We start from the raw sequence: 110751 nt of genomic DNA on the forward strand, positions 1-110751 counted from the left end.
CCCTTGGCGCGGCCGTCGCCCAGCGCCAGGAAGGTGTCGCCGTCGGGCGCCGTGGCCACCCAGCTGACCTGCCACATCTGCAGCTTGCCGGCATTGGCGCTCTTCAGGTTCTCGGGCCATTTGGCGGTCTTGAACTCGATGCGCACGCCCAGCGCGTCCATGTTCTTCTGCCATTGCTCGATCAGCTGGCGGCTCTGGCTGTCGGGCTGGGTCGCGAAGTTCAGCACCAGCGGCGCTCCGGAAGGCAGATCGCGCCATCCATCCCCGTCGCGGTCGACATAGCCATACATGTCGAGCAGGGCCTTGGCCTTGGGCAGGTTGAATTCGCTCATCTCGGACTTGTAGTCCGCGCGGTAGCCGAAGGTGCCGGGGCCGAACGGCCCCTGGGCCGCCAGGGCCTGGCCGCGGCGCGGCAGGCGGATCTCCTTGTCGATGTCCACCGCCAGGCTGATGGCGCGACGCAGCGCGACCTTGTCGGGCGTGTAGCCGCCGACCACCGGATCTTCCATATTGAAGTAGGAGAACGCGACCTCGGGGTAGGGGAAGCGCACCGCGCGCATGCCCTTCTTGGCCAGATTCGGCGCCAGCTGGCCGTTGGGCGTCGCGATGCTGACGTATTCCGAGGGCACCTCCTCCAGCACATCGGCCTCGCCGTTCAGGAAGGACAGCCAGCGCGGCTGGTTCTCCTCGATGATCGCGATCTCGACCCGGTCGGTCAGCGGCAGGCGGCGGCCCTTCAGCTTGGCGGCCTGCGCCTTCAGCACCGGGTCGGCGTCGGCCCGCGGCTGCTCGTCGTAGAGTTCCTCGCGGTAGTTCGGGTTCTTCTCCAGCACGATGCGCGAGCTGCGGCGCCATTCGGCCAGACGGTAGGGCCCGGTGCCGACCGGGTGCTCCATGATCTTGTCGCCATAGAACTCCACCACCTCGCGCGCCAGCGCGCCCAGGAAGGCCGAGTCGGCGAACTGGTTGATGAAGCGCGGGTCGCCGACGCCCAGCTTGATGCGGAAGGTGTAGCGGTCCAGCAGCTGCAGGCCCTCGACCTCGCGGTCGTAGTCGAAGGGCTTCTTCGCGGCCATCAGTTCCTTACGCAACTCCGACAGGCCCAGGATCTTGACGTTCTCCAGCAGGTAGAGATTGCGGCTGTTCAGCTTGGGGTCGTAGTGGCGCCTGATCGAGTAGAGGTAGTCGGCCGCGGTCAGCTCGCGCTTCTGGCCCTTGAAGGCCGGATCGTCGGCGAAGTGGATGCCGGGCCGGATCCTGAAGGTCAGGGTCTTGAAATCCTCCGACACCTCGGGCATGGCCGCGGCGGTGGACGGACGCATCTGGAAGGGCCGCGCCAGATAGGCAAACTCCAGCGGCGCCTCGAAGATGCCGGCCGAAACGGCCTTGGAATAGCGGTCGCTGATCTGCGCCGGGTCGAAACCGGTCTCGGCGACGCGGAACGAATACCTCAGCACCTTGGCCTCGGGCGCCGCCGACTGGGCCGGCGCCGCGAGGGAAACAGCGCCGAGCAGGGCCGCCAGGGCGGCGGCACGCGCAAAACCACGTCGCATCACGTCAGAAATCCTTATCGCAAACCAGGGCGCCGCCGTCCTCGTGGGCAGCGGCGCGTCACATTCTTGTGAGCCGGCGCAGGGTGGACGCGGGCTCGGGGCAAGCCGCGCAGTCTAAGGGCCCGCCCGGCCGAAAGCCATGCACGCCAACCCCAACCCGGGCGGGAAAGGGCCCGCAGGGCGCGCATTCTGGACCAGAAATCGCCCGCAACCCCGATTCCGTGCGGCCCACGGCGCCCCGACCCGCGTAAAGCAAGGGCAAATGCGGGTGAATACCGAGGCCGGCCTCCATTAGACTCGCGCCTGCTTTCCACTGGGAACCCCGGTCGCCACAAGTGTCCGGGGTTTCACTTTTAGTCAGACCTTTCCCGGAGACCGACAGCGATGGCGGCATACCTGATAAGGCGCCTGTGGCAAATGATCCCCACCCTGCTGGGCGTCGTGTTGCTGGTGTTCTTTCTCTTCAAATACTTCGGCGGCGACCCCGCGGAAATCCTCGGCGGCCTGAACGCCAGCCCCGAACAGATCAACGCCATCCGCGAGCAGCTGGGCCTGAACAAGCCGGTCTGGGAACAGCTCTGGATCTTCATCCAGCAGATCGTCACCTTCGACTGGGGCAAGAGCTGGGCCACCAATGAATCGGTCGCGAGCCTGTTCTCCAGCCGTCTGCCGGCCACCTTGACGGTGATGCTGCCAATCCTGCTGCTGGAAGTGCTGCTGGCCATCCCCTTCGCGCTGGCCGTGGCCTATGTGCGCGGCAGCCTGACCGACCGCGCCGTGATGATCATCACGACGGTGGCGGTCTCGATCTCGCTGCTGGTCTACGTGATCGTCGCCCAGTATGTGTTCGCGTTCCGCCTGGGCTGGTTCCCGGTGCAGGGCTGGACCGACAGCGTCTGGACCAATCTGACCACCTATGCGCCGCTGCCGGTGCTGGTGGCCGTGGCCGTTGCGCTGGCGCCGCAGACGCGTCTGTACCGCACCTTCTTCCTGGACGAGATCGGCCACGACTATGTGCGCACCGCGCGCGCCAAGGGCATGACCGAGCGCACCATCCTGCTCAAGCATGTGCTGCGCAACGCGATGATCCCGATCCTGACCAATGTCGCCGTGGCGCTGCCGGGCGTGTTCGTCGGCAGCTTCCTGCTGGAGGTGTTCTTCTCGATCCCGGGCCTGGGCCGCGAGATCCTGCTGGCCGTGAACCGCAGCGACTATCCGGTGATCCAGGCCTTCGCGATCTACATCGCCTTCCTGACCATGGTGGTCAATCTCCTCACCGACCTGCTGTACAAGCTGGTTGACCCACGGGTGGTGCTGAAATGAGCGCGGTACTTTCTCAGACTTCCGCCGCGGCCAAGCCACAGCGCTCCGAAGGCGTCTGGGCCGCGTCCTGGCACCGCATGCGCGCCGACAAGGTCGGCATGGTCTGCATGACCATCGTCGGCCTGTTCCTGCTGCTGGTGCTGGCCTCCGGTGTCGGCCTGGTGGCGAAGAACTGGCAGAAGGAAGTGGGCGTACCGAATGCGCCGCCGACCCTGATGGGGCCGGCGCCGGCCGAGGCCACCGGCACGATCGCCGTGCCCAAGGGGCCGAACGTGGACCTCAGCGACATCGACCCGCTGGCGCCGCGCTACAAGGAATGGGACGAGCGCGCCAAGCAGTTCAAGACCGAGGAGACCGTCAAGGCCGAGACCCTGCCCTTCGGCGGCGACCGCCTGGGCCGCGACGTGCTGGCCAAGGCCATCAAGGGCGCCGAGGTCTCGATCATGGTGGGCGTGCTGGCGGCCGTCGTGGCCACCATCATCGGCACCGTGCTGGGTGCGGTCTCGGGCTTCTTCGGCGGCAAGGTCGGTGACTTCCTGGAATGGCTCTACAACGTCTTCACCGCCATCCCCGGCATCCTCTTGATCTTCGCCTTCGCGGTGATCTTCGGCCGCGGCGTGCTGTCGGTGGTGATGATCCTGGGCCTCGCCGGCTGGCCCGGCATCTACCGCCTGATCCGCGCCGAGTTCATGAAGCATTCGGTGCGCGAGTATGTGCGCTCGGCCGAGGCCATCGGCGCCTCCAAGACCAGCCGCATGTTCAAGCACATCCTGCCGAACGTGTCGCATGTGGCGCTGGTGCAGCTCTCGCTGCATGTGGTGGGCTTCATCAAGAGCGAGGTGATCCTGTCCTATCTGGGCCTGGGCGTCGGCGTGGACCAGGTGTCCTGGGGCACGATGCTGGCCGAGAGCCAGAGCGAGCTGATCCTGGGCTACTGGTGGCAGCTGGCCGCCGTGACCGCCTTCATGGCGGTGTTCGTGACCGCCTTCGCGCTGTTCACCGACGCGCTGCGCGATGCGCTGGACCCGAAGCTGCGCGGCCTGGAGTGAAAGTTCACCCCCTACGCGCTGCGCGCGCCCCCTCAAGGGGGCGAGCCCGGCAGACCGGCAGAGCCGGATCCGCGGGCTCCGCTCGGTAAGACCGGCGCGCATTGCGAGACAGGAGATTTGATATGTTGCTATCCATTCAAGACCTGAAGGTCGCCTTCCGCATGGGCAAGGTCGACGGCCAGATGCAGCGCCAGCTGGCCGTCAAGGGCGTCAGCTTCGACATTCCCGAGAACAGCACGGTGGCCCTGGTCGGCGAGTCGGGTTCGGGCAAGAGCGTCACCGCGATGTCCATCCTGAACCTGCTGCCCAGCAACGCCGAGCGCGAGGGCAAGATCGAGTTCCAGGGCCGCGACCTGCTGCGCACCTCGCTGCCCGAGCTGCAGGCCATCCGCGGCAAGGAAATCGCCTGCGTGTTCCAGGATCCGATGACCTCGCTGAACCCCGTGTTCACGGTGGCCGACCAGATCATGGAGCCGCTGATCAAGCACATGGGCATGAGCCGCCGCCAGGCCCTGGCGCGTGCCGAGGAGCTGCTCAACGAGGTCGGCATCCCCGAGCCGAAACGCCGGCTCAAGAGTTATCCGCACGAGATGTCCGGCGGCCAGCAGCAGCGCGTGATGATCGCCGTGGCGCTGGCCTGTTCGCCCAAGCTGCTGATCGCCGACGAACCGACCACCGCGCTGGACGTGACCATCCAGCGCCAGGTGATGGAGCTGATGGCCAAGCTCAAGGAGTCGCACAAGATGAGCATGCTGTTCATCTCGCACGACCTGGGCGTGGTGGGCGAGATCTCGGACCATGTCGTCGTGATGCGCCATGGCCAGATCCGCGAGAAGGCGCCGGTGGCCGAGATCTTCAAGGCCCCGCAGGACGGCTACACCAAGGCCCTCTTGGCCTGCCGCCCCTCGCTGAGCGAGAACCCGGCCCGTCTGATGGTGATCGACGATCACATCGCCGGGCGCGCCGCCAGCAACGAGAGCAAGGCCAAGGATCCCACGGCGCCGGTGATCCTGGAGGCGCGCGGCCTGAAGAAGAGCTTCTTCTTCAAGGAGGGCCTGTTCGGCAAGAAGGAGTTCAAGGCCGTCAAGGGCGTGAACTTCCAGCTGAAGAAGGGTCACACGCTGGGCGTGGTGGGCGAGTCGGGCTCCGGCAAGACCACGATGGGCCTGACCCTCTTGCGCCTGCACGAGCCCAGCGGCGGCGAAGTGCTGTTCGAGGGCAAGGACCTCTTGAAGATGAGCGGCAACGACTGGCAGAAGATGCGCCGCCGCATCCAGGTGGTGTTCCAGAATCCCTATGCCTCGCTGAACCCGCGCTTCACGATCGGCCAGACCCTGCTGGAGCCGATGGAGATCCACGGCATCGGCAAGAGCCTGGCCGAGCGCCAGGCCAAGGCCAGCGAGCTGCTGCAGAAGGTCGGACTGGACGACAGCGCGCTGAACAAATACCCGCACGAATTCTCCGGCGGCCAGCGCCAGCGCATCGCGATCGCGCGCTGCCTGACCCTGAACCCCGAGGTGCTGGTGCTGGACGAGGCCGTTTCGGCGCTGGACGTCTCGGTCCAGGCCCAGGTGCTGAACCTCTTGAAGGACCTGCAGGACGAGTTCGGCCTGAGCTACATCTTCATCAGCCATGACCTGGCCGTCGTGAAGTTCATCTCGGACGAGGTGCTGGTGATGCAGAACGGCGACGTGGTCGAGCAGAGCGAGACCCAGGCCCTGCTGGCCGCGCCGCAGCAGGAGTACACGCGCCGCCTGCTGGGCGCGGTGCCGCGCGGCTACCAGGAGGCCGGCGCGGCCCAGGCCGCCTGAGCCGGCCCCGCGGCCCATGAAAAAGGCGGCCCCGCGGGGCCGCCTTTGTTTTGTTGGCGCTGCGCCGGCTTCTTACTTGCCGCAGCCCAGGGCGGTGATGCGGTCGTAGGCCGCCTTGGCGCGCACCAGGCCGTAGCCGAACTTGGTGTCGCGGCCGGCGCTGCCCAGGTCCTCGGCGCTGTTGTTCAGCGAGATGCGGATCTGGCTGGCGCTGCAGGTCGGGAAATAGCTCCACACCAGGGCGGCCACGGCCGAGACATGGGGCGTGGCCATCGAGGTGCCGTCGTAGAAGGCGTAGTGGGTGGCCGTCACGCTGACCGTGGCGCTCTGGCCCAGCTGCGCCTTCAGCTGCGTGCCCTCGGTGTCGGAGGCGGTGACCGAGGGGATGCTGGTCGCGGTGCTGCCCAGGGTGCCGCCGAAGCCGCCGGCCACATTGTTGTAGACCACCGCGCCGACGCCGCCGCTGGCCTGGCAGTTGCCGACCTTGGTGGCGAAGTCGACCGTGCCGCGCTGGATCAGGCAGACCTTGCCGGACACCGCGGTGTTCACCGCATTGCCCAGGCCGAAGTCCGCCAGCGCCGCCGTGGCCGAGGTCTTGGGCGAGCCGTCCATGCCGCCAGGCGCGTAGACCACGCCGCCGACCGTCAGGCTGGAGCTGCTGCCCGCGCCCATCGGCACGGTGGACAGCACATTGACGCCCGGCGCGGCGATCTCGACCTCGCTGTTGTATTGCGAGAACGTGGCCCATTGCTTGTTCTCGTCCAGCGCTCCCACCGACATCACGCTGGCATAGGCGGCCGGATAGGACCTGGCCGTCGTGCCGTCGTTGCCGGCCGCGGCGATCGGCAGCACCCCCTTGGACAGCAGGCTGTCGAAGGCGCGCTGCTCGGTCTTGTTGCTGCGCGCGCCGCCCAGCGACATGCTGATCACGTTGGCGCCGGCCGCGCCGCATTTGTTGGCCGCGCTCGCCAGGGTCGACGAATAGGCCCAGCCCTCGGCGCCGAAGACCTTGACGATGTGCAGCTTCAGGCGCGCGTTCGCGTTGACGCCGACCACGCCGGTGCCGCTGTTGTTCAGCGCGGCGATCGTGCCGGCCACATGGGTGCCATGGTGGTTCTCGTCGGTGTACCACCAGCCGGTGCCGCTGTCGTATTCGCCGGTGATGCGGGTGGCGTCCTTGTCCAGGTCCTCGTGGCTGCGGTCGTAGCCCGAGTCGATGATGCAGATCTTGCGGTTGCCGACATAGGTGTCGGGCAGCTGGTCGGCCTGGACCAGCTTGATGCCATAGGGCACCTGCTGTCCCTGCGCATAGGGCGCGCCGGTCGAGGGGCTGCTGCCGGCCAGCGGATAGCGCTTCACATCCTCCTCGACGAACTCGATGTTCGGGTTGCGGCTCAGGCCCTGCAAGGCCTGGGTCGGCACCTCGATGGCGACCGCGTCCATGCCGAAGATCTCATGCTTGACGGCGCCGCGCGCCGCCAGCACCGCCGCCTTGCCCGCGGCCGCCTGGCCGGGCTTGAACACCACGATGACGCGGCTGCTGTCCGCCGCGGCATGGGCACCCGCGCTCAGGCACAGCGCCGCCAGACACAGCAGCGACGGTCGCAGCGAGCGCGGAAGAAAACCTTGGGTCATATCGATCCTTTGAAGATTGCCGAAGCCCCTCGCCACCCGAGGCAAGAGCGCCAAGTGACCCGATGCTAGTTGTGCGCAATGCGACCAAACAACTGGGGTCGACCCTTCGTTCTGGGGGGATTTGTTTCCTGGCGTAATTCGCACGCTCGTGCTAAATTGACACCATGGAAGCCAAGACCGGACGCAGTGAACTGACCCAGAGCGCCATCGTCGATGTCGCCCTGGAGATGGCCGTGCTCGACGGGCTGGACAGCCTGTCGATCGGCGAGGTGGCGAAACGGCTGAACCTGTCCAAGAGCGGGGTGTTCTCGCGCATCGGCTCGCGCGAGGCGCTGCAGCGTGCGGTGCTGGACGAGTTCGACAGGCGCTTCCAGCAGGACATCCTGATGCCGGCGCTGCGCGAGCCGCGCGGCCTGCCGCGCCTGGACGCCATCGTGCGCGCCTGGCTCGACCGCAGCGCCTTGCCCGGGCCGCGCGGCGCCTGCCTGTATGCGGCCGGCAGCTTCGAGTTCGACGACCGCGACGACAGCCCGCTGCGCGAGCTGCTGCTGGCCGGCGTGCGGCGCTGGCGCGGCACGCTCAAGCGCAGCGTGCTGCAGGCGGTCGAGATCGGGCATCTGCGCGCCGACCTCGATCCCGACCAGCTGGTGTTCGAACTCGACGGCCTGTTCACCGCGCTGCTGCGCGAGGCCCGCTTCATGCGCGACGCCCGGGCGGCCGAGCGCGGCTGGGCCTGCTACCAGCGCCTGATCCACAGCTACCGCGGCTGAGCGCCCATGCACCCCGCTCGGCCGTTCCTTTGCGCCCAATTTCGCACGATCGTGCGAATTTTTGGAGGCGCACCCACCCGCCCCTGCCGGAGGCCGCCATGCTCCACCTCGTCCTGCTGACTCTCGCTGCCGCCCTGGTCTGGCGCCTCTGGTCCGGTCTGCGCCGGCTCTGGCGCGCCATCCCCGCCAGCAACCGCGACTTCGGCTGGGAATAGAGGCCCACCCCCTGCGCGCTTCGCGCGCCAAGGCCAGAGGCCATGGCCGTCGTCAGTCACAAACAGTCCGCCGGGACTGTTTGTGTCCGGACTCCGCCCCCTCAAGGGGGCGGTGCCGGCCGACCGGCAAAGCCGGATCGGCGGCACCCACCCGGGAACACCGCATACGGAGTACCTTGATGTCCAGCACGCACAGCGGCAGCAACCCTGCCACCCTGTTCTACGCCGCCGGCGGCGGCCAGCGCCTGCTGCGCGCCGGGCTCGCCCTGCTGCAGCGCCTCAGCCCGGCACTGAGCAGCGCCGTGGCCTACCAGTTCTTCATCACGCCCACCCCCAGCAAGCTGACCGCGCGGCGCCGGCCGATGCCGGACGACTGGCGGCCGCTGGATTGGCGGGTCGACACGCTGCGGCTGACCGCTTGGCGCCATCGCGACGCGCTGGAAAGCCACGGCCCGCGCCCGCGCGTGCTGCTGGTCCATGGCTGGGCCGGCGACGCACAGCAGATGCGCCCGCTGGCCGACGCGCTGTGGGCCGCCGGCTTCGATCCGCTGCTGCTGGACATGCCGGCCCATGGCCGCAGCGCCGGCTGGCGCAGCCATCTGCCGGAGTTCGTCCGGGTGCTGCTGGCGGCGGGCGCGCGCTTCGGGCCGCTGCACGGCGTGGTGGCGCATTCGCTCGGCGCGCTGGCGGCTTGCCAGGCGTTGGCGCGCGGACTGACGGCCGAGCGTCTGGTGCTGCTGGCCGGCTCGGCGCCACCGCGCCAGGTGCTGGCCTGGTTCGGCGCCGGCTTCGGCCTCGGGCCGTCCGTCCAGGCCCGGATGCGGCAGCGCCTGGAGGCCCTCAGCGGCGGCGAGGGCCTGGAGATCTTCGAGCCGGCCTGGCTGGCGCCGCGCCTGCCCCTGCCCACCCTGCTGCTGCACGACCGCGAGGACCGCGCCGCACCGCTGGCCGCGGCCCAGGCCTTGGCGGCGGCGCTGCCCCGGGCGCGCCTGCAGATCAGCCAGGGCCTGGGCCATCGCCGCCTGCTGGGCGACGCGGCCACGCTGGCGGCCGTGCGCGACCATCTTTTGTGAGTTGTTGTAAGCGTGCAAAACTGCCGCGATAGCGACACCGGCCTAGGGGCGGCCCCAGGCCGGCCGGACCGGTGCTGCTCCTACACTTGCCGGGCAAGCAGTGAGGGAGAGTGTGCCGCGCACCATGAAAAGTCAGCCCCAGACCCCGGCTCGGCCCGGTGCAGCGCTCGTCCGTGGCTGAGGCGCCTTCGGTGCAGCCTCCCGCAGGACCTTTTCCCCCTCGCCTCCGATGAACATGGCGTCCCCCATGTCGGCACGTGCGCTGCTCGGCGCGCTGGCCTGCGGCATGCTGGCGCTGCTGCTGCTCGCCTGCCAGCCCGGGGGGGCCACGAAGCCGGCGCCTCACAACGATGCGCTCTGGCAGGCCCTCGAGCGCATCGAGCGCCAGGGGCGTGCCCGGCCGCGTGAGCAGGAGGACGCCCTGCAGGCGCTGCAGGGGCAGAGTGCGGCGGGCAGCATGGAGCGGCTCGAGCTGCTGAGCCTGCGTGGCCTGACCGCCGGCTACAACCGCGACCGCCGCCTGGTGGACGAGATCCAGACCCAGTTGCGCGACTGGCCCAGCCCGGCCGATCGGCCCTCGGCCGAACTGGCCAGTGCCACGATGACGGCCCTGCTCTACCAGGAGCGCGGCGATCTGCGCGAGGCCCTGAAAGCCATGGCGCCGCTGGCGCCGCAGCGCGGCAGCACGCGCGCGCCGCGCGTGCTGCTGCGGGCGACCAGCGCGCTGGCGCGGGTCCAGGCCGACAAGGGCCTGGTGGACGAGGCCCTGGACACCGCGCTGGAAGGCGTGCGCCTGGCCGAGAGCCTGGGCAGCAGCTGGCGTCGCGCGCTGGCGCTCAACGAGCTGGCGCGCATCTACGAGCGCGCCCAGCAGACCGAGCGCGCCCGCCAGACCAGCGACGCGGCGCTGCGGGCGGCCAGGCAGGACCCGGATCCGGTGCTGATGCAGGCGGTCGTCACGGTGCGCGGCATCGTGCATGCCAACGACGCCGACGGCAGCGTCACCGAACAGGCCTGGGCCGAGGCCCTGCAGCATGCCCGGGACGCCGGCTCCGAGGCCCTGCGGGCCACCTCGCTGGGCAATTACAGCGACCATTACCTGCGCCGCGGCGACTACGAGCGCGCGCTGGAACTGGCCGGCGAGGCCCTGCCGCTGGCACGCCGCTCGCAGAACCTGAACGGCGAAATCGTCGCGCTGCACAACCTGGGCCTGGCCAAGATCGGCCTGAAGCGCCTGGAGGAGGGCACGCGCGATGTGCGCCAGGCCATCACGCTGGACGAGCAGCAGGGCGCCTTGCCCTATGCGGCCGACGGCTGGAAGGAGCTGGGCGAATACCTGGAGCAGGCCGGCGACTGGGCCGGCGCCATCCAGGCCCACCATGAATACCGCCGCCTGATCGACCAGATCCTGCGCGACGACACCCGCAAGACCGTGCTGGAAGCGCAGGAGCGCCACGACGCCGAGCGCCGCGCCAAGGAAATCGAGCTGCTCAACCGCGACAACAGCCTGAAGGCCGAGCAGATCCGCGCCCATGACCTGGAGCTCAAGCTGTGGGCCGCGCTGGCCGGCTGCGTGCTGCTGTCGGCGGCGCTGCTGGGCCTGGCCTATCAGCGCATCCGCCGCACCAACGCGGCGCTGGCCAGCAGCAACGAGACGCTGAAGGTGCAGAGCGAGCGCGATCCGCTGACCGGCCTGGCCAACCGGCGCCATTTCCAGTCGGCGATCAAGCGACTGGCCGATGCCGGCAAGCTGGCCGGCACCGTCTACCTGATCGATATCGACCATTTCAAGCGCATCAACGACCAATGGGGCCATGCCGCCGGCGACGGCGTGCTGATCGAGGTGGCGCGCCGCCTGCGCGCCGCGCTGCGCGAGGACGACCTGGTGGTGCGCTGGGGCGGCGAGGAGTTCCTGATCGTCGTGCCGGCGCGCAGCAGCGAGGACGCGCGCACGCTGGCGCAGCGCCTGCTGGAGCTGATCGGCGCGCCGCCGGTGCCGCATGGCGCGGCCCAGCAGATCGGCGTCACCGCCTCGATCGGCTTCGCCAGCTTCCCGCTGGCGCCGCATGGTCTGAGCCTGAGCTGGGAGCGCGCCATCGATCTGGTGGACACGGCCATGTACATGGCCAAGGCCCATGGCCGCAACCGGGCCTATGGCGTGCTGAGCGCCGACGTGCGCGACGAGGCCGGCCTGGCCCAGCTCTCCAACCGCCTGGAGGCGGCCTGGCAGGAAGGGCTGGTCGAGATGGTGGCGCTGCAGGGCCCGGTGGAGGCCCAGCCGTGAGGCGCGTGCTGGCGCTGACGGCTGCGTGCCTGGCGATGGCCCTGACGAGCGGTGCCGCGCAGGCGCTGGCGCGCATCGACGCGGCGCTTGACACGCAGCTCGACCGCCTGGTGCAGCAGGCCTACGACAGGCCCGCCCGTTCGCAGCAGGACCTGAGCACATTGCGCCGGGAGCAGGGCGGCCGGCATGGCGCCCAGCTGCTGATGGCCGAGGCGCAGATCCTGGTGCAGGCCGGCCACGTGGCGGAGGCCGAGAGGATCGCCACCGCCCTGCAGGCCGATCTGCAGCAACGCGGCCGCGTGGCGCTGCTGCGCGCCCTGATCGCCGAACGCATCGGCCGCAACCAGGAGGCCGCCGCCGCCGCCGAGACCGCGCTGACCGAACTGGAGCCGCCCTGCGCCGGCGGCGGCCTGGCCGAGCGCGACTGCGACTTCCGCATGGCCTGGGCGGCCCTGCGCATCCTGGAGCGCGAGCAGGTCTCGCAGGGCGCGCTGGCCCAGGCCGCCGCCATCATGCGCCAGGCCCTGAGCCTGGCCCAGGGCGGCAACGATCCCTATCTGACGGCCATCAGCATGGGCTCGCTGGCCCTGCTGAGCCAGAACCTCGAGCAACCCGAGGAGGCGCGGCGCTGGCTCTCCAGCGCGCTGGAACAGGCCCGCGGCGACCCCTTGGCGATGGCGCGCACCAAGGTCGTGGAGGCGCGCATCGCGGTGCGCCGCGGCGACCGGCTGACGCAGCTGCAGTCCTACGAGGAAGCGCTGGACTTCGCGCAGCAGGCCGGCGCGCCGCGCACCACCGCGCAGATCCAGGTCAGCCTGACCGATCTGCACATGCACAACGACCGTCCCGCATTGGCCCTGCAGCTGGCACGCCAGGCGCTGCCGGTGCTGCTGGCCTTCAAGGACGTGCGCCTGGAGCGCACGCTGCGCCACAACACCGCGGTCTCGCTGATCCTGCTCAAGCAGTTCGATGCCGCCCGGCGCGAGATCGCACGAGTGCAAGCGCTGGCCACGGCCCAGGCCGATCCGGCGCGCATGGCCACCGAACTGCGCGAGCTCGGCGAGGCCTGGGCCGCCAGCGGCCAGCCGCGCGAGGCCATCGCGGTCTTCCATGCCGAGCGCGCGCTCTCGGCCCAGATCCAGGAGCGCAACCGCGAGGCCCAGCTGCAGCAGCTGGAGCTGAAGTACGACAGCGGCCGCAAGCAGCGCGACCTGGAGCTGCTGACACGCGACAAGACCCTGAAGGACCAGCAGCTCGCCAACCACACGCTGGCGCAGCGCGTCGGCCTGGCGGTGGGAACGCTGCTGACCCTGTCGCTGCTGCTGGTGGCGGTGATGCTCAAGCGCGTGCACGCCGCCAACAAGCGGCTCAAGGCCAACGAGCTGCTGCTGCGCGCCCAGAGCGAGCGCGACCCGCTCACCGACCTGGCGAATCGGCGCCATTTCCTGGCCGTGATGCAGCAGCGCGCGCGCGACCTGTTCGAGGGCGGCCTGCTGATGGTGGACATCGACCACTTCAAGCATGTCAACGACCGCCACGGCCATGCGGCCGGCGACATCGTGATCCGCGAGGTGGCGCGCCGCATCAGCGAGGCGGTACGCAGCGAGGACCTGGTGGTGCGCTGGGGCGGCGAGGAGTTTCTGGTATTCGCACCCCATGTAGCCCAGGACCAGCTGCAGCTGCTGGCCCAGCGCATCCTGTTCAGCGTCGGCACCGAGCCGGTGCCCACCGAGGGCGGGGCGCTGCGCATCACGGCCTCGATCGGCTTCGCGCATTTCCCGCTGCCGCCCGGCCAGCTGCGCCTGCACTGGGAGCAGGCGGTCAACTGGGCCGACATGGCGCTCTACAGCGCCAAGGCCCAGGGCCGCAACTGTGCGATGGGCATCGTCACGGTGGATGCGCGCGACGTCGAGGCGCTGCTGCAGATCGAGGCCGATTTCGACGCCGCCTGTTCCTCGGCTCGCGTCAGTCTGCGCCACATCGCCGGCCCCTAGGAGTCTGCGCGGCGCCGCTCGCGGCATACTTGCTCCCATCACAAGAGGAGACATGCGATGAAGCAAGACCTGACCCGCCGCCACCTGCTGGAGCTGCTGGGCATCGCCGCGGCGGCCCTGCTGCCGGGCTTCGCGCTGGCGCAGGGCGCCTGGCCGAGCAAGCCGCTGCGCATCGTCGTGCCCTTCGCGGCCGGCGGCACCACCGACATCCTGGCGCGCGCGCTGGCACCGGAGCTGCAGAAGGCCCTGGGCCAGCCGGTCATCGTCGACAACAAGCCCGGCGCCGGCGGCAACACCGGCAGCGCCGAGGTGGCGCGCAGCGGCGACGGCCACACCATCCTGATGGGCACGGTGGGTACGCATGGCATCAACCAGTCGCTCTACCCCAAGCTGCCCTACGACCCGGTGAAGGACTTCGCGCCGATCACCCTGGTCGCCGCCGTGCCCAATGTGCTGGTAATGAACCCGGCCAAGGCACAGCAGCTCGGCGTCAACACGGTGCAGGACCTGATCCGCGTGGCCAGGGCCAACCCCGGCAAGCTCAATATGGCGTCCAGCGGCAACGGCACCTCGATCCACCTGGCCGGCGAGCTGTTCAAGAGCATGAGCGGCACCTTCATGCTGCACTTCCCCTACCGCGGCTCGGGCCCGGCCCTGCTGGACCTGATCGGCGGCAACGTGGACCTGATGTTCGACAACCTGCCCTCGTCGATGCCGCATATCAAGGCCGGCAAGCTCAAGGCCATCGCGGTCACCTCGGCCAAGCGCAGCGAGGCCCTGCCCGACCTGCCCACCATCGAGGAGGCCGGCGGCCCGGCGCTGAAGGGCTACGAGGCCAGCTCCTGGTTCGGTCTGCTGGCGCCCAGCAGCATGCCCCCCGAGCAGGTGGCCCTGCTGCAGCGCGAGACCGCCAAGGCCCTGGCGACGCCGGTGCTCAGGGAGCGCCTGGCCGGCCAGGGCGCGGTGGCCAGCGGCATGCCCAGCAAGGACTTCGCGGCGCTGATCGCCAGCGAAACGAGGAAATGGGCCCAGGTGGTCAAGAACTCGGGGGCCAAGGTCGACTGATGCTCCCGTCCTGGCCGGATTGGCGCGGCTATGCCCGGCGCTACTTGCGTGAAGACCTGCTGGCGGCCCTGGTCGTCAGCGTGCTGCTGATCCCGCAGAGCATCGCCTACGCGATGCTGGCCGGCCTGCCGCCGCAGGTGGGTCTGTATGCCAGCCTGCTGCCGCTGGTGCTGTATGCGGCCCTGGGCTCCAGCCCGCACCTGGGCCTGGGCCCGGTGGCGGTGCTGGCCCTGATGATCGCGCAGACGCTCTCCCAGGCCCCGCCCGGCGTCGGCCCCACCGAGGCGGCCCTGGTGCTGGCGGCCGAGGTCGGCCTGATCCTGGCCCTGGCGGCGGCGCTGCGGCTGGACGCGCTGGCGGCGCTCTTGAGCGTCCCGGTGCTGCATGGCTTCGAGACCGGTGCGACCTTGTCGATCGCCGCCAGCCAGCTGCCGGTGCTGCTGGGCAGCCCGGCCAAGGGCTTCGAGCTGCCGGCCCTGCTGCGCAGCGCCTGGGACAGTGGCTTCGCCTGGCAGGTCGGCGCGACGCTCTACGGCCTGGCCGCGCTGGCCCTGCTGCTGGCCGCGCGGCGCTGGCTCAAGGGCCTGCCGGCACGGCTGGCGCCGCTCTTGATCCTGCTGGGCGCGATCGCGCTGGCGCGCGGCAGCGATGCGCTCTCCAGCGGTGTGCCCCTGGTCGGCACCCTGCCGCCGCTGCATCTGGGCCTGGCGCTGCCGCGCCTGGACGCGCCGCTGTGGCTGGCCATGCTGCCCGGTGCCCTGCTGGTGGCCCTGGTGGGCTTCGTCTCCAGCCTGGTGGTGGCCGAATCGCTGGGCCGGCGCGCCGGCGTGCGCATCGATGCGCGCGCCGAGCTGCGCGGCCTGGCCGGCGCCAATCTCGCCGCGGCGCTGAGCGGCGGCATGCCGGTGGCGGCCAGCTTCTCGCGCAGCGTGCTGATGTTCGACGCCGGCAGCCGCACGCGCATGACCGGCGCGTTCATCGCCGTAGCAATGGGCGCGGCCATGCTGCTGCTGGCCGGCCCGCTGGCCAGTCTGCCCAAGGCCGTGCTGGCCGCCACCATCATGGTGGCGGTGCTGTCCGGCCTGAAGCTCGCCCCCTACCGGGACGCCTGGCGCTACGCCCGGCCCGAGGCCCTGCTGATGCTGGCGGTCAGCCTGCTGGTGCTGTGCTGGAGCGTCAGCGCGGCGCTGGGCCTGGGCGTGCTGGGCTCGATCGCGCTGCTGCTGCAGCGCACCGCACGCCCCCATGTCGCCCTGATCGGCCGGGTGCCCGGCACCGAGCATTACCGCAATATCGATCGCCACGCGGTCGAATGCCGGCCCGGCGTGCTGGGCCTGCGCATCGACGAGAGCCTCTTGTTCACCAATGCGCGCAGCCTGACCGACGTGGTGCAGGCCTATCTGACGCCGCGCCCCGACACGCGCCGCGTGGTGCTGCAGATGTCGCCGGTGAACGCGATCGACTTCAGCGGCCTGGAGGCGCTGCGCGAACTGCACGACACGCTGGCGCGCCAGCGGATCCGCCTGGACCTCAGCGAGGTCAAGGGCCCGGTGCTGGACCGGCTGCGCGCCGGCGCCTGGCAGGGCTGGTTCCGCGGCCAGGTGTTCCTCAGCCACCATCAGGGCATGGTGGCGGACCTGGCCTGATGCAGGCGCTCCGCCCGCGGCACGCGCGACGCCGGAAACCGGTCACACCAAGCGGCGCCCGAGGATCCGGCTTCGCCGGGCCTGCGGGCGCGCCCCCAGAGGGGGCCGGCGCAGCCGGTAGGGGGAGGTCACTTCATGCGCGCTGCAGCAGCGCATCCAGCGCGCGCAGGAAGCGCGCCATCTCGAGCGGCTTGGTCCAGTAATCGTCGAAGCCCAGCGCCAGCCCGGCCTGCACATCGCTGGGCAGGGCATTGGCCGACAGCGCGATCACCTGGCAGTCGGCCAGCTCCGGCGTGGCACGCAGCGCTCTCAGCACCTGGCTGCCGTGCATGTCCGGCAGCTCCATGTCCAGCAGCACCACATCGGGCCGCAGCTGCAGCGCCAGCGCCAGACCGCTGCGCCCGTCCTCGGCGCCGCTGAACTCGAACTGCGGGCGCAGCGCCAGCAGCTCGCGCACCAGCAGCAGGTTGGCGGGGTTGTCCTCGATGCACAGCAGGCGCAGACGCCGCCCCTCCGGCGCGTGGCGGCGCGTCAGCGCCGGCAGCTCGTCCAGCGGCGCCGGCTGGGTGTCCTCCTCGTCCGCCGGCAGCCAGACGCGGAACTCGCTGCCGATGCCGGGCTCGCTGTCCACCTCGATGCGCCCGCCCATGCGCTCGGTCAGTTGCTGCACGATGGTCAGCCCGATGCCGGTGCCGGCGATGCCCTCCAGTTCGGCGCCCAGGCGGTTGAAGGGCTCGAAGATGCGCTGCAGCGCCTCGCGGCTCATGCCGCGGCCGCTGTCGCGCACCACCAGGGCCCATTGCGTCGAGGCGGCCTCGGCCCAGCCGTCCGCCAGGCCGCGCGTGTCCACCTCGACCCAGCCGCCGCTGCGGTTGTACTTGATCGCATTGGTCAGCAGGTTGACCAGCACCTGACCCAGGCGCCGGCGGTCGCCGCGCACCCGCCCGGGCAGGCGCGGTCGCGCCAGCCGCAGGCTGACGCCCGCCGCCAGCGCCTGCGAGGCCACCCAGTCGAGCGCCTCGCGCACCAGCGGCTCCAGCGGCACCGGCTCGTCGATCAGCGGCTGCTGATCGGCCTCGACGCGCGCCAGGTCCAGCACGTCGTCGATCAGGGCCAGCAGATGGCGGCCCGCCGTGTCGATGCGCGCCAGGCGCTCGCTCTGGCGCGCGGTGAGCGGCTCGCTGGCGTCGTAGGCCATCAGCTGCGAGAAGCCCAGCACCGCGTTCATCGGCGTGCGCAGCTCGTGGCTGACGCGCGCCAGGAATTCCGACTGGGTGCGCTTGAGCTGTTCCAGGCGCTGGCGCTCCAGCAGCAGGGCCTGGGCCTTGTGGCGCTCGGTGGCATCGACATTGACGCCGGTCATGTAGAGCACGCGGCCCTGCTGGTCGCGTACCGCGCGGCCGCGGCTCAGCAGCCAGTGCACCGAGCCGTCCGGCCAGACGACGCGGAATTCCCACTCGTGCGGCTCGATGCCGAAATCATTGCGGGCATAGCGGCGCGAGATCTGCTGCCAGGCCTCGCGATCGTCGGGATGCAGGCAGGCATGGGCCAGCTCCTGCGGCGGCCGCGGGTCCTTGGGGTCGAGGCCGCGCAGCAGGTACATGCCCTCGCTCCAGTAGGCGTTGCGCTCGTCGGTGCGCCGCCACACGCCGACCCCCGCCGCGCTCAGCGCGAACAGCGCGCGCTCGCGCTCCAGCTGCAGCGCGTACTCGGCGCCGCGCCGCTCGGTGACGTCCAGATGCAGGCCGAAGGCGCTGCGCCGGCCCTCGCGCAGATCGCGGCGCGCCCAGCTGTAGATCCAGCGCACCCCGCCGTCCGGCGCCTGGATGCGGAACTCGGTGTGGTGCACCGGCTGCCAGTCGCGCTCGGCCTGCAGCGACTCCAGGCGCAGGCGCTCGCGGTCCAGCGGATGCAAGGTGGCCAGCCATTCGTCCAGGCTCGGCGTGCCGGCCGCCGGGTCGCGATGGTGCAGGCGGAACATCGGCAGGTTCCAGTCGGCCACGCCGTCGATGCGGCTCCACAGGCCCAGGCCGGCCGCCTCGGCGATCGACACCATGCGCTCGCGCTCGGCCACCAGCTCGCCCACATCCAGCGACAGCCCCAGCAGGCCCAGCGCCCGCCCCTCGGCGTCGCGCTGCGCCACCCGGCGCGTCAGCTGGTGGTGCCAGCCGCCGTCGCTGTGGCGGTAGCGCGTCACGGTGTCGATGGCCTGGTTGCCGGCCAGGGCCTGGGCCGCGGCGCGACGCACGCTCTCCAGATCGTCCGGATGGATGTGCTCGCGCACCGCCGCCAGCGCCATGCCGCCGGGCGGTGGGTTGACGCCAATCGGCGCCGCACCGCGCGGGTCGAAGCTCATCCACTGTTCCTTGCGGTCGATGCGCCACAGCGAGACGCCGGTCAGCTTGAGCGTGCGCTCCAGCATGGAGTCGGCCGACGGGCCGCACCACCACAGCAGCGCGCCGTCGTCCGCCGCGATGGCCTGGCCCTCGAACTGCGGGCCGTCCTCGCCCAGGCGCCAGCTGCGCACGCCGGCATCCGGCGCGGCCAGCACGCGCGGCGCCAGGGCCTGCCAGCTCGGGCCCAGCCCCAGCTCATCGAGGCCCTGGTCGCGCACCCATTGCAAGGCCGCCGCATTGGGCTCGCAGCGCAAGCCGCCCTCCCGGCGCCAGATGCGCAACGCAGCTTGCCGTGCCAGACGCCAGAACTCTTCCATAGATTCGCCACACTCCCCGGTCCGGGCCAGTGTAGCCAGCGCCCGCTCCATCGGCGTGAGACCCGGGAAGCGATACATGCTGTCACCAACAGCGGCCGACCCTCGTGCCATTAAGCTGCACGGCATGGCAAGCGTACATCCCCTTCTTTCTCGCCTGCTCGGCGCGCCGGTGCTCGGGCTGGCCCTGCTGCTGCCCTCGATCGGCCCGCTGCGCGCAGAGCCGGCCGCGGCCGAACTACGGCCGCAGCGCCTGTCGCCCCATGTCTGGCTGGTCCAGGGCCTGTCCGCCGCCGGCAGCAAGGAGAACCGCAACCACATCTCGAATGCCGGCCTGATCGAGACCCCCGCCGGCTGGGTGCTGGTCGACGCGCTGGGTTCGCCGGCGCTGGCGCGCGAGCTGCTGCGGACGCTCAAGGCCCTGGGGCCCAAGCCGCTGACCCATGTGATCCTGACCCATTACCACGCCGACCATGTCTACGGCCTGCAGGTCTTCAAGGCAGCCGGCGCCCAGATCATTGCCCATGAAAAGGGCCGCGAGTACCTGAACAGCGATACCGCGGCGCTGCGCCTCGCGGCCAGCATCGAGGAGGGCCTGGTGGAGCCGGGCACCCGACTGGTGGGCGCCGACCGCTGGATCGCCGGCGAGACGCGGCTGGAGCTGGGCGGACTGGAGCTGCAGCTGGTCCCGGTCGGGCCGGCGCACACGCCCGAGGACCTGTCGGTCTGGCTGCCGGCCGACCGGCTGCTGTTCGCCGGCGACCTGGTGTTCCGCGGCCGCATCCCCTTCGTCGGCCAGGCCGACAGCCGGCGCTGGGTGGCCTCGCTGGACCGGCTGCTGACCCGCCCGGCCGCCATCGTCGTGCCCGGCCATGGGCCGGCCTCGGTCCAGGCGGGCGAGGCGCTGCAGGACCTGCAGCTGACGCGCGACTACCTGGCCTATCTGCGCGCCACCATGGGCCGCGCCGCGCGCGACATGACGCCCTTCGACGAGGCCTATGCGGCCACCGACTGGTCGCGCTACGAAGACCTGCCCTTGTTCAAGCTGGCGAACCGCATGAACGCCTACAACACCTATCTCTTGATGGAACAGGAGCGCGACTGATCAAATAGCCCGCCACGGGCAGGCGTCACGGGCTTCTGTTACCTTCCGCCCTCGAAAAGAGTTATGGGGACCGCCGCATGAGCGATGACACCAACAAAGCGCTGCGCCCGCCGGCAGCCGCACAATTACAGGGCATGCGTCGCGGCGTCGAGAAGGAAAGCCTGCGCGCGCTGCCGCAGGGCGAGCTCGCGCTGACCCCGCACCCGGCCGCGCTGGGCTCGGCCATGACGCATCCGCACATCACCACCGATTTCAGCGAGTCGCAGCTGGAGCTGATCACCGGCGTGCATGGCGACGTCGAGGCCTGTCTGGCCGAGCTGCGCGAGGTGCACCAGGCCGTCTACCAGGCGCTGCATGCCGAAGGCTCCGAGCGCCTGTGGGTCAGCTCGATGCCCTGCGGCCTGCCCACCGACGAGACCATCCCGCTGGGCCGCTACGGCCACAGCAATGTCGGCCGCTCCAAGAGCGTCTATCGCATGGGCCTGGGCCAGCGCTACGGCCGGCGCATGCAGACCATCTCCGGCATCCACTACAACTGGTCGATGCCCGGCGTCACGACCGAGCAGTACTTCGGCCTGATCCGCAACTTCCGCCGCCATTCCTTCCTGCTGCTCTATCTGTTCGGCGCCTCGCCGGCCCTGTGCGCCAGCTTTGTCGAAGGGCGCGAGCACGAGCTGTGCCGGCTCGGCGACCATACCTACCACATGCCCCACGGCACCTCGCTGCGCATGGGGCGGCTGGGCTACCAGAGCGACGCGCAGGCCTCGCTCTCGGTCAGCTACAACAGCCTGGAAAGCTATGCCGCCTCGCTGCAGGACGCGCTGACCCGGCCCTACCCGCCCTACGAGAACCTGGGCGTGCGCGGCGTCGGCGGCGACTACAACCAGCTGAGCCCCACCCTGCTGCAGATCGAGAACGAGTTCTACGGCACGATCCGCCCGAAGCGCGTTATCCGCTCGGGCGAGCGGCCGCTGCACGCCCTGCGCGAGCGCGGGGTCGAGTATGTCGAGGTGCGCTGCATGGATCTCGACCCCTTCGAGCCGCTGGGCATCAATGCCCAGACCATGCGCTTCCTCGACATCTTCCTGCTGCATTGCCTGCAGAGCGACAGCCCGCCGGACAGCCCGGACGAGATCGCTGCGCTGGCGTGCAACCAGCACCTGACGGCCGCGCGCGGCCGCGAACCGGGCCTGCGTCTGACCCGCGGCGGCGCCGAGCTGACGCTGGCCGACTGGGGCGCCGAGCTGCTGGCGCAATGCGCGCCGCTGGCCGCCGCGCTGGATGCGGCCCAGGGCGGCACGGCGCATCGCGAGGCGCTGGCGGACGCGCACCGCGCCCTGGCCGAGCCCGACACCACCCCCTCGGCGCGGGTGCTGGCCGCGATGGCGCAGGACTTCGACAGCAGCCATGTGCGCTTCGTGCGCGCCCAGTCCGAGCAGACCCGCACGCAGCTGCTGGATCTGCCCTTCGGCGCCGAACAGCGCCAGCGCTATGCGGCGCTGGCCGCCGCCTCGGTGGCCGAGCAGCAGCGCATCGAGGCCGCCGACACGATGGACTTCGAGACCTACCGGCTGCGCTACCTGGCACCACAGAGCCTGGTGGCCTGAGGGCGGCCGCCTACGGCCTGCGGTGGCCGAGCCGCGGAGCTAGGGCCTGTTAACACTACGGCAAAGGGTCGCGAAGGCCCGCAAGGGTTGTGGCCAGAAAGGCCGCAAGCGGCGTTGCAAATCCTCGCCGGGTGTCCAACCCGGCTGCGGTTTGCGCCTTGCCTGCGGCCTTTCTGGTCACAACGCGGCCCATTGCCTTAGTGTTAACAGGCCCTAACATCGGCGCAGGCCACAGGGAGTCCGCGCCATGTCGACCCGCCCGCTGCAGGACCGCATCGCCCTCGTCACCGGCGCCAGCCGCGGCGCCGGCCGTGCCATCGCGATCGAGCTGGGCGCCGCCGGCGCCACCGTGATCGTCAGCGCGCGCAGCACCCGCGCCGCGCCCGCCTCGGGCTACGAGCAGCTGCTGAAGCTGTCCGGCCGGGCCGCCGTGCCGGGCAGCATCGAGGACACGGCCGAGGAGGTCGGGCGCGCCGGCGGCCGCGGCATCGCGATCCGCTGCGACCATGGCGACGAGGCCCAGGTGGCCGCGCTGTTCGAACGCATCCGCGCCGACCACGGCCGGCTCGACCTGCTGGTCAACAACGCCTGGGGCGGGCACGAGAGCTTCGACGGCGTGTTCGACGCGCCCTTCTGGGAGCGCCCGATGTCGCACTGGGACTCGATGTTCGACCGCGGCGTGCGCCACCACCTGCTGGCGGCGCGCCATGCGGCGCCGCTGATGATCGCGCGCCGGCGCGGCCTGATCGTCGGCACCACCTTCTGGGACCGCGACCGCTACCTGCGCGGCAACCTGTTCTACGACCTGGCCAAGGCCGCGATCTGCCGCCTGGCCTTCGGCATGGCCGAGGAGCTGCGCCCGCATGGCGTGGCCTCGCTGGCCGTCTCGCCGGGCTGGATGCGCACCGAGTTCATCCTGCAGGGCCACCAGACCGACGAGGATCACTGGCGCGAGCGCCCGGCGCTGGCGCGCACCGAATCGCCGCGCTACCTGGGCCGCGCGGTGACCGCGCTGGCGGCCGACCCGGCGGTGCTGGAGCAGAAGAGCGGCCGGGTGCTGCGGGTGGCGGACCTGGCGCGGGAATACGGCTTCACCGACATCGACGGCCGGCAGGTGCCGGCCTTCGAGCTCTGAGGCCGGTCGCCCGCTAGGCGTCGCCGCGGCCGAGGTAGGCGCGGATCGCGCGGATGCGGCCGGCCGCGTCGAAGGCGATCACATCCACCACATGGAGCTCCGGGCCGCCGCCGATCACGATGCGCAGCTCGGCGGCCACGGTATCGGCGCTTTCGTGCAGGGCCAGCGGATGGATCTCGAGGGATTCGGGCACGGCGAAGTTCTTCGCCGTCTCGGCCACGGCCGCCGCCTTGCCGACCACCGCGATCTTCCAGTCGCGCAGCCGGATGTCCTCGGCAAACATCGCGGCCACCGCGTCCAGGTCCTTGGCCGCGTAATGGCGCAGATAGGCCAGCACCCGGTCCCGCTTCGAGATTGCCGTGGACATGCGGCCGACTCAGGGCTTCAGATAGGCATGGCCCTCGCGCGCCTGCAGGCGCGCCACCCGCACCACGCCCGAGGGCGTGAACTGCGCCTCCATCACGAAGGACTGCTTGTCGAGGTTGCGGTTCCTCAGCGTGATCTCGCAGACCTCGAACGTGACGCCGCGCGCCGCCAGGGCCGAGACCAGCGAGCCGTAGTCGATGTTCGGGTTCTTCCTGTCCCTGGCGCCTTCCATCAGGAAGTCCACCCCGTCGGCATGGGTCACGACGACGATTCGGGTGTCGGGCGCCACGTCCAGGTGGTTGCGGATATTGCGCAGGCCCTTGGTGGCCTGCGCCTCGGTGTTGTCGATGTGATAGACCACCTTGTCGGCGCCGGCGGGCTGCGCCAGGCCCGGCGAGGCGGCCAGCGCCAGGCCGGCGGCCAGCAGCAGGGTGCGACGGATCTTGTTCATCATGGGCTTTCTTGGGTTTTCTTCAGGGCAGGCGCAGCTCGGCCAGTTTCCATTGCACGAGGCCCTCGCGCCGCAGCACCAGGTCCACCGGTTCCTCGCCGTCGCCCCGGCGCCTGACGCTGAAGACAAAACGGCTGGGGCTCTCGTAGCCCATCACGGTCTCGAGCCTGTCGGTCTCGGCCGGAGGCGCTCGCTCGCCGACCCGGGTCATCGCCGACGCCGGCTGCTGGCCTTGCAGGATGCGCGCCAGCGACTCGGGCGTGATCAGCGCATCGACCAGCGGCCCCAGCAGCGCGCCGGCCACCGCGGCGCCCATCGCGCTGGCGGGCGTCGGGTCGCCGCGCTCGTTGCGGTCCAGGCCCGCCAGCTTGGCCTGCACCTCGGTCTTCAGGCTGGCGCGCACGGCCGGGAAGTCCACATAGGCGGCCAGGCGCTGGCCGTCGCGATCCTTGGCGGCCGCGCGCATCTGCTGCACGGTCAGATAGGGCGTGGCATAGAGGCCGGCGGCGGCCAGCGCCGCCAGGCCGATCAGCAGGGACTTGAATTTCATCGTGCCCGGTCCGTCACAGCGAGGCGTTGACGCGCAGCGACTCCAGGCGCAGTGCCAGCGACTGCTCCAGATCGCTGAGGCGCTGCTGCAGGGTCTGGCGCTCGGTCGGGTCGGCGCAAGCCTCGACCGCCGCGCGCAGCCGGGCCCGCTCGTGGAACAGCGCCAGCTCGGGCGGCGCATAGCCGGCGTCCTTCAGGATCTTGAAGGGCATGCGCAGCGCCTCGGGCGTGGCGCTCCAGCCCTCGTCCTCCTCGGGCAGCGGCTTGCCGTAATGCTTGGCCGCGGCCAGCTCGCCGCTGGCCTGGGCCTCGCGCAGCTTGCGGGCGATCTCCTCGTCCAGGGTCATGTCTTGCCTTTCAGCGCTGGGACAGCGCCAGCTTGACGCCGAAGGACAGGAACAGCGCGCCGATCGCGCGGTTCAGCCATTGCGCCGGCGCGCCGCCCACCCGCAGGCGACGGCTCGCCAGCGCGGTGGAGACGGCCAGCAAATGGCACCACAGCATGCCGTTGATGTTGAAGATCGCGCCCAGCACGAGAAAGGCCAGGGCCTTGTGGGGCGCGTCCGGCGCGATGAACTGCGGCACGAAGGCCAGGAAGAACAGCGCCACCTTGGGATTCAGCACATTGGTCAGGAAGCCCTGGGCGAAGATCTTGCGCCAGGGCAGGGCCGGCAGGCCGGCATCGGGCGCCGCCGCGGGCGCGGCGCGCCGGCGCGCCAGCAGCATCTGCAGCCCGATCCAGACCAGATAGGCCGCGCCCACCCATTTGACGATCGTGAAGGCCCAGGCCGAGGTGGCCAGCAGCGCCGACAGGCCCAGCGCCGCCGCCAGGACATGCACGCAGGTGCCGGCGCCGATGCCCAGGGCCGCGGCCGAGCCGGCGCGCCAGCCCTGGGTGGCGCTGCGCGTCATGATCAGCACCGAGTCCGGGCCCGGCGCGATGTTCAGCAGCAGGCCGGAGAGAATGAACAGGGTCAGGTCGTGGATTCCGAACATGAGCGCGCCTTCTTGGACTGACGCTCATTAGAACCCAAGCGCGCGGCCGCCGCCGCGCCGGGGCGACAATCCGCGCCAGCCAAACAGGGAGCCTATGGACTACACCGTCGCCGCCGTCGATGAGGCGATCAATCTGCTGTTCCAGGTCGCCGCCGAGCCGGGCCTGGGCGTGACCGAGATCGCCAAGCGCGCCGGCATCACCAAGGCGCGCGCCTTCCGCCTGCTGGCCACGCTGGAGCAGCGCGACCTGGTCGCGCGGCGCGGCGGCGCTCAGGCCGGCTATGTGCTGGGCTTCAAGGCCCTGCACCTGGGTGCGGCGGCGCAGGCCCAGATCGATCTGGTGCAGCTGGTGCAGGAGCCGCTCGAGGCGCTGGGGGCGGCGCTCAACGAGACCGTGGTGGTGCGGGTGCGCGACGGGCTGGAGACCGTCTGCGTGGCGCGCCGCGAGTCGACCCAGTCGCTGCGCGTGCATGGCGGCGAACTCGGGCACCGCCGGCCGCTCTATGCCGGCGCCTCCAGCAAGCTGCTGCTGGCGCATGCGCCGGCCGCGGTGCTGGATCAGGTGCTGGCGCAGGAGCGCCAGCGCTTCACCGCGGCCACGCCGGCCGCCAAGACCGCGCTGCTGGCCGAGCTGAAGAAGGTGCGGGCACAGGACTATGCACTGTCGATCGGCGAGCACACCGCCGACACCGCCGCGATCGCGGTGCCGATCCGCGACGCCGGCGGCGCCGTGGTGGCGGCGCTGAGCCTGTCGACGCCGGCCAGCCGCATGAGCGAGGCGCGCCTGCCGCCGCTGCTGGGCGAGCTGCAGCGGCGCGCGCTGGAGATCTCGCGCGCGCTCGGCTATGTGGCCGGGCGCGCCTAGGGCCGGTTTCAGTCGCTCAGCTGCAGCTTGCGCTCGGCCACCAGCTTGGTCCAGAGCGCGGTGTCCGCCTTCATGAAGCGGGCCAGCTCCTGCGAACCGGTCGGCGCCGGCTCGGCGCCCTGCTCCTGCAGCAGCCGCGCCACCTCGGGCTCGGCGAGCGCGCGCTTCAGGTCGGCGCTGAGCTTGGCGACGACGTCGGGCGGCGTCTTCGCCGGCGCGTAGAGCGCGTACCAGATCTGGTACTCGAAGCCGGGCACGCCCGCCTCGGCGATGGTCGGCAGCTCGGGCAGCGAGCGCGCCCGCGTGCCGCTGGCCACCGCCAGCGCGGTCAGCTTGCCCTCCTTCACATGGCTCAGCACGCTGGGGATGGCGTTGATGCCCAGTTGCACATGGCCGCCCACCAGCTCGACGACCGAGGGCGCGCCGCCCTTGTAGGGCACATGGACCATCTGCGTGCCGGTCATCGACATCAGCAGCTCCATCGCCAGCTGGTTGGGGCTGCCGATGCCGCTGGAGCTGAAGTTCAGGGTGCCGGGCTTGCGCTTGGCCAGCTCGATCAGCTCCTTGACCGACTTGACGTTCAGCGAGGGATGGACGGTCAGGATCGGCGGGATCGTGACCATGCGGCCGACCGGCGCGAAGTCCTTGTGCGGGTCGTAGGGCAGCTTGCGCATCAGCGGACCGGTCACCATCTGCGAGCCGGCGGCCAGCAGCAGGGTGTAGCCGTCGGCCGGCGCGGTGGCGCCGGCCTGGATCGCCGGCACGCCGGCGCGGTTCTCGACCAGCACCTGCTGGCCCCAGTAGTCGCCCAGCTTGCGCGCGACCACGCGGGTCGCGTTGTCGGCCGAGGCCCCGGCCGGGAAGGGCACGATGATGCGCACCGGCTTGGTCGGGAAGGCGGCCGCGGCGAGCGGCGCCGCCAGGGCCGCGAGAGTGGCGGCCAGGACGGTGGCGCCCCGGCGCAGGAGTTGCTTGCGGTTCATCGGGTCTCCCGGTGTCAGAAGTCGTGGCGGATGCCGGCGCCGATCGCGCGCACGGCGACGCCCTTGCGGCTCGAATCGATGCCGTCATGGTCGATGAAGGCCTGCAGCTCGCTGCGCTTGGACAGCGCGTACTGGTAGCCGAGCTGCTGGCGGCGGCGCTCGCCGACCCGCTTGGTCTGCACCTCGCGCTCCATCAGGTTCAGCACCAGCGCGTGCGGGCCCATGCCCAGCTTGGCGCCGACGATCCAGTAGTTGACCTTGCGGCGCGAGGTGGCGGCGGCCTTGTACTGATCGGTGCCGAACAGCGCATAGGGCTCGATCGCGCCGAGGGCGTAGCGCAGGCCGATCTGCCATTTCTGCTCGAACTCGTTGGCCTTCAGGCCGCCGCTGCGCTCGTCGCGCGCCCAGCCGATGCCGGCCTTCAGCGGCCCGGCCGCGTAGTTGAGGCCCAGGTCCAGCGAGCGGGCATCGTCCTCCGCCTCGGTCGCGCTGTCGACGCCGCGCAGATAGGCGCGGGCACGCAGGTCGAAGCCGCCGAAGCCCGGGCTGCGATAGCCGATCGAGTTCGAGGTGCGGTTGCGCGAGTTCAGCATGCTGGTGCCGATCGCGGTGGCGCCGGCGTCGTTGGGTGCGAAGCTGGTGATCGCGGTCACCTGCGAATAGAGCGGCGAGCCGGTCGGGTTGGCCGAGTCCAGCCGGCCCAGCGCCAGCGCGCCGAAGCCGCCGCTGAGGCCCACATAGCTGTAGCGGTACTGCGGGTTGGTCGCGGTGCCGGCGTCGGCATCCAGCCCCATCTCCAGGCCGAACAGCGCCTTCAACCCGTCGCCCAGGTCCTCGCTGCCGCGAAAGTTCAGGCGCGAGGCGTTGTCGCGCAGCTCGTAGCTGCGCTTGCCGCCGCTGCTGATGCTGTTGGCGGTCAGGCGGATCTGGCCGCCGATCTGCACGTTCGTCTGGGCCTGGGCGGCCGCGGCCGCCAGGGTCAGCGCCAGCAGCAGGGCGGCGCGATGGATTCTTTTCATGGGGCGGGGTCTCCTGGTTTGATGTTTGAAGCGAGATGGGGATGGAGCTCGGTCAGCAGGGCGCCGCGCAGCCGGCGCACGAAGCTCGTCAGGTCGGACACCAGGCGCGCATGGCCCGCGGGCTTCTTCTCGAAGCGCTGCTCGTCCATGTAGAGCGCGCGGTTGATCTCGATCTGCACGCTGTAGCGCCGCGCGGCCGGCCGGCCATGGCGGCGCAGCAGTTCGCCGCCGCGATAGGGGTGGTTGATCTGCACGCGATAGCCCAGGGCCTGCAGTTCGTCGGCGATCCAGCGCATCAGCAGCGGATGGGCGCTGGCGCCCTCCAGATCGCTGACCACCAGGTCCGGGCGCGGCCGGCCGCCGTCCTCGTTCATCGCGTTGCCGACCGACTTCATCGAATGGCAGTCGATATGGCAGACCAGGCCGTGCCGCGCATGGGTGGCCTCGATCAGCCGCGCCAGCTCGGCGTGATAGGGGTCGTAGCAATGCTCGATGCGCGCGCGCACCTCGGCCGGGCTCAGGCGCTGCGCATACATCGGCACGCCGGGCAGTGCATAGCGCCGGATCAGCCCCATGCCGCGCCGGCCCGCCGGGCTCGGGTTCAGCGGCTCCGGCCAGGGCGCGTCGAGCAGCTCGGCGTCGATGTCGTCGCGGGCGCGGTTGGCATCGATATAGGCGCGATGAAAGCGTGCCGCGAGCAGCGGCGACCGGCCCTCGGCGGCGGCGGCCCAGATCTCGTCGATCCAGGCGTCCCAGCTCGACAGCAGCGCCGCGCGCGGCGCCGCGCTGGGCACGGCCTCGGCCGGCCAGTCCGGCCAGCTGTGCGGCGAGTCGAACAGCAGCGGCGAGGCGGCCAGCGCCGCGGGCGCGAGCAGCTGGAACGGCGGGTCTGTCGGCTCTGGCGTTTGTATCATCTAGCGATACGATAATTCGTTTGATGAAACAGTGTAGACGACAACGCGCGACCAGGTCCAGCGCGACCGTTGTCGCGCGGCATCGGCTTGAGGGCAGGAATGGGGCGGCCGGCGCGGAGGCGCGCCTAGCAGGCGGCCTCGTCATCGAGCAGCGGCCGCGCCCGGTCCCAGTCGCGCAGCACCGCGAGGGCCTTGTCGTAGTCCGCTTCCTCGACCACCAGGCGCAGCAAGCCGGTGACCGGCAGTTCGCCGATGGCACCCTGCAGGTGCTCGCCCAGCAGCCAGACCTCGAGGCGCTGCCGCAGCAGGCCCAGCAGCAGATTGGCCTCGATCGGGTTGTCCAGCACCCGCAGGGTTTGACGGCAACTCATGTCGTGACAGCTTACTCCGCTACGCCGGGCGGCAGAGCACGCACAATAGTCCCGACCATGCTCGACTCGCGCCGCCGTCCCCCTCATCAGGCCCTGCTCGGCTGGCTGCTGGGCTGGTGGCAGCTGATCGAGCTGGGCGCGCGCCTGATGGTGCTGGCCATGGCCCCCTCCAGCTACCGCCGCAGCCAGCGCCCGCTGCTGCGACAGGCCTGCTACCGCGCCACGGCGCCGCTGCTGCTGCCCTTCGGCCTGATTTCGGCCGTCGCGGCGCAGATCATCATCCGCATCGTGCTGGCCACCGCCAGCAGCTACGGCCTGTCGCGCTATGCGCTGGACCTGCTGGTGCGCACCCTGGTGCTGGAGCTGATCCCGCTGTCGGCCGTGCTGTTCGCGGCGCTGCGCTGCACCATGCCGGCCGGCGCGCGGCTGCGCCAGCTGCGCCTGCGGGGCCTGTTCAGGGCGCAGCGCGCACAGGGGCTGGACCCGCTGCGCGACCAGGTGCTGCCGCAGGCCCTGGCCGGCATGTTCGCCGCCATCACGCTGACCGCCGTCAGCAGCCTGATCACCCTGGTGCTGACCTATCTGGCGGTCTACGGTTTCGGCAGCTGGGGCCTGCCCGGCTTCACGCGCAGCGTGGGCCATATCTTCACGCCGGTGATCGTGCTGATCTTCATGCTCAAGACCCTGAGCCTGAGCCTGGCCGTGGCCATCATCCCGATGCTGCCGACGCCGCGCGAACTGCAGGATGCGCCATTGGGCAGCGGTGACATCGGCCGCCTGGCGCGGCTGCTGGCCGTGGTGCTGCTGATCGAGCTGCTGTCGCTGGTTGGCAACTACTATTGAAACCATGACGGACGCACCGCAAGACCTGCCCCCCGACGTGCCGCCGGTCGCCAACCTGGACCTGAAGGCGCGGCTGCTGCTGGCCGCGGTGGCGCTGCTGCTGGTCGGCGCGGTGGCCTATGTGATGTATGCGCGCGGCGCCTTCGAGCGCACCCAGCGCCTGGTGCTGGTGGCCGAGCATGCCGAGGGCGCGGCGGTGGGCATGGATCTGAGCTTCTCCGGTTTTCCGATCGGCCGGGTCAGCCGCATCGAGCTGGGCGACGACGGCAAGGCCCGCATCGTGGTCGACGTGGCGCGCAAGGACGCGCGCTGGCTGCGCATGTCCAGTGTTTTCACGATGGAGAGCGCCCTGGTCGGCGCGCCGCGCATCCGCGCCTTCAGCGGCATCCTCAACGACCCGCCGCTGCCCGACGGCGCCGAGCGCCCGGTGCTGATCGGCGACGCCACCGCCGAGATCCCGCGCCTGATGGCCGATGCGCGCAATCTGCTGGCCAATCTGAGCGCGCTGAGCGCCGACGATGCGCCGCTCGCCGCCACGCTGCGCAATGTGCAGACCACCACCGAGCGCCTCAACGGCCCCGGCGGCGCCCTGGCTGCGCTGATGGGCAACGATGCCCGCCAGCTCATCGCGACATTGGAGCGCACGAATGCGCTGCTGGCGCGGCTCGATGGCCTGGCACAGAAGGCCGATGCCCAGGTGTTCGGCGAGCGCGGGCTGATGCGCGATACCCAGGCCAGCGTGCAGCAGCTGAACGCCCTGCTGGGCGAGGCGCGCCAGAGCCTCAAGAAGGTCGACGCGCTGCTGGTCGAGGCCCAGGGCATCGCCGGCAATGCGCGCGCGGCCACGGCCGACCTGGGCCAGCTGCGCGCCGAGGTCGAGGCCAGCCTGCGCAAGGTGGAGCAGATGCTGACCGAGGTGAACCGGCGCTGGCCGTTCAACAGCAAGCGCGAGACGGAGATCAAGCTGCCATGAACAGGACACTCGCCCTGAGCGCGATCCTGGCCCTGCTGATCGCCGGCTGCGCCGGCACGCCGCAGCCGGACTGGCAGCTGGAATCCAGGAGCGCGCTGGACCGCGCCACCGCGGCCTGGCTGAGCGGGAACACGCGGGTGGCCGAGGTCGACGCCGCCCGCGCCCGCGCCGAGCTGTCGCGCACCGGCCGGCCCGAGCTGCTGGCACGCGCCGAGTTGCTGCTGTGCGCGGCGCGCGTGGCGGGGCTGGAATTCGACAATGACTGCCCCGCCTTCGCGGCGCTGGCGCAGGATGCGGGCGCGGCGGAGCGGGCCTATGCCGAATACCTGGCCGGCAAGGTGCCGGCGCGGGTGGAGCTGTTGCCGGAGGCGCAGCGGGGGATGCTGCTCACGGCCGGGCCGGTCACGGCGGAGCGGCTGGTTGCAACGATCAAGGCCGACGATCCGCTGGCGCGGCTGGTGGCGGCGGGCACGGCGCTGAGGCGCGAGGGAGATCAACGTCTGGACCGCGGGGTGGCGCGGCTGGCGATCGATACCGCCTCCGCACAGGGCTGGCGAAGGCCGCTGCTGGCGTGGCTGCATATCGGCATCAGGCAGGCGGAGGCGGCGGGGGATGAGAAAGAGGCGGAGAGGTTGAGGAGGCGAGCTGCGGTGGTGTTGGGGAAGTAGGGCGGCGGGGTGAACGGCGGCTTGAGGCTGAGAGCGGTCCTCAGCGGGCACCCATTCGCAGTACAACGTAGCCCTGCGGCCGGGAGGTTCAGGGAGCCGGTAGCACCGCGCTATTGAACAGGTTCATCCTCAGGGTCTTCTCCTTGCGCAGCAACTCGCGCATCGGCGCCGTCAGGTAAACCGCCGTCTTCAGCTTCCCGGCGGGCAGTTGACCGTACTTGGCTGCCACCTCCAACAGCGTGCGCCTAGCGGCCGCACTGAGCGCGCCGGCCTGCGACGCTCCGTCTAGCAGGCCCTTCTGGCCGAGCACCACCATCAGGTGCTTGCCGACGGTGTGCGTGAAGCAGCCCGGGATGAGCGCAGCCAGCCGGCTGGCATGCAACTCGACGCAATAGGGCCCATCCTTCTGTCGAACGTAGTAGCCCTCCGTGAGGCGCTCTGAAGCCGCATCGAGGTGCCGGACCTCAGCCATGAACAGTAGTTTGTGCAGGGCAAAGTAGCTCAGTTCCCCGCTTTCCTCGAGCAGCACCCGCGCTGCGGCGCCGACCTTCTCCGATACCCGGCTCAGTTTGGCCGACGGCTTACGTCGTGCAGCGCCACCGCTGCGGCGCATCGTCTCGGCAACGAACTGGTAGTCCGCCAGTTGGTTGGCGAAGCTGCGATGCACCATTGCTCGCTGGCCCGGGTGGTAAGCAGGAATGAGCTGCCTCCCTGCCCAAAGGTGAGCCTTGCGCACGCTGTCCTTGAGCGTGAGCGCATGGGCTGTGACCAGTGCGGTGGCCCGCAACGCCACCGCACCCAGCGTCACAACCACGGGAGCGTCCACGAGCTCCAATTGTTCCATCAGGAACGGGGCGCAGTTGGCCACCTCAGAGGGGGACGGTGTGGCGTTGTTGCCGTTCGCGTCCTTCGGATTGCAGAGTACGGCATTGGTCACGAAAGCGTCGTAGCGGCTCAGCCCCACCTGTTCCAGCAGCGATTCGAAATTGTGGCCGGACTTGTCGCCGTGGAACGGCAGCTCCGAGGCGTCGGCACCGAGCCGCCCCGGCGCTTCGCCAATGAACATCACCTTGGCGCTGAGCGAGCCGCAGCCCGCACCGAGCACTCGAGCACTGTCCGCCATGCGCGGGCAGCGCTTGCACGCCTTCACGCGGCGCACGAGGTCGACAAACTGCAGTTCTTTATCCGCCATCACCGTTCAGGCCGCCAGGGCACGCAAAGCTTCGACCGTACCGCCGTTGTAGGCGTGCACCGAATGGCATAGCAAGCGGCCGGGCGTTTTGCCCGAGGCGGCGCATATGAAATTCAAGAGCTGACCCAAGCCGATGAAGTTGCCCAGCGCCTTGTTGAAGAAATCGTGGTTGCGATAGACCACCACCAGGTCGAGCCGGTCGCCTGGGTGCCAGACGATTTCGCCGAACTGCCAGCACGGGCACTCCGCGAGTGCGAGGAGTATCGCGCGCCGGCGTCGACAAATGAAACACCAAGCTCGTCCCGCTTCGTTTCTGCCAAGTGCTGAGCTTGCCGATGACGGTCTCGAGTTGGTTAGTGTCAGGATGGTCGGGAAAGCGAACCAGCCGCTCGAAGTACGTTCCCCACGTCCCGCGGTTGCGAACAAACCTCATGGCGCGGTCGTGCAGTCGTAGATATTCGCTGTATAGACTTGGACGCTCTGCCATACGCTGCGCAAGGTCATACGGAAAGATGGTCTTGATGACTTCGCGCAAGTCGTCACCGCCAAATCCGCGGCGTCGTGGCGAATGAGCCTGAAGCCACGCCGGGTCGAAAGTAGCCGGCTGCTCGACGGTCGTGAATAGGTTGAAGACTTCGCCCTGCGCAAGCACGGCTTGAACGCCGGCGCGCCAGGCGTCGAGGGCCGTAGTGCCGGTTACATTGCGCGCGGTCACAGCGCGCCCTCGGGGACCGGCGGCGGGTAATAGGTCAAGGTCTGGCGGTCGAGGTCCACATCGACGCGGCCGCCACAGTTGTCCTTCAGCTGTCTGAACGCCGCGTAGCCCTGGAGGATGGCGGCCTTCCATTGCTTCGCAGTACAGCTGTGGACTTCCAGCCCGGCGGTCAGGCGGATGATGGTCTTCAGCAGGCCAATGTCGACCGAGCTTTCTTCGCTGTACCAGGCTCGCTGCGGCGCCTCGTTGAAGACAAGCACCGAGATGGCCTCTTCCACCACAGCCGCACGGCCGCCATCCTCGATTTCGTCGATGCGCGAGTTGCTCTTGCGCTTGCGCCGCAAGAGACCGCGAACGACCGGAGACCATCCTAGAACCGCGGCATAGGCCAAGTGGAAGACGTCGTGATAACGGTAGCCATCCCCTTTGTGAGCGTTGTCGGTCAGGGTGTCGCCGACGATGACGCCACTGACCATGATGCGAACCAGCAACTGCTTGCCGTTACGCTTCTCCGAGAACGTGACGCTGAACTGCCGCGGCAGGCGTTCCTCGTCATCAAAGCCGTCATCGAAACGGTTCACCTCACCCTGGGAATAGAGGCGCTCGGCCTTGCGTGCACCCTCCCGCGCTGCCTCCTGCAGGGGAATCTTGTACTGGACAGCGAGGCTGGTCAGGTACCAGAGGATGTCGCCGATGTCCTCGCGAAGGTCCTCGCGAAGCGTTCGGCTGTCACGCTGCAGCACCAGCTTCTTGAAGGTCGAATTGAGGTCCCCGAGTTCACCGGCCAAGCCGAGCAAGGACACGATGACCTTCTTGCGTTCGTCGGTTCGTTCGACCATAGCCTGGTACTCGGCGAACGTACGAATCGGCTTTTGGCCGCGGTCTTTGCGGCTCGACGTGGCTGACATCCACACTCCTCCCCGCGCTTCAAACGCGTTTGGCTAGGCAATTTACGCACTTTGTAACTAGGAGAGGGGCGGATTTTCCCGCCCCTGCGACGGAGTCAAATTCACTGCAGTCCGATCAAACAAGATGCCTCGGCAGCTGCGCTTTTCTGGCGGGCATCTAGTCCCCCGGGGATAGGTCATTCGGGATGGTGTGCATGGCCTCCGCGAGATGTCCGTTTCCGCTGCATGGCCGTCGCCCCACCCACCATCAGTCGATGCCCACCCTTAGCTTCGCCAAAAACCGCCCCATATGCGGATCGCTCCTCTCCAGCGGCACCTGATCGAACGCAAACCAGCGCACCGATTCGAACTCCTCGGCATCGAAGCGTAGTAATTGCGACGGCGCATGGCGGTCGCCCTGAAGGACGTACCACAGCGACACATCCTCATGCCCCGCGGTCAGACCGACCGTGGTGGTGCAGGTGAGAAAGCGCGGCACGCCGACTTGAGCCTCGGCTATCGTCAGGCCCAGCTCTTCCTGCAGCTCGCGCACCACCGTGCGGCGCGGCGATTCATGCGGCTCGACGTGGCCGCCGCTGGGCAGCCACAGGCGGGCGTTGCGATGGTCGACCAGCAGAATATGGCTATCGTCCACCAGCGCGAAATACGACACCAGATGCTTGGGTGGCGTGGCCGGCTTGGCGACGCGGCACAGCGGCGCACCGCCGGGGTCGTCCACCCAGTCCAGGGTCTGCGCCAGCTGTTCCCGCTCCATCTCGTCCCAGGGCCGGATCGACAGCAGCTCAGCGCGCACCTGGGCGCGCTGCCGGACCTCTGCCGTGACTGCATCTGGATCGAGATCCTGGGTGGTCATCGTGCTGCTCATGCTTGTCTCGTCATCGCCGCTCATTCCCCCGCTTGTAGTTCCCCGTCGCCCGCGCCAGCAAGCGCTGCCGCTGCGCCTCCGCATCCGCGCCCTTCCCCTCCCCGCAGCGCGCCAGTGCCGCCAGCAGCCGCTCGGCCTGAGCGGCGCCCAGCAGGGTGACGGGCTTGCCGTCGCGCAGGATCTGCAGCTCACCGCTTTTCTTGCGCGGCGCGCAAGCGAAGGAAAAACCCAGCGGCCGCTCGGGTGGCCGCGCCATCAGGGCCTGGCCGGTGGCGCCTCGGGCGCCGGCAGCGGCCCGAAGCCGATCGGGCTCTGTGCCGCCAGCCAGGCCATCACGGCCCAGGCGGCGACGTTCTGGCGCAGGCTGAGCGCGTCCACCTTGTCCAGGGTGTCGTTGGGGGTGTGGTGCCAGTCGAAATAGTCGCTGCCATCCTGGCTCAGCGCCAGCGCCGGCCAGTTCAGGCGCCGCATCAGCAGGGCCGCATCGGGCCCGGGCGTGGCGTCGCCGTCCTCGGCCGCGACACCCAGCGGCGCCAGCGCCGCGGCGATCTGCGCCAGCACCGGCCGGGCCTCGGGCCGCACCCTGGCTTGCAGCCGGTAGACGCGGCCGGCTCCCAGGTCGCTCTCGCCGACGAACTGGTGCACCTGGTCCTTGTAGCGCTCGGCATAGGCCAGGGCGCCGTCGAAGCCGTTCTCCTCGTTGGCGAACAGCACGACGCGCAGGGTGCGGCGCGGCCATTGTCCAGAGCTCCGCCCCTGCTCCAGCAGCAGCTTCGCGGCGGCCGTGACGATGCCGACGCCGGCACCGTCGTCCAGCGCGCCGGGCCCCAGGTCCCAGCTGTCCAGGTGCGCGCCGATCAGCACCACCTCGTCGGGCAGCTCGCTGCCCGGGATCTCGGCGATCACATTGTGCGAGGTGGCGGCGATGCCGCCCTCGCTCTGCAGCGCCAGGTGCATCCGCAGCGGCCGGCCGTAGCGGCCCAGGCGCGCGATCAGGTCGGCGTCGGGCACCGAGACGGCCAGCGCCGGGATCTTCGTCAGGCCCTCGGCATAGCGGGTCGCACCGGTATGGGCCAGGCGATCCCGGTCGGTGCCGATCGAGCGGATCGCCACCGCGACGGCACCGCGCTTGGCGGCCTCGGCCGTGCCCTGCACGCGCGCCGCCACCGCACGGCCGTAGCCGCGGGCGTCGCGGCTGCGCTCGGTCTTCTGGTCGATGAAGACGATGCGGCCCCGGGCGCGTTCGCTGGTGTCGGCCTTCAGCGCCTCCAGGTCGGCGTAGTAGGCGATCTCGGCATGCAGGCCTTCCCTGGGCGTGGCCACGCTGTTGCCCAGCGCCGTCATCATCAGCGGATGCGGGTAGGGCGCGGTGATATGGGCATGGGCCTCGCCGCGCTTCCAGGCGCGCAGCGGCACGGCCTCCGCCCGCACGTTCGCGAAGCCCAGGGCCTTGAGCCGCGCCACGGCCCAGTCCACCGCGCGCTGGTCGTTCGGCGAACCGGCCGGCCGCGCGCCGACCTCGGTGACCAGGCTGTCGACCAGCTCATAGGCCAGGCCGCTCTGCAGCCCGGCCTCGCGCAGGGCCGCGGCGGCGCGCAGCTCGGCCGCCGTGAAGCCCTGGGCCCAGGCCAGCGCCGGCGCCAGCAGCAGGCCGCCCAGCAAGCCGCCCAGCAGGCGGCGGATGGCGCGGTGCTGGTTCGTCGTCGTCGTCATCGTCGTCATCGTCATTCCCTTCCCTCTCGCGCGGCGCAGCATAGCCGCTCGCGCCCCGGTGCCGTCGCTTCGCGCCGCGCCCCGGCCGTCCGTCGCAGCCCGCTCGCCGGCCTTGGGCATGCCCGGCAGGATCGCGCCATCGACCCAGGAGAGCCCGTCATGAACGACCCCCGCATGCCCGAGAAGGACGAACCGGCCCTGCGCCGCCAGGCCCGCCGCCGCGTGGCGCTGAAGATGGGCTGGCTGACCCATGCGCTGATCTTCGTGCTGGTGAACGCCGGCCTCTACCTGATCAGCGAACTGAGCGGCGGCCAGCGCTGGTACCGCTTCCCGCTCTGGGGCTGGGGCCTGGGCCTGACGATCCACGGCATCGTGACCCTGCTGGCGCTAGGCACCGGCGAGCTGCGCGAGCGCATGCTGGAAAGGGAAATGCAGCGATTGCGCCGCTAGGCCGTCGGGAAGGCCCGCAGCAGCCAGGCGGTCAGCAGCCCCGCCGCCAGCAGCCAGAGCAGCACGAACAAGGCCGCCGCCGCCCAGCTGCGCGGCCGGCGCAGCACCTGCTCGGCGCGCGCCCGCGCCCGCGCCATCACCTCGGGCGGCATCAGCCTGAGCACCAGCCACAGGCCCAGCGGCACGATGATCAGGTCGTCCAGATAGCCGAGCACCGGGATGAAATCCGGGATCAGGTCGATCGGGCTCAGCGCATAGGCCGCCACGGCCAGCGCCAGCAGGCGCCACCGCAGCGGCGCCTGCGGGTCACGCGCGGCGAAATAGACCGCCAGCACCTCGCCCTTCAGTGCCAGCGCCCAGGTCTTCAGCAGGCCCTTGCGTCGTCCCATCAGTCGACAAACACCACCTTTTTGCGCGACTCGGACCAGCCCTCCATCTGCGACCCGTAGACCTCCTCGATGCGGTTGCGCTTGACCTTGAAGGTGGGGGTGATGAAGCCGTTGTCGACGGTCCAGGGCGTCCTGACGACGACCAGGCAGTCGAGCTGCTCATGCGGATCGAGCCGCGCGTTGACATCGTCCAGGTGCTGGTTCAGCTGCGTCATCAGCTGCTGGCGCTCGGCCTCGCCGCTGCTGTGCTCGGCCGCGTCGGGCGACAGCATCACGATGCCCAGCGGCTGGCCCAGGTTGGCGCCGGTGACCATGCAGGCCTCGACGGCCGGGTGCATGGACAGCCGGTCCTCGATCGGCGCCGGCGAGACATATTTGCCCTTGCTGGTCTTGAACAGGTCCTTGACGCGGCCGGTGATGCGCAGGCAGCCCCTGGCGTCCTCCTGGGCCTTGTCGCCGGTGCGCAGCCAGCCGTCCGCGGTGAAGGCGTCCCGGCTCAGCTCGGGCTCCTTGTAGTAGCCCAGCATCACGGCCGGGCTGCGCATCTGCAGCTCGCCGCTGGCCGGATCGATGCGGGTCTGCACGCCCTCGTAGACCTTGCCGACGGTGCCGCGCTGGTTCTCGCCGGGGATGGTGATGTGCGAGACCGCCAGGTTCTCGGTCATGCCGTAGCCCTCGTTGATCGGGATGCCCAGCTTGGCATACCACTCCAAGAGGGCCAGCGGCATCGGCGCGGCGCCGCCGGCGGCGAAGCGGCATTGGTCCAGGCCCAGGGCCTTCTGGATCTTGCGCCGCACCAGGCCGCCGATCAGCGGCAGGCGCAAGAGGCGGTCCAGCTTGGCGGGCGGCATCTTGTGGTGGATGCCCTGCTGGAACTTGACCCACAGGCGCGGCACCGAGAAGAACACCGTGGGCCGGGCGCGCTGCAGGTCGGCGGTGAAGGTGTCCAGCGATTCGGCGAAGTAGATGTGCATGCCGGTGCGCAGCCAGCCATGCTCGACCAGCATGCGCTCGACCACATGGGCCAGCGGCAGGTAGGACAGCATGCGGTCCTCGCTGGTCAGCTTGAAGCGCTCCAGCCCGGTCTGGATGGCCCAGGCGAAGGCGCCGAAACTGTGCATCACGCCCTTGGGGTTGCCGGTGGTGCCCGAGGTGTAGATCAGCGTGCAGAGCTCGTCGGCGCCGCGCAGCGGTTCGCCGACGAGCGGCGCGGTGCGCGCGCAGATCGCGTCCCAGCCCTCGTAGGCCTGCTTCGCGTCATCGGGGGACAGCGGGTAGCTGATGGCCGGCATGTCGGCCGGCACGCCCGGCTTCATGCCCTCCCAGCCGTCGAGCTTGCCGACGAACAGGGCCTTGGCCTCGCTGTGCTTCAGGATCTGGGTGATGGTCTCGGGCGCCAAGGTCGGATACAGCGGCACCGAGACATAGCCGGCCAGCCAGATCGCCAGGTCGCTCATCAGCCACCAGGCGCAGTTCTTCGACAGGATCGCCACCTTGGCGCCGGGCTCCCAGCCCTGCGCCTTCAGATGGGCGGCCATGCGCCGCGTCTGCTCGGCCACCTGGGCCCAGGTGAAGTCCTGCACGACGCCGCCGCCCATCGGCTGGGTCAGCGCGATGCGGCCCGGCGCCTCGCGCTCCCAGTGGTAGAAGCGCTGCAGGGCGAGGCTGTCGGCGGGAATGGTGGTGGCCATTGTTCTTGTCTCCTGGATGTCTAGGGTCTGCTTGCAGGCTATAGGCATCGGGGCCCGGCCGCCTACCGGGTTTCCGCGGGGCTAGAGTTAGCTGTCCAATGCGGCGGCAAGCGCCTCGAAGGCCGCGTGCAGCCGGGCCTCGTCGTCCAGGCGGTACTTGACCGGCGCATCGGCCAGGGCCGCCGGCCCCTCGGCCTTCAGCAGGCCGACCAGGCGCCCCGCATCGCGGCCGGACGCGAAGCCGCCGATCTCCAGCAAGGTCGTGCCGTCGCCGTCCACGAACTTGAAATAGAACTGGCCATCGGCCTCGCGGTACTGCTTGAAGAGCGGCAGCGCGGCCTTCTCGGCCTTCGCCGCCTTGGGCGCGGCGGCGGGAATCGCGGTGAAGCGGCGCAGGCCCACCGCCTCGCGCAGCTCGGCCAGCAGCGGCGCGGCGATCGCGCGCGCCTTCGCCGCACCCTCCTGCAGGATGGCCTCGATGCGCTCGGGATGCGCCATCAGGTCCGCATAGCGCGCGCGCATCGGGCCGATCTGGCTCTCGATCAGCGCCACCAGCTGCGCCTTGGCCTCGCCCCAGGCCAGGCCGGCGCGCAGCGCGGCGCGGAAGGCCTCGCGCTGCGCCGTAGTGGCGAAGGCGTCGTAGATGGTGACCAGGTGCGAGCTTTCCGGGTCCTTGGGCTCGCCGGGCAGGCGCGAGTCGGTGACGATGCGCGCGATCGCCTCCTTGAGCCCCTGGCTGCCGCCCTCGAACAAGGGGATCACGTTGTCGTAGCTCTTGCTCATCTTGCGGCCGTCCAGACCCGGCAGCAGCTCCATCTCCTCGTCGGTCTGGGCCTCGGGCAGCACGAAGAATTCCCTGCCGGCGCCAAAGAGGTGGTTGAAGCGCTGCGCCACGTCGCGCGCCATCTCGATGTGCTGGACCTGGTCCTTGCCGACCGGCACGCGATGGGCGTTGAACATCAGGATGTCGGCGGCCATCAGGATCGGGTAGCTGTACAGGCCCATCGTGATGCCGGCATCGGCGTCCTCGCCGGCCGCCAGATTGGCGTCCACCGAGGCCTTGTAGGCGTGCGCGCGGTTCATCTGGCCCTTGGAAGTGACGCAGGTCAGCAGCCAGGTCAGTTCGGGAATCTCGGGGATATCGCTCTGGCGGTAGAAGGTGACGCGCGCGGTGTCCAGGCCCGCGGCCAGCCAGGTGGCGGCGATCTCCAGCCGCGAGCGCTCGATGCGGCCGGGCTCGTCGCACTTGATCAGCGCATGGTAGTCGGCCATGAAGAAGAAGCTGTCGACGCCCGGCTCGCGGCTGGCGCGAATGGCGGGGCGGATCGCACCGACATAGTTGCCGAGGTGCAGGGTGCCGGTGGTGGTGATGCCGGTCAGAACGCGCTGGGTCATGGTGGCCGAGAGGGTGGCAAAAGCGCTATTTTCCCAACAAAGCGCGCGCTCAGGTATTCCGCCCTCGCCGCGCTGGCTAGGATGGGCCCGGCGCTTGCCGAAGGGAGGCAAAGGGATGAGCCCCTCGATGATGATCAGTTCGATGCTGCAGATGCTGCTGGGGCTGGCCCTGCTCATGCTGTGGCGCATCGATCCGGATCCGCGCTACCGCTATGTGCGGCTGTGGGGCTGGTCGGCCGTGCTGCTGGGCCTGGGGCTGATGCTGGGCATCGCGCTGGTTCCGGCCGAGGGCCTGAACATGGCCCGGCGCGACCTGCAGGGCGGGCTGGCCTCATTCGCCCTGATGCTGTCGATGTACCTGCAGATGCAGGGCACCCGCCTGTTCCGCCAGCAGGCCTGGCACCGCCGGGTCTGGGCCGGCGTGCTGCTGACGACCATGCTGCTGATTGCCCTGCTGGCGCATCGGGAGCTGCGCTGGGCGGTGATCGCGGCGGCGGCGGCCCTGGCGCTGGGCAACTGGGCCTGCGCGCTGTGGATGGCCGCGGGCGAGGGCCGGGGCGAGCGCATCGTCGCGGCCTGCTTCGCCGCGATGGGCTGCGTGAATGCCAGCGGCCCGCTGCTGGATCCGCTGAGCCGCTCGCCGATCACCCACGGCGCGGGGCTGCTGACGCAAAGCGCCCTCAGCCTGGGCCTGATCCTGCTGGCGGTGGCGCGCGCCCATGGCGAGGCGCGGCGCCAGGCCGAGCGCTTCACCCGCCTGGCCGAGCATTCGCTGCAGGGCCTGGTGGTGCTGCGCGAGCAGCAGATCCTCTATGCCAACCCGGCCGCGCGCGCGATGTTCGGCCGCGACGACCTGCTGCGGGCCCTGGTCTCGCCCGATCTGCGCGAGGCGGTGCGCGAGCGCCATGCCCGCGTGCTGGCCGACCGCCAGGCGCGCATCGAGTGGGAGGGCCCGCGCCTGGGCCTCGACGACCGGCCGCTGCATATCCGCGGCCTGTCCAGCCACCTGGAATGGGACGGTCAGCCGGCCGAGCTGCTGGTGATGGTGGACGAGACCGCGCGCCACCAGGCGCTGGAGGCGCTGCGCCGCCAGGCCCTGCACGACGAGCTGACCCAGCTGCCCAATCGCAATTTCGCGCTGGAGCGCCTGCAGCAGCTGACCGCGCCGGGGGCGCCGCCCTTCGCCCTGGTGTCGGCCGATCTGGACCGCTTCCAGCTGGTCAACGAGACCCTGGGTCATGCGGTGGGCGATGCGCTGCTGCAGGCCGTCGCGCAGCGCCTGCGCAGCCAGCTGCCGCCGCAGGCCACGGTGGCGCGGCTGGGCGAGGACCAGTTCGTGATGCTGGTGGAGGGCGTGCCCGGCCACGCCGAGGCGCTGATCTTCGCCGAGCGGCTGCTGGCGCTGATGGAGCGGCCGTTCTCGATGCCGGCGCTCGACGCGGCCGAGCTGTTCGTCCATATGTCGGTGGGCGTGGCCCTGTTCCCGCGGGACGGCAGCGACGGCGCCGGCCTGCTGCGCGCGGCGGACGCGGCCATGCATCGCGCCAAGCAGCGCGCCGGCGCCACCTATGCCTTCTTCGACGCGGCGATGAACCGCGCCACCCAGGCAAGGCTGGAGGCCGAGCAGGCGCTCTCCCGCGCACTGGATGAGGATGAGTTCTACCTGGAGTACCAGCCCAAGGTGGCGGCCGTCACGCGCCGGCTGTGCGGCTTCGAGGCCCTGGTGCGCTGGCAGCGGCCGGGCATCGGGCCGGTCAGCCCGGCCGAGTTCATCCCGGCCGCCGAGCGCACCGGCCAGATCAGGGCGCTGGGCGAGCGCATCGTCGCGCTGGCCACCCGGCAGCTGCGCGACTGGACCGCGCGCCATGGCCGCGCCCTGCCGGTGGCCATCAATGTCTCGCCGCTGCAGTTCGAGGACGCCGGTTTCGCCGGCCGCCTGCTGGACGCGCTGGACGCGCACGAGCTGCCGCACGACAGCCTGCAGATCGAGATCACCGAGACCGCCGCGATCGGCCATGTCGAGCGCGTGCTGCCGCAGCTGGAGCGGCTGCGCGAGGCCGGCGTGCTGTGCGCGCTGGACGACTTCGGCACCGGCCAGTCCTCGCTGACGATGCTGCGCCAGCTGCCCATCCATGCGATGAAGCTGGACCGCAGCATGATCGCGCCGCTGCCGGACCTGGATGCGAGCGCGGTGGTGCAGGCCACCTGCGCGCTGGGCCAGTCGCTGCGGCTGGAGATCGTCGCGGAGGGCGTCGAGACCGAGGAGCAGGCGCTGGCCGTCGAGGCCCTGGGCTGTACCCAGCTGCAGGGCTATTACCTGAGCCGGCCGCTCCCGGCCGAGCGCGCCGGCGAGCTGCTCAGGCGCGTGCTGGAGCCGTGGCCCCAGCCATAGCCTCGCCCAGGCGGATCGCGCCGCCGGGCTGCCAGGCCGGGTTGAACTGCAGGCCGCGCTTGGGGAACAGCATCACGACGGTGGAGCCCAGCAGGAAGCGGCCCATCTCCTCGCCCTGCTTGAGCGCGATCTTGCGGTCCGGATAGGACCAGTCGCGCAGATGGCCGGGGCGCGGCGGGTTGACCTGGCCATGCCAGACCGTGGCCATCGAGCCGACGATGGTGGCACCGACCAGCACCAGCACCCAGGGGCCCTGGTCGGGCTCGGCGCCCTCGAACACGCAGACCACGCGCTCGTTGCGGGCGAACAGCCCGGGCACGCCGCGCGCCGTGGTCGGGTTGACCGAGAACAGCTCGCCCGGCACATGGATCATGCGCGTCAGCACGCCGTCGCAGGGCATGTGGACGCGGTGGTAATCGCGCGGGCTCAGGTAGAGCGTGGCGAAATGGCCGTCCCGGAACTGCGCGGCCAGCCGCGCGTCGCCGCCCAGCAGGGCGGTGGTCGAATAGCCGTGGCCCTTGGCCTGGAACACCTGGTCGCGTTCGATCGCGCCGAACTGGCTGATCGCGCCGTCCACCGGGCAGATCAGCTCGGCACCGGCGGCCAGCGGCCGCGCGCCGTCTTTCAGCGCGCGGGTGAAGAACTCGTTGAAGCTCGGGTAGGCGGCCGGGTCGGGCTGCGCCGCCTCGGCCATGTTGACGCCATAGCGCGCAATGAAGCGGCGGATCACCCAGGTGGTGAAGCCCCCCAGCCGCGCCGAGGCGAGCCGGCCCGCCAGGCGGGTCATGGCCTGCTTGGGCAGCAGGTATTGCGGCAGGACGGCGAGGCGGTCGGACAAGGCGCGGGCTCCGGGTTCAGGACTGCGGATTGTAGCCAGCGGGATAATCCGCCCCAGCATGAGCCCAAGCCCCGCGCCGCACGCGCATATCTCCTTCTACCGCTTCGCCGTCCTGGCAGATCCGCAAGACCTGGCCGAGCGGCTGCGCGCCGGCTGGGAACGGCGCCTGGGCGGCAATATCCTGCTGGCGCCGGAGGGCATCAGCGGCGCCCTGGGCGGCCCGGCCGAGGCGCTGGACGCCTTCGAGCGGGCGCTGCGGAGCGAGCCGGGGCTGGACGGCCTGGCGTTCAAGCGCAGCGCCTGCACGACCCGGCCCTTCACCCTGCTGAAGGTGCATGTGAAGCCCGAGATCGTCGCCTTCGGCGTGCCGGGCGTCAGCGGCCTGCCCGAGCCCGGTCGGCCCGACAGCCATGTGAGCCCGGCGCGCTGGCGCGAGCTGCTGGACGACCACGATGTGCTGGTGCTGGACAATCGCAACAGCTTCGAGTTCCGCCTCGGGCGTTTCCGCAACGCGGTCGACCCCGAGCTCACGCATTTCCGCGACTTCCCGGCCTATGTGCGGGCGCATGCCGAGGACTGGCAGCGGGCCGGCAAGAAGATCGCGATGTACTGCACCGGCGGCATCCGCTGCGAGAAGACCGCGGCCTGGATGCAGGACCAGGGCCTGACCGTCTACCAGCTGGAGGGCGGCATCCTGAACTACTTCCAGACCCTGCAGGACGCCGGGGATGATGCCGCCGCGGACTGGCAGGGCGAATGCTTCGTGTTCGACAAGCGCATCGCCATCGACACGAAGCTGCAGGAGACCGCGACCACGGCCGAGCAGGTCTATGCCGACGAGCCGCCCTGGCGGCTGGCCCGCGCCAGGCGCCTCGACCCCGATACTTGAACCACAACAAGGCAACGGAGACCCACCCATGATCACGCTGTGCGGCATCACGCTCTCGAACTACTACAACAAGGTCAAGCTGATCCTGCTGGAAAAGGACATCGCCTTCACCGAGGAGCGGGTCGAGACCCATTGCCACGAGGAGGCCGTGCTGGCCTGCTCGCCGCTGGCCAAGGTGCCCTTCATCCGCACCCCGCAGGGTTCGCTGTGCGAGAGCCAGGTGATCGCCGAATACCTGGAGGCGACCCACCCCGCGCCGGCCCTGCTGCCGGCCGAGCCCTTCGCCGCCGCCAAGGTGCGCGAGCTCTGCACCTTCATCGAGCTGCACCTGGAGTTGGTGGCGCGCGAGCTCTACCCGCAGGCCTTCTTCGGCGGCCAGGTCAGCGAGGGCACGCAGAACCGCGCGCGCCGGCTGCTGGTGAAGAACGTCGAGGGCTTCAGGCGCCTGGCCAGCTTCTCGCCCTATGTGGCCGGCGACCGCTTCACGCTGGCCGACTGCGCCGCCTGGGTCAGCCTGCCGCTGGTGGCGATGGCCAGCAAGGCGGTGCTGGGCGAGGACCTGCTGGCCGCCGGCGGGGTGGACTGGAAGCCCTATGTGAAGCTGATCGGCGAACGCCCGAGCGCGCAGCGGGTGACGGCCGAGCGCAAGGCCGACCAGGAGCGCACGCTGGCCCGGGGCTGAGGCGCCCGGCCCACCTCACCGGTTGCGGGGACAGGACGGTCACGGCCCGAGCCTGGCAACCTAGACTTCCCGGCGCCCGGGGCCCCGGGCGCGCGCTTCGTCGGCGTGGTGGCGGCCCCCATGTCTAACGCCAGGATCCGAAGATGCATAGCCACGACGTTGCGAAGGAGAGGCCCATGTTCATCGCCGCACCGGAAGACACCGCCGACACCGCCCGGATCTACCAGGCCAGCCTCGATTCGCAGGGCTTCGTGATGAACCTGACCAGGGCCTGGGCCTGGCGGCCCGAGGTCTTCGATGGCTTCGCCGCCCTTCGCAGCCAGCTCACCGGTTCATCCACCTTGAGCAAACGGGACCTGACGGTCCTGGTGTGCGCCGCCGCGGCCGAGCTCGGGGATTCCTACTGCACGCTGGCCTGGGGCCGGACCCTGGCCAAGGAAGCCGGCGCGGCCATGGCCGCCGCCGTCATCGGCAACGCCGCGGACACCGGCCTGAGCGACCGGGATCGGGCGCTGGCAAATTGGGCACGCAAGGTCGTGGCGGATCCAAACGCCACGACGGCGGCCGATGTCCAGACGCTGCGCGCGGCGGGGCTCGGCGAGCGCGAGGTGTTCGAGGCGACCGTGTTCATCGCCTTCCGCCAGGCCTTCTCGACGGTCAACGATGCGCTGGGCGTGAGCCCGGACCGGGAGCTGGTGGAGTTGGTCCCCGCCGAGGTTCGAGCAGCCGTCAGCTTCGGACGCCGCATTGCGGATGCCTAGCGGCGGGACCTCCTGCAGTTCAGCGGCCCGAATCTGCAGTCCGTCGTGCCGGGCTGGGCCGGCCCCCGGCCTCTTGTTATGGTGTGCTACATCAGCAATACACCCGGGTCCACGCCATGCAAGAACGCTGGAACGACACCAGTCCCATCTATCAGCAGCTCGCCGACCGCCTGGCCGTGCAGCTGCTGGACGGGCAGCCACCCGAGGGCCAGGCCATGCCCTCGGTGCGCACCCTGGCCAGCCAGTACCTGATCAACCCGCTGACCGTCAGCCGCGCGCTGCAGGCCCTGGTGGACAACGGCCTGGTCGAGCCGCGCCGCGGCCTGGGCATGTATGTGCGCTCCGGGGCCCGTTCACGCCTGCTGGAGAGCGAACGCGAGCAGTTTTTGCAGCAAGAATGGCCGGCGCTGCGCGCCAAGCTGAAGCGCCTGGGCCTGGGCGCACAAGATCTGAACTGGGAGATGCAATGAGCAGCAGCCAACACCTCGTCGAAGCCCAGGGCCTGAGCCTGCGCTACGGCAGCAAGACCGCGGTCGACAACGTCAGCTTCGTCATTCCCAAGGGCCGGGTCGTCGGCCTGCTGGGCCACAACGGCGCCGGCAAGACCTCGCTGATGAAGGCCCTGGTCGGCCTGATGCCCGCCGAAGGTCGCTTGAGCGTGCTGGGCCTGGACCCGAGCCGCCAGCGCGAGCAGCTGCTGCAGTCGCTCAGCTACATCCCCGACGTGGCGGTGCTGCCGCGCTGGGCCAAGGTGTCGGAACTGATCACGCTGATGGCAGGGCTGCAGCCGCGCTTCTCGGCCGAGCGCGCCCGCGCCCTGCTCAAGCGCACCAGCGTGGGCCTGAACGACAAGGTCAAGTCGCTCTCCAAGGGCATGGTGACGCAGGCGCATCTGGCCCTGATCGCCGCCATCGACACCCGGCTGATGATCCTGGACGAACCGACCCTCGGCCTGGACGTGATGTCGCGCAAGAGCTTCTACGAGATGCTGATCGACGAATGGTGCGACGGCGAGCGCAGCGTGCTGATCTCCACCCACCAGGTCGAGGAGATCGAGACCCTGCTGTCCGACGTGATGATGCTGGACGAGGGCCGGCTGGTGCTGAACATCAGCCTGGAGGAGATGGACTCGCGCTTCGTCGCGCTGAGCCACGACCCGGCCGCCGCCGAGGCGGTGGCCTCGGCCCATCCGCTGCTGCGCTACCGCGCCCAGGGGCGCCCGGTGGCCCTGTTCGACGGGGCGCCACCGCCGGACCTGGAAGCGCTGGGCCAGCGCTTCCGGCCCAGCCTGGTGGACCTGTTCATGGCGCTGACGCGCAAGCCCGAAATGCAATCCAGCCAAGCCTGAGGAGCCGACATCATGTGGACGCGTTTTCAAACTCTGATGCTGCGCGAGTGGATGCAGCACCACAAGGGCTGGCTGCTGGTGATGCTGGTCCCGCCGCTGGCCTTCCTGGCGCTGCTGCCCTTCGGCTCGGTGAATGTGGAGGCCGAGCTGCCGGTGATGGTCATCGCCGCGATGGCGCTGGCGATCAGCGCCGTCATCGTGGCCGGCCTGAGCTGGAGCGTCGCGATGCTGCAGCTGCCGGGGCTGGCGCGGCGCGACCAGCAGGACCGCTCGATCGAGTTCTGGCTGTCGCTGCCGGCCAGCCACAGCGAGAGCATTGCCGCCACCCTGCTGATGCATGTGCTGCTGGTGCCGCTGCTGGCGCTGCTGGTCGGCACCGCGCTGGGCTTCGTGATCTCCGCCGCGCTGGTGCTGAAGCTGGGCGGCATCGCGGCCCTGGCCGAGGTGTCCTGGCCGGCGATGGTGGCCGGCGGCCTGGCCGGGCTGGCGCGCCTGGCCCTGGGCCTGGTGCTGATGAGCCTGTGGCTGGCACCGCTGTTCATGATCCTGATGGCGGCCTCGGCCTGGCTGAAGCGCTGGGGCGTGCCGGTGGTGATCGGCGCCGTCGTGATCGGCGGCAATGTGCTGGACAAGGTCTATGGCAACCCCATCGTCTGGAAGCTGCTGGAGGCGCAGCTGCACGGCGCGGCGTCGGCCTTCTTCGACCACCAGGGCGAGTTCGACCGGCTGCGCCACGCCCCCGAGGCGCTGAGTGGCGCCGTCGCCCGCTGGGCGCTGGAGGACGGCTGGCAAGCGCTGCTGGGTCTGGCCTCGCCGCATCTGGTCGGCGGGCTGCTGGTGGCGGCCGGCTGCTTCGCGCTGCTGGTGCTGCGCCGCCGTCGCGGCCAGTGAGCCCGGTGCATCCGGCAACAAAAAGGCCCGCAGCTGCGGGCCTTTTCGATGGGCGCGGCGCTCAGGCCGCCGGCAGCGGCTTGCTGGCAGCGCCGCCGGCCGCGGCCGCCACGCGGGCCGCCATCTCCTTGCGGAAGCGGTTCAGCTCCTGCACGCTGGCGAAGCTGCGTTCCATCAGCAGGCTCATATTGTGCAGGATGCGTTCGACCACCTTGGTCTCCCAGACCGCGTCGAACTGGATCTGCTTGTCCAGCCAATGCTCCAGCCATTCGGGGTCGGGCAGGCGGCTCTGGATGGTGTCGCGCGGGAACAGCTTGGCGTTGACATGCAGATTGGTCGGGTGCAGGGCCTGGGCGGTACGACGCGCGCTGGCCATCAGCACGCCCACCTTGGCGAAGGCCGCCTTGGCCTCGTCGCCGAACTTCTGCATCGCACGCTTCATATAGCGCAGGTAGGCGCCGCCATGGCGGGCCTCGTCGCGCGACAGGGTCTCGTAGATGGCCTTGATCACCGGCTCGGTATGCCAGTCGGCGGCACGGCGGTACCAGTGGTTCAGGCGGATCTCGCCGCAGAAATGCAGCATCAGGGTTTCCAGCGCCGGCGCCGGGTCGAACTCGAAGCGCACCTCGTGCAGCTCCTGCTCGGTGGGCGCCAGGTCGGGACGGAAGCGGCGCAGGTATTCCATCAGCACCAGCGAATGCTTCTGCTCCTCGAAGAACCAGACGCTCATGAAGGCCGAGAAGTCGCTGTCGTCCTTGTTGTCGCGCAGGAACATCTCGGTGGCCGGCAGGGCCGACCACTCGGTGATGGCGTTCATCTTGATGGTGCGCGCCTGGTCCTCGGTCAGCAGGCTGGCATCGAACTTGTCCCAAGGGATGTCGGTGTCCATGTTCCAGCGCACGGCCTCGAGTTGCTTGAAGAGTTCGGGGTAAAGCATGGTCCGTCCTTGATGGGTACCGCGGGATTTTAAGCCGGGGCGGCGGCGCGGCAACGTGACAGCTGCGTGGCAACGTCGGCCGGCTCGGCAGCACCTGGGATCACCGATGCCAGAGTCCCCGCCCAAAGCCGCATTTATCTTGGGCAAAGTAAAGACAAACCGAAATAGTCGACCTACGATAGTTGTAATTCTTCTTGCCGGGACAAGCGATGAGTCCCCCGGAACTTGTCCGCGCTGGAGGCCCGGACGCCGGGCCGCGACTCCCGCCTGTCGGGCCCCCGCCGCTCTTGAAGAAAAGGCGGCAGGCCCCATGTCCCATATCGTGCCCACCGATTCGGGGCTGTACCGTCATTGGGGGACAGTTCGGCCGAAGTTGCTACAAACGGCTTCGGCAACGGTGCCATAGTCCATGGCGGCAACGCCATGTTGCAATCGTTGGGGGAGACTTTCAGAGGGTGGTTTGCCTTGCAGCGGCAAAGCGCTAAAGTTCAGCCAAGATTTCAGTCGCAAGATCACCTCTTCACCGAGGTTGAAATCCCGGAGCCCTTCTCCTCCTCCTCCCTCCCTCCCTCGTTGGCTTCGGGGCATCTTGCGGCCTCTTTTACATCCGGGGCTTCCGCATCAGCGGAAGCCCCTTTGCATTGCTGCTGGGTACGGCGCTGGCCTGGGGCGTGTCAGCGCATCCAGCCCTTGCGGCGGAAGTAGATCAGCGGCGCGGCCACCGAGGCCGCCATCAGCAGCAGGGCATAGGGATAGCCCAGCGACCAGTCCAGCTCGGGCATGAACTTGAAGTTCATGCCGTAGATGCTGGCGATCAGCGTCGGTGGCAGCAGCGCGACGCTGGCCACCGAGAAGATCTTGATGATCTTGTTCTGGTTGATGTTGATGAAGCCGACCGTAGCGTCCATCAGGAAGTTGATCTTGTCGAACAGGAAGGCGGTGTGCGAATCCAGCGAGTCGATGTCGCGCAGGATCTGGCGCGACTCCTCGAACTGCTCGGCGCTCAGCATGCGACTGCGCATCATGAAGCTGACCGCACGGCGCGTGTCCATCACATTGCGGCGGATGCGACCGTTCAGATCCTCCTCGCGCGCAATCGCCGCCAGCACCTCACCCGCCTCGGCGTCGTTGACATCCTTCTTCAGCACGCTCGCGCTGACCTTCTCCAGGCTGTCGTAGATGCCCTCCAACGCGTCGGCCGAGTATTCGGCATCGGCGTCGTAGAGCTTCAGCAGCACGTCCTTCGCATCCTCGATCAACGCCGGAATGCGGCGCGCGCGCAGGCGCAGCAGGCGGAACACCGGCAGGTCTTCCCTGTGCACCGAGAACAGCACGTTGTTGAAGAGGATGAAGGCGACGCGCACATTGCGCGGCGCCTCGCCGTCATCGATCAGGAAGTCGGAACGGATATGCAGTTCGCCGTTGTCTTCCTCGTAGAAGCGAGCCGACTCCTCCAGATCGTCGTCAACGATGTTCTCGGGAATCACCAGACCGAAGCGATCGCGAATCCAGCCCTTCTCCTCGGCACTGGGATCCTCCAGGTCGACCCACACGGGGCGCGACTGAGCCAGGGCCTCGGGGCTTTCGATTTCTTCCTGGAACAGTCCACCCTTCAGGCGGCCATTGTCCAAGGTGAACACATTGAGCATGCGTAGAGTCTCCAGCGCTGCTGCGCCGTCATGGTGGGACGGGGCTTGAACCGTCCGGATTGGGCTGAGGTAGGGGGTACCGTCTCACTCCGGACTGGCGGCATCGCTGAGGACGCCGGCTGCAGGCACTGGAGTGGACGGTCACCGCGGGTGATCGCTGTCCAAGAAAGACTCCAGAGATGGGGCGGGCGGATTATCACATCGGCCCGGGGGTTGACGCAAAGGCCAACAGCGCATTGAAGCACAGCTTTGCCCCGCCGGGGTGGCAACACTCCAAAAGCCTCGGGCTTTGCCGTCAAACGCTTGTCACATATAGGGGGCGGGCGCACACTGGTTTTGACCGAGACCCCTCCACTCCCTGTCCCATCACCACCCCGCTACCCTCCCATCCTCCCCCTCTCTAGATTCCCGTTTTTCGTCTTCCCGTCCACCCCCGTGAAAGGAGGCTCTATGAACCTGACAATCAGCGGCCACCATCTTGAAGTTACGCCAGCGCTCCGTGAGTACGTGCTCACGAAGCTAGACCGGGTGACCCGCCACTTTGACCAAGTCGTCGACATCAACGTCTTGCTCACGGTGGAAAAGCAGAAGGAAAAGGAACGCAGGCAAAGGGCTGAAGTCACCGTCCATGTCAAGGGACGCGATATCTTTGTCGAGCAATCCCATGAGGATCTCTACGCCGCGATTGATCAGTTGATGGACAAGCTGGACCGTCAGGTCTGCCGCCACAAGGACCGGATGCAGGACCATCACCACGCCTCGGCCAAGCGCCTGGAGCTGGGTGCCCAGTAAAAAGCCCCCATCACAGCAAGCGGCCCACGGGCCGCTTTTTGCTGCCTGGATCGCCGACATTCGACATGCGCACAAATGTTGTTGCTGCGCCGCCGCAAAAATGCGCAATACTGCCGACCCACCCTGCCCGCGGGACCCATGATCTTGACGGGCTTTCTATAATTTGCCCCTTGCTACCGAATAAGCGTCCCGCCCAAGGCCTCCCTAGCCGTAATCGGCGCTGTGACCCGATGAACCGTCTTGCCGCCATCCTGCCTGCCAGCAATGTGCTGGTGAATGTGGACGCATCCAGCAAAAAGCGAGTCTTCGAGCAGGCCGGCCTGCTGTTCGAGAACAACCACACGATCTCCCGTGCCTCGGTGACAGACAACCTGTTCGCCCGCGAGCGCCTCGGGTCGACCGGCCTCGGCCATGGCGTGGCCATCCCGCATGGCCGCATCAAGGGCCTGAAGAATCCGCTCGCCGCGGTGCTGCGCGTGCAGCAGCCGATCGGCTTCGATGCACCGGACGACGAGCCCGTCAGCCTGCTGATCTTCCTGCTGGTGCCCGAGGCGGCCACCCAGCGCCATCTGGAGATCCTGTCGGAGATCGCCGAGATGCTGTCGGACCGCGAACTGCGCGAGCGCCTGAAGACCGAGGCCGAGGCGTCCGATCTGCACCGCCTGATCTCGGCCTGGGAACCGCTGAAGTCGGTCGCCTGAACATTGCCCGGCACGCCCCCGAGTGAAAGTCACATCGATCAGCGCCGATCGGCTCTTTGAAGAGCACCGCGAGGCCCTGCGCTGGGAATGGATCGCCGGCCATGCGCATCCGGAGCGACGCTTCGACGAGGCCGCGCTGCGTGACGCGCAGTCGGCCGCCGACCTGGTCGGCTACCTGAACTACATCCATCCCTACCGGGTGCAGATCGTCGGTCGCCGTGAGGTGGCCTATCTGAGCCAGGCCTCGGGCGAGGTGCTGGACCGCCGCATCTCGCGCATCGTCACCTTGGAGCCCCCGGTCATCATCGTGGCCGACGACCAGGCACCGCCGGACCGCCTGGTGGCCATGTGCGACCGCGCCGAGATCCCGCTGTTCGTCACCGCCGAATCGGCCGGCCATGTGATCGACCTGGTGCGCGCCTACCTGGCCCATGTCTGCGCCAACCGCACGACGCGCCACGGCGTCTTCATGGACATCCTGGGCCTGGGCGTCCTCCTGACCGGCGAATCGGGCCTGGGCAAGAGCGAACTCGGCCTGGAGCTGATCTCGCGCGGCCATGGCCTGGTGGCCGATGACGCGGTGGACTTCTTCCGCATCGCCCAGACCGCCATCGAGGGCCGCTGCCCCGAGCTGCTGATGAACCTGCTGGAGGTGCGTGGCATCGGCCTGCTGGACATCAAGGCCATCTTTGGCGAGACCGCGGTACGCCGCAAGATGCGGCTCAAGCTGATCGTGCACCTGGTCCGCAAGGAAACGATGGAGCGCGATTTCGAGCGCCTGCCCTACGAGCCCCTGTATGAAGAGGTGCTGAACATGCCGGTACGCAAGGTGGTGATCGCGGTGGACGCCGGCCGCAACCTGGCGGTGCTGGTCGAGGCCGCGGTGCGCAACACCATCCTGCAGCTGCGGGGCATCGACACCTACCGCGAGTTCGTCGAGCGCCACCAACGTGCGATCGAAAGCGGGCAGCTGGGCGACGATTAGGCCCCGGTATTCCCAAGCGGCTGCCACGGATCCGGCTCCGCCGGGCCGTCGGCAGCGACCCCTTGAGGGGGCCGGCGCAGCCGGTAGGGGGTGGGCCTAGCTCAGCCCCGATGCGGGCAGACCTTCTTGGTGCAGGTGGCGTACAGGGCCAGCGAATGCTCCTGCAGCTGGAAGCCCCGCTCCTTCGCGATCGCGTGCTGGCGCTCCTCGATCTGGGCATCGAAGAATTCTTCGACCCGGCCACAATTCAGGCAGACCAGGTGATCATGGTGGTGGCCCTCGTTGAGCTCGAACACCGCCTTGCCCGACTCGAAATGATTGCGCGACAGCAGACCGGCCTGCTCGAACTGGGTCAGCACGCGGTAGACCGTGGCCAGGCCGATGTCGGCCCCTTCGCTCAGCAAAGCCTTGTAAACATCTTCAGCGGTCATGTGACGCTGCGCCGTCTTCTGGAAGATCTCCAGAATCTTGATACGGGGCAGCGTGGCTTTCAGGCCGCTGTTCTTGATCTCTTCGGTCCGGTCCATGGCGTCTGGGGCTGGGCAGACCCCCATGGGCCTGCCGCTAGAATGGCCCAATCATAGCCAGCAATGGGCGCCTTGCGCCCCCGGCCCCGAAGATATGCGCTTCCTGCTCCTGCCCGCTCGCCTGCCCCTTCTGGCCCTGCTCGGCCTGGCCGGCTGTTCCTACCTGCCCTCGCTGGACGGCCTGCCCTCGGTGGCCGGCGACAAGGTGCTGGGCCTGGTGACCCCCTACCGCGTCGAGGTGGTGCAGGGCAATGTGCTGACCAAGGAGCAGGTGGCCCGCGTCAAGCCCGGCATGGGCCGCGCCCAGGTGCGCGACCTGCTCGGCTCGCCGCTGCTGACCGATATCTTCCACGACAACCGCTGGGACTACTCCTTCTCGATTCGCCGCCAGGGCGCCGCCCCCCAGGCCCGCCATGTGGTGGCCTGGTTCGAGGGCGACACGCTGAAGTCGCTGGACTTCCCCGAGGACCTGCCGACCGAGAACGAGTTCATCGCCTCGATCAACACCTTCAAGCCCGGCAAGACGCCCAAGCTGGAGCTCAGCGAGGACGAGCGCAAGGCCCTGCCGGTGCCGCCCAAGCCCGCCGCCTCGGCGGCCGAGCCGGTCGGCCCGGTGCGCCCCTACCCGCCGCTGGAGCCCCAGTCGTGAGCGGCGCCCCGCTGCGCATCGCGATCGCCGGCGCCTCCGGCCGCATGGGCCGGATGCTGATCGAGGCCGTCGTCGATGCTCCCGACTGCCGGCTGTCCGGCGCGCTGGACCGCGAGGGCAGCCCGGCCCTGGGCCAGGACGCCAGCGCCTGGCTGGGTCAGACCAGCGGCGTGACGATCACGGCCGACCTGCGCCAGGGCCTGACGGGCGCCGACGTGCTGATCGACTTCACCCGCCCCGAGGGCACGCTGGCCCACCTGGCCGTCTGCCGGGAGCTGGGCGTCAAGGCCGTGATCGGCACCACCGGCTTCAGCCCGGCCGAGAAGGCGCAGATCGCCGCCTACGGCCGGCAGATCGGCATCATGATGGCGCCGAACATGAGCGTCGGCGTCAACGTCGTGCTCAAGCTGCTGGACCTGGCCGCGCGCTCGCTGAACCAGGGCTATGACATCGAGATCATCGAGGCCCACCACCGCCACAAGGTCGATGCCCCCAGCGGCACCGCGCTGGCGATGGGCGAGGTGGTCGCCAAGGCGCTGGGCCGCGATCTGAAGGACTGCGCGGTCTACGGCCGCGAAGGCGTCACCGGCGAGCGCGATCCCTCGACCATCGGCTTCGCCACCGTGCGCGGCGGCGACATCGTCGGCGACCACACCGTGCTGTTCGCCGGCACCGGCGAGCGCATCGAGATCACCCACAAGTCCGGCAGCCGCGTCACCTATGCGCAGGGCAGCCTGCGCGCCGCGCGCTTCCTGGCCGCCAACGGGCCGGGCCTGTACGGCATGGACGACGTGCTGGGGCTGGAATGATCCACCCCCTACCGGCTGCGCCGGCCCCCTCAAGGGGGCGCCACCGACCGCCCGGCAGAGCCGGATCGGCGGCGTCCGCGCGGGAAGGCATTCGGTCAATGCAGGGCGAGAGGCACTGATATGGGCAGCGGTTTCGGCGAATTCTGGAACCAGGGTGACGCCGTCTCGCGCAGCGTCGCCCTGCTGCTGCTGCTGATGTCCGTCAGCGCCTGGGTGGTGATCCTGTGGAAGAGCTGGGGGCTGCAGCGCGCGCGCCGCGACCTGCAGCGCGCGGTGCCGGCCTTCTGGGCCGCCGCCGACCTGGACGGCGGCCGCCAGGCCCTGCAGAACTTCGACCGCGAAGAGCTCCTGCTGCCCCTGCTGGACGCCGGCCGCACCGCCGCCAACGGCCACACGCTGGAAGCGGCCGGCAAGCGCGAATCGCAGCTGACGCGGCGCCTGCGCGACGCGCTGCACCTGGTGCTGCAGCGCCTGCAGTTCGGCCAGGTGCTGCTGGCCTCGATCGGCGCCACCGCGCCCTTCGTCGGCCTGTTCGGCACGGTCTGGGGCATCTACCACGCGCTGGTCAGCATCTCGGCGGCCGGCAACATCACGGTCGAGAAGGTGGCCGGCCCGGTCGGGGAGGCCCTGATCATGACGGCCGCCGGCCTGGCCGTGGCCATTCCGGCCGTGCTGGCCTACAACATCTTCGGCAAGTTCGTCGGCGCCTGCGAGGCCGATCTGGAAGGCTTCGCCCACGACCTGCGCGAGCTGCTGGAACAAGGGCAGGAGTAGGCCGCCGTGGCTTTCGGACGCCTGGAACGCCGCGACATGCCCAAGCCCATGGGCGAGATCAACATGACGCCGCTGATCGACGTGATGCTGGTGCTGCTGGTGATCTTCATGATCACCGCGCCGCTGATGAGCAGTTCGCTGCGCCTGGACCTGCCCGAGAGCGAGGCCGCCACGACGAGCGACGCCCCGGCCTTCGTCGCCGTGGCCCTGCAGGCCGATGGCGGGCTGTACCTGGGTGATGAGCAGCTGGAGCCCGCCTTGTTCCGCGCGCGCGTCGCGGCCATGGCCAAGGGGCGGCCGGAGCTGGAGGTGCAGCTGCGCGCCGACAAGGCCGTGCCCTATGGCCGGGTGGCCGAGCTGATCGGCTGGGTTCAGACCGCCGGCCTGAACCGCATCGCCTTCGTCGCCGAAACACCGCAGCCGTCCGGCCGCTGAACACCCTGCGCCTACAATTTGGCGCATGAACGACAAGTACGCCCCGAACGAGATCGAAGCCGCCGCCCGGCAGTATTGGCAGTCGCGCGACGCCTACCGCGTCACCGAGGACGACAGCAAGCCCAAGTTCTACGCCTGCTCGATGCTGCCCTATCCCAGCGGCAAGCTGCACATGGGCCATGTGCGCAACTACACGATCAACGACATGCTGACGCGCCAGCTGCGCATGAAGGGCTACAACGTTCTGATGCCGATGGGCTGGGACGCCTTCGGCCTGCCGGCCGAGAACGCGGCGATGAAGAACAAGGTGCCGCCGGCCCAGTGGACCTACGACAACATCGCCTACATGAAGTCGCAGATGCAGGCCATGGGCCTGGCGATCGACTGGTCGCGCGAGATCGCCACCTGCAAGCCCGACTACTACAAGTGGAACCAGTGGCTGTTCCTGAAGATGCTGGAGGCCGGCATCGCCGAGCGCCGCACCCAGGTCGTCAACTGGGATCCGGTCGACCAGACCGTGCTGGCCAACGAACAGGTGGTCGACGGCCGCGGCTGGCGCAGCGGCGCGGTGGTCGAGAAGCGCGAGATCCCCGGCTATTACCTGAACATCGTCAAGTACGCCGACGAGTTGCTCGCGGCCGTGGCCGACCCCACGGACAAGAGCTATCTGCATGGCTGGCCCGAGCGCGTGCGCCTGATGCAGGAGAACTGGATCGGCAAGAGCGAGGGGGTGCGCTTCGCCTTCCCGCATTCGATCCGGGGCGCCGACGGCAAGGCGATCCAGGACGGCAAGCTGTACGTCTTCACGACGCGCGCCGACACCATCATGGGCGTGACCTTCTGCGCGGTGGCCCCCGAGCACCCGCTGGCCGTGCATGCCGCCGCGGCCAACCCGGCCCTGGCCGCCTTCGTCGAGGAATGCAAGCAGGGCGGCAGCACCGAGGCCGAGCTAGCGACGCAGGAGAAGAAGGGCATGGCCACCGGCCTGTTCGTCACCCATCCGCTGACCGGCGAGCAGGTCGAGGTCTGGGTCGGCAACTATGTGCTGATGAGCTATGGCGATGGCGCCGTGATGGGCGTGCCGGCGCATGACGAGCGCGACTTCGAGTTCGCGAAGAAGTACGGCCTGGCCATCAGGCAGGTCGTCGCGGTCGAGGGGGAGCGCTACAGCACCGCCGCCTGGGCCGAGTGGTATGGCGACAAGGCGAAGGGCGTCTGCATCGAGTCCGGCGTGCTGAACGGCCTCGGCTACAGGGCCGCGGTCGACAAGGTCGCCGAGCTGGTCGGCGCCAAGGATCTGGGCGCCAAGAAGACCACCTGGCGCCTGCGCGACTGGGGCATCAGCCGCCAGCGCTACTGGGGCACGCCGATCCCGATCGTCCACTGCGACGATTGCGGCGCGGTGCCGGTGCCGGCCCGGGACCTGCCGGTCGTGCTGCCCGAGGAGTGCATCCCGGACGGCAGCGGCAACCCGCTGAACAAGCATGCCGCCTTCCTGAACTGCAGCTGCCCCAAGTGCGGCAAGCCGGCCAAGCGCGAGACCGACACGATGGACACCTTCGTGGACAGTTCGTGGTACTTCATGCGCTATTGCGACGCCAAGAACGACCGGGCCATGGTCGGCGAGGGCACGCAGTACTGGATGCCGATGGACCAGTACATCGGCGGCATCGAGCACGCGATCCTGCACCTGCTGTATGCGCGTTTCTGGACCAAGGTGATGCGCGACCTGGGCCTGGTCAAGGTGGACGAGCCCTTCACCAAGCTGCTGACCCAGGGCATGGTGCTGAAGGGCGCCTTCTCGCACAAGCCGGCCGATGCCGGCAAGAACTACTACTGGGAACATGAGGTCGACGTCCAGCTCAACGAGCATGGCCAGGTCGTCGGCGGCACGCTGAAGAAGGACGGCACGCCGCTCGACTACGAGATGACGACCATGTCGAAGTCGAAGAACAACGGCGTCGACCCCCAGCAGCTGATCGACCAGTACGGCGCCGACACCGCGCGCCTGTTCGTGATGTTCGCCTCGCCGCCGGAGCAGACGCTGGAATGGAACGATGCCGGCGTCGAGGGCGCGCACCGCTTCCTGAAGCGCGTCTGGGGCTTCGGTGCCAAGAATGCGGAATGCATCAAGGCCGCCGGTCAGGATTTCGCCGCGCTGAACGGCGGCGGCAAGGCGCTGCGCCGCGAGGTGCACCTGGTGCTGAAGCAGGTCTCGTACGACTACGAGCGCATGCAGTACAACACCGTGGTCTCCGGCGGCATGAAGCTGCTGAACGCGCTGGAAGGCTTCAAGGCCGGCCAGGATGCCGCCGACCATGCGGTGATTCGCGAGGGCTTTTCGGTGCTGCTGCGCGTGCTCTACCCGGCCTGCCCGCACATCGCCCATGCGCTGTGGACCGAACTGGGCTTCGCCGCCGAGCTGGGCGACCTGCTGGACGCGCCCTGGCCGCAGGTCGACGAGGCCGCGCTGGTGCAGGACGAGATCGAGCTGATGCTGCAGGTCAACGGCAAGCTGCGCGGCGCCATCAAGGTGCCGGCCGGCGCCGACAAGGCCGCGATCGAGGCCGCCGCGCTGGCCAACGAGAAGTTCCACGAGTTCAGCGAAGGCAAGGCACCGAAGAAGGTCGTGATCGTGCCGGGCCGTCTGGTCAACGTCGTCGTCTGATCATGCACCGCCGCCTCGTACTGCTGGGCACCCTCTCGGCCCTGAGCCTCGCCGGCTGTGGCTTCGCGCCGCGCCGCGAGCCCGAGCTGCACATCCGCAGCCTGGGCCTGCAGGGCTTCAAGCCCGACTCGCCGCTGGCCGCCGAGTTCAAGCGCCAGCTGGCGCGCACCTCGGTGCGCCTGCAGGAGGACTTCAACAAGGCCGACGTGGTGCTGGAGGCGCGCCGCGACCACCGCCACCGGATCGTCGTGGTGTCCACCAGCGCGGGCCAGGTGCGCGAATGGGAGCTGCGCCTGGACGTGGACTACCTGCTGCGCACGCCGGCCGGCGAGGTGTTGCTGCCGCTGACCGAGCTGCGCCTGATGCGCGAGATGAACTACACCGAATCCACCGCCCTGGCCAAGGAGCAGGAGGAGGCCCTGCTGTTCCGCGCCATGCAGTCCGACGCGGCGGCGCAGATCATGCGCCGGCTGTCCACCGTGCGACTCTCCAACTGAGCGATGCAGATCCGTCCCGACGCGCTCGCCGCCCAGCTGGCCAAGGGCCTGAAGCCGCTCTACACCGTCTACGGCGACGAGCCGCTGCTGGCCCAGGAGGCCGGCGACGCGATCCGCAGCGCGGCGCGCGCCCAGGGCTATGGCGAGCGCAAGGTCTTCACCGTCAGCGGCGCCTATTTCGACTGGGGCCCGGTGCTGGGTGCGGCGCAGGCGCTGAGCCTGTTCGCCGAGCGCCAGTTCATCGAGATCCGCATCCCCTCGGGCAAGCCCGGCAAGGACGGCTCCGAGGCCCTGCAGCGCTATTGCGAACGCCTGCCCGAGGACGTGGTCACGCTGGTCAGCCTGCCGCGCCTGGACAAGACCCAGATGAACGGCGCCTGGTTCACGGCGCTGGACGGCCATGGCGTCACCGTGCGGGTCGACCCGGTGGAACGCCGCGCGCTGCCGCAATGGATCGCGCAGCGCCTGGCGGCCCAGGGCCAGCCGGTCGCCGAGGGCGAGGAGGGGCAGCGCGCGCTGGCCTTTTTCGCCGACCGCGTCGAGGGCAATCTGCTGGCCGCGCACCAGGAGCTGCAGAAGCTGGCGCTGCTGCACCCGCGGGGGCCGCTCGCCTTCGAGCAGATCGAGCAGGCGGTGCTGAACGTGGCCCGCTACGACGTCTTCAAGCTCAGCGAGGCCGTGCTGGCCGGCCAGCTGACCCGCGCGCTGCGCATGCTGGACGGCCTGCAGGCCGAGGGCGAGGCCGCGGTGCTGGTGCACTGGACCCTGGCCGAGGACGCGCGCGCGCTGAAGCGGGTGCGCGACGCGGTGGACGCCGGCAAGCCCCTGCCGATGGCGCTGCGCGAGGCGCGCGTCTGGGGCGCCAAGGAAAAGCTGTTCGAGCGCATCGTGCCGGGCCTGAAAGCCCAGGACCTGGCCGCCCTGGTGGAGGCCGCCCAGGTCTGCGACGGCATCGTCAAGGGCCTGCGCCACCCCGGCTGGCCGCTCGACCCCTGGGACGCACTGCGCCGCCTGGCCCTGCTGCTGGTCGAGGCGGCCGCCGCGCCGCGCGCGCCGCGGCTGGCGCTACGGCCCTGACGGCCCCCGGCGCTCAAGGACATGGCGCCTGGGCCGAGCGGTGGCGGCCTTCACCGGAAGCCATGCTTTTGGTGAAAGCCCTGCTTTTGATGAAAGCCATGCTTTTCCCCTGCTGACGCGCCCATCGCCGCGCGGCGAAGCGGCTAGAGTCCGCCCAGGCTGCCGCCGTTCCGCCCGATGTTTCGTCCCGCCCGCCCCGCCCACATGAAAACCGTGCCGCCCATTGCCGTCCTGCTGGGTGCCTGCCTGGCCGCGCCCGCCGTGCCGGCCGCGCCGTTCACGCTGCAGCTGCTGGGCAGCGGCGGCGAGGCGCTGGCCGATGCCGTGGTCGCCGTGGAACTGCGCGGCCAGGCCAGCCGCGCCGCACCCGGCACCCGGGCCGACATGGCCCAGCGCGAACGCCAGTTCCAGCCCTTCGTGCTGGTGGTGCAGACCGGCACCGCGGTCAACTTCCCGAACTTCGACACGGTGCGCCACCATGTCTACTCCTTCTCGCCGGTCAAGACCTTCGACATCAAGCTCTATTCCGGCACGCCGGCCGAGCCGGTGCTGTTCGACAAGCCCGGCGTCGCCACCCTGGGCTGCAATATCCACGACAGGATGAGCGCTCATATCGTCGTCGTCGACACGCCGGTCTTCGCCAAGACCGATGCCCAGGGCCTGGCCCGGCTGGACCTGCCGCCCGGCGAACATCAGCTGCGTGCCTGGCATCCCAAGCTGGGCAAGCCGCAGCTGCAGACGCAGCGCCTGGTCGTGCCGGCCGACGGCGGCCAGAGCACCGTCAGGCTGGAGTGAGCGCGGCCATGCCCGCCTTCCTGAACCTGCGCCGGCTCGAAGGCCGCATCGTCGCGCTGTTCCTGGCCCTGCTGCTGGTCGTGCAGCTGGCCAGCTTCGCGGTGATCCGCTCCAGCATCGAGCACAACGCCGACAGCTCGATCGCCGCCGAACTGAAGACCGGCGAGCGCGTGTTCCGCCGCCTGCTGGTGCAGGAGGCCGAGAAGCGCCGCGACGCCGCCGAACTGCTGGCCAAGGACTACGGCTTCAAGGAGGCCATCGGCCTGCCGCTGGCCGAGGCCGGCACGGTCGAGACCATCCGCGACGCGCTGCGCAACCAGGGCGAGCGCATCGGCGCCAGCGTGGTGGTCTATGCCAACCGCGAGCTGCGCCTGGTGGCCGCCACGCGCGAGGACGCCGGCCGCTTCATGGGCCTGCTCGGGCAGATGAGCGCCACGGCCGGTGGCGGCGGTGGCACGCGCGCCGGCGCGCAGGATCTGCAGCTGGCCCTGCTGGACCGGCAGGAGGCCTATCAGATGGTGGCCGTGCCGGTGCGCACGCCGGCGCCGGTGGGCTGGATCCTGATGGGCTTCGCGCTGGACGCGGCCCCGCTGCAGGACCTGAAGACCTTGTCGGAGCTGACCGGCCTGGTGGTGGTCAAGCGCGGCGCCGAGCCCTGGCGGCCGCTGGTCAGCCAGCTGCCGGCCGAGGCCGCGCAGCGCCTGGCCGCCGAGATCCCGGCCGGCGGCGGCCTGTTCGCGCTGACGCTGGCCGGCGAGCAGCTGCGCGGCCGCTTCGCGCCGCTGCTGCAGCAGCAGGACCAGCAGCTGGGCGTCGTGCTGCTGCGCTCCTTCGACGAGGCCGTCGCGCCCTACCGCGAGCTGCAGCTGACCCTGCTGGCGCTGACCCTGATCGGCGTCGCGGTGTTCGCGCTGGGCAGCGTGCTGACGGCGCGGCGCGTCAGCGGCCCGCTGCGCGAGCTGGCGCACGCGGCCCAGCGCCTGGGCCATGGCGACTACGACACGCCGATCCGCGCGCCCGCGCGCGGCGAGGTGGCCGAGGTGCGCGAGCTGGCCACCGCGGTCGAGACCATGCGCACCGACATCCGCGCGCGCGAGGAGCAGGTGCACCGTCTGGCTTTCTGGGACCCGCTGACCGGTCTGCCCAATCGCGTGCAGTTCGGCCAGCGCCTGGCCGAACGGCTGGCCGCCGGCACGCCGGCCGCCTCCTGTGCCGTGCTGATGCTGGACCTGGACCGCTTCAAGCATGTCAACGACGTGCTGGGCCATGGCTTCGGCGACCGCCTGCTGTGCAGCGTGGCGGCGCGGCTGCAGGGCCTGCAGAGCGGCGGCGGCTTCCTGCTGGCGCGCCTGGGCGGGGACGAGTTCGCGCTGCTGCTGGAGGGCGCCGACGAGGCCGCCGCGCTGGCCATGGCCGCACGCATCCACCGCGATTTCGAGACCCCGCTGCGCATCGATGACCAGACGGTGGACCTGGGTGCCGGCATCGGCATCGCGCTGGCCCCGGCGCATGGCCGGGAGGTCGACCCGCTGCTGGCGCGCGCCGAGCTGGCGATGTACGCGGCCAAGCGCCGCCAGAGCGGCAGCATGGTCTACGAGAGCGCGCTGGACGCCGGCAGCCAGGAGGCGCTGAGCCTGCTGGGCGAGCTGCGCCGCGCGATCGAGCAGCAGGAGCTGCGCCTGTTCCTGCAGCCCAAGGTCGACCTGAGGAGCGGCAGGGTGCTCAGCGCCGAGGCCCTGGTGCGCTGGCAGCACCCGACGCGCGGCCTGGTGCCGCCGATGCAGTTCATCCCCTTCGCCGAGCAGACCGGCTTCATCCGCAGCCTGACCGCCTGGGTGATCGAGGAATCGGCCCGCATCGCCCAGCAGGCCCGCCAACTGGGCCTGCCGCTGCGCATCAGCGTCAACCTCTCGACCCGCGACCTGCTGGACCAGGACCTGCCGAGCAAGATCGAGGCCCTGCTGGGCCGGCATGGCGCCGATCCTTCGATGCAATGCCTGGAGATCACCGAGAGCGCCATCATGGACGACCCGCAGCGCGCGCTCGGCACGCTGGAGCGCCTCTCGGAGATGGGCTTCAAGCTGTCGATCGACGACTTCGGCACCGGCTATTCCTCGCTGGCCTATCTGAAGCGCCTGCCGGTCAACGAACTGAAGATCGATCGCAGCTTCGTGATGGCGATGGAGCGCGACATCGACGATGCCAAGATCGTGCGCTCCACCATCGAGCTGGCCCATAACCTGGGCCTGAGCGTGGTGGCCGAGGGCATCGAGACCGGCAAGGCCTGGAAGCTGCTGGCCGAGCTGGGCTGCGACGAGGGCCAGGGCTATTTCATCGGCCGGCCGATGCCGGCCCAGGAACTGCTGGACTGGCTGCCGATCTGGCGCGCACCGGATCTCAGCGGCGAGTCGCTGGACACGGTCATGGCGGGCCTGAACTGAGCGGCGCGGCCGGCCTTTCAGGGGGCGACACCGGCAGCCCGGTCTGCGGTAGCCGCGGTGCAATCATCGTTGCGCAGAATTTTGTGTCGCCCACAGGTTTCATGGCAGGCGCTTGGCCGGAGTCGGCCAGGCGCGGGCATTGTTGAAAGGCGGTGCTCGGGCCGCTCCAGCGTGACCTGGGAGGCCAATGCGTCTACGCTGAGGGCGCCGCGACGGCCGACCCGGCGGGCATTCTGCAGCGGCGCTACTCCAGCACCGCCACAGGGCGCATGTCCTCCCGCCAGGCACGCCATGTCGATTTGGCTTCCCGTCGTTCGTCGATGGGATACGAGGTGCCCTCGGGCGGGCGCGTCGCCCGGTCAACTTAACAGGAGTGAAGACATGTCATACATCGATGGTTTCGTGATCGCGGTCCCCACCGCCAACAAGCAGAAGTTCATCGAGCACGCGCGCCATTTCGACGCGATGTTCATCGAGCTGGGCGCAACCCGCGTGATCGAAGCCTGGGGCGACGACGTCCCCGACGGCAAAGTCACCGATTTCCGCCGCGCAGTCCAGGCCACGGCCGAGGAGACGGTGGCCTTTTCGTGGGTCGAATGGCCGGACAAGGCCACGCGCGACGCAGGCATGAAGAAGATGATGGAAGACCCGCGCATGGATCCGTCCACACCCGGCAACCCGCCCATGCCCTTCGACGGCAAACGCATGATCTTCGGCGGTTTCGAACAGGTGGTCGAAGTCAAGGCTTGAGCGGCGGGGGCGACGACGCCGCCCCTGGACGTGCCAGGCGTCACGGCGGGCGTCTGGCGCAAGCTGTCGGCCCGCAGGCGGTGGCTCCCAGACATCGCGTTGGACGCCCGCTCCGGGGCCCAGAAAACGCCGCGCACTTCCCCGTTGCGGTCCCCGTATGTCGGCGCTCGGGACCTTGCATGGCTTCACGTTCGCGGTCAAGACCAGCCGTTCATGGCCGACTCCTCGCGGGCATCGCGGCCGGGTGCCGAGGCGCAGGCGCGCAGCGTAGCGCGATCGAACGCCGTCGTGTGAGCGGCGCGATTGCCGCGCTGGCTCTGGCAAGGCCGGCCTTTCCAGGCCGCAACAATGCACCAAGGCCCAGGCCACGGTGCAGCGAACCGCGCTGGCTCTCTTGCGGCACACTCCATGCGATGCCCGCCGCCAGATCCACCATCCAACCCGACGCCTCCCCGACCTTGTTCAAGAGCGCCAAGGCTTTCGAGACCTGGCTGAAGAAGAATCACGCCACCTCCGGCGGCCTCTGGCTCAAGATCGCCAAGCGGGGCGCCAATGAAACCAGCGTCACCTACCCCGAGGCGGTGGAAATCGCGCTCTGCTGGGGCTGGATCGACGGCCAGAAGAAGGGCCTCGACGACCAGCACTTTCTCCAACGCTTCACGCCGCGGCGCGCGCGCAGCATTTGGTCGAAGATCAACATCGGCAAGGTCGCGGCGCTCATCGAGGCGGGCCGCATGCAGGCGCCGGGCTACGCGCAGATCGAGGCCGCCAAGGCCGACGGACGCTGGGCGCAGGCCTACGACGGAGCGCGCACGTCCGCGGTGCCCGAGGACCTGTTGGTGGCGCTGGAAGCCGAGCCGAGGGCCAAGGCATTCTTTGCAACGATCAACGCGGCCAATCGCTACGCGGTGCTGTGGCGCATACAGACGGCCGTGAAGGCCGAGACGCGTGCAAGGCGCATCGCCCAGCTGGTGGAGATGCTAGCGCGCGGCGAGACCATCCACATCTTCAAGCCCAGTGCCAAGACATGACCGCGAGGTGCACGCCCGGTCTCGTCGCCCACACCTCTTGAAGCGCGGCCACGAGGCTTCACCGGATGTCACCGACGGCGCCGGCACTTCCTTCGGAACCAACTTTCAGGTCGAGACGAATATCGAACATTGGGAGCGAGAGGCTCGAGAGCCTGACTGCGCGCCAGCGGCCAGAAGCAGCCCACTAGGGCTGGCTGCTTCGGAGGATGTTCACGCGGTCACGGCTCACCTTGGCGCGCGTTGCGGTGGCCAGCCCCCAGTTGATGGGGCGTGCCGCTCCCCAAAAGGCCGCGACGCATTGCAATGGCGGCGGCCTGCGTGCGGGACGAGGCGTTGAGCTTGGCAAGGACGGCTCTCATGTGTGACTTCACGGTGCCGACTTCTATGCCGAGCTGGCGTGCGATCAGCTTGTTGGATTCACCCTTCACCACCACTTGCAGCACTTCGATTTCACGCGAGGTGAGCGACACCCGCGCGAGGCTGTCGGCAATGCGATGGGCCACCGCACGACCCAGATGACGGCCACCATTGGCCAGCGCCGTCACGCCGTCGACGAGTTCTTGCACGGGGCCGCCGAGGAGCATATAGCCGTGGATGCCCGCTTCGATCGCGCGCCGAACGTCGATCTCACGATCGTTGGAGGTCAGCGCCAGGATCCTCGTGCCGGAAAGTGGACCGTGCTCCGGGAGTGTCTCGAGCAAGCGCATGGCTTGGTGGTAGTCGACGACGACGACGTCGATCGGATCATCCGTACGCTGCGCGTCGAGCAGATCTTCGAACACGTCGAAGCCTAGGTGTCGGCGCAAGGAAGTCACGACGCCCGCGCGTACGAGGGGGTCATGATGCAGCGCGAGGATCTTGAAGCGTTTAGTGTTGTCCATGGCGGAAGAAGAGGGGAAGGCAGCCAGTTGTTGGCGCACTTTTTTGAGGAGGCGAACTCTCGCGCCCTCGACCTGCGAGGGATCTCGATGGGGTAGTCGCGTGCGACCAGGTGCTGGTCAAGACGCAGACACGCGGCTTCATAACGCCCTTCAACCATGCAACGACTTGAACCCCGCGCGCAGCTCTGCGGCGAAGACCTCCGGTTGCTCCCACGCGGCGAAGTGCCCTCCCTTGTCGAGCCTGCCGTAGTGGACGAGCTTGGGATACGCCCGCTCCGTCCAGCTGCGCGGTGCCGTGTAGATCTCGTCAGGGAAGGCGCTCACCGCGACAGGCAGGGGAACTCCCTTGGGCGCGAAGAAGGCCAGCTTGCTTTCCCAGTAAAGGCGTGCCGAGGAAATGCCCGTCTTCGTCAGCCAGTAGAGCGTGATGTTGTCGAGGATGTCGTTTCGCGTCAGGCCTTCGGACTTGCCCGCGAAGACGCGCGAGATGAGCGCGTAGCTGCGCGCGTCGTGGTCGAGCATCCAGGCGGCGAGTCCGGCCGGTGAGTCCTCGATCCCGTAGAGAGTCTGGGGACGCTTGCTCATCTCCTGTGCGTAGGACAGGCCGTTCTTGTAGAAGAAGTCGAGCTGATCGTACGCGTACTTCTCTTCCGCCGAAAGACCGGCGGGTGGTGCACCACCCGCCTGCAGCGCCTTCGCAATGTCATCAGGGATCGTGGCAGGCATGTTGGTGTGAATGCCGACCAGGCCCGGAGGCGTCAGCAGCGCCATCTGCTCGGTGACCGCATTGCCCCAGTCGCCGCCTTGCGCGACATAGCGCGTGTAGCCCAGGCGCTTCATCAGCACGGCCCAGGCACGCGCGATGCGGATTGGGTCCCAGCCCAGCGTAGTGGGCTTCCCCGAAAAGCCATGGCCCGGCAACGAGGGAATCACCGCGTCGAAAGCGTCCGATGCGGCCCCGCCGTGGGCCGTCGGGTTGGTCAGCGGATCGATGATCTTCATCTGCTCGACGATCGAACCCGGCCACCCGTGCGTGACGATCACTGGCAGCGCGTTCGGATGCTTCGAACGAACGTGGATGAAGTGGATGTCCACGCCGTCGATGGTCGTGACGAACTGCGGCAACGAATTCAGCCTCGCCTCGAACTTGCGCCAGTCGTAGTCCGTCTGCCAGGTGCGCGCGAGTTCGCGCATCGTTGCGAGTTGCACGCCCTGCGATGCATCCGTCACCAGTTCGGGCGAAGGCCATCGGGTCGCGGCGATTCGCCGGCGCAAGTCTGTCAGCTCGATCTGGGGCACGTGGACGGCGAACGGGCGGATGCGGGCATCATCACCTGGCGAGTCCGCCGCGACATCATCGCTGTGGGCATCGGCAAGGGCGAACGCCGACGGGCTCGCGAGAAGCGCTGCGGCCGAACCGGCAAGAAGGTGGCGCCGGGACAGCGGCGAGGACGGCGGATTTTCGAGGGGGCTCATGGGAGTGGTCTTTCAATCTGAGATGGCTGGAAAGCCGAAGCAGCGCTCAATCGGCGGCCGCTTCCTCGATCAGAGCGGCGACCTCGTCGGCATGCGATACCAGGACGGCGTGCGATGCGCCCTGCACCGCGACGGTGTGCTTCGATCCCGCGCGTTGCGCCATGAACGCAAGCAGCGGCGGCGCGATGGCCTTGTCGGCCGTGCCGTAGATGAACCTGGAGGGCACATCCTTCCAGGCAGGGGCGCCCGCCTTCTCGGTGAACGCGACCTCGGCGACAGGCCTTTGCGTGGCCGCGAGGAGAGCCGCGATGCGCTCGGGAACGTCGGCCGCAACCTGTTCGCGGTACTTGGCTTGCTGGACATAAAGGTCGTTGCCCCCGCCGGGCAGGGTCACCGGCACCAGCGCCGATCCCAATGTGCTGCCAGGGTACCGTGCCCCCAGTTCACCGAGGGCCTCACCGCTTTCGGGCGCAAACGCCGCCACGAACACGAGGCCCTTGATGTTGGGCTTGCCCTCGGCAGCGTTCGAAATCACGGCGCCACCATACGAGTGGCCCACCATCACCACGGGCCCGGGGATCGTGTCCAGCAGATTGGACACATAGGCCGAATCGCTTCGCAGTCCGCGCAGGGGATTGGCCACCGCCACTACGGGGTAGCCTTTCGCGAAAATGCGTTCGATGACGGATTCCCAGCTCAGGGACTCGGCAAAGGCGCCGTGAACGAGAACGATGGTCGGCTTCCCTGAGGGCGAAGCGGCTTGCGCTGGGGTTTGAAGCAGAGCGGTGCATACAACCAGAAGCGCGAGGAAGGCGTTCTGGAGGGTTTGGAGCGTCGTCTTGGTCGTGGTCATGAGGTTCTTCCGATCGGGTCGTTGAGTAGTCGGGCGGCTCAGACAATGTTGAAGGACACGTCGAGGTTGCCGCGGGTCGCTTTCGAGTAAGGGCAGGTCTGGTGTGCGTCGCGAACCAGGGCATCCACAAGCGCGCGATCCAGGCCCGGCACATGGACGTTGAGTCGAGCCCGCAGCGAATAGCTGTCGCCCGTGAGGCCCAGGTCCACTTCGGCATCGATGGCCGTATCGGCGGGCAAGGTGACGTTTCTAGCCTTCGCAGCCAGACCCATGGCACCCATGAAGCAAGCCGACCACCCGACAGCAAACAGCTGCTCCGGGTTTGTGCCCGGCCTGTTGCTGCCGGGGCTGCTCAGCCTCACATCGAGCGCGCCATCGCTGGACTTGCCGGCGCCATCGCGCCCACCCGTGGTGTGGGTCTTGGCGGTGTACAGAACCTTGTCGATTTCAGTGATCATGATCATTCCTTTGGATGGATTGGTGATTGAGGTTGGAAAGAAGTTGGAGCGATTCAGAGATGGATAGTCATAACAGCTGCGGCGGGGCGAACTCTCGCGCCCTCGACCTGCGACGGATCTCGATGAGCTTGTGTCGGGCAGGTGATCACCACCAGGCTCTCAGGACTTGCCCCTGAAGCCTGTTTACGGCGCTCGGACCATCGCTGCTAGGGGCTCCGCTTGCGCGTCAGCTGCGCTCGGGCAATCGTTAGAGGGATGTAGACGTCGGCGGCAGCCGGCTCATGGGCAGCCCCTGGCGACTCGAAGTGCCCGTTCAACCGGTTGCCGGAAGGATCCTCGAGGTTGCCAAAGACGGCCAGCGTGTACCGCGATTCAGTCCAGGGGGCATCGGGCGTGAAGGTCCATCTCTTTTCGCCAACTTCCAGCCGAGCGCGCCCCTGGATTCGGCGATTGCTCGAATTCGCAACCGCGAGGTAGTCGACATCCCGACCATCGATGGGCGCGTCCAACTCCACCACCAGCGGCTCGCGCGTGCTCGCAAGGACGCTTCCGACGTTCCAGCGAGGCGGGCGCGGGCCGTCGTGGTCGTCCGGACCCACCTTCCAGCGCTTGATTTCCTGGCCGTCCAATGTCAGCACGACCAACCCGTCGGCGTGGAGCACAGGTCCGACGGTGTCGTGGGCGATCAACCCGCTCTTCACGCGCCCAGGATGCAGAAGCACCGTCAAAATCTTGCCGCTCGGGGACCAGAGTTCCTGCTCCAAAAACGGCTTGTCGATGACATCGCCGTTGGCCTGGCGCAGTCCCAACCGAGGCAGTAGGTCCTCGCCAACAGGCTGCGCGAACGCCAAGGAGATGCGAAGCAGGTTCGCTGGCACCTCCAGCCCTGAGGGTTGGACGGCAACAGGCACCCACTGGGCAGCGGCCGTCTGAGCGGCAGCCGCTGCCCACAGGGCCAGCACACACAGGGCTCGCAGCGCCTTCGTCATACCAGCCTCACTCGTGCGAACCGATGAGCTCGGGGAACCCCTCCTGCTTCATCAGGATGTCATGGGCAGGCTTGAAGTACTTGAGCTGGAACTCGTTGTTGTTGTAGCGGTACTGCGGGAAGTCGTACTCGGAGACGAAATCGGTCAGCCGGAACAGCATGGCCTTGTCGAACGTCACCAACTGCAGGGCATCCTTCTCCAGAGCCCGGCGCACGACGATGAAGAACTGGTCGTCGAGGTTGTCGATGCGGGTGACCCCCACCAGCGGTGCCGGCGTCTCCTGCACGCCGACGATTTGACCGGCAGGCACGGGCTTGTCGATGCCGGGCTTCCTATTCGCAGCCTCGACCTCGGAGACCGGGATGATGTTGCCCGAGCGGTGGTAGTTCAGCAGCATCAGCATGTCTTGCGGCTTGCCGCTCGGGTCCTTGGCGCTGTACGAGATCATGTCCGCGGGCGTGTTGCCGTAGCCCAGTTCGGCGATGGCTTTGCCCTTGATGTGCGCACCGTCCTTCAGGTCCTCGAGCGGAATGGTCACAAGCGGCGTGCAGAGATACGCGGCGACGACGTACGGCTTACCGCCAAGCGTTGCGAACGACATCGCGCGAATGGGAGCGCGCGTTTCGATCTGGTTGTGCGTGGTGTGGTAGATCTCCACAGAGGTCATCGTCTGCTTGTCGGTGAACGGGTACGGGATGCGGCGCAGCGTCGACGCGAAGTCCTGGTTCGACAGGCCCGCAACAAACAACTCGCCGCTGTTCCACTTCATGTCCGTGACCGTGAAGCTGCGCTCCGGAGTTTCCTTCCAGAACTCGGCCTTGGAGTTGTTCGCGTTTTTCAACGTCACCGTCGTCGACTTCATGCTCGCCAGGTTGAGCTTGCGCACCTTTTGGTCGGAAGTGACTGCAACGATCGCCGGTGTCTTGTTCGCTCCGACGCTCACTGCCAGGTACACCTCGCCCGAGGCAGGACGCGCTGCCATGTCTTCGACCTTGACCTTGCCGGCGCCGAGCGACTTGGACAGCAACGCCTCCAAGTCCACGATGTTGAAGGTCCCTTCGCCCTTCCTGGGCACAGGCGCCGGCAACGCCAGCGCATGTACCTGGGCGCCTTTCCAGTCGGCAACAAAGAGAATGCTGTCGGGTCCGAATGCGAGCCTCGATACGGACTTCACGTCGGCGGCAAAGGTTCCGGTGGCTACCAAAGCGGCCGCGACGGCAACGAGCATCTTCGAATGCATATCAAGACTCCTAGAGGGGGTTACGTGGCGCCTGAGACCACGTGGGAATACTCCGGCGGCCGTTGGAATTTCATCTGGTGTCTACATAGAGGACGGAATGGGCGGGCCCAACCCTGCATGAAGCACAAGGCGCCTCTGGTATTCGGTGAAAGGAGGTCGTACGATCGCTCGCGACAGGTTGCCCGCCGCGAGGAGACCCATGGACAGACACCTGGCCCTGCATTGCTTCTGTCGCGTTGTCGAGACGGGCGGGTTCTCTGCGGCAGCCCGCGATCTCGACTCCTCGCCGGCGATGGTGACCAAGTACATCCAGTATCTCGAGGAGTGGACGGGCAGTCGCCTGATCGCACGAACCACGCGACGCATGCAACTCACCGAGGCCGGTGAGCGCTTCTATGCGTACTGCCGGCGCGTGCTGGACGACACCGAGCGCACGCTGGGAGCGATCCGCACGGCCCGCGGCGAGCTGTCCGGCCGGCTGGTGCTGGCGGTGCCGGTGTCGCTCACGCTGGCCTTCCTCAAGGACCACCTGCACGCGTTCCAGGCGGCGCACCCGGGCATCGAGCTCGAGCTGAGGCTGTCGGACCGGCCCGTCGACCTGGTGCGCGACGGCATCGACGTAGCGTTGCGCGGCCAGGCGCAGCTCGATGATTCCTCGCTGGTCGCGGTGCCGCTGATGATGATCCAGCGTGCCGTGGCCGCGGCGCCGGATTACTGGCGGCAGCATGGCAAGCCCGAACATCCATCGGCCCTGGACGGCCACAACTGCCTGCCCTATCTTCTCGGCAGCGACGCCACGCGCTGGCAGTTCGACGGCCCTGGCGGCCCGCAGGCCGTGGAGATTCGCGGCAACTTCCGCGCGGACAACAGCCTTGCGTTGATCGACGCGATGATCCGGGGCGTCGGCGTGGGACTCGTTCCGCGCGCGATGATCCGGAGCGAAATCGCCGAATGCCGGCTGGAGACCGCGCTGGACGACTGGCGTGCCGAACCGCGCCAGCTGTTCGCCGTCTACCCCAGCCGCGAGCACCTGCCGGAGCGGGTGCGCACGCTGCTGAATTTCCTGAAGGAGCGGCTGGTCCGGGTGGACGCTTGAGCGCAGGCTGGAGCGGGTCATGACAGGGGCTCCCTCAAGCGTTCGTGTGGACGGCGGAGGACGCGACCAAGCCGGTTTGCGGGTCGACCGCGGCGGTGTCGAAACGCAGTAGTTCGGCCGGCAATGCCGCGTGCAGTTGCAGTTCAGGCACGCCGTCGAAGAACACGATGGCGTCGCCGGTCTCGAGGACGGCGCGGCCGAGGCCGGCGCCGTGCACTTCAATGCGTCCCTCCATCAAGTGCAGATAGATGCCGCCCTTGGCGCGTGCGGGTATCTCGAGCGCCCGGCCCGGCTCGGCGCGGCCGAGGGCGAGCACCACGTCGGTGCCGATGTCGAGCTCACCGTCCCGCGGATGCGGCGATACCAGGGTGCGCCAGGTGCCGGGCGTGGGCGCCTGGTACGGGCGCCGTTCGACAGTCGGTTTGAGGCCCTTGGTGGATGGCGCGAACCAGAGCTGGAAGTGATGGTCGACCTCGTGCGGCGAGACGTTCCACTGCCGATGGCGGATGCCGCGCCCCGCCCGCATCCACTGCAATTCGCCGGGCCGTATCAGCATCTCGCGGCCCTGACTGTCGCGATGCTCGATGGCGCCGCTTTGCGGCAGCATGACGATCTCGAGGTCGTGGTGCGGGTGCATCTGAAAGCCGGTGCCCGGCTGCACGCGGTCCTCGTTGAGTGCCAGCAGCGGGCCGAAACGCGGGCGTTGCGGATCGATGTAGTCGCCGAAGCTGAAGCTGAAGCTCGCGTCGAGCCAGGCGGTGCGCATCGTGCCGCGCTCGGCGCTGCGACGAATTTCGAAATGGCTCATGCTGACACTCCCGGATCGTGGCGGACCGCAACAGGAATGGGGGTCCGCGCCGGCGACTGCAGCAGAACCAGAGCTGCGAACACCAGGGCGGCCGCGGGCCACACCGTCCACGGCAGTCGCTCGCCGAAGGCGAAGGTGCCGATCGCCACCCCTGGCAGCATCATCACGTAGCCGATGAAGCTGAAGGTCACCGGCTCGGCCCGCCGCTGCAGCGCGAAGTAGAAGAGGTAGCCGACGGTGAGCACACCGGCCTGCAGCGCCAGCCAGCCGAGGGCCGGGGCAGTCAGCGGCGGTGCGATGTTGCCCAGGGCGAGGCCGGCGAGCGCGAGGATCGACGACGAGACCAGCAGCGTGCTCGACGACATCCACTCGCCGCTGGCGCCGGGTGGCATGCGGCGCGAGCGATAGACATTGGCCACGCCGATCGAGGCCGGAATGGCCAGCGCGATGGCCAGCAAAGCCGGCGTGGCCTCGAACGAGCCGCCGCGGCCGGTGAGCATCAGCAGCGCCCCGGACAAGCCGAGCCCGACCGCGATCCCGCGGCGCAGCACGAGCCGCTCGAGGCCAAGCAGCACCGTGACCAGCAGCGTGAACACCGGCGGCAGCGTCAGCGACAAGGATGCGAAGCCGGCGCCGGCCTGCGACGACAGCCAGAACGCTGCGGTCATCGGCAGCGCGTGGCCGAACAGGCCGGCGACGCTGCCGAAGCGCATCAGGCGCGGCAAGTCGGCAGGACGTCCTTGCCGAAGCAGCCCGATCGCACCGAGCAGTAGGCCGGCTGCCAGCGTGGGCCACAGCGCGAAGGCGAGTGCGCCCACGCCGTGGTGCGCCGCGACCTTCGCGATCGGTGTGCCGAGGCCGAGTGTCATGCCGGTGCCGAGCAGCAGCGGCCAGAGTCGGGACAGGTTCATGGTGAAGGCTCCGCGTTGATGTCCTGCTCAGTCTAGGAACCGGGTTGCTGCCGATCGAGAGGCGCCGTGGAAATTCACTGTTCACTGCGGATTGGGGAATCGAAGATTCGTGGCGTTAAGCCGGGCGTGCGCTGTTGCGCGACCACCCAGCTGCAGCGTTCACTGGGCGTGAAGAGTGAGTTCACGCCTGCATCCTTTGAACCGATGGGTACACCTTCTACCGTGCGCGGCGTGCGGAACTAGCCGCACGATCAAACGGAGACCAGCATGAAACGATCACTTCTCGCCGTCTGTCTAGCCCTTGCCGCTGGCATCGCCGGCGCCGCGTCCGAGCAGCCTCAGGTCGGCCGCAGCCCGTGGGGCCCCGACGATGAAATCGGCCGCCTCAACCTCATGACGCCACAGTCGCGCGCCGACGTGCTCGGCCGGCTCGACGGTCGCCGTGTCTACGACCTGTCGGTCGAATACTTCATCGGCATGCCCGGCTGGCATGCGGCCGGCGATCCGCGCTACCAGTTCTGGATGACGCACACGCCGAACGGCACGGTCGTGGACGACCCGGTCGGCGTGGGAAGCGCTCAGAACGAGCACGTGAGCTACACCGGTGCTGCGATCTCGATGTACACGCACACCGGCACTCACATCGATGCGCTGAATCACTTCGGCCTCGACGGGCGCATCTGGAATGGGTTTGAGGCGAGCAAGCACCTCGGCGACCGAGGCTGGCGCAAGACCGGGGCCGAAAAGCTGCCGCCGATCATCGCGCGAGGCGTGCTGATCGACGTCGCGTCAGCGCGTGGTGTCGACGCACTGCCGCCGGGCTATCGCGTCCGCAAGGCAGACCTGGTCGATGCCCTGGCCCGCCAGGGCGTGAGTCTTCGACTTGGCGACGTGGTCCTGATCCGCACAGGCCGCATGAAGCAGTATGCGGATGCTGACGCGTATGTGAAGGAGCCGCCGGGCATGTCCGTCGACGCCGCCAGGTTCCTCGTGGAGGAAGGCGGCGCCATGGTCGTCGGCGCGGACAACCTGAGCTTTGAGACCTTTCCACCGGAGGCGGAGGGCAACTACGTGCCGGTCCATACCTATCTGCTCGCGCAGCAGGGCGCGCCGATCATGGAGCTGGTACAACTGGAGGAACTCGCGCGCGACCGGGTCTACGAGTTCGCCTTCATCGGGGCCTCGCTGAAGCTGCGCGGAGGCGATGCGGCGCCGATGCGGCCGCTGGCCATTCCCTTGCGCCGATGACAGGCGTTGCCCGCCGACGTGGCTGGCTGGCGGTGGACGTACGCTCCAATACTGGCCCGCAAGGCCCGGCCAGTCGTCGGGGCGAGAGCTCTGCTGACCCCAGGTACTGCCGCTTCGAATGCTTCTAGCCGAAGGCTGTCCTCGAGGCACCGGCAGAGTCGGCTTTTGAGAAGGCCGCCACTAGAACGCTAACGACCGCTCAGGGTCGTGACCCGCCGTCCATCGACTTCGCGCGCCGCCGTTGACGGTCTCCGGTCGCTGTCGCCATCGGCACCGCACTGAACGACCGGTCCGGGATGTCGATAGCGCGTCGTCCGGACAGCCCTGTCCGGTCTCGACGACAGCTGGTGCTCAGTAGCCGCGCATGCGCTCCACCAGATGCGCCGGTTCGCGGCCCGCGCGCAGCGCCCGCACATTGGCCGCCACCAGCGCGGCGGCGCTGCGTGCATCGGTCTGCGCCGCGGTGTGCGGCAGCACGGTGACGCGCTCATGCGACCAGAAGGGATGCTCGGGCGGTAGCGGCTCGACCTGGAACACGTCCAGCACCGCATGGCCGATGCGGCCCGCATCCAGCGCCGCCAGCAGATCGGCCTCCACCACATGGGCGCCGCGCGCCAGGTTCACGAAACCGGCGCCGGGCTTGCACTGCGCCAGCCGCGCCGCGTCGAAGAAGCCGCGCGTCGCCGCGGTCAGCGGCAGCAGGTTGATCACGGTATCGGCCCGGCCCAGGGCCTCGGCCAGCGCGGCCTCGCCGTGGATGCAGTCGATGCCCGGCAGCTCCGACTCGGGGCGAGGCCGGCCGCCGTAGCCGCTCACCGCATAGCCCTGGCCCGCCAGGACGCGCGCGACGCGCCCGCCCAGCTCGCCCAGGCCCAGCACCAGCACGCGCCACTCGGCCGCGCGCGGCTGCGCCGGCTGGCGCCACAGGCGCCGGCGCTGCTGCGCCTGCACCGCGAAGAAGCCGCGGTGCAGGGCGAGCACGGCCCACAGCGCGGTCTGCGGCATGGCCTCGTTCATCGCCGGGTCCACCATGCGCGCCAGCGGGATGTCCGCCGGCAGCGTCTCGTCGGCCAGCAGCTTCTCGACCCCGGCCCACAGCGACTGGATGAAGGCCAGCCGCGGCAGTCCCTGCAGCGCGCCCGGCGGCGGATTGGCCACCACCGCGATCTCCACCTCGGGGCCGGGCTCCAGCACCCATTGCTCCTCGGGCAGCACCTCGCGCAGCATTGCGAGCCATTGGTCGCGCTCCGCCGCCTCCCAGCGGCCGCTCAGCAGCACACTCATGGTTCAGGAATCCTTGTCTTCCAGCGCCTCGCACAGCGCCATCAGGCCCGAGCGCAGGGTGCCGATGCGCACCGCATGGCGGTCGCCGGGGAAATGCTCCTGCCAGACCCGGGCCGGCTGGCGGCCGTGCACCAGGGCCAGCCAGACCGTGCCCACCGGCTTGTCGGCGCTGCCGCCGGTGGGGCCGGCGATGCCGGTGACGGCCAGCGCCCAGTCGATCGGTGCATGGGCCAGCAGGCCGCGCGCCATATGTTCGGCCACGGGGCCGCTAACCGAACCATGCAGGCCGATCAGCGCCGCCGGCACGCCCAGCAGCTCGGTCTTGGCCTCGTTGCTGTAGCTGACCACGCCGCGCTCGAACCATTGGCTGGAGCCCGACAGGCTGGTGCAGGCCGCCGCGATCAGGCCGCCGGTGCAGCTCTCGGCCGTGCCCACGCGCTCGCGGCGCTGGATCAAGGCGACCGCGATGCGGTCGATCAACTCGTGCTCTTCGGGAAACAGCATGGCATCACCCCATCAGAACGAAGCGCCACAGCGCGATCACCACCAGCGTACAGCCGGCGGCGACGAAATCATCGAACAGGATGCCGAAGCCCTGGGCGTAACCGACCGGCCGGCCGCGCTCGCCCTTGAACAGCCGGTCGGCCCAGCCCACCGGGCCGGGCTTGGCGGCGTCGAAATAGCGGAACAGGCCGAAGGCCAGCAGCTGGCCCCAGAAGCCCATGGGCATGGCCAGCCACAGCACCAGCCAGAAGGCCAGCACCTCGTCCCAGACGATGCTGCCGGGGTCGGGCGTGTTCAGGTGCCGCGCGGTGAGGGTGCAGGCCCACCAGCCGAGCAGGGTGCCGCCGCCGATCAGCCAGCCCCATTGCAGATCGGTGAGCCACAGGTCCAGCACCAGGAAGGCCATCCAGGCCCACAGGGTGCCGACCGTGCCCGGCGCCCTGGGCGACAGGCCGCTGCCGAAGCCCAGCGCGAACCAATGCGCCGGGTGGCGCAGCATGAAGCGCGCGCTGGCGCGCAGCGGCGCCGAACCGGGCACGGCGCCTTGGGCGGCGCTGCGATCGCTGTCGTGCGCGTCCGTCATGACTTGAAATGGTCGAAGGAGGGCTGGTCCCAGTGCAAGACCTGGCCCTGGGCGTCGAGCAGGCGCAGGCCTTCTTCCGCCTCCAGCCGGCCGATCAGCGTGACCGGCGTGGCGCTGGCCGCGGCGGCGGTGCGCACCGCATCGCGCGCCTCGGGAGGCGCGCTGAAGATCAGCTCGTAGTCGTCGCCGCCGTTGAGCGTGCACAGGCGCTGCAGCTCCGCGGTCTGGCGCGCCAGCAGCTCGCTGCGCGGCAGCGCGTCGATCAGCAGGGTGGCGCCCAGGCCCGAGCGGGCCAGCACATGGCCCAGATCGCCCAGCAGGCCGTCGGACACGTCGATCGCGCTGCTCGCCACCCCGCGCAGCGCCAGGCCCAGCGCGACACGCGGCGTCGGGCATTCCATCGCGCGGCGTGCCAGCTGGAAGTCCTCGCCCGCCAGGGCCACGCTGCCGCGGAAGGCTTCCAGCGCCAGCCGCGCGTCGCCCACGGTGCCGCTGACATAGAGATCGTCGCCGGCCTTCGCGCCGCTACGCAGCAGGGCCGCGCCGGCCGGCGCCTCGCCCATCACCGTGATGCAGATGTTCAGCGGCCCCGCGGTGGTGTCGCCGCCGATCAGCGCGATGCCATGCGCATCGGCCAGTGCGAACAGGCCGCGCGCAAAGCCTTCGAGAAAGCCCGCATCGGCCCGCGGCAGCGCCAGCGCCAGGGTGAAGGCGCGCGGCGTGGCGCCGCAGGCGGCCAGGTCCGAAAGGTTCACCGCCAGCGCCTTGTGCCCCAGGCGCTCGGGCGCGACGGTGGAGAGGAAATGCCGGCCCTCGACCAGCATGTCGCAGGAGACCAGCCACTGCATGCCGGGCGTCGGCGCGACGATGGCGCAATCGTCGCCGATGCCCAGCGGCACGCCGTGCTGCGAGGCGGCCTGCTGGCCGCGCGTGAAGAAGCGTTTGATCAGGTCGAATTCACCCATGGGGGGATTGTCTCAGCCCGGCCGGGGGACAGGCGAGGCCGCAGGCGCTATCCAGCAGCATGCCCGACCGCGGCGCCCGCCTTCAGGGCCGCCGCGCTGAAGACGGCCTCTGCGATTTCCTCGCGCGAGGCTTCAGCCTTGGACGCGCTGCGGGTATGGACCTCGATGCAGCAGGCGCATTGGCGCCAAGTGCCACACGGCCACCGGGATCAGTTCGCGGTATTTTTTGGATCCGGCCGTCCGCCTGTTCGGCCGCTGCCTTCAGGCCGAGCAAGGCCCGGCCCTCGACGGGGGCGTGCAGGAGCGGGGAGGGCGCGTGCTGCAGATCGGAGGGGTCTTGGCAGCGGACCATGATGGGGTGTCGGGCAAAAGCCCGGGAACGGCTCCGGGAGCCGTGAGGGGCCGGAACGCCCGATGGATTCGGGCCGGACCTGTTTTTGTCGGGCCCGATGGCCGGCCGCGGGCTCGACACCCTCGATGCCGGTTTCGTCCCCGTGCCACCGGCTTCCGTCCCTTTCGCGGCCCGGTCCGGCGCCGTCGGACCTAGCATGCCGCCTCGTCGCGTCAACAGACGTCGGCGCCCAGCCGGAGCCCGACCCGAACCACCCATGCGTTCAGCCATCCCTTGCCGCACCCGCGGTTTGCGTTCCCTCGGACGGATGGGCGCCGCGGCCCTGCTGCTGGCCGCCGGCGGCAGCCTCGCCGTCTGCTCCGCACAGCCATCCACGCCGCTGACGATCGAGCGGGTGCCGCTGGACGAGCCAGCCGATCAGCAGTCCTACAACTTCCAGGAGCAGGGCGACTGGCGCCTGTGGGCGCGTTCGGCCGCCGGCTTCAAGGGCTCCCGCATCTGGCTGCAGCAGCGCAGCAGCAACAGCGGCACGGGCGCCTGGACCGCACCACGGCCCGCCCCCTTCTCGGACCAGCGCTACCGCGATTCCGATCCCTTCCTGACGGCCGACGGCAAGCGCCTGATCTTCATCTCGGACCGCCCGGCGGAGCCTGGTGCTCCGGCCACCGGCCAGTTGGACCTGTTCGAGAGCCGCCGCGGCAGCGGCGATGGCGGCGAGGCCTGGAGCGCGCCGCAGCGGCTGGCCGAGAGCCTGCAGAGCCCCGCCTACGAGCTGGGGCCGGAACTGCATGGCGGCCAGCTCTGGTTCGGCTCGCAGCGCCCGGGCGGCCCGGGCAAGCTGTCCATCTACCGCGCGTCCACCGAGGCCGGATCGGCCGAGGCGCTGCCGGCGCCGATCAATGCACCGGGCGGCAACGACAGCGATCCGACCCTGAGCCCGGACGGGCGCTACCTGCTGTGGTGGAGCGGCCGCAGCGGCCGCGGCGACCTCTACCTGGCCGAGCGGGTGGGGCCTGGCTTTGGTCCCGCGCTGCGCCTGCCGGCACCGATCAACAGCGACGAGGGTTTCGAGTTCACGCCCTGGGTCAGCGCCGACGGTGCCTGGTTGTATTTCGCCTCCACCCGCGCCGATGCAGCAGGCGGAACATCGGCCAGCCTGTCCCGGACCTACCGCACCGCCTGGCCGGCGCTGCTGCAGGCCCTCGGCCCGGCGGCCCAGGCGCACAGCCAGGCCGCGCTGGACGCGGCAGTGAGCCGCTTCTGGCGCGCCATCTCCCACCCGGCAGGCCGCGGCGCCGACACCGCCACGATGGCCGCCCTGCTGCATCCGCAGGCGCGCCTATGGGGCAGCGTGCAGCGCGAACGCCAGGCCGTGCTGGCGTCGGCACAGCAGCAATATGCCTTCGCCGCGGTGCTGGAGCGCTGGGGCCAGCCCAGCCCGCGCCGCGTGCAGGAATGCGAACTCGCGCGCGAGCAGCGGCGCTATGGCGCGCTGGCCTGGGTCTACAGCCGCGTGCGCACCGATGGTGAACCGGGCGTGCCGCCCTACACCGGCGTCAACAGCATGCAATGGCAGCTGGGCCCGCAGGGCTGGCAGCTGCTGTCGCTGCACTACGCGCTGGATCTGCCGGGGGAGCCGCTGGCGGCGGAGGGGGCGTGTTTGCCATGACCTGGACCTGCCGCAGGCGCGTTAACCCCCAGGCCCATGCGCATTTGCTCACCGCGTCCACCGTGCGCGTGGTGAGATCGGCGCGAAACCTTCGAGAGGCCTGCATCAGCCCACGGCAGCGCCAGCGCCTTGTGGCCCAGGCGCTCGGGCGCGACGGTGGTGTTCGAATTCATCTACCGTCGCTCGATTCAGAAGTACAGCGTGCTGCGAGCCTCCCTGGCCGTGCCCGACCCGCTTCGAGCTCGGCACCGACAGGCCCTGAATGAACTCATGCAGTTCGTCATCTACGGCCGAACGCTGGAAGCCGCAATTTCGGAGGTGCCCGTCGATGCCGCTGACCGGCGGCGTTGCGCGTCATCGCGAACACCGAACTGGACCACCTGGAACAATACAACTGCGCCCGCCACAACCTCGCGCGAGGCATGACGCAGCGATGGATTGACGCCGGGCGGCCCAGGTAAGCTGCCAGGGAACTTGCCCCCTCGCAGGTCGTCCTTGCTGCCGATTACGCCTGCGCCCCCTGCGGTACGCGGGGCGACCGCTTCGGGCATGCCTGTACAGCCCGTCGCCTTGCGAATCGAGCCTGGAGTCACGGCACCGGGTTGCCAGTCCCCAGCACCGTTGAAAGCAGCTCTAGCGTCATGCTCGCAGAAGCGGAACGGGCACGCCGAAACGACTGTTTTGTCAGGCCGGCATCAAACGCGAGGGCTCTTCCCAGGGAAGGCTGGAAACGGGTTTGTTGCCCGCAACCAGCGGGCCGAATGGCTAGGCCTTCTTCTGCGGTGCAGCAGGGCTGCTCCGATTTGCGAGCGCCCCCAGCCGAACCGCCAGCCAGGCCATCGGCAGGTAAGCGGCCAGCAGGTCGAGCGCGATGAACCAGGCCGGGGCCGGAATCATGAAGCTTGCCGCCACGCCGCCGCAAAGAAAGACGGCACCGATCGCGTAGGCCATGGGCGCCTTGTAGGTAGCTGCGATCAGATAGGCCACGAGCGCGCCGGCGAGGGTGCCCAGGGCATGCGCCAGGAACGGCATCACGAAATGCCGTGCCTCGAACAGATGCATGGCCTTGCTCAGGCTTTCGGCGCTGCTGACGTCCACGCCGGCGGGCGGAGGAATCAGCGACGGGCCGAGCGTGATCAGGGCCATGTTGACGCCGCTCCCGATGACGAGTCCCGCGAGGAGGGCGAGCAGATTCCGCAATAGCTTGGGCATGGGCGATTCTCCTGAGCTGCCGCGAGGCCTAAGGTGGCTGAGGCGGCGCATCAACCGTATGGATGGGCTGGGGCTGCGCAATTCCGGTAGCCTGCGACCACACGGCCTGCCAGCCCGGGGCGCGCCGCTCGTAGGAGTCGGTGTGCCAGCACAGCAGCTCGCGCCCGGAAGGGAAGCGCAGCCGGGCCTGGTAGCGGATGACGGCCATCTGCGCGCAGATGCGCAAGCTCATCGCACCCACCCCCCACTCCGCATAGAAGGGCTCGGCCCTGATCGCGTCCAGATATGCCGCGCGGGTGAAGACCTTGCCGGCCGGTGTGATCAGCTGGTAGTCGGGCGAGTGCAGTGCCTCGAGCGTGGCCATGTCGCGTTCAACGAGCGCGCGGGTTCTGCGCAGCTCCATGTCGCGGAAGAACTGCGCGGGAGGGCCCGGCAACCCGGAGGAGTCGGCGTCACGCATCGCGCTGCGAGTTGTTGCGGCCCGGCATGGCTTCGGGACGACGCCGGCGACGGGCCTGTGGCGCGGCATCGGCGCCCCGATTCATCTCCAGAACCTTGTTCCTGCTCATCTTCTCTTTCCCTTTGAAGCAACCGTCACTCACATGGCAAACCGGCGGCTGCCGCAGCTATGGCAGCCGCTAGTTTCGTCACGGCGACAGGCCATGCCCTCGGGATTTGCCCTGCGCCCGCGCCGCCCAAGCCACCGGGATTGCCCGTCGGCCGACGCGGACCCGCCGTAGCGGCGACACTACGCGAACCGCATCCTCCCTCGCTTCACGCCCCGCCGCCTTGGACTTCGCCCTCTCCGCCACCGCCCCCCTGCTCGCCACCCTCCCGAACGGCCTGCGCGTCGTCGCCATCCCGATGCCCTGGCGCGCCACGGTGGCGATGAGCGTCTTCATCCGCACCGGCAGCCTGCACGAGACGCCGGCGCGGCTGAACGGCATCAGCCATGTGGTGGAGCACATGGCCTTCAAGGGCACGGCCACGCGCGACTGCCAGCGCATCAACCTCGATGCCGAGGCGCTGGGCGCCGAGCTGAACGCCCACACCGACAAGGACCACACGGCCTTCCATGTGGAGGGCCTGCCGCAGGACCTGCCGGCCTTCGTCGAGCTGCTGGCCGACATCGTGCTGAACCCGAGCTTCCCGGCCGAGGAGCTGGAGCGCGAGCGCGGCGTGATCGAGCAGGAGTTCAGCGAGTACGACGACGACCCGGTGTCGCAGGCCTTCCAGCTGTTCGACCGCGCCTGCTACGGCGCGCTGCACCCGGCCGGCCGGCCCATCATCGGCACGCGCGCCAACATCCGGCGCTTCGCGCGCGCCGAGCTGCTGGACTATGTGCGGCGCCAGTACACGGCCAGCAATGTGGTGGTCACGGTGGCCGGGCCGATCACGGCGGCCGGCTTCGAGACGGATTTCGTGCGCCGGGTCGAGGCGGCCTTCGGCGCGATGCCGCCGGGCGCCCCCAATGTGGTGGCCGCGCCGGTCTGGCAGGGCGGGCTGAAGACGCGCCGCATGGCCGGCAGCGGGCAATGCCAGCTGGTGCTGGGCTTCGCGGCACCGGCCCTGGCCGAGGACGACTCTCACCTGCCCCATGTGCTGGCCGCGGCCCTGCTGGGCGAGGGCATGAGTTCGCCGCTGCTGGACGAGATCCGCGAGCGCCGCGGCCTGGCCTACCACGTGGGCTGCGCGGCCGACATCCTGCCGCAGAGCGGCCAGTTCGTGATCGACGCGGCCACCTCGCCGGCCCAGGCCGTGGAGCTGCTGGAGGCCGTGGACCGGCTGCTGACGCGGCAGGCCGCCGACCCGCTCGACAGCGCCGGCCTGGAGCGCGCCCGCAAGCAGCTGACGATGCGCGCGCTGCGCGCCCAGGAGCAGCCGGCGCGGCGCCTGGAGGCCGCGGCGCAGGACCTGTTCGCCTTCGGGCGCCTGCGCGACCCGCGGGACTGGTTCAAGCGCCTGCAGGCGGTGGATGCCGCCCAGGTGCACGCGGTGTTCGAGGGCCTGCGCGGCGGCAGCGGCAGGGCCTGCGCCGTGGCGCTGGCCGGCAGCGTGCCGGCCAGGCTGCGCGAGCGCGCGGTGGCGCTGTTCGGGGCGGGTGCCGCGTGAGTCCGGCCGCGGTGCTGACGGTCGAAGGGCTGCGCTGCCCCGGCTGCGAACGGGCCCTGTCCTTTACCCTGGCACCGGGCCTGAGCCTGGTGCGCGGCGGCGAGCAGCGCGGCAAGACCAGCCTGCTGCGGCTGCTGGCCGAGCGGGCAGCCGAACCGCAACAGCCCATCTCCTGCTTTTTGCAGGATCCCACCGACCGGGCCCATGACGCGCTGGTGGCCCGCGCCTGGCTGGAGGCCCTGCGGCAGCGCTTCGCGGCCGGCTGGAACGCGGCCACGGCCGCAGCGCTGGTCGAGGCCTTCGGCCTGGCCGAGCACATGGGCAAGCCGCTGTACATGCTGTCGGCCGGCAGCCGGCGCAAGGTGGGCCTGGTGGCCGCGGCCGCCAGCGGCGCGCGGCTGACCCTGCTGGACCAGCCCTATGCGGCGCTGGACGCGCGCTCGGCCCGGCTGCTCGGCGAGCTGCTGGCCGAGGCCGCGCGGGGCCGGGAGCGGGCCTGGGTGCTGGCGGACTACGAGCTGCCGGCGGGGCTGGCCGGCGTGCGCCTGGCCGCGACCATCGAGCTCGGCGACTGACGGTTACTCAGCCCTGGCGCAGCAGGTTCGACAGCTCCACCGCCGACTTCACGCTCATCTTCTCGAACACCCGCGCGCGATGGACCTCGACGGTGCGCACGCTGATGTTCAGCTGATCGGCGATCAGCTTGTTGGGCAGGCCCTGCACCACCAGGGCCATCACCTCGCGCTCGCGCTCGGTGAGTTCGCCCATGCGCTGCGCCAGCTGGCCCTGGGAGCGCCGCGCCGCGATGGCCTCGGCGCTCAGGGCCAGGGCCTGCTCGACGCGGTCGACCAGGGCGTTGTCGGAGAAGGGCTTCTCGACGAAGTCGAAGGCGCCGCGCTTGACGGCAGCCACGGCCGTCGGCACGTCGCCATGGCCGGTCAGGAAGATCACCGGCAGCGCGGCCGAGAGGCCGCGCTCGATCAGGCGCTCGAACAGGGCCAGGCCGCTCATGCCGGGCATGCGCACGTCCAGCAGCAGGCAGGACGGCGCGTCGGGCCAGCCGGCGCCATGCCCGGGCCGGGCGTCCAGCATGGCCTCGAAGGCCTCGGCGCTGGCGAATCCATCGGAGAGCAGGCGGCGCGAGCGCAGCAACCAGGCGAGCGCATCGCGCACCACCTCTTCGTCATCGACGAGGTACACCATCGGCAGTTTGGCTATCGTCTGTTGCATCGGCACGGGTCTCCTGCGCCGGATTATCGGCCGGCAGGGTGAAGCGGAATTCCGTGCCCCGTCCGTCCAGCACCGGGCTGACGAAGTCCATCGCGCCGCCATGCTGCTCGATCACCGTGCGGCACAGGCTCAGGCCCAGGCCCATGCCCTCGCTGCGGGTGGTGAAGAAGGGCGTGAACAGCTGCTTGGCGACGCCCGGCTCGATGCCCGGGCCGCGGTCGACGATCGAGAAGCCCACCCAGCGCGCGCCGCTGCGGCGCACGCGCAGCAGCAGCACGCGCTCGGCCAGCGGCGTGGCCGGGTCCATGGCCTGGATGCCGTTGCGGGTCAGGTTCAGGAGCACCTGCTCGACCATGGTGCGGTCGCAGCGCAGGCGCGGCGCGGGCTGCTCCATGTCGATGTCGATGCGGGTGCCGCTCTTGCGCGCCTGCAGGCGCACCAGGGGCAGCACGGCCTCCAGCAGCTGGTCGGCGCCGATGGCCTCGCGCGCCTGCTCGCGGCGGCGCACGAAATCGTGCACGCTCTTGATCACGCGGCCGGCGCGCTCGGCCTGCTCGGCGATGCGGGTGACGGCCTGGCGCACCATCGCGGGGGTCTGCGGATCGTCGGCCTCGCGCGTCATCAGGTTCAGCGAGGCGGTGGCATAGCTGGCGATCGCGGCCAGCGGCTGGTTCAGCTCGTGGCTCAAGAGCGAGGCCATCTCGCCCACGGTGGCCAGGCGCGCGGTGGCCTGCAGGCGCTCCTGCTGCTGGCGCGACAGCTCCTCCATCTTGCGCTGCGCGCTGACGTCCAGCACCGCGCTCATCCAGCCGGTCTGCTGGCCCTGGGCGTTCTTCAGCGGGGCCTCGAAGATCATCACCGGAAAGCGCTCGCCGTTCTTGCGCATGAACACGGTCTCGAAGCCCTGGCGCTCCTGGCCGGCCTCCCAGCGCGCGCTGCGGCCGCCGTGGCGACGCCAGTATTCGTCGACGAACTCGGGCGGCCAGTAGGGCGGGACGTTGGGCGGCGCGCCCTGGCCCAGCAGCTCGGAGGGCTCGAAGCCCACCAGATGGCAGAAGGCCGGGTTCACATAGGTGATGCGGCCGTCCACGTCGCGCGCGCGCAGCCCGGTGATCAGCGAGTTCTCCATCGCCTGGCGGAAGCTCAGCGATTCGGCCAGCGCATGCTCGGCAAAGGCGCGCCGGCGGCCGTCGCGCGCCAGCAGCAGCACGACGGCGAACAGCGCCAGCGACAGACCCATCACCAGCGCGGTGGCCAGATTCGGGATCAGCTTGGGCTGGCCGGCCGCGCTGTCCACGCGCAGCTGCAGGGTCAGCCCGGGCAGGTCGACGACGCGCTCGGCCAGGTAATAGCCGGCGCCGCGGGTCAGGCCGGTGCGGGCCAGGCGGGTGCCGTCGCCTTCGACGAAGGACATCTCGTTGCCGCGCGCCAGCTCGGGCGTGACCGACTCCTCCAGCAGCTGGCGCAACCCCACGGTGGCGACCAGGAAGGACGAGACCTCGCCGGCGCGCAACTGCGGCAGACACAGGTCCATCACCTCCATGCCCTCGCCGCCGGGCATGGGCACGAAGTAGCTGCGCGAGTAGAGCTGGGAGCCATGGCGTAGCGCGGCGGCGCAGGCCAGTTCGGTCTCCAGCTGCAGCTGCTCGCGGCCGATCTGGGTGAACAGCGGCGCCGCATAGGGCGAGTTGACCGATTCCCGGACCCGGCGGTGCTCGTCGCGATGCTCCAGGCGCAGCAGCGGCCGCGTGCGCCGCAGCAGCTCGATCGCGTCGGCGCGCCAGCGCGGGTCCTCGACGCTCTGCCACAACAGGGCCTGCAGGCCCTGCAGATCGCGCCCGGCCAGCTGCTTGGCGCGCGCCGCCACCTCGGCGGCCGCCTGATCCGCCTGTTCCTGGGCCTTGGAGGCCTCGTAGCTGAGCGTCAGCGCGACCAGCAGGGTCTGCGCCACCAACAGCAGGGCGACCAGCGCCCCCCACAGCAGCGCGCGGCGCCAGCGCCTCCAGCCGGGCAGGGCCGGCGGTGCTGCGGGCGGTGAGGCGGGGGAGTTGGCATTCATGCAGGGCGCAGTATCCTGTGGCCGTGGCCGCGGCAGATGCGCAGTTTCGCGTATCCCGCGGCACGAATCCCGGTTCACACTGCGGCTTGGCCGCTGCCACGGCTCCCTACAATCGCTGACCGCTTGTGCAGCGGCTCAGCCACTTGAATACGCCTATGTCCACGTCCGAAGAAAAACGCGCCCAGCTTCGTCAAGCCGCCCTCGAATATCACGAGTTCCCGACCCCGGGCAAGATCGCGATCGCGCCGACCAAGCAGCTGATCAACCAGCGCGACCTGGCGCTGGCCTATTCGCCCGGCGTGGCCGCGGCCTGCGAGGAGATCGTCGCCGACCCGGCCAACGCCTTCCGCTACACCTCGCGCGGCAACCTGGTGGCGGTGATCACCAACGGCACCGCGGTGCTGGGCCTGGGCGACATCGGCCCGCTGGCCAGCAAGCCGGTGATGGAAGGCAAGGGCGTGCTGTTCAAGAAGTTCGCCGGCATCGACGTGTTCGATCTGGAACTGCAGCAGAACGACCTGGACAAGCTGGTGGACGCGATCGCCGCGCTGGAACCCACGTTCGGCGGCATCAACCTCGAAGACATCAAGGCGCCGGACTGCTTCTATGTCGAGCGCAAGCTGCGCGAGCGCATGAAGATCCCGGTCTTCCACGACGACCAGCATGGCACGGCCATCGTGGTCGGCGCGGCCCTGCTGAACGGCCTGAAGGTGCAGGGCAAGGACATCAAGACCGTCAAGCTGGTGACCTCGGGCGCCGGCGCGGCCGCGCTGGCCTGCCTGAACCTGCTGCTGAAGCTGGGCCTGCCGCGCGAGAACATCTTCGTGACCGACCTGGCCGGCGTGGTCTATGAGGGTCGCACCGAGCTGATGGACCCGGACAAGATCCAGTTCGCCCAGAAGACCGAGGCGCGCAGCCTGCGCGAGGTGATCAAGGGCGCGGACGTGTTCCTGGGCCTGTCGGCCGGTGGCGTGCTGAAGGCGGACATGGTGGCCACGATGGCCGCCAAGCCGCTGATCCTGGCGCTGGCCAACCCGAATCCGGAGATCCAGCCGGAGGAGGTCAAGGCGGTGCGCGACGACGCCATCATGGCAACCGGCCGCACCGACTATCCGAACCAGGTCAACAACGTCCTGTGCTTCCCCTACATCTTCCGCGGCGCGCTGGACTGCGGCGCCACCACCATCAATGACGAGATGGAGGTCGCGGCGGTGCACGCGATCGCCGAACTGGCCCAGGCCGAGCAGAGCGAGGTGGTGGCCGCGGCCTACGCCGGCGCCAACCTGAGCTTCGGGCCCGAATACCTGATTCCCAAGCCCTTCGACCCGCGCCTGATGATGAAGATCGCGCCGGCCGTGGCCCAGGCGGCGATGGACTCGGGCGTGGCGCTGCGCCCGATCGCCGACATGGACGCCTACCGCGAGAAGCTGCAAAGCTTCGTCTACGCCTCGGGCACGACGATGAAGCCGATCTTCAACGTCGCCAAGCGCGCCCAGAACAAGCGCGTCGCCTATGCCGAGGGCGAGGAGGAGCGCGTGCTGCGCGCGGTGCAGGTGGTCGTCGACGAATGCCTGGCGCGCCCCACGCTGATCGGCCGCCCCGAGATCATCGCCCAGCGCTGCGAGCGTTTCGGTCTGCGCCTGCAGGAGGGCCGCGACTACGACACGGTGAATGTCGAGCATGACGAGCGCTACCGCGACTACTGGCAGACCTACCACCGCATGACCGAGCGCAAGGGCGTGACCCAGCAGCTCGCCAAGATCGAGATGCGGCGCCGCCTGACCCTGATCGGCTGCATGATGCTGCACAAGGGCGAGGTGGACGGCATGCTGTGCGGCACCTGGAGCAACACGGCGATGCACCTGCAGTACATCGACCAGGTGATCGGCAAGCGCCCCGGCGTCAAGAACTTCGCCTGCATGAACGGCCTGATCCTGCCGGGTCGCCAGGTCATGCTGGTCGACACCCATGTCAACTACGACCCGACGGCCGAGCAGATCGCCGAGATCACCATCATGGCGGCCGAGGAGATGATGCGCTTCGGCCTGCGCCCCAAGGCCGCCCTGCTGTCGCACAGCAATTTCGGCTCCAGCAACTGCCCCTCGGCGCTGAAGATGCGCGACGCGCTGGGCCTGATCCAGGCCCAGGCCCCCTGGCTGGAGGTGGATGGCGAGATGCATGGCGACGCCGCGCTGGACGCCGGGTACCGCGGCAAGCTGATGCCCAACTCGACCCTGACGGGCGAGGCCAATCTGCTGGTCCTGCCGAACATCGACGCCGCCAACATCAGCTACAACCTGCTGAAGACCGCGGCCGGCGGCGGCATCGCGATCGGTCCGGTGCTGCTGGGCGCGGCCAAGCCGGTGCATGTGCTGACCCCCTCGGCCACCGTGCGCCGCATCGTCAACATGACGGCGCTGACCGTCGCGGACGCCAACGCCGCGCGCTGAAAGCGGCCCGCCGGACGCGGCGAAACCGAGCTTGGACCGGCCTTTTGCGCACCGAAAGAGTGCGCAAAAGGCCGATTCCTGTCCGGCTTTTACAAAAGTTTGTAAGAGCTCACCCAAGCGTGACAGTCAGGTAAAAAGACGAACTCACAACGCACTGAACAACAGTGTGCGCACGCTCACATCACCCCTGAACAAGCCCTAGGGTTCGGCCCCGACTTGAGATTTTTGGCCTCATTCGGTACCATCTTGCTTTCAAAGTTCAGGGTAAACCCGTGTTTTTGCTCGATTGGTCACCGGCGTGGCCATCTTGGCGCAAGGTCGGCCTGTCGCTCACGCTGGTGGCGGCAATCGGTTCCGGCGCCTTGGTCCAGGCCAAGCCGCCGGTAGCCGCAGCGCAGGACACGGTGGCCTTGGCGGCGTTGCCGCGCGAAGCCCAGACCACGCATCGCCTGATTCTTGCCGGGGGACCCTTTCCCTACGACAAGGACGGCAGCGTGTTCGGCAATCGCGAACGGCTGCTGCCCACCAAGGCCAGGGGCTACTACCGCGAATATACCGTGAAGACACCGGGCGCCCGCAACCGCGGCGCACGGCGTCTGGTCTGCGGCGGCAAGCCCCCCACCACACCCGACGCTTGTTATTACACCGACGATCACTACAACAGCTTTCGGCGTGTCTCCACGTCTTGAGCCCGCGCAGTGAACGGAGGCCAGGTTTCTTGACTATATAGGAGGATCGCGACCATGCTTTTGCAGACCGTCCGTCCCAATATCGTGCAGGCCATACGGGCCTATCGCGTAGAGGACTTGATGCGCGCCGCCCAGGACGCTGGGCATCACTTCCTCTATGCCAACCTGGGCGAGGCGCAGTCCAAGCAGGACGTGCTGGAAGGCATTGCCCAGTCCTTCCTGTTCCCGTCTCACTTTGGCAAGAACCTGGACGCCCTGCATGACTGCATGACCGACCTGGTCCACAAGTCCGGCAGCCAACCCGGCTTCGTCGTGGTGCTGGAACAGCTGCCCGACAACATCCGCTTCGATCGCGAGGCGCGCGAGCAGTTGCTCGACGTGTTCCGCGACACGGCCGACTACTGGGCCGACCGCAAGGTCCAGTTCCGGTGTTTCTATTCTTTTCAGTAGCCCGCTCCCAAGAAAACGGGTCATGGGAGCGGGCTGCTGAGGTGGCCCCGGTTACTGAGAAGCCTGCCGCGAAGAGCAGCAAGGCAGCGGCGAACGCCAACTTCGGCATGAACATGCCGATGATGTGCAGCGCCTTCGATACCTCGATGTGGCTCAACGCCGCCTGACGGCGCGTCGACACTTCATCATCACCATGCAAGGGCCTCTGCGGCAGCGCAGAGGCCTTTTTTTGAGCCCGAGATCTTCTTCCCTATGAGCAACCTCTTCCAATGGCGGGAAGTCCGCCCCGCGCCCGGTGCGGTCGTGGCGCCCGACGAGCGCCTGCCCTGGCCCCAGACCCTGGCGATGGGCGTGCAGCATGTGATAGCGATGTTCGGCGCCACGGTGCTGGCGCCGATCCTGATGGGCTTCGATCCCAACCTCGCGATCCTGATGAGCGGCATCGGCACGCTGATCTTCTTCCTGCTGACCGGCGGCAAGGTGCCCAGCTACCTGGGCTCGAGCTTCGCCTTCATCGGCGTGGTGATCGCGGCCAGCGGCTATGCCGGCGCCGGGCCCAACGCCAATCTGGCCGGCGCCCTGGGCGGGATCATCGCCTGCGGCCTGCTCTACATGCTGATGGGCCTGCTGGTGATGGCGGTCGGCACGCGCTGGATCGACGCGCTGATGCCGCCGGTGGTGACCGGCGCCGTGGTGGCGGTGATCGGGCTGAACCTGGCCGGCATCCCGATCAAGAACATGGCGCCCACGCCCTTCGACGCCTGGATGCAGGGCCTGACCTTCGTCTGCGTCGGCCTGGTGGCGGTGTTCACGCGCGGCATGCTGCAGCGTCTGCTGATCCTGGTGGGCCTGATCCTCGCCGGCCTGATCTACGCCCTGCTGACCAACGGCCTGGGCCTGGGCAGGCCGATCGATGTCGGCGGCATCGTCGCCGCGCCCTGGTTCGGCCTGCCGAAGTTCAGCGCGCCGCGCTTCGATACCCAGGCCATGCTGCTGATCGCGCCGGTGGCCGTGGTGCTGATGGCCGAGAACCTGGGCCATCTGAAGGCCGTGGGCGCGATGACCGGCCGCAATATGGACCCGCTGATCGGCCGCGCCTTCATCGGCGACGGCATCGCCACCATGGTGTCGGGCGCCGGCGGCGGCACCGGCGTGACCACCTATGCCGAGAACATCGGCGTGATGGCCGCCACCCGCATCTACTCGACCGCCACCTTCGTCGTGGCCGCGCTGATCGCGCTGCTGCTGGGCTTCTCGCCCAAGTTCGGCGCGCTGATCCAGGCCATTCCGCTGGCGGTGATGGGCGGCGTGTCCATCGTCGTGTTCGGCCTGATCGCGGTGGCCGGCGCCAAGATCTGGGTCGACAACAAGGTGGACTTCGGCGACCAGCGCAACCTGATCGTCGCCGCCATCACCCTGGTGCTGGGCACCGGCGACTACACGCTGAAGTTCGGCGGCTTCGCGCTGGGCGGCATCGGCACCGCCACCTTCGGCGCGCTGCTGCTGTGGGCCCTGCTGGGCCGTAGCAAGCGTTCGTAAAACGAGAGAAAAGCGGCGGCGGCGCTCAGCCGCCGACCGCCTGCGCCAGCGCCACGTATTCCGCCACCGGCACCTCCTCGGCGCGGCGCTGCAGGTCGAACTCGCCGCCGAAGCCGCGCGCCTCGAGCCAGCGGCCCAGGCTGTGGCGCAGCAGCTTGCGGCGCTGCGAGAAGGCGCTGGTGACCAACTCGCCCAGCAGGGCCTGGTCGATCGCGGCCGGCTGCGCATAGGGCAGCATGCGCACGATCGCCGAATCCACCCGCGGCGGCGGATCGAAGGCCTCGGGCGGCACGTCCAGCACCGATTCGATCTGATAACGCCACTGCAGCATCACCGAGAGGCGCCCGTAGTCCTTGCCGCCGGGCCCGGCGGCCATGCGGTCCACCACCTCCTTCTGCAGCATGAAATGCTGATCGACCACTTGGCCGACGAAATCCAGCAGATGGAACAGGATGGGGGTGGAGATGTTGTAGGGCAGATTGCCGACGACGCGCAGCTTCTGCCCCTTGGCCAGGGCCAGCGCGCCGAAGTCCACCTTCAGCACGTCGGATTCCACCACCTCGATGCCCTCGCGCTTGCGCAGCTTGGCGGCCAGGTCGCGGTCCAGCTCGACCACGGTCAGCGGCCGGCTGGCCGCGGGCATGCGCGCCAGCAGCGGCAGGGTCAGGGCGCCCAGGCCCGGGCCGATCTCGACCAGGCGGTCACCCTCGGCCGGGGCGATCGCATCGACGATGGCGTCGATGATGACGCGGTCGGTCAGGAAATGCTGTCCGAAGCGCTTGCGCGGAATGTGAGCCATCAGGCGGTCGCGGCCGTCACTGCGGTCACTGCCATTCGCGCAGCTCGACGAAGGCGCGCGCGCGCAGATCGCGCACCCAATCCTGGTAGGCGTCTTCGTATTTCTGCTCGCGCAGCGCGTTGCGCGCCTGCTCGCGCAGCTGCTTGGGGTCGACCTCGACGTCGCGCCGCTCCTCCACCTTGATCAGGTGCACGCCGAAGCGCGAGGGCACCGGGTTGGAGATGCCGCCCAGCGGCAGGGCGTTCATCGCCTCCTCGAACTCGGGCACGAAGCCGCCCGGCGCGACCCAACCCAGATCGCCGCCCTCGGGGGCGCTGCCGTCCTCAGAGTTGTCGCGCGCCACCTGCTCGAAGCTGACCCGGCCGGCCTCGATCAGGCGCTTGAATTCCTGCAGGCGGCGTGCCGCCACCTCGGCCGTCAGCTGGGCCGAGGGGCGCAGCAGCACATGGCGGGCACGGGTCTGGGTCACCAGGGTGACGGCCTCGCTGCCGTCGCGCCGCTGCAGCAGCTTCAGCACATGGAAGCCGGCGCCGGAGCGCAGCAGATTCGAGGCGATGTCGCCGTTCTTCAGATCGCGCACAAAGTCGACGAACACGTCCGGCAGGCGGTCGGCGGGGCGCAGACCGATCTCGCCGCCGCGCGCCTTGTTGCCGTCCTCGGACAGCTCGCGCGCCACCTTGGCAAAGTCCTCGCCCTCGCGCACGCGCTTCAGCGCGCCTTCGGCACGCGCGCGGCGCTCGGCCACCACGCTCTCCGCCGCGCCTTCCGGCACCGTCACCAGGATCTGCGCGATGTTCAGCTGGGCGCCGCCGGGGACGCTCTGCCTGCGCTTGTCCTCCACGAACTTGTCGATCTCGCCGTCGGTGACGCGGATGCGGCCCAGCACCTCGCGCTCGCGCACCCGCTCGGTCATCATCTGATCGCGCAGGTTCTCGCGGAAGCGCTTGTAGTCCATGCCCTCGGCCGCCAGACGCTCGCGCAGCTGGGCCATCGTGAGCTTGTTCTGGGTCGCGACGTTGGCCACCACCCGGTCCAGCTCCGGCTCCTCGACGCGCGAGCCGTTCTCGCGCGCATGGGTCACGATCACACGATCCTCGATCAGGGCCTCCAGCGCCTGCTTGCGCAGCAGCTCGGGGTCCGTCGTCTCGCCGCGCTGGCGCGCCTCGGCGCGCAGGCGCTCGGTGCGCAGCGTCACCTCGCTGGCCGCCACCACGTCCTGGTTCACCACCGCCGCGATATGGTCGCCGGGCTTGAGGTTGCTGGCGCCGGCCTGGGCGAACGCGCCGCCGCAAGCCAGGGTCAGGCCCAGGGCGCCGGCCAGGATACGCAAAGTCAGATGGGACATGTCAGTCATAGGAAGGCGAGGACGAGCGGGGTTCGCTCAACGGGCGGTAACCGGGGATATTGTCTCTCAGGACCCCCAGGGCATTCGAGCCCAGGCGGGACAGGCCCACCAGCTCCAGCTGCAGCAGCAGCCGGGTGTTGGTCTCGGCGCGGCCGGTGGACTGGCGTTCGGCGCCGACGCGCAGGATCCAGCAGCCGGCGTCGTACTCCATGCCCACCACCGAATCGGTGAAGCGTTTGTCGCGCAGGCTGTACTGCAGCCGGCCGGCGCTGTACCAGGCGCCGCCGCCGCAGCTGCCGCCCGACGAGCCGGCACCGCTGCCGCGCAGCTGCTCGCGCGCCGCCGCGGCGCCGAACAGCGGCCATTGCCAGCCCAGCTCGAGCTGCTCGCTCTGGCCGCGCGCCAGCCGGTAGGCCGCGCTGACCGTGCGGAAGGGCCCCGGCGAGTAGCGCGCCCGGAAGGTGGAGCGCACGCTGCGTCCCTCATCGGCGTTGAACTGCAGGGTGCCGTCCAGCCACCAGCGCCGGTTCAGGTGGGTGGAGCCCAGCAGCAGCAGGTCGGACACCTTCTGCGTGATCGGCTGGCCGTCCGGCGTGATCTGCTGGTCCTCGAACAGGAAGCGCTGCACCAGGCCCAGGCGCAGCAGCTCCTCGCCGCGCTCGGACTCGATCCAGCGCGTGGTGGCGCCCAAGGTCAGCTGGTGCGCGTCCGAGACGCGGTCGACGCCGGAGAACTGGTTCTCGGTATAGATCGAGTCGAAGTTGAAGTCCTTGGCCGCGGCATCGAAGTTGGGCAGCCGCGACTGGTCGCGATAGGCCGTCTTCACATACAGCAGGCGCGGCTCCAGCGTCTGCTGCAGATTGCGGCCGAAGGCGTGGGTCTCGCGCTCGAACACCCAGCCATGGTCGATGCTGAAGCTCGGGATGGTGCGCGAGGCCGAACGCCGGCCGTCGCTCATCGCCTGATCCACCGAGTAGCTGGCCGCGTTCACGGACAGCTTGGGGATCAGCCACCAGGCCGCGCCGCCCAGCGGCAGGCTGACATGGCCCAGCGCATGCACGCGCGAGCCGGTCTGGGTCTGGCTGGCCAGGGCCTCGGTGGGCAGATCGAAACGGTTGTACTCCAGCTCCAGCGCGCCCTCGAGCCGCGCCTCGCGGCCCCAGGGGATGAAGCCGGCCAGCACGCCCTCGTCGGCCGCGCTGGACAGGCGCACGCCGACCTGCGGCGAGCGCTGGTAGGGCGAGTCGAAACGGGTCAGCGGGTCGCTGCCCTGCAGCAGCTGCCAGCGCTGCACGCGCGCATAGGCCGTCGCATCGCCCCAGGAGAAGCTGCGCGTGCGGTCCAGCTGCAGATCGCTGGCCAGCAGGCGCTCGGTGGGGCTCTGGATGCGCTTGGGCAGATCCTTCCAGTAGTCGTCGTCCGAGACCCGCTCGGCATTCAGCCGGTAGCGCCAGCCCAGGCCCAGCGCGCCGGCGTTGTCCAGGTTCAGCGCCCAGCGCTTGTGGCCCGCCGCGCGATCATGCGGCAGCCAGGCCAGGTTCAGCTGGCCGCGATGCTCCGGTTCCAGGTAGCGGAACTCGCTGTCCAGGCCCACGCCGCGGCGCGTCATCACGAAGGGCGTCAGGGTCGCATCGCGCTGCGGCGCGATGTTCCAGTAATAGGGCATCCCCAGCTCGAAGCCGCTGCGGTTGTCCAGGCCCACGGTCGGCGGCAGCCAGCCCGATTTGCGCTCGCTGCTGAGCGGGAAGCTCAGCGTGGGCGCCGCCAGGATGGGCACGCCCTGGAAGCGCAGCACCGCATCGCGGGCAATGCCCTCGTTGGTCTCGAAATTCATGTCCAAGCGGCCGGCCGTCAGCTGCCAGGCCGGCTCCTGGCCGGGCTCCACGACCGGGCAGCTGCTGTAGGTGGCCTGCTCGGCGCTGACCCGCTTGTTGCCCAGGAAACGCAGGCTGCGCGCCTGGCCGCCGCCACCGGTCTGCGAGAAGAAATAGCTGGGGCTGAGGAATTCGCCCTCGAAGCGCTGCAGGTAGAGCTGCACCTCCGGGCCGCGCACCACATTGCCGTTGCGGCTGACCTCGACGCTGCCGGTGGCCTTGGCCAGATCGCTGACCTGGTCGTAGCTGAGCGCGTCCGAGCGCAGCAGCAGATCGCCGTAGCGCAGCTCCACCTGGCCCTCGGCGATGGAGCGCCGGTCGATCTGGCTTTCCAGGCGATTGGCATTCAGCACCAGGGCCGGCTTGCTCCTGTCGTCGGCGCCGCCCGGCGGCACCAGCAGACGCGAGGGGCGCAGCGGCAGCGGCGCCTCGGGCGTCGCGCCGCCCTGCGCCATGGCGCCGCCGCCCAGGCCCCAGCTCAGGGCCAGCATCAGGGGGCGCAGCGGAAATCGGGTGGGGGGCTGGGGGCGCGGCACGGCGTCGGCGAACGTCTTCTTCTGGCGAGGTTGGCGGATAAGCTCGGCAGGCTGCCGACGGTTTGTAGAATTCATTATCCATGAGGGCTAGCGACCCGAACCCTTTCCGCCCCGTCCCGCCCGCATGAATCCGATCGAATGGCCGAGCCCGGCCCGTGAACAAGCCTTCCAGGCCTGGCTGCAAGCCCTGGCCGCACCTCAGGGTCTGCTGCCCGCCACCCTGCGCCTGGCCCATGCCGACGCCAGCACACGCCGTTACCTGCGCCTGGACCGGATCGAGGGCGGCTCGCGCATCGTGATGGACGCGCCGCCCGAGCATGGCTCGATGCGCGCCTTCGTCGAGATCGGTGCCCAGATGGCCGATTGCGGCCTGCATGTGCCGGCGCTGCTGGCGACCGAGCTGGACCAGGGCTTCCTGCTGCTGGAGGACCTGGGCGAGCTGCCCTATCTGCAGGCGCTGCAGCAGGCCGGCCCGGCCGAGGCCGACCGGCTGATGCGCGCCGCCATCGCCGCCCTGCTGCAATGGCAGCTGCGCGGCGACGCGAGCCGCCTGCCGGACTATGACGAGGCCTTCATCCGCCGCGAGCTGCAGATCTTCGTCGACTGGTGCGTGGGCCGCGAATTCGGCCGGCAGTGGAACGACACCCAGCTGGGCTGGTGGGAGCACAGCTGCAAGGCCCTGGCCAGGGCCATGCTGGCCCAGCCCAAGGTGGCCATGCATCGCGACTACATGGTGCGCAACCTGATGGTCTGCCCGCCCGAGGCCGGCAATCCCGGCGTGCTGGACTTCCAGGACGCGGTGCGCGGCCCCATCGCCTACGACATGGCCTCGCTGCTGCGCGACGCCTTCATCTCCTGGGACGAGGAGCGCGAGCTGGACTGGGCGATCCGCTACTGGGAGCAGGCGCGCAAGGCCGGCCTGCCGGTGCCGGAGGATTTCGGCGAGTTCTGGCGCGCGCTGGAATGGTCGGGCCTGCAGCGCCACCTGAAGATCCTGGGCATCTTCAGCCGCCTCAAGCACCGCGATGGCAAGCCCGCCTATGCCGAGGATCTGCCGCGCCTGTTCGCCTACGCGATCAAGGTGTCAACCCGCTACATCGAGCTGTCGCCGCTGACCCGGCTGCTGGAGGACCTGCAGGGCCATCTGGTGCAGACCGGCTTCAGCCTGCGCTGAGCGCGTCGGCCGTGGCGGTCTGGCCGCAGACGCCCGGGTTGGTCTCGCAGCCGGCCGCGGCCAGCCAGGGGTCGCGGTCCTCGCCGCCGAACACCTCCAGCAGGAAGTCGAGGAAGGCGCGGGTGCGCGCCGGCACGTATTTGCGCGTCGGCATCGCGGCCCAGATCGTGAAGCTGAACAGCCGCCATTCGGGCAGCACGCGCTCCAGCGCATGCTCCAGCAGGGCATCCTCGATCAGGAAGGACGGCAGCCCGGCGATGCCCAGGCTGTGCAGCGCCGCCGCATAGTTGGTGTCCATGTGACCGGTGGCCAGCACCGGCTTCTTCGGCATCAGGGTCAGGTTCTCGCCGCCGGGCTCGTCGTCGCCCCAGGCACCGCGCTGGAACAGGATGCCGCGCTGCAGCTCGGAAACCGGCGGCAGCAGCGTGTCATGGTCGCGCAGGTCGGTGGGATGCTGGGGTCGGCCGCGCTTGTTCAGGTATTCGGGCGAGGCGCACAGGATCACCTCGGTGCGCGCCAGGCGGCGCGCCACGAATTCGCCGTCCAGCGGCTGGCGGGTGTGCAGGATGGTGATGTCGTAGGACTCGTCCACCGTGTCGACGCCGCCCGGCGAGGTGAACTCCACCGTCACCTGCGGAAACTGTTTGTGAAACTTGGGCAGATGCTTGGCCAGCTGGTGCACCGCGATGGCCGGCGGCACCAGCACGCGCAGATGGCCGCGCGGCTCGGTGGTGGCGGTGGTGGCCAGGGCCTCGGCCTCGTCCACTTCGGTCAGGATGCGCCGGGCGCGCTCCAGATAGGCCTCGCCGATATCGGTCAGGGCCAGGCGGCGCGTCGTGCGGTTGATCAGGCGCGCCCCCAGGTGCTCCTCGAGCTCGGCCACCAGCCGCGTCACGACGGCCGGCGCCAGATCCAGCGCGCGCGCGGCCGAGGCGAAGCTGCCTTCGTCGATGACGCGCACGAACACGCGCAGGGCTTTGAGTTGATCCATGCCTGGTGACTCCCGGGTTTCAAAGGAAACTGCGGCCAAGTCTAAGGGACGGGCGGCATGCGCGCCTCCAAGCCCGATAATCTCCCGGTCGACCCTCCGGCTCTTTCACCTTCTGGCCCGTTTCGCGCAATGTCCAATCTGATCGTCCATGGCGGCACTCCCCTGAAAGGCCGCATCGTCCCCTCGGCGAACAAGAACGCCGTGCTGCCCATCCTCTGCGCCACCCTGCTGAGCGCCGAACCGATCCGGCTGCATGGCGTGCCCGAGATCACCGACGTCAAGAAGATCCTCGAGGTCTTCCGCAAGCTGGGCAGCTCGGTCGAGATGGATTTCCAGACCGGCGTGCTGGACATCCACCACCGCGACACCCATTTCGACCCCGCGGTCGACCGCCTGCCCGAGGAGATGCGCAGCTCCATCATGCTGGTGCCGGGCCTGATGGCGCGCTTCGGCGCCGCCCGCGTGGAGGACGACGTCAAGGGCTGCACCCTGGGCGCGCGCGAGATCGATCCGCATGTGGAGGTGTTCGAGCGCTTCGGCGCCAAGGTGGAACGCCAGCCGGACGGCCTGCTGCTGCATGTGGCCGGCAAGCTGCGCGCCAACGACCACTGGACCGACTACGCCTCGGTCACCACCACCGAGAACTTCGTGCTCTGCGCCGCGCTGGCCGGCGGCACCTCCACGCTGATGAACGCCGCCTCCGAGCCGCATGTGCAGGAGTTCTGCCAGTTCATGCAGCTGCTGGGCGCCAGGCTGGAAGGCCTGGGCACCTCGCGCCTGACCATCCACGGCGTCGACAGGCTGGGCGGCGGCGAGTTCACCTTTGCCGAGGACTTCCACGAGATCGTCACCTTCCTGGCCCTGGGCGCCATCACCGGCGGCGACGTGCAGGTGAAGAACTCGCACCCCGAGCAGTTCCCGCTGATCGACCGCACCTTCGCCAAGTTCGGCGTGCAGATCGTGCATGAGAACGGCTGGTCGCGCACCGAGATCCTGTCCGGCGACGGCAAGCTCAAGGTCAAGGAGCCCTTCACCCGCAACATCCTGCAGAAGGTCGAGGCCGCGCCCTGGCCCTATCTGCCGGTGGACCTGCTGCCGATCTTCGTCGCCCTGGGCGTCAAGGCCGAGGGCAGCGTGATGTTCTGGAACAAGGTCTACGACGGCGCGATGGGCTGGACCTCGGAGCTCAGCAAGTTCGGCGCCCATGCCTTCCTGTCGGACCCGCACCGCATGGTCACCTTCGGCGGCAAGCCGCTTGCCGCCGCCGAGGTCGAGAGCCCCTACATCATCCGCGTCGCGATCGCGCTGCTGATGGTGGCGGCCAGCATCCCGGGTCGCTCCCTCATCCGCAACGCCACGCCGATCCGCCGCGCCCACCCGCATTTCGCCGAGAACATCGGCAAGCTGGGCGTGCGCGTCGAGTGGGTCGAAGGCGACTGAGCATGCCCGCGGCCGATGCGTAGACGCATTGCGCTGGCCGGCCTGGCGGCCGCCGCCATCCTGCTGCCGCCGGGCCCGGCCGGCGCGGACGAGCCCGCGACCATGCGCTGGCAGGTGCGCGACATGCCGCCGCATTTCGTCTACCCCGGCGGCAAGCCGCCCGCCCGCATCGAGGACCTGGGCGGCGGCACCATCGACAGCTATATGCGCCAGCTGCTGCCGCTGCTGCCGCAGTACCGGCACGAATTCGTCGAGTCCACGGCGGCGCGCGCGCAGGCGATCACCCGCGAGGGCAAGGCCCTGTGCTCGCTGATCCATCTCTACACGCCCGAGCGCCTGGCCGAGCGCTACTTCTCGCCGGCCTACCCGGTGCTCGGCACCTTGCAGGCGCAGGTCGTGGTGCATCGCAGCCAGCTGCCGCGCTTCGCGGCGCTGGGCCAGCCGCTGTCGCTGGCGCAGCTGCTGCAGCGCGGCGACCTCAGCGGCATGATGACCGCCGGCCGCTCCTTCGGCGCCGGCATCGACCGCCTGCTGCGCGCGCTGCCGCCGGGCAGCGGCAATCTGGCGCCGGTGGTGGTGCTGCGGCACAGCAGCCTGCTGAGCATGCTGCGCGCGCGCCGCATGGACTATGCGCTGGAGTTCCCGGGCCTGCTGGACGAGTACCTGCGCAACGTCGGCGCGCCCGGCGAGCTGGTGGGTCTGCCGATGGCCGAGGCCTCGGCCATCGCGCAGTCCTATGTCTCCTGCACCCGCAACGAGGCGGGGCGGCAGCAGATCGAGGCCGTCGACCAGGCGATCCGCCGGCTGGCCCAGCCGGCGCGCCGCGAGACCCTGCTGCGGCACTGGCGCTCGCCGGCCTTCGGCCCGGCGGAACGCGCCCGGCTGAACCAGTACATGGACGAGCGCGCCCGCGGCGGGCCGCAGATCGAATGAAACGGCCGGCACGCACCCCCTGGGCCGCGCTGGCCCTCGCGGCCCTGGCCTGCGGCGCCCGCGCCGACGAGGGCAGCCTGCGCTGGGTGGTGCAGGACCTGCCGCCGCATTTCAGCTATGCCAACGGCCGCGCCCCCAGCCGGCCCGAGGATCTGGGCCAGGGCGAGGTGGACGGCTTTCTGCGCCTGCTGATCCAGCGCCTGCCCGAGTACCGGCACGAATTCGTCGAGGCCAGCACGCCGCGCTTCGAGACCCTGGCGCGCCAGGGCCAGACCCTGTGCAGCGTGCTGCATGTGCGCCGGCCCGAGCGTCTGGAATGGCTGTACTTCACCCACCTGCATCCGGCCCTGCTGTCGCGCCAGATCCATGTGATCGTGCACCGCGACGCCGCGGCCCGCTTCGAGCAGGGCGGCCAGCCCCTGCAACTGGCCGAATTGCTGCAGCGGCACGAGCTGGTGGGCCTGCTGCCGCGCGAGCGCAGCTTCGGCCCGCGCATCGACGCGCTGCTGCAGGCGCAGGCGGCGAGCGCGCCCAGGACCATCGCGATCGGCCGCCACACCCAGCTGCTGGCCATGCTGCGCGCCAGGCGCATGGACTACACGCTGGAGTACCCCGCCGTGGTGGACGAATTCCAGCGCAGCCTGGGCGGAGCCCCCGAGCTGCTCAAGCTGCCGCTGGCGGAGGGGCGCAGCACTCAACTGGCCACCGCCGCCTGCAGCCGCACGCCCGAGGGCCGGCGCCTGATCGAGGCGATCGACCTGGCGGTGCGCCAGCTGGCCCAGGACCCGCAGCGCGAACGCTGGATCAAGGCCTGGCGCGGCGAGGCGCTGGACGAGGCCGAACGCCAGCGGCTGCTGCGCTACCTGGACGAGCGCGCACGCGGCGGGCCGCAGCTCGAATGAGCCGTCCGCCCAAGCTCGCGCTGCCGCTGCGCGAGGGCGTCGGCGCCAGTGCGCTGGCCTGCCCGGCCGGGCCCTGGCCGCTGCTGCTGGACTTCCTGGCCGAGCGGTTGCCGCTGGTGAGCCGCAGCGACTGGCAACAACGCCTCGCACAGGGCGAGGTGCTGGATGCCGAGGGCCGGAGCCTGGCGCCCGAAGCGCGCTACCGGCCCGGCGTGCGCATCTACTACTACCGCCGCCTGGCGCATGAGGACGAGATCCCCTTTGCCGAGCGGATCCTGTTCCTGGACGAGCGGCTGCTGGTGGCCGACAAGCCGCATTTCCTGCCGGTTACGCCCAAGGGCCGCTATGTGCAGCAGACCCTGCTGACCCGGCTGAAGCGCGGCACCGGCCTGGCCGAGCTGACGCCGATCCACCGCCTGGACCGCGAGACCGCGGGCCTGTGCCTGTTCGCCGTCCGGCCCGCGGATCGCGACGCCTACCAGCGCCTGTTCCGCGAGCGTGCGGTCGACAAGGTCTACGAGGCCGTCGCGCCCGCCCCCGAGCATGCGGCGCGGCAGGATCTGGCCCTGCCCCTGGTCTACCGCAGCCGGCTGGAGGAGCGCGCCGAGGCCTTCATGCAGATGCGGGAGGTGCCGGGGGAACCGAATGCCGAGACCCGCATCGCGCTGCTCGAGCGCTTGGGGCCGGAGCTGGCGCGCTACGAGCTGCGTCCGGCCACCGGCCAGAAACACCAGCTGCGCGCCCAGCTCAGCGCTTTAGGCCTGCCCATCGTCGGCGACCGCATCTATCCGCGCCTGCTGCCCGAGGAGCGCGAGCCGGACTATGCGAACCCGCTGCAGCTGCTGGCACGGGAGATCGGCTTCGTCGATCCGGTGACCGGCGTGGAGCGGCGGTTTCGCAGCGAGCGGCGGCTGTCCCGCTGACGGTCAACACCCGGCCGTGCATTTCCCGTTGGCGTCGAACTCCATCGTCTTGCCGGACAGCGGGATATGGACCTGCGCCTTGACGGCCTTGATGAAGGCCTCGGTCTTGCTGCCCGGGCGCAGCTTGCCGTCCACCGAGCCGACCTCGTTGGCATGCGAGGCGATCATCGAGGCCGGTTTCACCGGCTCGTTGATCACATAGGCGGCCTCGGCCGGCCCGGTGGTGAAGCCGTCGCCGATGTTCATCACGGCCAGCCTGGCCTTGTAATGCTTGTTGACGACCAGATCCTGGTCGGCGGTGATGCCGGTGTCGCCGGACAGATAGGCCACCAGGCCGTTGCTGAAGCGCAGCACATAGCCGGTGGCCAGGCCCACGTCGCCGGCGATGCCGGCCTCCTTCATCGAGAGATTCGTGGCAAGGTCTCCTTCCTTCGGTGGTGGCTAGACAAGCGAACCCAGCGCGGCCAGCGCGCGCGCATCGGCGGCGCCGCCCAGGCCCCAGCAGGCCTGGATCAGCGCGCCGCAGCGATCAAAGCCCAGCAGCCGGTCCGCCATGCCGTGGAACTTGGCTTCCAGCTGCGCGTCCGTCATCGGCCGGGCCAGCGAGCCGATCGCATGCTCGACGAACACATGGATGCGGCGTCCGTCCTTCAGCACGGCGGTGACGTCGGCGCTGGCCTCGGCGATGCCGTCGTCCACCGTGGCCACGACCCTGCGGCGCAGCGCCACCAGGTCGGCGCGGTTGACGATCGCGTCGGCGAACTCCTCCTCGGCCGCACGGCCGAAGCTCAGGCCGGCGGCACAGCCGTGGTAGACGCTGAACTTGGCCTGCAGGCCGTCGGCCGGCTCCTTCTTGCCGGTCAGCTCCAGCACCAGCGAATGCACCTTCAGCTCGATGCGCTCGATCTGCTCCGGCCTCACGCCCTGCTCGCGCAGCTGCACGCAGGCATCGATGGCGGGGTGGATGACGATGCCGCAGGCGAAGGGCTTGTAGGCATTGAAGCTGATCTCGAAGCGCGATCCCAGCTGGGACGTGATCTCGGACCAGTCGTTCTTGGTCGAGATGGTCTGCATCATGCCGCGCGGCGCCTCCAGCGCGCGCGGGCTGGCGGTGTAGCCATGCCGGGCCAGCAGCGCCGCCATCAGGCCGGCGCGCGCGGCGCCGCCCGGATGGAAGGGCTTGGTCATGGTGCCGAACTGCTCGCGCATGCCGATCGGCTGCGAGGCGGCGATGCCCAGCGCCATCGCGGTCTGCTGCGCATCAAGTTCCAGCAAGCGCGCGCAGGCGGCCGCCGCGCCCAGGGTGCCGGTGCTGCCGGTGATGTGCCAGCCGCGGTCGTAATGGTCGGGGTACATCGCGTTGCCGACGCGGCAGCTGACGTCGATGCCCAGCACCAGCGCGTCGATCAGCGTGCGTCCGCTGGCGCCGCTGTGCTCGGCCAGCGCCAGCGCCGCGCTGGCGACCGGGCCGGCCGGGTGGATGATGGTCTTCAGGTGGGTGTCGTCGAAGTCGAAGGTGTGCGAGCTGATGCCGTTGATCAGCGCGGCGCTGGCCATGTCCACCTTCTCGCGGCGCCCCAGCAGGCTGGCCTGGGGTGCGGGCTGCAGCGCCTGCACCGCGGCCAGGGCCGCCTCGGCGGTCTCGTGCCGGGCGGCGCCGACCGCACAGCCCACCCAGTTCATCAAGGTGCGATGCGCCTCGTGCTCCACCGCCTCGCTCCAGCCGCGGCTCGGATGGGTGGCGACGAACTGCGCCAGGGTCTGCGTGACGGGCGGTGCGTGGTGGTCGGCGGCGACCTGGGTATTGCGGGCCATGGCTGCGGTCTCTCCTTCTCTTGGACTCAGTTGTCGAGCTGGATGTTGCGGGCCTTGGCCAGCTGGGTCCAGCGCGCGATGTCGGCACGGATGAACTCGGCGAAGGCTTCGGGGCTCATCGGCGTCGGCTCCAGCGCCTCGATCGAGAGCTTCTCGCGCAGCTCGGGCTGGGCCAGCACCGCGCCCAGCGCGTCGTTCAGGGTCTTGACCACGGCGGCGGGCAGGCCGGCCGGGCCGACGACGCCGTACCACTGCTGCGCATCGAAGCCCGGGTAGCCGGACTCCTCCAGCGTCGGGATGTCCCTGAACTGCGGGTGGCGCGCCAGGCCGGTCACCGCCAACGGCCGCACGCGGCCGGAGCGGATATGCGGCACGGCGGCCGCCAGGCCCGGGAACATGGCCTGGGTCTGGCCGCCGATCAGGTCGGTGAAGGCCGGCGCGATGCCGCGGTAGGGGATGTGGACCATGAAGGAGCCGATCTGCTGCTTGAACAGCTCCATGGTCAGATGGGTCAGCGAGCCCGGACCGGCCGAGCCGTAACTGAGCTTGCCCGGGTTGGCGCGCAGATAGGCGACGAACTCCTTCAGGTCCCTGACCGGCAGCGCCGCGTTGACCACCAGCACATTGGGCGTGCCGCCGATCATGCCCACCGGCGTGAAGTCCTTGATCGCGTCGTAGGGCAGCTTGCGCGTGGCCGGGCTGGTGCCATGCGTGGCCACATAGCCCTGCATCAGCGTGTAGCCGTCGGGCGCGGCGCGCGCCGTGGTCTGGCAGGCGATCGTGCCGCCGCCGCCGCTCTGGTTGTCCACCACGATGCTCTGCTTCAGCGCCTGGCCCCAGCGCTCGGTCACCGTGCGGCCGACGAAGTCGCTACCGCCGCCCGGCGCGACCGGCACGATGTAGCGGATCGGCTTGCTCGGGAAGGGCGGCGACTGGCCCCAGGCCGGCAGGCCCAGCAGCGCGGGCATGGCTTGCAGCAGCGTGCGTCTTCTCATGCTTGTTGTCTCCGTTCGGCGGCGCGCTGGGGAGGTCCAGCGTGGACAGCAGGCGCTGGCGCCCCTGCAGCACATGGGCTTGCGCCAGCTTGTTGGCACGCTCCGGGGCCCCCTTGGCGATGGCCTCGAAGATCTGGCGATGCTCCTTGTTGGAGCGGCGCATATTGATGCTGGCGTCGAAATAGCGCCGGCGATAGAGATGCAGTTCCTTCACATGGTCTTCATAGGCCTGCTGCGCGCGCTGGTTGCGGCATTGCGCCATCAACAGCGCATGGAAGCGCAGGTTCAGCAGGTAATAGCGCTGGCCGTCGTCGGCCTCGCAGGCGGCGTCCATGCCGGCCAGCAGCTGCTCGAACTCGGCCCGGTCGGCCTCGCTCAGATGCTCGGCGGCCTGCTGCGCGGCAAAGCCCAGCAGCAGGGCGCGCAGCTCGTAGATCTCCAGCATCTCGCGCACCGAGATCTGGCGCACGAACACGCCGCGATTCGGCACGGCCTGCACCAGGCCGATGCCGGCGAGCATGCGGATGGCCTCGCGGATGGGCCCGCGGCTGGTGCCCATGCGCTGCGCCAGCGCGGCCTCGTTCAGGCGCTCGCCCGGCGCGATCTCGCCACCGTAGATCAGCTGCTGCAGCTGCTCGCAGATGCCATGAGCCAGGCCCTGTTCCGGACGCTTGGCGGGAGTCTTGACGGGGGCCTTGGCGCGGGCCGGGGCGCTTTTCTTCGGGGCTGGGCGGGCTTGCATGGAAGCGGATGCTATGCGCAGTCGGCCCCGTTTGGAAGCCTCTAAGTGTTTTCGATAGTCATCGAAGTGTTGACACTTTAGTGCTCAACAGCCAACACTTTCCGCACACTTCCAGGCCCGACCCGGCCCGCCCGTCATGCCGCATGTCCCCGCTTCCGGCGCCCTGGCGCGCTTTCGCGTGATCGACCTCAGCCAGGTGCGCGCCGGCCCCACGGCCTGCCGGCAGTTGGCCGACTGGGGCGCCGACGTGATCCAGGTGCAGATGCCCGAGCACATGCGCGGCGACGACACCCTGGGCGGCCAGGAGGGCAGCGATTACCAGTACACCCACCGCAACAAGCGCAGCGTCACGCTGAACCTGAAGGAGCCCGAGGGCATCGCGGCGCTGAAGCGGCTGATCGCGACGGCCGATGTGGTGGTGGAGAACTTCCGCCCCGATGTGAAGTTCCGCCTGGGGCTGGACTACGAGACCCTGGCCCAAGATCACCCGGGCCTGGTCTATGCCAGCATCTCCGGCTTCGGCCAGACCGGCCCGCTGGCCCAGCGCCCGGGCTTCGACCAGATCGCGCAAGGGCTGGGCGGGCTGATGTCGGTCACCGGCCCGGCCGACCAGGGCCCGATGCGCGTCGGCATTCCGATCGCCGACCTGTGCGCGGGCATCTTCGCGGCGCAGGGCATCCTGGTGGCGCTGCTGGAGCGCGAGGTCTCGGGCCAGGGCCAGTGGGTGCAGACCTCCCTGCTGCAGGCCATGGTCTACATGATGGATTTCCAGACCGCACGCTGGCTGGCGGACGGCGAGGTGGCATCCCAGGCCGGCAATTTCCACCCCACCAGCATCCCGACCGGCGTCTACAAGGCGCGCGACGGCTATATGAACATCGCCGTGTTCGGCAGCAAGATCTGGGAGCGCTTCTGCACGACCCTGGGTGCGCCCGAGTGGATCACGGACCCGCGCTTCCACGACAAGCCCGGCCGCAGCGCCAACCGCGACGCGCTGAATGCGGCGATCAACGAGCGCCTGGCCCATCGGGACCGCGCCCACTGGATCGAGCGTTTCAATGCCGACGGCGTGGCCTGCGGCCATATCAACGACATGCGCGAGGTCTTCGAGGAGCCGCAGGTTCGGCACCTGGGCATGGTGCAGGACATCGTCAGTCCGCACCTGGGCCCGCAACGACTGGTGAGCCAGCCGATGACGCTGACGCGCACGCCCAGCCGCCTGGCGCGCGCGGCACCGCGGCGCGGCGAACACACCGAGGAGCTGCTGGGCGAGCTGGGCCTGGCGAGCGGCGACATTGCGCAGCTGAAGGCGCGGGGGGTTTTCTGATGCCGGATATGAGCGACTACCTTTCCCCCACCGAGCGCGTGCTGGTGCGCCTGGACGGCAGCACGCTGCACATCGTCTTCAACAACCCGGCGCGGCACAACGCGCTCAGCGTGGACATGTGGGGCGCGCTGCCGGCCCTGCTGGCCCAGGCCGCCGAAGACGAGCGCGTGCGCCTGGTCGTCTTCTCCGGCGCCGGCGAGAAGGCCTTTGTCTCGGGCGCGGACATCTCGCAGTTCGAGGATCAGCGCGCCGCCAAGCAGGCCGTCCGGCATTACGAGGCCCTGGCCGAGGAAGCGCTGATGGCCATCTACCGCTCGGCCAAGCCGACCCTGGCCTGCATCCGCGGCTGGTGCATCGGCGGCGGCGTCAATGTGGCGATCAGTTGCGACATCCGCATCGCCGCCAGCGACGCGGTGTTCGCGATTCCCGCCGCGCGCCTGGGCCTGGGCTACCGCTACTCGGCGCTGCAGAACCTGGTGGACCTGATCGGCGTGGGCGCCGCCAAGGACCTGTTCTACACCGCCCGCCGCATCGATGCGGCCGAGGCGCAGCGGCTGGGCCTGATCTCGCGCATCGCCGCAGTGGACGAGCTGCCGGCGCTGCTGGCCGAGTACGGCGCCAGCATCGGCGAGAACGCGCCGCTGACCATCGCGGCCGCCAAGACCATCATCGGCGAGATCCTCAAGCCCTCGCCCGACCTCGACGCCGAACGCTGCCGCGCGCTGATCCTCGGCTGCTTCGAGAGCGAGGACTATGCCGAGGGCCGCCGCGCCTTCATGGAAAAGCGCAAGCCGCAATTCAAGGGGCGTTGAGATGGATCACCCCCTAGGCGCTGCGCGCCTCCCCCTCGAGGGGACGAGCCCGAAGGCCCGGCTCGGCCGGATCCCTGGGCTCTCCTGGGTTTGGCTGCTTCCCTGCGCCGCTGGCGCCCTTGTTGAACAGCATGGATAAAGTCATGAAGTCCTATTCCCTGCGCGTCGAAGGCACGCAAGCCCTGCTGCAGCTGGGCGAGGCGCCGATGCCCGAGCCCGGCCCCGGCCAGCTGCTGCTGAAGATGCATGCCGCCGGCCTGAACCGCGGCGAGTTCATCCCCGGCGGCCTGGTCAAGGGCGGCGCGGCCAAGCCCGCCGGCATCGAGGGCGCGGGCGAGATCGTCGCGCTGGGATCGGGTGTTGCCGGCCTGCGGATCGGCCAGCGCGTGATGGGCCGCTGCCCCGGCGCCTTCTCCGAATACGCGCTGATGGATGCGCCCGAGGCGCTGCCGGTGCCGGCCGGTCTGGCGATGGAA

General features: G+C 69.5%; 105 protein-coding genes and 1 pseudogene (2 of these 106 running past the window's edge). 56 read left to right on the top strand and 50 right to left on the bottom strand.

Features of this window, described 5'->3' with window-relative positions; all coding sequences use genetic code 11:
- Positions 1 to 1553: the 5' portion of an ABC transporter substrate-binding protein gene (locus AC07OQ_RS02345; RefSeq protein ID WP_495051476.1), read on the bottom strand. It extends 274 nt beyond the left edge of the window; 1553 of the gene's 1827 nt are visible here — the first part of the coding sequence; the start codon lies at positions 1551 to 1553; the stop codon falls past the left edge of the window.
- 384 nt (positions 1554 to 1937) lie between these two features.
- On the opposite strand from AC07OQ_RS02345, the gene AC07OQ_RS02350 reads away from it, so the two are divergent.
- The 3 genes from AC07OQ_RS02350 to AC07OQ_RS02360 all read left to right on the top strand — a co-directional run bounded on the left by AC07OQ_RS02350 (position 1938) and on the right by AC07OQ_RS02360 (position 5736).
- Positions 1938 to 2876: an ABC transporter permease gene (locus AC07OQ_RS02350; RefSeq protein WP_495051477.1), complete on the top strand. Its 939-nt coding sequence runs from the start codon at positions 1938 to 1940 to the stop codon at positions 2874 to 2876.
- Positions 2873 to 3925, top strand: coding sequence for an ABC transporter permease (locus AC07OQ_RS02355; RefSeq protein WP_495051478.1), 1053 nt, complete (start codon positions 2873 to 2875; stop codon positions 3923 to 3925). The genes AC07OQ_RS02350 and AC07OQ_RS02355 overlap by 4 nt, the downstream gene beginning before the upstream one ends.
- A 122-nt stretch (positions 3926 to 4047) precedes the next feature.
- A complete protein-coding gene (locus AC07OQ_RS02360) occupies positions 4048 to 5736 on the top strand; it encodes an ABC transporter ATP-binding protein (protein WP_495051479.1) in 1689 nt (562 codons plus the stop codon).
- A gap of 72 nt (positions 5737 to 5808) precedes the next feature.
- On the opposite strand, the gene AC07OQ_RS02365 is transcribed toward AC07OQ_RS02360, so the two are convergent.
- Positions 5809 to 7371 carry a S8 family serine peptidase gene (locus AC07OQ_RS02365; RefSeq protein WP_495051480.1) on the bottom strand — a complete coding sequence of 521 codons (1563 nt, stop codon included), beginning with the start codon at positions 7369 to 7371 and terminating at the stop codon, positions 5809 to 5811.
- 164 nt (positions 7372 to 7535) lie between these two features.
- Between AC07OQ_RS02365 and AC07OQ_RS02370 the strand changes: the two genes are divergently transcribed.
- The 6 genes from AC07OQ_RS02370 (at position 7536) to AC07OQ_RS02395 (ending at position 16418) form a co-directional block, all read left to right on the top strand.
- Positions 7536 to 8141: a TetR/AcrR family transcriptional regulator gene (locus tag AC07OQ_RS02370; RefSeq protein WP_495051481.1), complete on the top strand. Its 606-nt coding sequence runs from the start codon at positions 7536 to 7538 to the stop codon at positions 8139 to 8141.
- Positions 8142 to 8535: 394 nt separating this feature from the next.
- Positions 8536 to 9429 (top strand): alpha/beta fold hydrolase, encoded by an 894-nt coding sequence (locus AC07OQ_RS02375; RefSeq protein WP_495051482.1) that lies wholly within the window; start codon positions 8536 to 8538, stop codon positions 9427 to 9429.
- Between the two features lie 247 nt (positions 9430 to 9676).
- Positions 9677 to 11713, top strand: a complete 2037-nt coding sequence (locus AC07OQ_RS02380; protein WP_495051483.1) for a GGDEF domain-containing protein — start codon at positions 9677 to 9679, stop codon at positions 11711 to 11713.
- The gene (locus AC07OQ_RS02385) at positions 11710 to 13707 is read left to right on the top strand and encodes a diguanylate cyclase domain-containing protein (RefSeq protein WP_495051484.1); all 1998 of its coding nucleotides are present in this window, start codon (positions 11710 to 11712) and stop codon (positions 13705 to 13707) included. The genes AC07OQ_RS02380 and AC07OQ_RS02385 overlap by 4 nt, the downstream gene beginning before the upstream one ends.
- Positions 13708 to 13764: 57 nt before the next feature.
- Entirely contained in the window at positions 13765 to 14772 is a 1008-nt protein-coding gene (locus AC07OQ_RS02390) for a Bug family tripartite tricarboxylate transporter substrate binding protein (protein ID WP_495051485.1), read from the top strand.
- Positions 14772 to 16418, top strand: a complete 1647-nt coding sequence (locus AC07OQ_RS02395; protein WP_495051486.1) for a SulP family inorganic anion transporter — start codon at positions 14772 to 14774, stop codon at positions 16416 to 16418. The genes AC07OQ_RS02390 and AC07OQ_RS02395 overlap by 1 nt, the downstream gene beginning before the upstream one ends.
- A gap of 133 nt (positions 16419 to 16551) precedes the next feature.
- Here AC07OQ_RS02395 and AC07OQ_RS02400 read toward each other — a convergent pair whose 3' ends face one another.
- Positions 16552 to 19131, bottom strand: coding sequence for a PAS domain-containing protein (locus AC07OQ_RS02400; RefSeq protein WP_495051487.1), 2580 nt, complete (start codon positions 19129 to 19131; stop codon positions 16552 to 16554).
- A gap of 124 nt (positions 19132 to 19255) precedes the next feature.
- On the opposite strand from AC07OQ_RS02400, the gene AC07OQ_RS02405 reads away from it, so the two are divergent.
- The 3 genes from AC07OQ_RS02405 to AC07OQ_RS02415 all read left to right on the top strand — a co-directional run bounded on the left by AC07OQ_RS02405 (position 19256) and on the right by AC07OQ_RS02415 (position 22975).
- Entirely contained in the window at positions 19256 to 20233 is a 978-nt protein-coding gene (locus AC07OQ_RS02405; protein WP_495051488.1) for an MBL fold metallo-hydrolase, read from the top strand.
- Positions 20234 to 20310: 77 nt separating this feature from the next.
- Positions 20311 to 21840: a glutamate--cysteine ligase gene (gene gshA / locus AC07OQ_RS02410; RefSeq protein WP_495051489.1), complete on the top strand. Its 1530-nt coding sequence runs from the start codon at positions 20311 to 20313 to the stop codon at positions 21838 to 21840.
- Positions 21841 to 22087: 247 nt separating this feature from the next.
- Positions 22088 to 22975: an SDR family NAD(P)-dependent oxidoreductase gene (locus AC07OQ_RS02415; protein WP_495051490.1), complete on the top strand. Its 888-nt coding sequence runs from the start codon at positions 22088 to 22090 to the stop codon at positions 22973 to 22975.
- A 13-nt stretch (positions 22976 to 22988) separates the two neighbouring features.
- On the opposite strand, the gene AC07OQ_RS02420 is transcribed toward AC07OQ_RS02415, so the two are convergent.
- From AC07OQ_RS02420 to AC07OQ_RS02440, 5 genes are read right to left on the bottom strand one after another with little or no spacing between them, the layout of a single operon-like run.
- Positions 22989 to 23342, bottom strand: a complete 354-nt coding sequence (locus tag AC07OQ_RS02420; RefSeq protein WP_495051491.1) for a nuclear transport factor 2 family protein — start codon at positions 23340 to 23342, stop codon at positions 22989 to 22991.
- 9 nt (positions 23343 to 23351) lie between these two features.
- Positions 23352 to 23795: a DsrE family protein gene (locus AC07OQ_RS02425; protein ID WP_495051492.1), complete on the bottom strand. Its 444-nt coding sequence runs from the start codon at positions 23793 to 23795 to the stop codon at positions 23352 to 23354.
- Between the two features lie 19 nt (positions 23796 to 23814).
- A complete protein-coding gene (locus tag AC07OQ_RS02430; RefSeq protein ID WP_495051493.1) occupies positions 23815 to 24342 on the bottom strand; it encodes a DUF2939 domain-containing protein in 528 nt (175 codons plus the stop codon).
- A 13-nt stretch (positions 24343 to 24355) separates the two neighbouring features.
- Positions 24356 to 24688: a DnaJ family domain-containing protein gene (locus AC07OQ_RS02435; protein ID WP_495051494.1), complete on the bottom strand. Its 333-nt coding sequence runs from the start codon at positions 24686 to 24688 to the stop codon at positions 24356 to 24358.
- Positions 24689 to 24698: 10 nt separating this feature from the next.
- Positions 24699 to 25337: a LysE family translocator gene (locus tag AC07OQ_RS02440; RefSeq protein ID WP_495051495.1), complete on the bottom strand. Its 639-nt coding sequence runs from the start codon at positions 25335 to 25337 to the stop codon at positions 24699 to 24701.
- Between the two features lie 94 nt (positions 25338 to 25431).
- Between AC07OQ_RS02440 and AC07OQ_RS02445 the strand changes: the two genes are divergently transcribed.
- A complete protein-coding gene (locus AC07OQ_RS02445) occupies positions 25432 to 26202 on the top strand; it encodes an IclR family transcriptional regulator (RefSeq protein ID WP_495051496.1) in 771 nt (256 codons plus the stop codon).
- A gap of 8 nt (positions 26203 to 26210) precedes the next feature.
- Here AC07OQ_RS02445 and AC07OQ_RS02450 read toward each other — a convergent pair whose 3' ends face one another.
- From AC07OQ_RS02450 to AC07OQ_RS02465, 4 genes are all read right to left on the bottom strand, one after another.
- Positions 26211 to 27185 carry a tripartite tricarboxylate transporter substrate binding protein gene (locus AC07OQ_RS02450; RefSeq protein WP_495051497.1) on the bottom strand — a complete coding sequence of 325 codons (975 nt, stop codon included), beginning with the start codon at positions 27183 to 27185 and terminating at the stop codon, positions 26211 to 26213.
- Positions 27186 to 27199: 14 nt separating this feature from the next.
- A complete protein-coding gene (locus tag AC07OQ_RS02455) occupies positions 27200 to 28204 on the bottom strand; it encodes a porin (protein WP_495051498.1) in 1005 nt (334 codons plus the stop codon).
- The gene (locus tag AC07OQ_RS02460) at positions 28201 to 29118 is read right to left on the bottom strand and encodes an N-formylglutamate amidohydrolase (protein ID WP_495051499.1); all 918 of its coding nucleotides are present in this window, start codon (positions 29116 to 29118) and stop codon (positions 28201 to 28203) included. Before AC07OQ_RS02460 ends, AC07OQ_RS02455 begins: the two co-directional genes overlap by 4 nt.
- A gap of 125 nt (positions 29119 to 29243) precedes the next feature.
- Positions 29244 to 29489: a putative signal transducing protein gene (locus AC07OQ_RS02465; protein ID WP_495051500.1), complete on the bottom strand. Its 246-nt coding sequence runs from the start codon at positions 29487 to 29489 to the stop codon at positions 29244 to 29246.
- Positions 29490 to 29546: 57 nt separating this feature from the next.
- On the opposite strand from AC07OQ_RS02465, the gene AC07OQ_RS02470 reads away from it, so the two are divergent.
- Genes AC07OQ_RS02470 through AC07OQ_RS02480 form a run of 3 tightly spaced genes read left to right on the top strand, consistent with a single transcriptional unit; the run spans position 29547 to position 31973 of the window.
- Positions 29547 to 30332, top strand: a complete 786-nt coding sequence (locus AC07OQ_RS02470; protein WP_495051501.1) for an MlaE family ABC transporter permease — start codon at positions 29547 to 29549, stop codon at positions 30330 to 30332.
- A 4-nt stretch (positions 30333 to 30336) separates the two neighbouring features.
- Complete coding sequence (locus tag AC07OQ_RS02475; protein WP_495051502.1) at positions 30337 to 31305, top strand: MlaD family protein; 969 nt, start codon at positions 30337 to 30339, stop codon at positions 31303 to 31305.
- On the top strand, positions 31302 to 31973 hold the full coding sequence (locus tag AC07OQ_RS02480; RefSeq protein ID WP_495051503.1) for a hypothetical protein: 672 nt from the start codon (positions 31302 to 31304) through the stop codon (positions 31971 to 31973). The genes AC07OQ_RS02475 and AC07OQ_RS02480 overlap by 4 nt, the downstream gene beginning before the upstream one ends.
- 88 nt (positions 31974 to 32061) lie before the next feature.
- Here AC07OQ_RS02480 and AC07OQ_RS02485 read toward each other — a convergent pair whose 3' ends face one another.
- The 6 genes from AC07OQ_RS02485 to AC07OQ_RS02510 all read right to left on the bottom strand — a co-directional run bounded on the left by AC07OQ_RS02485 (position 32062) and on the right by AC07OQ_RS02510 (position 37366).
- Positions 32062 to 33165, bottom strand: a complete 1104-nt coding sequence (locus AC07OQ_RS02485; protein ID WP_495051504.1) for a uracil-DNA glycosylase family protein — start codon at positions 33163 to 33165, stop codon at positions 32062 to 32064.
- A gap of 6 nt (positions 33166 to 33171) precedes the next feature.
- Complete coding sequence (locus AC07OQ_RS02490; RefSeq protein ID WP_495051505.1) at positions 33172 to 33351, bottom strand: hypothetical protein; 180 nt, start codon at positions 33349 to 33351, stop codon at positions 33172 to 33174.
- Positions 33352 to 33876: 525 nt separating this feature from the next.
- A complete protein-coding gene (locus AC07OQ_RS02495; RefSeq protein ID WP_495051506.1) occupies positions 33877 to 34788 on the bottom strand; it encodes a nucleotide pyrophosphohydrolase in 912 nt (303 codons plus the stop codon).
- Positions 34789 to 35035: 247 nt separating this feature from the next.
- Positions 35036 to 35653 carry an NUDIX domain-containing protein gene (locus AC07OQ_RS02500; RefSeq protein WP_495051507.1) on the bottom strand — a complete coding sequence of 206 codons (618 nt, stop codon included), beginning with the start codon at positions 35651 to 35653 and terminating at the stop codon, positions 35036 to 35038.
- Between the two features lie 10 nt (positions 35654 to 35663).
- A complete protein-coding gene (locus AC07OQ_RS02505) occupies positions 35664 to 35909 on the bottom strand; it encodes a hypothetical protein (RefSeq protein WP_495051508.1) in 246 nt (81 codons plus the stop codon).
- The gene (locus AC07OQ_RS02510) at positions 35909 to 37366 is read right to left on the bottom strand and encodes a M28 family peptidase (protein ID WP_495051509.1); all 1458 of its coding nucleotides are present in this window, start codon (positions 37364 to 37366) and stop codon (positions 35909 to 35911) included. The genes AC07OQ_RS02505 and AC07OQ_RS02510 overlap by 1 nt, the downstream gene beginning before the upstream one ends.
- Before the next feature lie 159 nt (positions 37367 to 37525).
- Here AC07OQ_RS02510 and AC07OQ_RS02515 point away from each other — a divergent pair, with 159 nt between their 5' ends.
- Positions 37526 to 37816 carry a 2TM domain-containing protein gene (locus AC07OQ_RS02515; RefSeq protein ID WP_495051510.1) on the top strand — a complete coding sequence of 97 codons (291 nt, stop codon included), beginning with the start codon at positions 37526 to 37528 and terminating at the stop codon, positions 37814 to 37816.
- Here the strand turns inward: AC07OQ_RS02515 and AC07OQ_RS02520 are convergent.
- The 3 genes from AC07OQ_RS02520 to AC07OQ_RS02530 form a co-directional block, all read right to left on the bottom strand.
- On the bottom strand, positions 37813 to 38205 hold the full coding sequence (locus tag AC07OQ_RS02520) for a YkvA family protein (RefSeq protein ID WP_495051511.1): 393 nt from the start codon (positions 38203 to 38205) through the stop codon (positions 37813 to 37815). The genes AC07OQ_RS02515 and AC07OQ_RS02520 overlap by 4 nt on opposite strands.
- The gene (locus AC07OQ_RS02525) at positions 38205 to 39896 is read right to left on the bottom strand and encodes an AMP-binding protein (RefSeq protein WP_495051512.1); all 1692 of its coding nucleotides are present in this window, start codon (positions 39894 to 39896) and stop codon (positions 38205 to 38207) included. Before AC07OQ_RS02525 ends, AC07OQ_RS02520 begins: the two co-directional genes overlap by 1 nt.
- Positions 39897 to 39983: 87 nt before the next feature.
- Positions 39984 to 41291 (bottom strand): tryptophan--tRNA ligase, encoded by a 1308-nt coding sequence (locus AC07OQ_RS02530; RefSeq protein ID WP_495051513.1) that lies wholly within the window; start codon positions 41289 to 41291, stop codon positions 39984 to 39986.
- Positions 41292 to 41406: 115 nt separating this feature from the next.
- Here AC07OQ_RS02530 and AC07OQ_RS02535 point away from each other — a divergent pair, with 115 nt between their 5' ends.
- On the top strand, positions 41407 to 43683 hold the full coding sequence (locus AC07OQ_RS02535; protein ID WP_495051514.1) for a putative bifunctional diguanylate cyclase/phosphodiesterase: 2277 nt from the start codon (positions 41407 to 41409) through the stop codon (positions 43681 to 43683).
- On the opposite strand, the gene asd is transcribed toward AC07OQ_RS02535, so the two are convergent.
- On the bottom strand, positions 43649 to 44521 hold the full coding sequence (gene asd, locus AC07OQ_RS02540) for an archaetidylserine decarboxylase (RefSeq protein ID WP_495051515.1): 873 nt from the start codon (positions 44519 to 44521) through the stop codon (positions 43649 to 43651). The genes AC07OQ_RS02535 and asd overlap by 35 nt on opposite strands.
- Before the next feature lie 58 nt (positions 44522 to 44579).
- Here asd and trhO point away from each other — a divergent pair, with 58 nt between their 5' ends.
- The 6 genes from trhO (at position 44580) to AC07OQ_RS02570 (ending at position 49092) form a co-directional block, all read left to right on the top strand.
- Positions 44580 to 45410, top strand: coding sequence for an oxygen-dependent tRNA uridine(34) hydroxylase TrhO (gene trhO, locus AC07OQ_RS02545; protein WP_495051516.1), 831 nt, complete (start codon positions 44580 to 44582; stop codon positions 45408 to 45410).
- 28 nt (positions 45411 to 45438) lie between these two features.
- Positions 45439 to 46092: a glutathione S-transferase family protein gene (locus tag AC07OQ_RS02550; RefSeq protein ID WP_495051517.1), complete on the top strand. Its 654-nt coding sequence runs from the start codon at positions 45439 to 45441 to the stop codon at positions 46090 to 46092.
- Positions 46093 to 46268: 176 nt separating this feature from the next.
- A complete protein-coding gene (locus AC07OQ_RS02555; RefSeq protein ID WP_495051518.1) occupies positions 46269 to 46853 on the top strand; it encodes a carboxymuconolactone decarboxylase family protein in 585 nt (194 codons plus the stop codon).
- Positions 46854 to 46969: 116 nt separating this feature from the next.
- Positions 46970 to 47323 carry a GntR family transcriptional regulator gene (locus AC07OQ_RS02560; protein WP_495051519.1) on the top strand — a complete coding sequence of 118 codons (354 nt, stop codon included), beginning with the start codon at positions 46970 to 46972 and terminating at the stop codon, positions 47321 to 47323.
- Positions 47320 to 48201 (top strand): ABC transporter ATP-binding protein, encoded by an 882-nt coding sequence (locus tag AC07OQ_RS02565; protein WP_495051520.1) that lies wholly within the window; start codon positions 47320 to 47322, stop codon positions 48199 to 48201. Before AC07OQ_RS02560 ends, AC07OQ_RS02565 begins: the two co-directional genes overlap by 4 nt.
- A 12-nt stretch (positions 48202 to 48213) precedes the next feature.
- A complete protein-coding gene (locus AC07OQ_RS02570) occupies positions 48214 to 49092 on the top strand; it encodes a hypothetical protein (protein WP_495051521.1) in 879 nt (292 codons plus the stop codon).
- Positions 49093 to 49153: 61 nt separating this feature from the next.
- On the opposite strand, the gene AC07OQ_RS02575 is transcribed toward AC07OQ_RS02570, so the two are convergent.
- Together AC07OQ_RS02575 and corA are read right to left on the bottom strand one after the other, a co-directional pair.
- Positions 49154 to 50029, bottom strand: coding sequence for a ferritin family protein (locus AC07OQ_RS02575; protein WP_495051522.1), 876 nt, complete (start codon positions 50027 to 50029; stop codon positions 49154 to 49156).
- A gap of 674 nt (positions 50030 to 50703) precedes the next feature.
- Entirely contained in the window at positions 50704 to 51678 is a 975-nt protein-coding gene (gene corA / locus AC07OQ_RS02580) for a magnesium/cobalt transporter CorA (protein WP_495051523.1), read from the bottom strand.
- Positions 51679 to 52128: 450 nt separating this feature from the next.
- Between corA and hpf the strand changes: the two genes are divergently transcribed.
- The 3 genes from hpf (at position 52129) to hprK (ending at position 54156) form a co-directional block, all read left to right on the top strand.
- Entirely contained in the window at positions 52129 to 52470 is a 342-nt protein-coding gene (hpf, locus tag AC07OQ_RS02585) for a ribosome hibernation-promoting factor, HPF/YfiA family (RefSeq protein WP_495051524.1), read from the top strand.
- A 230-nt stretch (positions 52471 to 52700) separates the two neighbouring features.
- Positions 52701 to 53171 (top strand): PTS IIA-like nitrogen regulatory protein PtsN, encoded by a 471-nt coding sequence (ptsN, locus tag AC07OQ_RS02590; RefSeq protein ID WP_495051525.1) that lies wholly within the window; start codon positions 52701 to 52703, stop codon positions 53169 to 53171.
- Between the two features lie 22 nt (positions 53172 to 53193).
- A complete protein-coding gene (gene hprK / locus AC07OQ_RS02595; RefSeq protein ID WP_495051526.1) occupies positions 53194 to 54156 on the top strand; it encodes an HPr(Ser) kinase/phosphatase in 963 nt (320 codons plus the stop codon).
- Positions 54157 to 54257: 101 nt separating this feature from the next.
- Here the strand turns inward: hprK and fur are convergent, their stop codons facing one another.
- Positions 54258 to 54683: a ferric iron uptake transcriptional regulator gene (fur, locus tag AC07OQ_RS02600; RefSeq protein WP_495051527.1), complete on the bottom strand. Its 426-nt coding sequence runs from the start codon at positions 54681 to 54683 to the stop codon at positions 54258 to 54260.
- A gap of 94 nt (positions 54684 to 54777) precedes the next feature.
- On the opposite strand from fur, the gene AC07OQ_RS02605 reads away from it, so the two are divergent.
- The 11 genes from AC07OQ_RS02605 to AC07OQ_RS02655 all read left to right on the top strand — a co-directional run bounded on the left by AC07OQ_RS02605 (position 54778) and on the right by AC07OQ_RS02655 (position 66609).
- Positions 54778 to 55332, top strand: coding sequence for an outer membrane protein assembly factor BamE (locus AC07OQ_RS02605; protein WP_495051528.1), 555 nt, complete (start codon positions 54778 to 54780; stop codon positions 55330 to 55332).
- Positions 55329 to 56141, top strand: a complete 813-nt coding sequence (gene dapB / locus AC07OQ_RS02610) for a 4-hydroxy-tetrahydrodipicolinate reductase (protein ID WP_495051529.1) — start codon at positions 55329 to 55331, stop codon at positions 56139 to 56141. The genes AC07OQ_RS02605 and dapB overlap by 4 nt, the downstream gene beginning before the upstream one ends.
- 120 nt (positions 56142 to 56261) lie before the next feature.
- Entirely contained in the window at positions 56262 to 56915 is a 654-nt protein-coding gene (locus AC07OQ_RS02615) for a MotA/TolQ/ExbB proton channel family protein (RefSeq protein WP_495051530.1), read from the top strand.
- A gap of 6 nt (positions 56916 to 56921) precedes the next feature.
- Positions 56922 to 57350, top strand: a complete 429-nt coding sequence (locus tag AC07OQ_RS02620; RefSeq protein WP_495051531.1) for an ExbD/TolR family protein — start codon at positions 56922 to 56924, stop codon at positions 57348 to 57350.
- A 25-nt stretch (positions 57351 to 57375) separates the two neighbouring features.
- Positions 57376 to 60018, top strand: a complete 2643-nt coding sequence (gene leuS, locus AC07OQ_RS02625) for a leucine--tRNA ligase (RefSeq protein WP_495051532.1) — start codon at positions 57376 to 57378, stop codon at positions 60016 to 60018.
- Positions 60019 to 60020: 2 nt separating this feature from the next.
- Positions 60021 to 60515, top strand: a complete 495-nt coding sequence (locus AC07OQ_RS02630; RefSeq protein WP_495051533.1) for an LPS-assembly lipoprotein LptE — start codon at positions 60021 to 60023, stop codon at positions 60513 to 60515.
- 3 nt (positions 60516 to 60518) lie between these two features.
- The gene (gene holA / locus AC07OQ_RS02635) at positions 60519 to 61592 is read left to right on the top strand and encodes a DNA polymerase III subunit delta (RefSeq protein WP_495051534.1); all 1074 of its coding nucleotides are present in this window, start codon (positions 60519 to 60521) and stop codon (positions 61590 to 61592) included.
- A gap of 204 nt (positions 61593 to 61796) precedes the next feature.
- Entirely contained in the window at positions 61797 to 62387 is a 591-nt protein-coding gene (locus tag AC07OQ_RS02640; protein ID WP_495051535.1) for a methylamine utilization protein, read from the top strand.
- Positions 62388 to 62395: 8 nt separating this feature from the next.
- A complete protein-coding gene (locus tag AC07OQ_RS02645; RefSeq protein WP_495051536.1) occupies positions 62396 to 64828 on the top strand; it encodes a putative bifunctional diguanylate cyclase/phosphodiesterase in 2433 nt (810 codons plus the stop codon).
- Positions 64829 to 65209: 381 nt separating this feature from the next.
- Positions 65210 to 65578: a DUF1428 domain-containing protein gene (locus AC07OQ_RS02650; RefSeq protein ID WP_495051537.1), complete on the top strand. Its 369-nt coding sequence runs from the start codon at positions 65210 to 65212 to the stop codon at positions 65576 to 65578.
- 413 nt (positions 65579 to 65991) lie between these two features.
- Positions 65992 to 66609: a YdeI/OmpD-associated family protein gene (locus AC07OQ_RS02655; protein ID WP_495051538.1), complete on the top strand. Its 618-nt coding sequence runs from the start codon at positions 65992 to 65994 to the stop codon at positions 66607 to 66609.
- Between the two features lie 218 nt (positions 66610 to 66827).
- Here the strand turns inward: AC07OQ_RS02655 and AC07OQ_RS02660 are convergent, their stop codons facing one another.
- The 6 genes from AC07OQ_RS02660 to AC07OQ_RS02685 all read right to left on the bottom strand — a co-directional run bounded on the left by AC07OQ_RS02660 (position 66828) and on the right by AC07OQ_RS02685 (position 72506).
- Positions 66828 to 67490, bottom strand: a complete 663-nt coding sequence (locus tag AC07OQ_RS02660) for a response regulator transcription factor (protein WP_495051539.1) — start codon at positions 67488 to 67490, stop codon at positions 66828 to 66830.
- A gap of 150 nt (positions 67491 to 67640) precedes the next feature.
- Positions 67641 to 68966, bottom strand: a complete 1326-nt coding sequence (locus tag AC07OQ_RS02665) for an epoxide hydrolase family protein (RefSeq protein ID WP_495051540.1) — start codon at positions 68964 to 68966, stop codon at positions 67641 to 67643.
- A gap of 46 nt (positions 68967 to 69012) precedes the next feature.
- Positions 69013 to 69819 (bottom strand): alpha/beta fold hydrolase, encoded by an 807-nt coding sequence (locus tag AC07OQ_RS02670; protein ID WP_495051541.1) that lies wholly within the window; start codon positions 69817 to 69819, stop codon positions 69013 to 69015.
- Between the two features lie 38 nt (positions 69820 to 69857).
- Positions 69858 to 70274 carry an organic hydroperoxide resistance protein gene (locus AC07OQ_RS02675; protein ID WP_495051667.1) on the bottom strand — a complete coding sequence of 139 codons (417 nt, stop codon included), beginning with the start codon at positions 70272 to 70274 and terminating at the stop codon, positions 69858 to 69860.
- Positions 70275 to 70483: 209 nt separating this feature from the next.
- Positions 70484 to 71266, bottom strand: a complete 783-nt coding sequence (locus AC07OQ_RS02680; RefSeq protein WP_495051542.1) for an Ig-like domain-containing protein — start codon at positions 71264 to 71266, stop codon at positions 70484 to 70486.
- Positions 71267 to 71273: 7 nt separating this feature from the next.
- On the bottom strand, positions 71274 to 72506 hold the full coding sequence (locus tag AC07OQ_RS02685) for a hypothetical protein (protein ID WP_495051543.1): 1233 nt from the start codon (positions 72504 to 72506) through the stop codon (positions 71274 to 71276).
- Positions 72507 to 72705: 199 nt separating this feature from the next.
- On the opposite strand from AC07OQ_RS02685, the gene AC07OQ_RS02690 reads away from it, so the two are divergent.
- The gene (locus tag AC07OQ_RS02690; protein WP_495051544.1) at positions 72706 to 73602 is read left to right on the top strand and encodes a LysR family transcriptional regulator; all 897 of its coding nucleotides are present in this window, start codon (positions 72706 to 72708) and stop codon (positions 73600 to 73602) included.
- A 34-nt stretch (positions 73603 to 73636) separates the two neighbouring features.
- Here AC07OQ_RS02690 and AC07OQ_RS02695 read toward each other — a convergent pair whose 3' ends face one another.
- On the bottom strand, positions 73637 to 74410 hold the full coding sequence (locus AC07OQ_RS02695) for a pirin family protein (RefSeq protein ID WP_495051545.1): 774 nt from the start codon (positions 74408 to 74410) through the stop codon (positions 73637 to 73639).
- Positions 74407 to 75321 (bottom strand): DMT family transporter, encoded by a 915-nt coding sequence (locus tag AC07OQ_RS02700; RefSeq protein WP_495051546.1) that lies wholly within the window; start codon positions 75319 to 75321, stop codon positions 74407 to 74409. Before AC07OQ_RS02700 ends, AC07OQ_RS02695 begins: the two co-directional genes overlap by 4 nt.
- Before the next feature lie 267 nt (positions 75322 to 75588).
- On the opposite strand from AC07OQ_RS02700, the gene AC07OQ_RS02705 reads away from it, so the two are divergent.
- On the top strand, positions 75589 to 76569 hold the full coding sequence (locus tag AC07OQ_RS02705) for a cyclase family protein (RefSeq protein WP_495051547.1): 981 nt from the start codon (positions 75589 to 75591) through the stop codon (positions 76567 to 76569).
- A gap of 351 nt (positions 76570 to 76920) precedes the next feature.
- Here AC07OQ_RS02705 and AC07OQ_RS02710 read toward each other — a convergent pair whose 3' ends face one another.
- From AC07OQ_RS02710 to AC07OQ_RS02730, 5 genes and pseudogenes are all read right to left on the bottom strand, one after another.
- Positions 76921 to 77853 carry a 2-hydroxyacid dehydrogenase gene (locus AC07OQ_RS02710; protein WP_495051548.1) on the bottom strand — a complete coding sequence of 311 codons (933 nt, stop codon included), beginning with the start codon at positions 77851 to 77853 and terminating at the stop codon, positions 76921 to 76923.
- 3 nt (positions 77854 to 77856) lie between these two features.
- Positions 77857 to 78357 (bottom strand): CinA family protein, encoded by a 501-nt coding sequence (locus AC07OQ_RS02715; RefSeq protein WP_495051549.1) that lies wholly within the window; start codon positions 78355 to 78357, stop codon positions 77857 to 77859.
- Between the two features lie 4 nt (positions 78358 to 78361).
- Entirely contained in the window at positions 78362 to 78940 is a 579-nt protein-coding gene (locus AC07OQ_RS02720; protein ID WP_495051550.1) for a phosphatidylglycerophosphatase A family protein, read from the bottom strand.
- Positions 78937 to 79905 carry a thiamine-phosphate kinase gene (gene thiL / locus AC07OQ_RS02725; protein ID WP_495051551.1) on the bottom strand — a complete coding sequence of 323 codons (969 nt, stop codon included), beginning with the start codon at positions 79903 to 79905 and terminating at the stop codon, positions 78937 to 78939. The genes AC07OQ_RS02720 and thiL overlap by 4 nt, the downstream gene beginning before the upstream one ends.
- 47 nt (positions 79906 to 79952) lie before the next feature.
- A pseudogene (locus AC07OQ_RS02730) lies at positions 79953 to 80078 on the bottom strand (carboxymuconolactone decarboxylase family protein); the annotation flags it as partial.
- A 486-nt stretch (positions 80079 to 80564) separates the two neighbouring features.
- Here AC07OQ_RS02730 and AC07OQ_RS02735 point away from each other — a divergent pair.
- Complete coding sequence (locus AC07OQ_RS02735) at positions 80565 to 81926, top strand: hypothetical protein (RefSeq protein WP_495051552.1); 1362 nt, start codon at positions 80565 to 80567, stop codon at positions 81924 to 81926.
- 270 nt (positions 81927 to 82196) lie between these two features.
- Positions 82197 to 82352, top strand: coding sequence for a hypothetical protein (locus AC07OQ_RS02740; protein ID WP_495051553.1), 156 nt, complete (start codon positions 82197 to 82199; stop codon positions 82350 to 82352).
- Positions 82353 to 82691: 339 nt separating this feature from the next.
- On the opposite strand, the gene AC07OQ_RS02745 is transcribed toward AC07OQ_RS02740, so the two are convergent.
- Entirely contained in the window at positions 82692 to 83138 is a 447-nt protein-coding gene (locus AC07OQ_RS02745) for a hypothetical protein (RefSeq protein WP_495051554.1), read from the bottom strand.
- A 28-nt stretch (positions 83139 to 83166) separates the two neighbouring features.
- Positions 83167 to 83598, bottom strand: a complete 432-nt coding sequence (locus tag AC07OQ_RS02750; RefSeq protein ID WP_495051555.1) for a nuclear transport factor 2 family protein — start codon at positions 83596 to 83598, stop codon at positions 83167 to 83169.
- Between the two features lie 329 nt (positions 83599 to 83927).
- Here AC07OQ_RS02750 and AC07OQ_RS02755 point away from each other — a divergent pair, with 329 nt between their 5' ends.
- Positions 83928 to 85250: a M16 family metallopeptidase gene (locus AC07OQ_RS02755; RefSeq protein ID WP_495051556.1), complete on the top strand. Its 1323-nt coding sequence runs from the start codon at positions 83928 to 83930 to the stop codon at positions 85248 to 85250.
- Entirely contained in the window at positions 85247 to 85825 is a 579-nt protein-coding gene (locus AC07OQ_RS02760; RefSeq protein ID WP_495051557.1) for an ABC transporter ATP-binding protein, read from the top strand. Before AC07OQ_RS02755 ends, AC07OQ_RS02760 begins: the two co-directional genes overlap by 4 nt.
- Positions 85826 to 85832: 7 nt before the next feature.
- On the opposite strand, the gene AC07OQ_RS02765 is transcribed toward AC07OQ_RS02760, so the two are convergent.
- Positions 85833 to 86480, bottom strand: coding sequence for a response regulator transcription factor (locus AC07OQ_RS02765; RefSeq protein ID WP_495051558.1), 648 nt, complete (start codon positions 86478 to 86480; stop codon positions 85833 to 85835).
- Positions 86434 to 88539 carry a PAS domain-containing sensor histidine kinase gene (locus tag AC07OQ_RS02770; protein ID WP_495051559.1) on the bottom strand — a complete coding sequence of 702 codons (2106 nt, stop codon included), beginning with the start codon at positions 88537 to 88539 and terminating at the stop codon, positions 86434 to 86436. Before AC07OQ_RS02770 ends, AC07OQ_RS02765 begins: the two co-directional genes overlap by 47 nt.
- 155 nt (positions 88540 to 88694) lie before the next feature.
- Between AC07OQ_RS02770 and AC07OQ_RS02775 the strand changes: the two genes are divergently transcribed.
- From AC07OQ_RS02775 to AC07OQ_RS02790, 4 genes are all read left to right on the top strand, one after another.
- On the top strand, positions 88695 to 90989 hold the full coding sequence (locus AC07OQ_RS02775) for an NADP-dependent malic enzyme (protein ID WP_495051560.1): 2295 nt from the start codon (positions 88695 to 88697) through the stop codon (positions 90987 to 90989).
- Between the two features lie 338 nt (positions 90990 to 91327).
- Positions 91328 to 91678 (top strand): guanyl-specific ribonuclease, encoded by a 351-nt coding sequence (locus AC07OQ_RS02780; protein ID WP_495051668.1) that lies wholly within the window; start codon positions 91328 to 91330, stop codon positions 91676 to 91678.
- A 54-nt stretch (positions 91679 to 91732) separates the two neighbouring features.
- The gene (locus tag AC07OQ_RS02785) at positions 91733 to 92128 is read left to right on the top strand and encodes a barstar family protein (protein ID WP_495051561.1); all 396 of its coding nucleotides are present in this window, start codon (positions 91733 to 91735) and stop codon (positions 92126 to 92128) included.
- A gap of 252 nt (positions 92129 to 92380) precedes the next feature.
- Positions 92381 to 93667, top strand: a complete 1287-nt coding sequence (locus AC07OQ_RS02790) for a solute carrier family 23 protein (RefSeq protein WP_495051562.1) — start codon at positions 92381 to 92383, stop codon at positions 93665 to 93667.
- Between the two features lie 25 nt (positions 93668 to 93692).
- On the opposite strand, the gene rsmA is transcribed toward AC07OQ_RS02790, so the two are convergent.
- The 3 genes from rsmA to AC07OQ_RS02805 are packed head-to-tail and all read right to left on the bottom strand — an operon-like array spanning position 93693 to position 98176.
- A complete protein-coding gene (gene rsmA, locus AC07OQ_RS02795; protein ID WP_495051563.1) occupies positions 93693 to 94466 on the bottom strand; it encodes a 16S rRNA (adenine(1518)-N(6)/adenine(1519)-N(6))-dimethyltransferase RsmA in 774 nt (257 codons plus the stop codon).
- A 25-nt stretch (positions 94467 to 94491) separates the two neighbouring features.
- Positions 94492 to 95811 carry a peptidylprolyl isomerase gene (locus tag AC07OQ_RS02800; RefSeq protein ID WP_495051564.1) on the bottom strand — a complete coding sequence of 440 codons (1320 nt, stop codon included), beginning with the start codon at positions 95809 to 95811 and terminating at the stop codon, positions 94492 to 94494.
- 1 nt (position 95812) lies between these two features.
- Entirely contained in the window at positions 95813 to 98176 is a 2364-nt protein-coding gene (locus AC07OQ_RS02805; RefSeq protein WP_495051565.1) for an LPS-assembly protein LptD, read from the bottom strand.
- Positions 98177 to 98345: 169 nt separating this feature from the next.
- Between AC07OQ_RS02805 and AC07OQ_RS02810 the strand changes: the two genes are divergently transcribed.
- Positions 98346 to 99395 (top strand): aminoglycoside phosphotransferase family protein, encoded by a 1050-nt coding sequence (locus tag AC07OQ_RS02810; RefSeq protein ID WP_495051566.1) that lies wholly within the window; start codon positions 98346 to 98348, stop codon positions 99393 to 99395.
- Here AC07OQ_RS02810 and AC07OQ_RS02815 read toward each other — a convergent pair.
- The gene (locus AC07OQ_RS02815) at positions 99382 to 100386 is read right to left on the bottom strand and encodes a LysR family transcriptional regulator (protein ID WP_495051567.1); all 1005 of its coding nucleotides are present in this window, start codon (positions 100384 to 100386) and stop codon (positions 99382 to 99384) included. The genes AC07OQ_RS02810 and AC07OQ_RS02815 overlap by 14 nt on opposite strands.
- A gap of 129 nt (positions 100387 to 100515) precedes the next feature.
- Between AC07OQ_RS02815 and AC07OQ_RS02820 the strand changes: the two genes are divergently transcribed.
- From AC07OQ_RS02820 to AC07OQ_RS02835, 4 genes are read left to right on the top strand one after another with little or no spacing between them, the layout of a single operon-like run.
- Positions 100516 to 101826, top strand: coding sequence for a UDP-N-acetylglucosamine 1-carboxyvinyltransferase (locus AC07OQ_RS02820; RefSeq protein ID WP_495051568.1), 1311 nt, complete (start codon positions 100516 to 100518; stop codon positions 101824 to 101826).
- A gap of 15 nt (positions 101827 to 101841) precedes the next feature.
- On the top strand, positions 101842 to 102759 hold the full coding sequence (locus AC07OQ_RS02825; RefSeq protein WP_495051569.1) for a hypothetical protein: 918 nt from the start codon (positions 101842 to 101844) through the stop codon (positions 102757 to 102759).
- The gene (locus AC07OQ_RS02830; protein WP_495051570.1) at positions 102756 to 103661 is read left to right on the top strand and encodes a hypothetical protein; all 906 of its coding nucleotides are present in this window, start codon (positions 102756 to 102758) and stop codon (positions 103659 to 103661) included. The genes AC07OQ_RS02825 and AC07OQ_RS02830 overlap by 4 nt, the downstream gene beginning before the upstream one ends.
- The gene (locus AC07OQ_RS02835) at positions 103658 to 104584 is read left to right on the top strand and encodes a pseudouridine synthase (protein WP_495051571.1); all 927 of its coding nucleotides are present in this window, start codon (positions 103658 to 103660) and stop codon (positions 104582 to 104584) included. Before AC07OQ_RS02830 ends, AC07OQ_RS02835 begins: the two co-directional genes overlap by 4 nt.
- A gap of 3 nt (positions 104585 to 104587) precedes the next feature.
- Here AC07OQ_RS02835 and AC07OQ_RS02840 read toward each other — a convergent pair whose 3' ends face one another.
- The 4 genes from AC07OQ_RS02840 to AC07OQ_RS02855 are packed head-to-tail and all read right to left on the bottom strand — an operon-like array spanning position 104588 to position 108136.
- A complete protein-coding gene (locus AC07OQ_RS02840) occupies positions 104588 to 104986 on the bottom strand; it encodes an MBL fold metallo-hydrolase (protein ID WP_495051572.1) in 399 nt (132 codons plus the stop codon).
- Positions 104987 to 105025: 39 nt separating this feature from the next.
- Positions 105026 to 106399, bottom strand: a complete 1374-nt coding sequence (locus AC07OQ_RS02845; RefSeq protein WP_495051573.1) for an MmgE/PrpD family protein — start codon at positions 106397 to 106399, stop codon at positions 105026 to 105028.
- A gap of 26 nt (positions 106400 to 106425) precedes the next feature.
- Complete coding sequence (locus AC07OQ_RS02850) at positions 106426 to 107367, bottom strand: Bug family tripartite tricarboxylate transporter substrate binding protein (protein WP_495051669.1); 942 nt, start codon at positions 107365 to 107367, stop codon at positions 106426 to 106428.
- Complete coding sequence (locus AC07OQ_RS02855) at positions 107270 to 108136, bottom strand: GntR family transcriptional regulator (protein ID WP_495051574.1); 867 nt, start codon at positions 108134 to 108136, stop codon at positions 107270 to 107272. The genes AC07OQ_RS02850 and AC07OQ_RS02855 overlap by 98 nt, the downstream gene beginning before the upstream one ends.
- A 136-nt stretch (positions 108137 to 108272) precedes the next feature.
- Between AC07OQ_RS02855 and AC07OQ_RS02860 the strand changes: the two genes are divergently transcribed.
- The 3 genes from AC07OQ_RS02860 to AC07OQ_RS02870 all read left to right on the top strand — a co-directional run.
- Positions 108273 to 109463: a CaiB/BaiF CoA transferase family protein gene (locus AC07OQ_RS02860; RefSeq protein ID WP_495051575.1), complete on the top strand. Its 1191-nt coding sequence runs from the start codon at positions 108273 to 108275 to the stop codon at positions 109461 to 109463.
- Between the two features lie 8 nt (positions 109464 to 109471).
- Positions 109472 to 110275, top strand: a complete 804-nt coding sequence (locus AC07OQ_RS02865; RefSeq protein ID WP_495051576.1) for an enoyl-CoA hydratase — start codon at positions 109472 to 109474, stop codon at positions 110273 to 110275.
- A 143-nt stretch (positions 110276 to 110418) separates the two neighbouring features.
- Positions 110419 to 110751 carry the 5' portion of a zinc-binding dehydrogenase gene (locus AC07OQ_RS02870; protein WP_495051577.1) on the top strand. The gene runs 642 nt beyond the window's last position, so only the first 333 of its 975 coding nucleotides appear in the window; it begins with the start codon at positions 110419 to 110421; the stop codon falls past the right edge of the window.

This window comes from Roseateles sp. GW821-FHT09B06 (assembly GCF_059418245.1).

Bases quoted from the DNA above. Each gene is read 5' to 3' on its own strand.
- AC07OQ_RS02350 (WP_495051477.1), top strand. From the start codon at position 1,938: ATGGCGGCATACCTGATAAGGCGCCTGTGGCAAATGATCCCCACCCTG.
- AC07OQ_RS02355 (WP_495051478.1), top strand. From the start codon at position 2,873: ATGAGCGCGGTACTTTCTCAGACTTCCGCCGCGGCCAAGCCACAGCGC.
- AC07OQ_RS02360 (WP_495051479.1), top strand. From the start codon at position 4,048: ATGTTGCTATCCATTCAAGACCTGAAGGTCGCCTTCCGCATGGGCAAG.
- AC07OQ_RS02365 (WP_495051480.1), bottom strand. From the start codon at position 7,371: ATGACCCAAGGTTTTCTTCCGCGCTCGCTGCGACCGTCGCTGCTGTGT.
- AC07OQ_RS02370 (WP_495051481.1), top strand. From the start codon at position 7,536: ATGGAAGCCAAGACCGGACGCAGTGAACTGACCCAGAGCGCCATCGTC.
- AC07OQ_RS02375 (WP_495051482.1), top strand. From the start codon at position 8,536: ATGTCCAGCACGCACAGCGGCAGCAACCCTGCCACCCTGTTCTACGCC.
- AC07OQ_RS02380 (WP_495051483.1), top strand. From the start codon at position 9,677: ATGTCGGCACGTGCGCTGCTCGGCGCGCTGGCCTGCGGCATGCTGGCG.
- AC07OQ_RS02390 (WP_495051485.1), top strand. From the start codon at position 13,765: ATGAAGCAAGACCTGACCCGCCGCCACCTGCTGGAGCTGCTGGGCATC.
- AC07OQ_RS02395 (WP_495051486.1), top strand. From the start codon at position 14,772: ATGCTCCCGTCCTGGCCGGATTGGCGCGGCTATGCCCGGCGCTACTTG.
- AC07OQ_RS02400 (WP_495051487.1), bottom strand. From the start codon at position 19,131: ATGGAAGAGTTCTGGCGTCTGGCACGGCAAGCTGCGTTGCGCATCTGG.
- AC07OQ_RS02405 (WP_495051488.1), top strand. From the start codon at position 19,256: ATGGCAAGCGTACATCCCCTTCTTTCTCGCCTGCTCGGCGCGCCGGTG.
- gshA (WP_495051489.1), top strand. From the start codon at position 20,311: ATGAGCGATGACACCAACAAAGCGCTGCGCCCGCCGGCAGCCGCACAA.
- AC07OQ_RS02415 (WP_495051490.1), top strand. From the start codon at position 22,088: ATGTCGACCCGCCCGCTGCAGGACCGCATCGCCCTCGTCACCGGCGCC.
- AC07OQ_RS02420 (WP_495051491.1), bottom strand. From the start codon at position 23,342: ATGTCCACGGCAATCTCGAAGCGGGACCGGGTGCTGGCCTATCTGCGC.
- AC07OQ_RS02425 (WP_495051492.1), bottom strand. From the start codon at position 23,795: ATGATGAACAAGATCCGTCGCACCCTGCTGCTGGCCGCCGGCCTGGCG.
- AC07OQ_RS02430 (WP_495051493.1), bottom strand. From the start codon at position 24,342: ATGAAATTCAAGTCCCTGCTGATCGGCCTGGCGGCGCTGGCCGCCGCC.
- AC07OQ_RS02435 (WP_495051494.1), bottom strand. From the start codon at position 24,688: ATGACCCTGGACGAGGAGATCGCCCGCAAGCTGCGCGAGGCCCAGGCC.
- AC07OQ_RS02440 (WP_495051495.1), bottom strand. From the start codon at position 25,337: ATGTTCGGAATCCACGACCTGACCCTGTTCATTCTCTCCGGCCTGCTG.
- AC07OQ_RS02445 (WP_495051496.1), top strand. From the start codon at position 25,432: ATGGACTACACCGTCGCCGCCGTCGATGAGGCGATCAATCTGCTGTTC.
- AC07OQ_RS02450 (WP_495051497.1), bottom strand. From the start codon at position 27,185: ATGAACCGCAAGCAACTCCTGCGCCGGGGCGCCACCGTCCTGGCCGCC.
- AC07OQ_RS02455 (WP_495051498.1), bottom strand. From the start codon at position 28,204: ATGAAAAGAATCCATCGCGCCGCCCTGCTGCTGGCGCTGACCCTGGCG.
- AC07OQ_RS02460 (WP_495051499.1), bottom strand. From the start codon at position 29,118: ATGATACAAACGCCAGAGCCGACAGACCCGCCGTTCCAGCTGCTCGCG.
- AC07OQ_RS02465 (WP_495051500.1), bottom strand. From the start codon at position 29,489: ATGAGTTGCCGTCAAACCCTGCGGGTGCTGGACAACCCGATCGAGGCC.
- AC07OQ_RS02470 (WP_495051501.1), top strand. From the start codon at position 29,547: ATGCTCGACTCGCGCCGCCGTCCCCCTCATCAGGCCCTGCTCGGCTGG.
- AC07OQ_RS02475 (WP_495051502.1), top strand. From the start codon at position 30,337: ATGACGGACGCACCGCAAGACCTGCCCCCCGACGTGCCGCCGGTCGCC.
- AC07OQ_RS02480 (WP_495051503.1), top strand. From the start codon at position 31,302: ATGAACAGGACACTCGCCCTGAGCGCGATCCTGGCCCTGCTGATCGCC.
- AC07OQ_RS02485 (WP_495051504.1), bottom strand. From the start codon at position 33,165: ATGGCGGATAAAGAACTGCAGTTTGTCGACCTCGTGCGCCGCGTGAAG.
- AC07OQ_RS02495 (WP_495051506.1), bottom strand. From the start codon at position 34,788: ATGTCAGCCACGTCGAGCCGCAAAGACCGCGGCCAAAAGCCGATTCGT.
- AC07OQ_RS02500 (WP_495051507.1), bottom strand. From the start codon at position 35,653: ATGAGCAGCACGATGACCACCCAGGATCTCGATCCAGATGCAGTCACG.
- AC07OQ_RS02505 (WP_495051508.1), bottom strand. From the start codon at position 35,909: ATGGCGCGGCCACCCGAGCGGCCGCTGGGTTTTTCCTTCGCTTGCGCG.
- AC07OQ_RS02510 (WP_495051509.1), bottom strand. From the start codon at position 37,366: ATGACGACGACGACGAACCAGCACCGCGCCATCCGCCGCCTGCTGGGC.
- AC07OQ_RS02515 (WP_495051510.1), top strand. From the start codon at position 37,526: ATGAACGACCCCCGCATGCCCGAGAAGGACGAACCGGCCCTGCGCCGC.
- AC07OQ_RS02520 (WP_495051511.1), bottom strand. From the start codon at position 38,205: ATGGGACGACGCAAGGGCCTGCTGAAGACCTGGGCGCTGGCACTGAAG.
- AC07OQ_RS02525 (WP_495051512.1), bottom strand. From the start codon at position 39,896: ATGGCCACCACCATTCCCGCCGACAGCCTCGCCCTGCAGCGCTTCTAC.
- AC07OQ_RS02530 (WP_495051513.1), bottom strand. From the start codon at position 41,291: ATGACCCAGCGCGTTCTGACCGGCATCACCACCACCGGCACCCTGCAC.
- AC07OQ_RS02535 (WP_495051514.1), top strand. From the start codon at position 41,407: ATGAGCCCCTCGATGATGATCAGTTCGATGCTGCAGATGCTGCTGGGG.
- trhO (WP_495051516.1), top strand. From the start codon at position 44,580: ATGAGCCCAAGCCCCGCGCCGCACGCGCATATCTCCTTCTACCGCTTC.
- AC07OQ_RS02550 (WP_495051517.1), top strand. From the start codon at position 45,439: ATGATCACGCTGTGCGGCATCACGCTCTCGAACTACTACAACAAGGTC.
- AC07OQ_RS02555 (WP_495051518.1), top strand. From the start codon at position 46,269: ATGTTCATCGCCGCACCGGAAGACACCGCCGACACCGCCCGGATCTAC.
- AC07OQ_RS02560 (WP_495051519.1), top strand. From the start codon at position 46,970: ATGCAAGAACGCTGGAACGACACCAGTCCCATCTATCAGCAGCTCGCC.
- AC07OQ_RS02565 (WP_495051520.1), top strand. From the start codon at position 47,320: ATGAGCAGCAGCCAACACCTCGTCGAAGCCCAGGGCCTGAGCCTGCGC.
- AC07OQ_RS02570 (WP_495051521.1), top strand. From the start codon at position 48,214: ATGTGGACGCGTTTTCAAACTCTGATGCTGCGCGAGTGGATGCAGCAC.
- AC07OQ_RS02575 (WP_495051522.1), bottom strand. From the start codon at position 50,029: ATGCTTTACCCCGAACTCTTCAAGCAACTCGAGGCCGTGCGCTGGAAC.
- corA (WP_495051523.1), bottom strand. From the start codon at position 51,678: ATGCTCAATGTGTTCACCTTGGACAATGGCCGCCTGAAGGGTGGACTG.
- hpf (WP_495051524.1), top strand. From the start codon at position 52,129: ATGAACCTGACAATCAGCGGCCACCATCTTGAAGTTACGCCAGCGCTC.
- ptsN (WP_495051525.1), top strand. From the start codon at position 52,701: ATGAACCGTCTTGCCGCCATCCTGCCTGCCAGCAATGTGCTGGTGAAT.
- fur (WP_495051527.1), bottom strand. From the start codon at position 54,683: ATGGACCGGACCGAAGAGATCAAGAACAGCGGCCTGAAAGCCACGCTG.
- AC07OQ_RS02605 (WP_495051528.1), top strand. From the start codon at position 54,778: ATGCGCTTCCTGCTCCTGCCCGCTCGCCTGCCCCTTCTGGCCCTGCTC.
- AC07OQ_RS02615 (WP_495051530.1), top strand. From the start codon at position 56,262: ATGGGCAGCGGTTTCGGCGAATTCTGGAACCAGGGTGACGCCGTCTCG.
- leuS (WP_495051532.1), top strand. From the start codon at position 57,376: ATGAACGACAAGTACGCCCCGAACGAGATCGAAGCCGCCGCCCGGCAG.
- AC07OQ_RS02630 (WP_495051533.1), top strand. From the start codon at position 60,021: ATGCACCGCCGCCTCGTACTGCTGGGCACCCTCTCGGCCCTGAGCCTC.
- holA (WP_495051534.1), top strand. From the start codon at position 60,519: ATGCAGATCCGTCCCGACGCGCTCGCCGCCCAGCTGGCCAAGGGCCTG.
- AC07OQ_RS02640 (WP_495051535.1), top strand. From the start codon at position 61,797: ATGAAAACCGTGCCGCCCATTGCCGTCCTGCTGGGTGCCTGCCTGGCC.
- AC07OQ_RS02645 (WP_495051536.1), top strand. From the start codon at position 62,396: ATGCCCGCCTTCCTGAACCTGCGCCGGCTCGAAGGCCGCATCGTCGCG.
- AC07OQ_RS02650 (WP_495051537.1), top strand. From the start codon at position 65,210: ATGTCATACATCGATGGTTTCGTGATCGCGGTCCCCACCGCCAACAAG.
- AC07OQ_RS02655 (WP_495051538.1), top strand. From the start codon at position 65,992: ATGCCCGCCGCCAGATCCACCATCCAACCCGACGCCTCCCCGACCTTG.
- AC07OQ_RS02660 (WP_495051539.1), bottom strand. From the start codon at position 67,490: ATGGACAACACTAAACGCTTCAAGATCCTCGCGCTGCATCATGACCCC.
- AC07OQ_RS02665 (WP_495051540.1), bottom strand. From the start codon at position 68,966: ATGAGCCCCCTCGAAAATCCGCCGTCCTCGCCGCTGTCCCGGCGCCAC.
- AC07OQ_RS02670 (WP_495051541.1), bottom strand. From the start codon at position 69,819: ATGACCACGACCAAGACGACGCTCCAAACCCTCCAGAACGCCTTCCTC.
- AC07OQ_RS02680 (WP_495051542.1), bottom strand. From the start codon at position 71,266: ATGACGAAGGCGCTGCGAGCCCTGTGTGTGCTGGCCCTGTGGGCAGCG.
- AC07OQ_RS02685 (WP_495051543.1), bottom strand. From the start codon at position 72,506: ATGCATTCGAAGATGCTCGTTGCCGTCGCGGCCGCTTTGGTAGCCACC.
- AC07OQ_RS02690 (WP_495051544.1), top strand. From the start codon at position 72,706: ATGGACAGACACCTGGCCCTGCATTGCTTCTGTCGCGTTGTCGAGACG.
- AC07OQ_RS02695 (WP_495051545.1), bottom strand. From the start codon at position 74,410: ATGAGCCATTTCGAAATTCGTCGCAGCGCCGAGCGCGGCACGATGCGC.
- AC07OQ_RS02700 (WP_495051546.1), bottom strand. From the start codon at position 75,321: ATGAACCTGTCCCGACTCTGGCCGCTGCTGCTCGGCACCGGCATGACA.
- AC07OQ_RS02705 (WP_495051547.1), top strand. From the start codon at position 75,589: ATGAAACGATCACTTCTCGCCGTCTGTCTAGCCCTTGCCGCTGGCATC.
- AC07OQ_RS02710 (WP_495051548.1), bottom strand. From the start codon at position 77,853: ATGAGTGTGCTGCTGAGCGGCCGCTGGGAGGCGGCGGAGCGCGACCAA.
- AC07OQ_RS02715 (WP_495051549.1), bottom strand. From the start codon at position 78,357: ATGCTGTTTCCCGAAGAGCACGAGTTGATCGACCGCATCGCGGTCGCC.
- AC07OQ_RS02720 (WP_495051550.1), bottom strand. From the start codon at position 78,940: ATGACGGACGCGCACGACAGCGATCGCAGCGCCGCCCAAGGCGCCGTG.
- thiL (WP_495051551.1), bottom strand. From the start codon at position 79,905: ATGGGTGAATTCGACCTGATCAAACGCTTCTTCACGCGCGGCCAGCAG.
- AC07OQ_RS02735 (WP_495051552.1), top strand. From the start codon at position 80,565: ATGGGCGCCGCGGCCCTGCTGCTGGCCGCCGGCGGCAGCCTCGCCGTC.
- AC07OQ_RS02740 (WP_495051553.1), top strand. From the start codon at position 82,197: ATGCAGTTCGTCATCTACGGCCGAACGCTGGAAGCCGCAATTTCGGAG.
- AC07OQ_RS02745 (WP_495051554.1), bottom strand. From the start codon at position 83,138: ATGCCCAAGCTATTGCGGAATCTGCTCGCCCTCCTCGCGGGACTCGTC.
- AC07OQ_RS02750 (WP_495051555.1), bottom strand. From the start codon at position 83,598: ATGCGTGACGCCGACTCCTCCGGGTTGCCGGGCCCTCCCGCGCAGTTC.
- AC07OQ_RS02765 (WP_495051558.1), bottom strand. From the start codon at position 86,480: ATGCAACAGACGATAGCCAAACTGCCGATGGTGTACCTCGTCGATGAC.
- AC07OQ_RS02770 (WP_495051559.1), bottom strand. From the start codon at position 88,539: ATGAATGCCAACTCCCCCGCCTCACCGCCCGCAGCACCGCCGGCCCTG.
- AC07OQ_RS02775 (WP_495051560.1), top strand. From the start codon at position 88,695: ATGTCCACGTCCGAAGAAAAACGCGCCCAGCTTCGTCAAGCCGCCCTC.
- AC07OQ_RS02785 (WP_495051561.1), top strand. From the start codon at position 91,733: ATGCTTTTGCAGACCGTCCGTCCCAATATCGTGCAGGCCATACGGGCC.
- AC07OQ_RS02790 (WP_495051562.1), top strand. From the start codon at position 92,381: ATGAGCAACCTCTTCCAATGGCGGGAAGTCCGCCCCGCGCCCGGTGCG.
- rsmA (WP_495051563.1), bottom strand. From the start codon at position 94,466: ATGGCTCACATTCCGCGCAAGCGCTTCGGACAGCATTTCCTGACCGAC.
- AC07OQ_RS02800 (WP_495051564.1), bottom strand. From the start codon at position 95,811: ATGTCCCATCTGACTTTGCGTATCCTGGCCGGCGCCCTGGGCCTGACC.
- AC07OQ_RS02805 (WP_495051565.1), bottom strand. From the start codon at position 98,176: ATGCTGGCCCTGAGCTGGGGCCTGGGCGGCGGCGCCATGGCGCAGGGC.
- AC07OQ_RS02810 (WP_495051566.1), top strand. From the start codon at position 98,346: ATGAATCCGATCGAATGGCCGAGCCCGGCCCGTGAACAAGCCTTCCAG.
- AC07OQ_RS02815 (WP_495051567.1), bottom strand. From the start codon at position 100,386: ATGGATCAACTCAAAGCCCTGCGCGTGTTCGTGCGCGTCATCGACGAA.
- AC07OQ_RS02820 (WP_495051568.1), top strand. From the start codon at position 100,516: ATGTCCAATCTGATCGTCCATGGCGGCACTCCCCTGAAAGGCCGCATC.
- AC07OQ_RS02825 (WP_495051569.1), top strand. From the start codon at position 101,842: ATGCGTAGACGCATTGCGCTGGCCGGCCTGGCGGCCGCCGCCATCCTG.
- AC07OQ_RS02830 (WP_495051570.1), top strand. From the start codon at position 102,756: ATGAAACGGCCGGCACGCACCCCCTGGGCCGCGCTGGCCCTCGCGGCC.
- AC07OQ_RS02835 (WP_495051571.1), top strand. From the start codon at position 103,658: ATGAGCCGTCCGCCCAAGCTCGCGCTGCCGCTGCGCGAGGGCGTCGGC.
- AC07OQ_RS02840 (WP_495051572.1), bottom strand. From the start codon at position 104,986: ATGAAGGAGGCCGGCATCGCCGGCGACGTGGGCCTGGCCACCGGCTAT.
- AC07OQ_RS02845 (WP_495051573.1), bottom strand. From the start codon at position 106,399: ATGGCCCGCAATACCCAGGTCGCCGCCGACCACCACGCACCGCCCGTC.
- AC07OQ_RS02850 (WP_495051669.1), bottom strand. From the start codon at position 107,367: ATGCCCGCGCTGCTGGGCCTGCCGGCCTGGGGCCAGTCGCCGCCCTTC.
- AC07OQ_RS02855 (WP_495051574.1), bottom strand. From the start codon at position 108,136: ATGCAAGCCCGCCCAGCCCCGAAGAAAAGCGCCCCGGCCCGCGCCAAG.
- AC07OQ_RS02860 (WP_495051575.1), top strand. From the start codon at position 108,273: ATGCCGCATGTCCCCGCTTCCGGCGCCCTGGCGCGCTTTCGCGTGATC.
- AC07OQ_RS02865 (WP_495051576.1), top strand. From the start codon at position 109,472: ATGAGCGACTACCTTTCCCCCACCGAGCGCGTGCTGGTGCGCCTGGAC.